This is a genomic window from Varibaculum sp. C0165D1 (assembly GCF_056590355.1).
In genome coordinates this window covers 1-115343 of the sequence record NZ_JBWPVY010000005.1, presented here as the reverse complement: position 1 = coordinate 115343, position 115343 = coordinate 1, and the positions used below count along the sequence as shown (strand labels likewise).

Genomic DNA, 115343 nt, shown 5'->3' with positions numbered 1-115343 from the left:
GTTGCCCGGGGCTGCGATTATGTGTTTATCCCGGAAGCTCCTCCTGAGGCAGATTGGCAGAAGACTTTAGCAGACAAACTGGCAGCCGGGCGTAAAGCTGGCAGGCGCGAATCAATTGTGCTGGTGGCCGAGGGAGCTATCGACCACCAGGGTAATCCCATTACTGCAAACGATGTGTGTGACGCCCTCGAGCAAGAAACCGGGCAGCGCCCTCACCTGACTATATTGGGACACGTGCAGCGGGGCGGCACCCCCTCTGCCTATGACCGTTGGATGCCCACGGCCCTGGGGTATGCCGCCGTCTATGAAGTTCTCAATCAAGACCAAAGCTCCGAGCCGGTGATTATCGGGGCGCGTAACAATCGAGTAGCTCGCCTGCCCCTGATGAAAGCGGTTGGTGACACGCGCGCAGTCGCCAAATTCACCCAGGCCAAAGAATATGAAAAAGCGGTGCAGGCGCGCGGGCGTTCCTTCCGCGAGATGCTGGCCATTAACCAAGTAATGTCGACCCCTCCCCAGGAAGACCAGCTGCCTGCCGATGCCAAGCGGGTAGCCATTATGCACGTGGGGGGACTGGCTCCCGGGATGAACACTGCTGCCCGAGCGGCAGTTCGTCAAGGTATTGACTGCGGATTTGAAATGCTGGGAATCTACGGTTCCTTCGATGGGTTGATGTCCGGGAAAGTTAAGCGTCTGGCCTGGGAAGACGTTGAAGGTTGGGGATTTGATGGCGGCGCCGAACTGGGAACCTTGCGTCCGATTCCCCGGGTGGAAGAATACTACGCGATAGGGCGCGCCCTGGAAGAACATCGCATTGACGCGCTAGTGGTAATTGGTGGTTATAATGCCTATCTGTCGATCAATCAGATGCGCCAGGAAACTTCCCGCTACCCCGCTTTTAATATTCCGATGATTTGTGTCCCGGCCTCTATTGATAACAATCTGCCGGGATCTGAGCTTTCTATCGGTGCCGATTCCGCCCTTAATAATGCTGTCTGGGCGCTAGATCGCATCCGGGAATCTGCGGCCGCCTCTAGGCGTTGCTTTGTAGCCGATGCCATGGGGCGACACTGCGGATACCTATCCCTAATGGCAGGTATCGCGGCCGGAGCCGAGTTGGTTTATTTGGACGAATTCCCCTACGATCTGCAGATTCTAGCGGATGATGTGAAAATGATGCGGGATTCTTTCCGCGAGGGCCGCCGCCTCTGCCTGGTTCTGCATAACGAAGAGGCTGGAGGTAGATACGATCGGGAATTTATCGCCTCCGTGTTTGCGCAAGAATCGAACGGCTTCTTCGATGTGCGCCACTCCGCCCTCGGACACTTGCAGCAAGGCGGAGAGCCCTCGCCCTTTGACCGGATCTTAGCTACTCGCCTAGTGCGGGTAGCAATCAAAGAACTCCGAGAGCAATTCGCGCAAAGCCGAACCGAACCCTTAGGGGTGGGCTTGGCGGAACACGGGATCGAAACCTTCCCGCTACTAAAAATGCAAGAAAAGGTAGATCCTCAGGTACGGCGGCCTCTCAACCAATGGTGGTTGCCACTTATTGACATTATTCCGGTGGTTTCCCGCGACGAATGGGACGTTGAAGTCCCTAAGCTGCCAATCACTGACCTTTAAAGAAAACCGTTAGAACAGGAGAAAAAATGAGTGCCCCGATTGATCCCACTACCACCCAGGCATGGCAAGAGCTAGAGAATCTAGCCCAGTCCTTTCAGCCAGATTTAGCGGGTTGGTTCCAAGACCAACCTAGCCGGGCGGAAGATCTAACCTTGAGAGCTGCAGATTTACAAGTGGACCTGTCAAAGAACTTGATCACTGACCCCATATTGAAGGCGCTAGCCCGCCTGGCAGCACAGACCAAAGTTGAGGCGCATCGAGACGCCATGTTCGCGGGCGCGCATATCAATACCAGCGAAGATCGCGCGGTGCTGCATACGGCGTTGCGGCGGCCACGCGAAGATAAACTCGAAGTTGATGGGCAGGATGTTTCTGCCGATGTAGCTGCCGTTTTAGAGCAGGTTTACGATTTTGCCGAAAAGGTGCGCACCGGACAATGGGTCGGGGTCACCGGGAAACCCATTAGTACGGTAGTTAATATCGGTATCGGAGGCTCGGATTTAGGTCCGGCAATGGCCTATGAAGCGCTGATTCCCTATGTGAAATCGGGACTGCAGTGCCGTTTTGTGTCTAATATCGATCCCACGGATCTGTGCGAAAAAGTGAAGGATCTGGATCCGGAAACCACCCTATTTATTGTGGCCTCCAAGACTTTCACGACCTTGGAAACCCTAACTAATGCCCGGGCAGCTCGCACCTGGCTGTTAGACCAGCTGGCCGCTCGGGGAATCTGGGAAGGTAAAGAAAGCTCGGCTCAGCTCAGCGAGGAGGAGTCCCGCCAGGCAGTGTCGAAGCATTTCGTGGCAGTGTCTACTAATCTCGAGGCAGTAGCGGAATTCGGTATCGACCCGGATAACGCCTTTGGTTTTTGGAATTGGGTAGGAGGACGCTACTCGGTAGATTCCGCAGTCGGTACCGCCCTGGCGGTTGCGATTGGCAAAGCAGGATTCTCTGATTTCCTGGCTGGGATGCACGCCATGGACGAGCATTTCCAGACGGCTCCGCTAAGCAAGAACGTCCCCCTGCTAATGGGACTGATCAACGTGTGGTACCGCAACTTCCTGCATACCCCCACCCACGCGGTACTGCCCTATTCTCAATACCTACATCGTTTCCCGGCCTACCTGCAGCAACTGACCATGGAATCCAATGGTAAGGCCGTGCGCTGGGATGGGGCAGCGGTAACCTATGATACTGGTGAAATTTTCTGGGGAGAGCCGGGCACTAACGGTCAGCATGCTTTCTACCAGTTGATTCACCAGGGAACTCAGATGATTCCCGCGGACTTCATCGCTTTCGCTAACCCCACCTGGCCCTTAAAAGATGGCGACAACGATCAGCATGAGCTGTTCCTAGGGAACTTCTTTGCCCAAACCCAGGCGCTAGCTTTCGGGAAAACCGCTGAGCAGGTACGTGCTGAGGGCACTCCCGAGAACATCGTCCCGGCCCGGGTCTTCCCCGGAAACAAGCCCTCAACCTCGATCATGGCGCCACGGCTAACCCCCTCGGTGCTAGGACAGTTGATCGCCCTCTATGAGCACATCACCTTTGTGCAAGGGGTTGTGTGGGGGATTAATAGCTTCGACCAGTGGGGTGTGGAGCTGGGTAAACAGCTAGCCAAGGCGCTCACTCCGGCAATCGCCGGTGACAAAGAGGTCCTGGAGCAGCAAGATCCCTCCACCAAAGCATTGATCGACTACTACCACGCCAATCGCGAAAAGTAGCCTCTTATAACATGAGGGCGCAGCTTTATGCGTGAGCGCGGGGGCTAGGAGGTTGGTGCGCTAAAAGCGCTCGGGGCTCCGGTGAGCCTTGCTTCGCTCGGCTCAAGTCGCCCTCTCGCATCTTTTAGCGCGCCAACCGCGTATTGGCGCAGCATAGCGGCTGTTGTAACCGTGCTGTATGCGGGGGCTAGATTTTATCCGAGTGGGTGCGGTGGGCATAAGAATTTGGGAAAGACCCTGGTCTTTCCCAAATTCTTGGGCGGGAGGAAAAATCTAGCCCGCGCATTTACCGCCACACCAATCTATTCTCGGGAACGGCGATATCTGTTTCCAAGTGGGAGGAAAAATCTAGCCCCCGCGTCGCTAATGGTGGCAACGACTTTTTGCTTAGAGGCTGGCGATATAGCTTTGGAGGCTCTGCTCGCCGCTGACCCGTACCCGGGGATACTGGCGGAAATCAGCGCCTTTTTTAACTTTCCCGTATTTGGTGGTGAAGGCGGCTTTGATATCTAGCTCTTTAACCGCTGCCAATCCTTCCTCGGTCACATCTCCGAAAGGATAGGCGAAGGCGTCTCGGCTTTTTAGCAGGTCGATTGCTTTTGTAAGGTCATCTTTGATCTGGTTCTTGTTCAGTGCACTAATTAGCCCACCGTGCCCAATATGTCCACCGGGTTTATGCAAATCCCAAGAGTGGGACTGATAGTCAACATAACGGCTGGGGTTATTTCGAATTGCTTCTTGACTGGCGGCGATGCTTCCAATCAAAAAGGAAGTGGCCGGGATCTGATACTTGTCCAAAAGTGCTCGCCCGTGCTCTAGGAAACCGAGTTCCCCATCATCGAAGGTTAAAATTACGCTTTTTGCGGGGAGGGCAATCTGGTTGTCAGCCCAAGCACGTAACTCCGAAAAACTGGGATGGTAAAAGTTGTTACTTTTTAGCCATTTGAGTTGTTCTTCGAGCTTCGAAATAGAAATAAAATTATTATTCAGCTGGCTGGGCGGATTGTTGGGGTCATACACATTGTGATACATCATCACCGGAACCCCATCTTTAGCCCAGTCCCTGGAGCTGGCGGTAACTACCGAAACCTTTCGTTGTGCTCGTGCCTGGGCGTTGCCGCTAATACAGCGATACTCGATGGTGTAATCCCCAGCTGTTTGGGTATTAACTTTTCCGGTTGCCTCTACGTTGCCGATCATCCCGGACCGGTCATCAATGCAGTAGGCCCCGGATTCAATATAGCTATCGCCGCGCCGGACAACCGTATTCGCATCGCCATGTAATCCCACCGTCAAGTGCGGAGAATCGGCCTGCGGAGATGCGGAGTCCTGGGGGTGTGAAGTCGCCTTGCTAGCGGCACTTTTCGCCGGGGTTTCCTCTTTGGTAGTGCCAGAAAAGAAGCTAAACACCAGGCCTGAAACCGTGACTACTACCAAGAGTGATAGCAATAAGATTCCTAGTCGCGTTCCCCGGGAACGTTTATGATTGCCGGCAGCGTGGCGAGGACGGGACATCGTCTCTGCGCTCTAGAGGCGATCCATGGTGTCGGGGTGGGAGCCGGAACGGCCGGCCTCGCCCTTATCCAGGGAATCTAAATCAACTTTGGCCTGTTCATCTAGCTGGAAATCGAAAATATCCAAGTTTTCTTTAATGCGCTCGGGGTGAACTGACTTGGGGAAGAGGACGTCTCCGCGCTCAATACCCCAACGTAGTACCACTTGGGCAGGAGTCTTGCCGAGGCGATTGGCGGCAGCAATTACTTTTTCTTCCCCTAAAACGTTTCCGCGCGCCAGCGGCGACCACGCCTCAGTGACGATATTGTGCTTGCGGTGGAAGGCGCGTAGCTCATTGTTAGCGAATTGCGGATGGATCTCTACCTGATTAACGGCCGGAGTTACTCCCGTTTCGGTAATTAAACGTTCTAGGTGGTTGATTTGGAAGTTCGAAACCCCCACGGTACGTGCTGTTTTGTCATACTGGAACTCCAGGAGGGTGCGCCAAGTCTGCACAAAATCGCCCCCGTAAAGGGTGGGGAGCGGCCAGTGAATCAAGAATAAATCCACGTAATCGGTGCGTAGATCCTCCAGGCTTTGCTGGAAAGACTTCCGGGCGTCCTCCGGCAAATGCTTATCGTTATTGAGTTTGGTGGTCAAGAAAATTTCATCGCGCGGGATCCCCGATTCTTCAATGGCGCGTCCCACCTCGGCCTCATTGTGATACATCTGGGCGGTGTCAATATGGCGAATCCCCAGATCCAAAGCATATTTAACTGCGTCTACACAATCTTCGGGGGCAATTTTGTAGGTTCCGAAACCGAATTGCGGAATCTGGTATCCGGTGGAAAGTCCCACACTGGGAATGGACAGGGCGCTCATATAATCATTCCTTCAATTCTCGACTGCTTTCGCCCCTATTCTTACCTGAGCGTCGCCCTCTTTGGGCAACATTGCTAGCTAACTCACCCTTTAGGTCGAGAGCTTCCCGCTAAGAAAATTAAAATTAAAGGTTATTACCAGGCGAAACGCTTCTAAAATCTGAGAGTGTGTTTTATCTTGCACCGCGGAATAAATCCGGTGTACGCCCTCAAAATTGGAAGGTTACGAGGATGCAGCGGGATTAGCTGGGCGGAGTTAGTTATCGGCGTAGCGATAAACGTTGGTTTCCCGCTGCTCAAATCCGCAGCGCCGATAAAGGCGATTGGCGGCTTCGCGCGAAGGGCGAGAAGTAAGATCCACGGTTTTTGCCCCGACCTTCTTGGCGTGAACTACCGCAGCCTCTACTAGTTTTTGGCCAGCTCCGTGACCGCGGGCAGCCGAATCTACGACCACGTCCTCAATCCAAGCCCGCTTCCCGGTGGGAATCTTGAAGGTCGCCAAAGATAGCATCCCTAGAATCTTGCCTTCTTCGGAGCGAAAAACTAGCAAGTAGACTCCATCTTGCTCGCAGAACTCCTTGATCTGCTCGGGGGTCAGCTGTTTGGCGGATTGCGAAAGCTGGGGGATTAGACGCGAAAATGCCTCTACTAGTTCGTCACTGAACTCTTCGACCAGTTCGACTGCCATGATTACTCCTTTATTTTTAGGGAAGTCTCTACCTAGAAAAGATATACGCTGAAAGCGCAATTTGGAAAGTGACCTCCCCATTGGAAGTGTTTCTGAAGGAAAACCCGCGCCTTTAGCAGTTCCCCACAAGATAAAAGCCCAGGTAAATGTCATTTTATAGATTTTTAGCAATAATTTTTTGGGAGGAAGGGAATAAAAGTCGGGCCCGCGGAGTTGAGTTAAGTAGACTCAGGTTTTAGGGGAACGGCTTGATAGTCGGCCAGGATTTGATAATCTTGAGTGTGTAAGGCTCAAGGTCTTTTGAATCTCGACGGATGTCGCTAACACCGAAAATATCGGGCGTCGGCCGTCAAAACCTAGAGCTAAAAGACTAACTACATAAATTCTTTAGGAAGGAAAAACTATGGCACGTGCAGTAGGTATTGACTTGGGTACCACCAACTCCGCAATTGCGGTTCTAGAAGGGGGCCAGCCCACTATTATTGCCAACGCAGAAGGTCAGCGCACCACCCCCTCGGTGGTGGCATTCTCTAAGGCCGGAGAAGTCCTGGTAGGAGAAGTGGCCAAACGGCAGGCGGTAACTAACGTGGATCGCACCATCGCCTCGGTGAAACGCCACATGGGAGATAGCTCCTGGAAAGTAAAAATTGACGATAAGGAATATAACCCCCAGCAGATCAGCGCCTTTATTTTGGGCAAACTAAAGAAAGACGCCGAAGAATACTTGGGAGACTCGGTACAGGACGCGGTAATCACCGTGCCGGCCTACTTCAACGATGCGCAGCGCCAGGCGACTAAAGATGCCGGTAAAATCGCCGGACTAAACGTATTGCGCCTGGTAAACGAGCCTACTGCGGCCGCCCTGGCCTACGGGCTCGAGAAGAGCGACAAGGACGAATCTATTCTGGTGTTTGACCTCGGTGGCGGCACCTTCGACGTTTCCTTGCTGGAAGTAATGAAAGATGAGGACGGCTTTTCCACTATCGAGGTGCGCGCCACTAACGGGGATAACCGCCTCGGTGGTGACGACTGGGATCAGCGGATTGTCGATTGGTTAATCGGCACGGTGAAAACTAATACCGGTGTGGATTTGTCGAACGACAAGATCGCGATCCAGCGTCTGCGCGATGCTGCCGAGCAGGCCAAGAAGGAACTGTCCTCGGCCACCTCTACTCAGATTTCCCTGCAGTATCTGTCGATGGCTGAATCCGGGCCGGTTCACCTTGATGAGCGCCTAACTCGCGCCCGCTTCGAGGAAATGACTCAGGATCTGCTAGAACGCACCCGCAAGCCCTTCGAACAGGTAATTGCAGACGCCAAGATTCACGTATCCGATATTGACCACGTAGTGCTGGTGGGTGGTTCTACCCGGATGCCGGCAGTAGCCGATATGGTCAAGTCCCTGACCGACGGAAAAGAAGCCAATAAGTCGGTTAACCCCGACGAAGTGGTGGCCAGCGGTGCCGCCCTGCAAACCGGGATTATCCAGGGTGACCGCAGTGACGTCCTCCTGATTGACGTGACTCCTTTGTCGCTAGGGATTGAAACCAAGGGCGGGGTAATGACCACCCTGATTAAGCGCAATAGCGCGATTCCTACCAAGCATTCGGAGATTTTCTCTACTGCGGAAGACAACCAGGATTCGGTGTTAATCCAGGTGTTCCAGGGTGAACGTACCTTTACCCGCGATAACAAGTCTCTGGGAACTTTCCAGCTCACCGGGATTTTGCCCGCGCCTATGGGGGTTCCCCGGATCGAGGTCACTTTCGATATTGACACCAACGGGATTGTGCACGTCTCGGCGAAAGACCAGAACACCAATAAGGAACAGTCGATGACTATTTCTGGAGGTTCCGCGCTTTCTAAGGACGAGATCGACCGCATGGTTAAAGAGGCCGAAGCGCACGCGGAAGAAGACAAGAAGCGGCGTGAAGAAGCTGATTTGCGGAACTCGGCCGAACAGACGGTCTACTCGATCGAGAAACTGCTGAAAGATAATGCCGAGAAACTGCCCGAGGAAATCGCCAAAGAGGTACGGGAAGCCTCCGATAAGGTCAAGAAGGCTTTGGAAGGTGAAGACGTCGAGGCCGTGAAGACCGCGATGGAAGAACTCAACACCAAGTCGCAAAAGATTGGGGAAACCCTCTATGCGCAGACCCAGGCTGAAGCTGCCCAAGGTCAGGCGGAGTCTGGGGCCACTGCAGAGGATGCTGGTAGCGGTGCAGAGGATGACGTAATCGACGCGGAAGTGGTCGACGAAGAAGACGAAGACAAGTAACTCTTTAGTCTCAGACTGTCTGGGGCGCTCGCGAAAGTGGGCGCCCCACCGGCAGGAGGAAGAATTTTGGAAGAGCAAAATGGGAAACGGAGGATAAAGATCAAGGTGAAAGACCCATTGCATCCGACTTCGGATCCAGAATCAGAAAATCAGGCGGATTCTTCCGCCCCGCAGGACTCGGATCCTCAAGACCCCGGCACGCCGGAGCAAGCAACTCCCGTAAGCGCGGACGCCTCTGCGCAGTCAGAGCCGGTTGCCAGCGCTAAACCGGAAGAAACCGATAAGCAAGACGAAAACGCCGCTTTTGCGGATTTAGCTGCGCGTCTGGGGGAAGAAATTGATAGCGACCCCGCAGCCGTACCAGAAGAAGATGGTGCTTCGGAAAAAGCAGAATCTGAGGACGCAAATGCTCAGGTAGAACAGCTTAAAGCCCAGGTAGCACAGCTAGAAGAAGAGTTAGCTCGGGCAAGAGCCGAAACCTATAATTTGCAGCAGGAATACTCCGGGTATGTAAAGCGGAGCAAGACGGAAATGTCTGCCCACCGGACCGATGGGCAAAAAGCGGTGTTGCAAGTGCTGCTGAGCGTCCTCGACGATGTGCAGGCGGCGCGGGAGGCGGGCGAATTGGAAGGTCCCTTCGAATCGATCGCTAACAAATTGGAAAGTACCCTAGAAACTAACTTTGGTTTGACTCGCTACGGCAGTAACGGGGAGGAATTTGACCCCACCGTACACGAAGCCATGATGGCGCAAAGCGGCGGAGAGGGAGAACCCAGTATTGCCCAGGTGCTCCAGCCCGGATACAAAGTGGGCGACCAGGTGCTGCGGGCAACGAAAGTAATAGTAAATAACCCGGATTAGGGAAGAAGGAGGTGAGCATTCATGGCCGGACAAGATTGGGTAGCTAAAGATTTCTACGCTGCCTTAGGAGTGTCAAAAAAGGCAGATCAGGCCGAAATTAAGAAGGCTTACCGAAAACTAGCGCGCAAATATCACCCGGATCAGAACCCTGGCGATAAAGCGGCCGAAGAGAAATTCAAGTCAATCGGGGAAGCTTATCAGGTATTGTCGGACCCCGAACAAAAACGTCAATACGACGCTATTCGCGCTATGGCGGGTGGTGGTGCCCGTTTCAGCGCCGGCCCCGCCGGAGGTCATGGTGGGGCCGGAGGCTTCGAAGACGTATTCGGCGCTATGTTTGGGGGCGGAACCGTTCCCGGGGGAGGCTCCGCTAGGATCAACTTGGGCGAAGGTGACCTCGGCTCTATGTTTGGTTCTCTGTTCTCTGGGGGCGGCCGCGGCAGTTTCGGCGCATCCGCTCCTTTTGGGGCGAGAGCTGGCGGTTTTTCCGGTGGCGGCAAAGGGCAAGATCTAGCTGCGGAAGTCACCTTAGATTTTCGCACCGCTATGGCGGGCAGCACTATGAAGCTAACGGTAGATGGCAAGAGCCTAACCGCGCGTATCCCCAGTAAAATCCGCGATGGCAAAAAATTACGTCTGCGTGGAAAAGGACGACCCGGTCCGGGTGGCAATGGTGACCTGGTAGTGACCGTGCATGTCACCCCCGATCCGGTGTATGCGTTCGACGGGAAAGCCCTGCAGATGCAGCTGCCAGTTACCGCTGCCGAAGCACTCGCGGGTGCCAAAGTGAAGGTGCCCCTGCTAGGCGATAAACAGGCAACTATTAAGATCCCTGCCGGAGCCGATAGCGGTACTAAGCTGCGTATGCGCGGTAAAGGAATAGATGGCTTAGATGTGGTAGCTATCGTGCGGATAGTCAATCCGCGCAAGCCTTCTAGGCGGGTAGTTGATATTGCCCAGCAGCTGGGCGAAGCGATTCGCGCAGATCACCCGGATTTTAATCCCCGCAGTCAGCTTGAGGAGCAATAATGACTGCCACGGTAGAAACGCTCTATGTGATCTCGGTGGCCGCAGAGCTGGCGGGGATGCATCCGCAAACTCTGCGGCAATACGATCGCATCGGACTGGTTATCCCTAAGCGCACTAAGGGCCGGGGGAGGCGTTATAGCGCCGAAGATATTGCGGAACTGCGAGAAGTGCAGCGTCTTTCCCAAGAAGAGGGTATTAACCTGGCAGGCATTAAGCGGGTGCTAGAGTTGCAACGCGCGGCTACTCGTTTGGCGGCTGAAAATGAGCGTTTGCGTCAGCGGCTCACTATTTACGAACGCGGACGTGGGAGAGTGTTTTCGGCAGCTCCCACCGGGGAGGTGTCTCCTTTGACTAAGTTCCCAAGGTCGAGGCAAGTGTCGGGACAGGAATTGGTACCCTATCTACCAGGACAAATAGTTATTTGGGATGGAAATCAGGGCTAGCCTTTAGAATAAAGGCAATACTGCTACGGGAGGAAGTATGAGCGAAACTCCAAATCGATACGGCGCACACTCAAGTGAACAGGAACAATGGGTCTTGGACGGCGAATTGCACTCTGGAACCCCCGCCTCGCACGGGCAGGATTCCTCGCAGACGTCCTCCGGGCCCGCGGCTTCCTCCTCGCAACAAATACCGAGTCCAGGCGAAACTTATCGGGAAAACGGCACTAATTACGGGATGCAAAGTGGCTATTCGCAGCCAGCGGAGGGCGAGTATTCTAAGCCCCAATCATTCCCGGAGCCGCAACGGAAGTTTCCGGTTCCTCCCGGTTATGGGGGAAACGGTGCTGACTCTTGGCGTGCGCCTGCGGGAATGCCGAATGAGGGAGGGCCGGGAAATATCGGTCCAGGCAGCTTTTCGGGCCTCGGGGACAATCCCGTGACTCCCCTCAAGAATCCAAAATCTCGCGCCGTGCCGATCACGGTTTTGGTGCTGGGAATCGTATTTATGATCGTGGTTGCCCCGGTCGCCTTCGTTGGAATGCTACTTGGGTATGGGCTTAATCTCAGCGCCGATATGGAAAGTCATAGTGGCGATAGCGTTATCACTCGTGAGGATGACTATCACGGTCGTACTATCGTGCTGGTAGAGGTGCCAGAAAATACAGATGTTACCTGTAAGACTACCATCAACGGCCAGGAACTTGTCTCCGAAACCGATGCGGGGGCAGATTTCAGCGCCAACTCTGCCGGGGGTGACAAGAACAACGAGGTATTCAGCTACAATCTCCATACTCGTGGGAAACTGGTGATTGACTGCAAGAGTGCCCAGCCCGATAAAGCGCCGATCACCGCCATCAACGTGATTCCCAATGTTACTTTTACCTTGTTGATTTGGGCATTTATCCTCCCCACGATTATCGGCTTCACCGGCCTAGGGCTACTGATTTGGGGGATTGTCTGGACAGTTAAACGTGGTAGGGATAATCGCAAAGCGTTACTGAATAATTCCTATTATCGCTAGTCTGGGTGCTCGTCGCTCGCCGCGGTAGCCACTAAACAGCTGGTTTTTAGCTGTTCTAATTTTTTAGGGCTAATGCCCCTTTTTATGCCGGTCGTTAGGGTCTTCTCTGTTTTTTAAGAAAAAGCCTCTTTTGTGAGGCAGACAACTTAAAAAATAAAGTTGAGTGGAATAAACTCAACTTTAGAGGTGTTGGACTAAATAGCAACACCCCATCCCACCCGGATGGGAATATGGGAGGAAAATATGGAAACGAAACTTACAGTAAAATCGCAGGCCGCCTTAGGGGACGCGGTGCAAACCGCGCAAGCCAATAACAACCCTCAGGTTGAGCCAGAACATCTATTAAATGCTTTGCTAGGACAAACCGATTCGATTGCGTTTGCACTTCTAGAAGCGGTGGTGCCCAGCCGCACCCAACAAATTAACGCGCCCTTGCATCACCTGCTAGGAAAACTACCCAGCGTCACCGGGAGCTCCGTGGGGGAAGTACAAACCTCAATGGCCATGCGCCGAGTGATTAATAAAGCTGGCGATCTGGCGCGCGAACTTAGCGACGAATACGTCTCTACCGAGCACTTATTAATCGCCCTCGCCGATGAATCCGAAGGGCAAACAGAGGTTAGCCGCCTATTAAATAAGGCGGGAGCCAGCGTGCAGGCCTTGCGCGAAAAGCTCAAGGAAATTCGCAAAGACCCGGTAACTTCTGAAGATCCCGAAGCCTCTTTCCAGGCTCTGAAAAAGTACGGACGCGACCTCACCGAAGTGGCGCGCAGCGGGAAACTAGACCCGGTGATCGGACGGGATAAAGAAATCCGCCGGGTTATCCAGGTGCTCTCGCGGCGCACCAAGAACAACCCGGTGCTAATCGGAGAGGCTGGGGTGGGTAAAACTGCAGTCGTAGAAGGCCTGGCGCAGCGGATTGTAACCGGCGACGTTCCCCAGTCTTTGCAAAACAAGAAACTGATTAGCCTAGATCTCGGGGCAATGCTTGCCGGAGCAAAATATCGCGGTGAGTTCGAAGAACGCCTTAAGGCCGTCCTCGAGGAAATCAAGAACGCTGGCGGGGAAGTCATTACCTTTATTGACGAACTGCACACGGTAGTAGGTGCCGGGGGTGGATCCGAAGGCGCAATGGACGCCGGAAACATGATTAAACCCATGCTGGCGCGGGGCGAGCTCCGGATGGTGGGGGCCACCACCTTGGATGAGTACCGACAAAACATCGAGAAGGACCCGGCCCTAGAACGCCGCTTCCAGCAGGTGTTTGTAGCAGAACCCTCGGTAGAGGACACGGTAGCGATTTTGCGCGGGATTGCCCCCAAATACGAAGCGCACCACAAAGTTACGATTACCGATGGGGCGCTGGTGGCCGCGGCGAAACTTTCGGATCGCTATATCACTGAACGCAACCTACCGGATAAGGCCATTGACCTGATTGATGAGGCCGCTTCCCGTCTGCGGATGGAGCTAGATTCTAGTCCGGTGGAGGTAGACGAAAAGCGCCGTCAGGTTGACCGGCTGAAAATGGAAGAAGCCTATCTGGCTGATTCTGAGAGTGAAGGCTCAGATGAACAGACCAAAGCCCGCCTGGCCGACTTACGCGCTGAAATCTCCAAGGAACAACAGGTCTTGGACGAACTAAACGTGCGTTGGGAATCCGAAAAAGCCTCGCGCAACAAGGTCGGGGATCTGCGCGCCCAGCTCGATAAGCTAAACACCCAGTTAGAGCGGGCAATGCGCAGCGGCGATTGGGAAAGCGCCGGGCGTTTACAGAACGGGGAAATTCCCCAGATTCAAGCCGCGATTGCCGCTGCCGAAAAGCAGGAGCAGCAAAGCGATGGCTCCGACGCGATGGTGGTCGAAAAAGTTGGCCCCACCGAGGTTGCGGAAGTCGTGGAGTCCTGGACGGGTATTCCTACCGGGAAAATGATGCAAACCGAAACCGAGAAGTTGCTGCACATGGAAAGCGAAATCGGTAAGCGACTAATCGGGCAAGAGCAGGCAGTCCAAGCCGTATCAGATGCGGTGCGGCGCTCGCGGGCCGGGGTATCTGACCCCAACCGTCCTACCGGTTCTTTCCTCTTCCTCGGACCTACCGGGGTGGGCAAGACCGAGCTTGCCAAGTCTTTAGCGGCGTTCCTCTTTGATGATCCCGCGGCGATGGTGCGCATCGATATGAGCGAATACGGAGAAAAGCACTCGGTATCTCGTCTGATCGGAGCGCCTCCCGGCTATGTGGGCTACGAAGAAGGCGGCCAACTGACTGAAGCGGTGCGTCGGCGTCCTTACTCGGTGATTTTGCTCGACGAAGTCGAAAAGGCGCATCCGGAAATCTTCCACGTGCTGTTGCAGGTGTTAGACGATGGGCGACTGACTGATGGTCAAGGCCGGGTAGTGGATTTTCGCAACACTATTTTGGTGCTTACCTCTAACCTAGGCTCGCAGTATCTGACCGAGAAAGATATGAGCGAGGACGAGAAGGAACGTCTGGTTATGGAGGCAGTGAAAGCTAATTTCAGACCGGAGTTCTTGAACCGGCTAGACGAGATTTTGATCTTCAAGCCGCTCACTCGCACCCAGCTGGCCAAGATCGTGGATCTGCAGCTAGCGCAAGTTATGCAGCGGCTAGCTTCTCGCCGCTTGAAGCTGGTAGTTAGCGAGGATGCGAAGCAGTGGTTAGCTAACCGCGGCTACGACCCGGCGTTCGGAGCACGTCCGCTGCGCCGCCTGATTCAAACCGAGATTGGGGATCAGCTGGCCCAAGGGCTGTTGGCCGGACAATGGGAGGACGGTGCCGAAATCAAGGTGGAGGTGCCGCAGGGGCACGCCGCTCCGGCGGGAAGGTTCCACCTGCAGCTGGTTTAGTGACACCTCGTCATTAAAGTGGTGCCGGAAGAGGGATACTCTTCCGGCACCACCTGATCACGCTTATTATTACTGAAAGCCCTGTTAGTGAGGGTGTCTAACCGAATTTTCGCCAAATTACAGGTCTGAGGGGGTCGAATAACACTCTCAGAGGGGACAACTGTTGTAAAACATCGCCGATTCGTTAGGTGCTTTGCGGTGAAAAACTGTATCCTGGTTAGAGCTTGGGTATTATTGTACCTAACGGTAGAAAAGATAATAGGTGGTAGGCAAAAGGGAGGGGGATGCCCAGGTGCCCAAACCAGCACATAAGAGCGGGGAACGCGGGCCTTACGCCGGTGGCGTGGCTCGACGTGAAGCCATACTTGACGCAACGGTAGACATGATTGCGGAAGTTGGCTACCACGGTCTATCTATGCGCGATGTGGCCCGCCGTGTTGGTATCTCGCACCCGGGGGTTATCTACCACTTCCCCTCCAAAGAAGCCCTGCTCATGGCGGTTATCGAGCGCTATGAGGATCGCTCTAACTTCGACGTACAGGCTATGCGGCACATGCAGCCTTTCGAAGTATTCAATGCCTTCACCGAACTTTCTACCGAGCTCAGTTCCAATCCCACGATCGTGGAAATGGAGTGCATGCTGTCGGTGGAAGCCTCCAACGAGGTGCACCCCGCACATGATCACTTTGCAGCCCGCTTTGAAGGACTGCAAACCGTGCTGACGAGTGCTTTTAGTCAGCTACAAGAAGATGACCTGATTAACAAGGACGCCGACCCGAAGACACTGGCACATTCCCTTCTGGCCGAATGGTACGGCCTGCATATCCAGTGGCTCTACAACAGGGACAGAGTAGATGTGGTCGGTTCCTTGACTAACTTGATTATTAATCAGGTGGATCTTTCCAACCCCAAGGCACTTCGTGCCATCATGTCCAGCGGTTTCGCTTCCCCCTCGGCGATGGCTGCAATCGAACAGGTGGCGGGATTTACCTTGGAAGATCTGTTGGAAAAGGGATACATCAGCCTTTCCTCCCAGGAAATGGAGAAATACGGCCTTTCGGACGTGCCCGAGGACATCTTGGACAAGATTGTTCGTTCCGGCATTCTGGTGGCCAGCGACCTCGAATACGCGCAAGAAAATCAGGCTCTCAGTATCGATTTGCTGGGCCGGTTGGTTATCAACAACGTCCTGGAAACCGACGAATACAACACCTTGGCGGATGTTGGCGTAGTGCCGCGTGAAGCGGTGGCGGCTCTTACCGCGGTTATGGCTGCCCGCCCCTTCTAGGAATCAGCCAGGATGGCGTTTGACCCGGTAGCTGCAGTCCTTACCCAGTTTCCTTTCCCGGTTTCCTGCGCCCTCTTTTCCTTTGAATCGGCGTCTTTACCGCAAAGTTGCCAGTTGCTAGGAAGTTGGGGTGACCAGGGAAAAGTATATCCGTGGATGTCGGTGACCAAGCTCGTTACCTCTCGCACGATTTTAGGGGCCGTTGAAAACGGCATCCTCGACCTGGATCAGCCCTTAACCCGGATACCGGGAGTAGACGATTCCCGCCCGGTAACAGTAGCTGACCTGCTTGCTCACCGCAGCGGATTGGACCATGAAAAACGGGAATTTAGCCGCGTCCCCCAAACCCGCAGGGTATATTCCAATTCCGGATATGAAATCCTGGGCGAGCTGCTCGCTCAGCGTAGCGGAGTTCCCTTCGCTACCTGGGCGGCGGAAATGGTGTTTTCACCCCTGGGAATAAAACGCAAAATGCGAGGTTCGCCTGCCTGGGGAATGCATGGCAACCTGCGAGAACTACTTACTTTTGCCTACGAGGCCGCCTGTCCGCGGTTCCTATCTCCAAAGCTGTTTTCTGCTTGGTCAAGCAGTGATGAAATGCAGCTACCTGGGGTAGTGCCTGGCTATGGCTTTCACCGCGATAATGCTTGGGGACTAGGCTGCGAAATCCACGCCGGAAAAGACCCGCACTGGACGCTACCCGGCTCTAGCGAACAGACCTATGGACACTTTGGACAATCCGGGTCTTTCCTCTGGATTGACCCTGCAGCCCACCTGGGGGCAGCTTTCTTAGGGCAAGAGTCCTTCGGCCCCCTCCATAAGCGGCTGTGGCCGCAGTTAAACCGCGCCCTCCGCGAGATTGGAACTTAAAGGGCTTTAGGGGGCTACCTCTAAAATCACCGGCACATGATCGGAGGCGCCTTTGCCTTTGCGTTCCTGGCGCAAAGACTGCGCTCCCGTGACCTTTTTTGCTAGGGCGGGGGAGCAGTAAGCGAAATCTATACGCATTCCCTCATTTCGGGGAAAACGCAACTGTTTGTAGTCCCAATAGGTGTACCCATCAAAAAGGTCGCGGGTAACTTCGGTGAAACCGGCATCTTCGAAAGCGAAAAAAGCTTCGCGTTCGGGTTTAGACACGTGAGTGGCGCCCGCAAAAACCTCCATATCCCACACATCCTGGTCAAAGGGGGCAATGTTCCAGTCGCCCATTAGCGCTAGTTGTGCTTTCGGATCCGCCTGAAGCAGCGAAGACGCGTACTCGCGGAGCCTAGCTAGCCAAGTAAGTTTATAGCGATAGTGCGGATGAGAGAGCTCGCGACCATTGGGAACATAGAGGGAAAAAATTCGCAGCCCGCCGCACAGGGCGCTGAGGGCGCGCGGTTCCACTACCGCTTCTTTCCCGGGGTTCCCATAGGCAGGCTGGCCCGGGAAATCTTGCTGCACGTCGTCCAGACCCACTCGAGAAATAATCGCCACCCCGTTCCACTGGTTTGCCCCATGCACCGCGACCTCGTATCCGGCAGCGGTGAAAGGCTCATAGGGGAACTGGTCCGGGCGACATTTGGTTTCTTGTATCGCCAATACATCTAAGTTCTCGCGCTCTAAAAGTGCGCTCACCCGTTCGTATCTGGCGCGGATCGAGTTAACGTTCCAAGTTGCAATCCTCATGTGCTAACCATATCGGTTCTAAAACCGATAAACTGAATGCCATGACCGCTAATGATTCTCAAAAAGATCGCCTGATTTCCTTAATCAAAGAGCTATCAGTTAAATATGGCGATTTCACGCTCGCCAGCGGAAAGAAATCCTCGTTTTATATTGACCTGCGTCGCTCCACCTTGCATCATGAGGCCTCGGTATTAATCGGGCATGTGCTCTTGGATCTGCTAGAAGAGGCTGGCTACTTGCCCGAAGATATTGATGCGGTCGGCGGGCTAACTATGGGGGCGGATCCAGTAGCTTTTGCGATCATGCAGGCTGCGTCCTCACGTGGCCTCGATATTGATGCTTTTGTAGTGCGCAAAGAAGCCAAAGATCACGGGATGGGTCGACAGGTAGAAGGCCCCGACATCGCTGGTAAACAGGTGGTGATCGTGGAAGATACCTCCACCACTGGCGGATCTCCCATCCAGGCAGCGCAGGCAGCGGAAAAAGCAGGAGCCAAAGTGCTCTGCGTGGCGGTGGTAGTTGATCGCGGCGATGTGGCTAAAGAAAAAGTTAACCAAGCCGGCTGGAAATATCTGGCGGCGCTAGATTTGACAGATTTAGGGATCGAGGGGGATTAAAAGATGTCATGGGTTTTAGTAACCGGAGCTTCCAGTGGACTCGGGCTCGAGTTTTGTAACCAGCTAGCAGGGCGCGGTCACAACGTGGTGATGGTGGCGCGGCGAGAAAATGTTTTGCTGGAACAGGCGCAACGCATTGAAGACTTTTACGGGGTAACCTGCGAAGTGTTGCCTGCCGATTTAGCTTCACAGGCAGGCCTAAAAGCGGTGGCGCGGCGTTTAGCCTCCCCCGAGCGTCCGATTTCACTGTTGGTTAATAACGCTGGTTTTGCCCTGGCAGAAGATTTTGTAGACGGCTCTGCCTCTCAGCAGGTGCGCGGACTAAACGTAATGGTGCGCGCGGTGATGTTGCTGTCACAAACCGCGGCTTCGCGGATGCGTAAGCGCGGGCGGGGTGCGATTTTGAATGTGTCTTCGGTAGCTTCCGGGACCGCTATGGGAACCTATGCGGCTCATAAGACCTGGGTAGAGATCTTTAGTTGCGCCCTGGCAGAAGAATTGCGAGGCAGTGGGGTGCAGGTAATGGCGCTAAAGCCCGGCACTACCGATACTGGTTTCTTTAGCAAGATCACCACCAAGATCGAGGACGTGCCCACTATTGCCCGGCTAACCCCAGAATACGTAGTTGAACAGGGATTAAATGATCTGGCGCGCGGAAAAGTTATTTCGGTACCTTCTGCGATATTTAAGGTCATGAGCTTCTTGACCTGGAAGGCTCCCCGCTCCCTAGTGTGCCGTTTCACGGGTTACCTGCAGCGTGACCGGTTTAAAGTCTAAGCCCATGGGAAACGGAGTTGGCCCTTGGCCTGGAGGGCCTGACCATTGGCCGGAAGGTGACCATTGGGATCCCCAGCTACTTGCGGAAGGCGACCGGCGCAATGTGGAAGATCGTTTTCGTTATTGGCGCCGGGGCGCGGTTCGGGACTACCTCGATAGCGAGCGTTTCCCTTTCCAGGTCGCCATCGAAAACCTCGACCATGATTTCAATATTGGCTCCATCGTGCGTTCGGCTAACGCTTTCGGGGCTAACTCGGTACATATCGTAGGTGCGCACCGCTGGAATAAACGGGGCGCGATGGTAACCGATCGCTATCAGCATGTAGACCATTTCCCGGACGCCGGATCTTTTGCGCATTGGGCGCGCTCTGCCGGGGTCACCCTGATTGGGATTGACAATGTGGAAGGCTCTCAGCCTTTAGAAGATGCGGTTTTACCGGCCGAGTGCTGTCTAGTTTTTGGTTCCGAGGCGAACGGTTTAAGCCCGGAAATGCTCTCTGAATGCGCCGCGGTTTACGAGATTACCCAGTATGGCTCCACCCGCTCCATAAATGTAGGGGCGGCCGCAGCAGTAGCTATGTGGGCGTGGGTGATTCAGCATCGCGATAGCCCGGATTCTGCTGTGACATCAGGTTGCGGTGGGGAGTGAAGCGGACGAAGAATAGAGTCAGAGCCGCGGGCGTGCGGGTGGTAGGGGTTAGTGATCTGCCGAATCTCGTCCTCTAATAGCCTTAAAGCCTTGGGACACAAGGCCCTGCGCACGCCTCGACCTTGTGAGACAATAAAACAGGTAAGGAATCTATCTTAAAGGAGGCCCTCGTGGCTATTGCAACCCCTGATGTTTATAACGAAATGCTAGATCGCGCGAAGGAAGGCAAGTTCGCTTATCCCGCGATTAACGTTACTTCCTCCCAAACGCTAACTGCCGCGATTCGCGGTTTTGCCGAGGCAGAATCAGACGGAATCATCCAGGTATCGGTAGGCGGTGCCGAATACTGGTCGGGCTCCACCATTAAAGATCGGGTAGCCGGCTCCCTGGCTTTGGCCGCCTATGCGCGGGAGATCGCCAAGAACTACCCGGTGACCGTAGCTTTGCACACTGACCACTGCGCCAAGCAGAACATTGATTCTTGGATTCGTCCCCTAATGGAGCTGGAAGCTGAAGAGGTCAAGGCTGGTCGCCTGCCTTTCTACCAGTCCCACATGTGGGATGGTTCTGCTGTTCCGTTGAAAGAGAACCTGGAAATTGCTCAGGAACTGCTGGATTTGTCGGTGAAAGCCAACACCATTCTTGAGGTCGAGATTGGTGTTGTTGGTGGCGAAGAGGACGGCATCGTTGGCGAAATCAACGAGAAGCTTTACACCACCCCCGAAGATGGCATGAAGACCGCCGAAGCTTTGGGATTTGGTGAAAAGGGTCGTTACCTGACCGCTTTGACCTTCGGTAACGTCCACGGCGCCTACAAGCCGGGCTTTGTTAAGCTGCGTCCGGAAATCTTGGGTGAGATTCAGGAAGCCGTAGGCAAGAAGTACGGCAAGGGTGATCGTCCGTTTGACCTGGTAATGCACGGTGGCTCCGGTTCGACCGCCGAAGAAATCGCCACTGCGGTAAAGAACGGCGTTATCAAGATGAATGTTGACACTGATACTCAGTACGCCTTCACCCGTCCCGTCGCCGACTGGATGTACAAGCACTACGACGGTGTCTTGAAGATTGATGGCGAAGTTGGCATTAAGAAGCAGTACGATCCTCGTTCGTGGGGTAAAGCTGCCGAAGCCGGTATGGCGGCGCGCGTAGTCGAGGCGTGTGAGCGTCTGGGCTCGGTCGGCACCAAGATTAAGTAACTTTGCTAGCTATCTAGTTAGCTAAAGATTTAAAGGGTAGCTCTGGCGGATTTTCCGCCAGGGCTCCCCTTTTTCTTGCACCTGTTATCGACGAAGCCTGACTACGGAATCTTAATCTTTGCTGGCAGAGCCTTGGCGGGTTCTCGGCATTAGCCCGGATCCTCCGCCAAGGCTTCCCTTTGGTTTGCGCTATTTAGAGACAAGAGCGCCCTCCGGGGACAGTTTTACCCTCCCGGAACCGAACCACCCTCCCGGAACGTAATCGCCCTCCGGGGGCAAGATCACCCTCCGGGGTGGTGTTTTGGGGTGCGTAAATCGTGTTTTTCTCGGCGTTGGAGGGTGCTTTTGTATAGGGAGGGTGTTTTGGTGCGGGGAGGGCGCTTTTGCTCGCTTGTTTGGCTTTTACCTGACCAAATCACCCTCCGGCGACAGGATCGCCCTCCCGGAACCGAATCGCCCTCCGGCGACAGTTTCGCCCTCCGGGGTGGTGTTTAGAGGGGCGAAAATTGTGCTTTTTCTCGGCGTTGGAGGGTGCTTTTGTATGGGGAGGGTGTTCTGGTGCGGGGAGGGCGCAGGTGATGAAAATAGGAGGCGATGACGGTTCGGGTATCTCGCGCCTTAGATATGATGGAAAGAACTAGGTAAGGAGATAGGGTAATGAGCGAAGAACGTCAGGTATTTGCGGTGGTAGTGGCTTATAACCGCGCTAAACTGCTTCGCGAATGTTTGGACGCAATCGCTGCGCAGACCAGACCAGTCCAGCGGGTAATTGTGGTTGATAACGCCTCAACCGATGACTCTGCAAGCCTTGCTCAGCAGCACCCGGTAGTAGACCGGGTAATCGAACTTTCAGAAAATACCGGTGGCGCGGGCGGATTTTGTGCCGGAATCGCGCACGCCCTGGCCTATAAAGAGCTGGAAAATCACGATTTTATTTGGATTATGGATGACGACACCATTCCTACACTCGATGCGTTAGCGCAGCTGCTCGAGGCCGGTCAGCGTTATCCTGGCTCTCCAGCGCTACTAGCCTCGCAGGCACAGTGGATCGACGGTAGCGAGCATCCCATGAATGCCCATAGGGAAAGACCGCTAATATCACCCGACCGCAAAAGGATTGCCCGGCGTCTAGGACTGCGCCAAGTGCGCGCCGCCTCCTTCGTATCAATACTGGTAGAGGTGGCACAGGTGCGCAAGATTGGACTGCCGATTGCCGATTACTTTATCTGGAATGATGATCTCGAATACACCGCCCGGCTGCTGAAAAATCGTATCGGATTGTACGTACCTGCCTCGGTGGTAGTGCACAAAACTCGCGCGGCCGCCTCCGCCACTGATGACCCGGGGGATCGCTTTTATTACGAGACGCGCAATAAAATTTGGTTCCTTTTGCGTTCACGCGGACTGCTCACCATGGATCGGGTCCTTTATGGAGGTTCCATGTTGGTGCGCTGGTTCCGGATGTGGCTGGTCAGTGAACACAAGAAAAAAATGTTGCGCCTGGGAGTAAAAGGGGTGGCCGACGGGGTGCTATCTGGGCCGCGTCCTAATGAAGAGATATTTTCCGCAGACTCACAAACCGCGAAACTAGTTGCGGCCTGTGAAAATGCTGCCCGGGTGAAAGCGGATAAACAACATGGTTAAAGTGCTTTTTGCGGGCTCATCCGGGGGACACTTAGCCCAGCTATATACTCTTAAACCCTGGTGGGAGCAGCAGCAAACTCTGTGGGTCACTTTTAAAACTCTCGATGCCACCTCGCTTTTAGCTGATCAAAAAGTTATTTGGGCAGAGCATTCGCCTGACCGCAACTTTTGGGACGTGTTCCGTTCCCTGCGTTTAGCCTGGAAGCTTTTACGTTCTGCTCGCCCCGAACTAGTGGTATCTGCAGGTGCCTCCCTGGGGACGGTTTTCATTGCCCTAGCGCGGCTAATGAAGATTCCCACTATCTATATTGAGGTTTTCGACCGCATCGAGATCCCCTCCCTATCAGGTAGAATCTGTTACCGCCTGGCAGATCGCTTCGCAGTGCAATGGCCTGAACAGCTGAAACTTTATCCGCGCGCCACGGTGATCGGACCGCTACTATGAGTAAAACCGTCAGTATGAGCGAAAACAATAACCGGGAACTGCAAGCCGACTACCTGTTTATGGTGGGCACCCACCATATGCCTTTTGATCGTTTAATCCAGATGGCGGATCGTTTCGCTCGCGAAAATCCGGACGCTGCGGTGCTGGTGCAATACGGTACTTCCCAACCTCCGAAAGAGGCGAACGGGCGCGAGAATCTCAGCCACCAAGAGATGGATGCCCTGGCCGGGAAACTCAAAGGTGTGGTTTTACCGGGCGGGCCTTCGCTAATGATGGAATGGCTGCGGCGCGGTTTTCTGCCGGTGATCGTACCTCGCGACCCAGAACTGGGCGAACACATCGACGTTCATCAAATCCGGTTCTCTAACTTTATGCACGAGCGCTCCCTAATCGTCCTCGCCAACGATTATGAGCAGGTCAAAGCAGCTCTAGCAGATCCCCAACCGGTATCTGCAGCCCAGTTAGACAAGATTGACAGTGCCAGTGCAGTTAGAGCCTTCGGAAAACTGGCTTCGTCGCTGCTGGCAGATTAATTTTTAGGGTTAACACGGTAGGATTAAAAAAGCTAGAAACGAGCATAAAACAAGGAGAGGCCACGTGAATACGGATTTAGTGATTGTTGGATCCGGATTATTCGGTCTGACAATGGCAGAACGAGTCGCCAACGACTTAGGGCGGCGGGTCACCATCGTTGAAAAACGCGATCACATCGGCGGTAACGCCTACTCTTACCGCGACCCGGAAACCGGTATTGAGATCCATAAATACGGGGCGCACCTGTTTCACACTTCCAATGAACGCGTGTGGGAATATGTCAACCGCTTCACCGCTTTCACCGACTATGTACACCACGTGTATACCAATGTCGGGGGCGAAGTTTTCCCCATGCCAGTTAACCTGGGAACTATCAACCAATTTTTTCGCTCGGCCTATTCTCCGGATGAGGCTCGCCAGCTAATCGCCTCCCAAGCCAGTGCTATCCGGGGCGAGGACGCAGAACAGAATTTTCGAACCAAAGGGATTTCTCTGGTGGGAGAGCCACTGTTTAAAGCGTTTTTTGAAGGTTATACCGCGAAGCAATGGCAAACCGATCCGCGGGATCTTTCGGCGGCCATCGTTTCCCGGCTTCCGGTGCGTTACAACTATGACAACCGCTATTTTTCCGATAAATACGAGGGGCTTCCCCAAGATGGCTACGCCGCGTGGCTGGAGAAAATGGCAGATAATGACCGCATCGATGTGAAACTATCCACCGACTTTTTTGATTCCTCCCAACCCTTCAACCGCGATGCCTGCATCGGGCAGGTACCGGTGGTCTATACCGGTCCGGTAGATCGCTTCTTCGATTACCGCTACGGCGAACTGGGATGGCGCACCCTGGACTTCGATTGGGAAACCGTGTCTACCGGCGACTTCCAAGGTACTTCGGTGATGAACTACGGGGATCGCGATGTTCCCTACACCCGGATTATTGAGTTCCGTCATTTTCATCCCGAACGGGACTATCAAAATGAAAAAACCGTGATTGCCCGGGAATATTCGCGCACCGCTGGCAGGGACGATGAACCTTACTATCCGATAAACACTGCCCGGGACCGAGAGCAGCTACTAGAGTATCGCGCCTTACGGGATAAGCTGCCCCACACCCTCTTTGGGGGGCGGCTCGGCTCCTACAAGTATTTCGATATGCATATGGCAATCGCTTCCGCACTTTCTCGCTATGACAACGTGGTTAAACCCTTTTTCACCGGGCAGAAAACGGATGGGGAATAATTGGTGAGTAGCAGTACAGATTTTATTCGGCCGGGTACTTCCCGCGGTTTATTCGAAGTTTTCCGGAAACAATACCTGCTGCAACTGCTGGTACATAAAGAACTGCGGGTACGTTACCGAGGATCGATTCTGGGGATGCTTTGGTCCTATGCCAAGCCCGCCACCCAGTTCCTGGTGTTTTATTTCGCCATCGGAGTGTTCATGGGGATGAACCGGAACATTACCAACTACGTGGTTTATATGTTCGCCGGAGTGGTGGCAGTCAACTATTTTTCGGAAATCTTCGGTAACTGTACGCGTTCGCTGGTACAAAACCAGGATTTGGTGAAAAAGATCTATTTGCCCCGGCAGCTTTTCCCGGTTTCCTCTGTGTGGGTAGCGTTCGTGCACTTTGTCCCGCAAGTGGTGATTTTGATTATTGGGAGCCTGATTTTCGGGTGGCGACCGGGATTGAGAAATTTGGCAGCGGTGCTGCTAGCGGTGGTTATCCTTACGATCTTCAGTTTGGGGATCGGGCTGCTGGGTGGGGCTTTTAACGTACTCTATCGGGATGCCGAGAATTTTGTAGATTTGATTTTGATGGTTGCTACCTGGGCTTCGCCGGTGCTTTACAAATGGTCCATGGTTTACCATGTGCTGGGAGACCTGCAGGGAGGCTGGCTGTGGTATGCCTATCAACTGAACCCCCTAACTACAGTGGTAGAACTTTTCCATTACGGCTTTTGGATACCGACCGCGGGCGTAGCCGAGGGTTTCCCGGACAACTTTTCGGTAATCGTAGTGGCTTCCACGGTGATTTCAATCCTCTTGTTGCTGATAGGCGATAAAGTTTTCCGCCACTATGATGGGCGTTTCGCCCAGGAGCTGTAAAAGTATGGCCAATAAAAGCGCAAGGATCGATCCCGAATTAGCTAGCGCGGATACCGTGATTACCGCACAAGACGTGGTTAAAGACTTCACTATCCGCAACACCCACACTTTGAAAGATATGTTGGTCTGGTCGTTGACTGGCAGACGCGGACAAATGCGCGACCAATTCCGCGCCCTCGATCATGTTTCTTTCAATATTTCTGCTGGGGAAACCGTGGGCTTGTTGGGTTTCAACGGATCCGGAAAATCAACCATGTTGAAGCTAATCTCCGGGGTAATGCAGCCCTCGGGAGGTGCCGTAGGGGTACGGGGGAAAGTTGCTGGCCTAATCGAGGTCGGAGCCGGATTCCACCCCGATTTAACCGGCAGAGAAAACATTTTCTTAAACGGTGCCATCCTGGGGATGACCCGCGAAGAAATCGAAACCCATTTTGATGAAATCGTGAATTTTTCCGAGATTCACGAATTCCTAGATACGGAAGTCAAATTTTATTCTTCCGGCATGTTCCTGCGGCTAGCCTTTTCGGTGGCGGTCCACACTGACCCAGATATATTTTTGATTGATGAAATTTTGGCGGTAGGGGATGAGCCTTTCCAAAAGAAGTGTCTGCACCGAATTTCGGAGCTATCCGAGGCGGGGAAATCGCTGGTAATCGTTAGCCACGACCTGGATCTAATGGGACGTTTTTGTGAGCGCGGAATCGTGCTGAAGAAGGGGAAAAAGGTGCTAGACGGGCCCATCGCCGATGCCGTCAAGTTGATGCGTTCCTAGATTTTCCCCATATTCTTGCTGTTTTCGCGAGGATGCTTCCTCCTTCCTGACAACTCCGCCCTCCGGTTTCGTGTTTAGGGGTGCTAAATCTGTGCTTTTTATCGGCGCTGGAGGGTGTTTTTGCTCGCTTGTTTGCCTTTTACCTGACCGAATCACCCTCCGGCGACAGAAGTACCCTCCGGCGACAACTTCGCCCTCCAGGGACGGGATTACCTTCCAGAAACGACTTCACGTTAGCTAACAGCAGGCACTCCCTCACAGTAGGTACCTCTCCTATAGGTACTAGGCAGCAAACAAGAATCACGCTGGGGCGGGCGCTTACGCTATGATTAGGGGCAGTGAAACTCTTACCTATTTGCTCGCGCCCCCTCGGTGCGGGCAATTTTTTCTATATGCCCTTACCCCTGGGTGAGGCATAGATAAGGAGAAGTTCTTATGCAGCAGGCCTCCTCGGATCTGGCCTTAATCGTGCTGGAGGACGGGTTTATCGCGAAAGGCAAAGCCTGGGGCAAGCGGGGACGCGCCCTGGGAGAAGTGGTATTCGCGACCGGAATGACCGGATATCAGGAAACTTTGACCGATCCGTCATATCACCGCCAGATAGTTATCCAAACCGCTCCCCATATTGGCAACACGGGAGTTAACGAGACAGATCCAGAATCAGGACGAGTCTGGGTGGCTGGATATGTGGTCCGTGATGCCGCTCGGCGGGCTTCCAATTGGCGCTCCACTGGCGACCTGGGAGACCTCTTAAAATCCCAGGACGTAGTAGGTATTTGCGAAGTAGATACCCGCGCCCTCACCTTGCATTTGCGGGAAGCAGGCGCCATGCGCGGCGGGATTTTTTCCGGTGATGCCCTCCCGGCGGGGGCTGCCTATCTTGATGACGCTACCCGCGACCTTTTGGTGTCAGTGGTGCGCGACCAGCCGGTGATGGCGGGCGCGGCGCTGGCCGCTGACGTGAGTACCCCGGAAAAATACGTGGTAGAGCCCGCGGGCGAATATGAGGGTAAAGCCCCCCTAGCGGTGGTGGCTGCCCTAGATTTGGGGATTAAAGCCCGCACTCCCGAACAGATGGCGCTGCGCGGAATCCAGGTGCATGTGTTCCCGCAGCACTCTAGCTTTGCAGACATCATGCAGGTGAACCCCGATGGGGTGTTTTTCTCTAATGGACCGGGTGACCCGGCCTCAGCAGACCACGAAGTAGCTTTGGCGAGGGCGGTGCTCGACGCGGGTATTCCTTTCTTTGGAATCTGTTTCGGTAACCAAATCTTGGGGCGGGCTCTCGGGTACGGCACCTATAAACTCGCCTACGGTCACCGCGGGGTAAATCAACCGGTGGTAGACCGCGAAAGCGGAAAAGTGCAGATCACTGCCCATAACCACGGTTTCGCGGTAGACGCTCCCGCGGAACACCCTTCGGTGGCACCCTTCGATGGGGGACGCTACGGGCGAGTAGAAGTATCTCACCTGGCGCTAAACGATGGGGTAGTGGAAGGCTTGCGCGCCCTGGACCTGCCAGCTTTCAGCGTCCAGTACCATCCCGAGGCGGCGGCCGGTCCCCACGATGCCCAATATCTATTCGATAAGTTCCTTAAAACCATGCAGGAAACGAAGGAAAAACATGCCACGCAGAACTGATCTGAAATCTGTCCTAGTTATTGGTTCCGGGCCGATCCAAATCGGCCAGGCCTGCGAGTTCGACTATTCCGGGAGTCAGGCCTGCCGCGTCCTCAAAGCGGAAGGGCTGCGAGTTATTTTGGTTAACTCCAACCCGGCAACCATTATGACCGATGCGCAAATGGCGGACGCCACCTATATTGAGCCAATAACCCCGCAGGTAGTGGCCTCGATTATTGAAAAGGAACGCCCCGACGCTCTGCTGCCGACTTTGGGTGGGCAGACCGCGCTCAACACCGCGATTGCTCTCAGCCAAGATGGCACTTTGGAAAAATACCAGGTGGAGCTAATCGGTGCCAGCGCCCAGGCGATTAACGCGGGCGAGGATCGTGAAGAGTTCAAAAAGGTAGTACACCGTTGCGGCGCGGAAGTGGCGCGTTCTTTTATCGCCCATAACCTGGCAGATTGCCGGAAAGCCGCCGAACAGCTGGGATATCCGCTGGTAGTGCGCCCGTCCTTCACCATGGGAGGTATGGGTTCCGGGATTGCCTATAACGAACAGGATCTGATTCGCATCGCCGGAGGCGGCATGGCCGATTCCATCACCTCCGAAGTGCTGCTGGAAGAATCGATTCTGGGCTGGAAAGAATACGAACTAGAGCTGATGCGCGACAAGGCGGATAACGTGGTCGTGGTTTGCTCTATCGAAAATGTTGATCCGGTGGGGGTGCATACCGGTGATTCCATTACGGTGGCGCCAGCGCTCACTCTAACCGACCGGGAGCTGCAGAATCTACGCGATATTGGGATTAATGTGATCCGGGAAGTAGGCGTGGATACCGGCGGCTGTAATATCCAGTTCGCGGTTCATCCCGATAACGGCCGGGTAGTAGTCATCGAGATGAACCCCCGGGTGTCTCGCTCCTCGGCGCTGGCGTCGAAAGCTACCGGTTTCCCGATTGCGAAACTGGCCGCAAAACTGGCGCTCGGTTACACCCTCGACGAGATTCCCAACGATATTACCGGTTCGACTCCGGCCTCCTTCGAGCCCACTTTGGACTATGTGGTCGTCAAAGTGCCTCGGTTTGCCTTCGAGAAGTTCCCGGCGGCCGATCCCACGTTGACCACCGCTATGAAGTCGGTGGGCGAAGCGATGGCGCTGGGGCGAAACTTTACCGAAGCCCTGCAAAAAGCCCTGATTTCCCTGGATAAAGCGGGCACTTACTTCCGCTGGGACACTCCGCTTGCTTCTTCGAAAGAGGAGCTATTAGAGCAGGTCAAGACCCCTACCGAGAAACGTCTAATCCAAGTGATGGATGCGATTAGGGTGGGCGCGAGCCTGGAAGAACTGTATGAGGCTACCAAGATTGACCGCTGGTTCCTAGACCAGCTGTTCTTGCTGAACGAAGTGGCGGTAAAGATTCGGGAAGCGGAAGCGCTGACCCCGGATCTACTGGTAGAAGCCAAACGTCATGGTTTCTCAGATCTGCAGATTGGGCAGATTCGCAGTGTATCCGATCAGGTAGTGAGGGAGGTGCGCAAGGCCTTCGGGATTCGTCCGGTCTATAAAACAGTCGACACCTGTGCCGGGGAATTCCCCGCCCAAACCCCCTACTACTACTCCACTTATGACCTGACCAGCGAAGTTAAACCGCGTCAGCGTCCGGCGGTGATTATTTTGGGGTCGGGGCCGAACCGGATCGGGCAGGGGATAGAGTTCGATTATTCCTGTGTACACGCCACCCAGGAACTGCAATCCGACTTTGACACCGTAATGGTTAACTGCAACCCGGAAACCGTTTCCACTGACTACGACATTTCTTCGCGTCTATATTTCGAGCCCCTCACTTTTGAGCACGTGATGGAAGTTTACGAGGCAGAATGCGCGGCTGGCCCGGTGGCGGGGATGATTGTGCAGCTCGGCGGGCAAACCCCGCTTTCTTTGGCCGCGCGGTTGAAAGCCGCCGGGGTGCCGATTGTGGGTACTCCTCCGAGCGCAATTGACGCCGCCGAGGACCGGGAACTCTTTGGCCGAGTACTCGATGAGGCGGGGCTGCCCGCTCCCGCGCACGGAACTGCCACCACCCCCGAGCAAGCCTTTGAGCAGGCAGAAAAAGTCGGGTATCCGGTTTTAGTGCGTCCTTCTTTCGTTTTGGGAGGACGAGGAATGGAGATCCTCTATTCGCGTGAGGAACTCGACTCCTACCTGCATCGCTATAACCTATCTGATCCCACGGTGATGACCGGGCCGCTACTGATTGATCGTTTCCTAGATGATGCCATCGAGATTGACGTGGATGCCCTCTACGACGGTCAAGAACTGTTCCTCGGTGGGGTAATGGAGCATATTGAAGAGGCCGGAATCCATTCCGGCGATTCTTCTTGCGTGCTGCCCCCCATCACTCTCTCGGATGCGGTTATTGCCCATATCCGCACTTCGACTGAAAAAATCGCGGCCGGAGTAGGGGTGCGCGGCCTCATTAATATTCAATATGCCCTGGTCAGCGGGGTGCTGTATGTGATTGAAGCTAATCCGCGGGCTTCGCGGACGGTACCCTTCGTAGCGAAAGCTACCGGAGTGCCCCTAGCGAGGGCGGCTGCCCTAGTAATGATGGGGTCTTCGATTGCGGAGCTAAAAGAGCGCGGTTATCTGCCGGCAGATGATTCCGATTTCGCTACCCCGGGACGACCGATTGCAGTTAAAGAAGCAGTGCTACCGTTTAAGCGTTTCCGGGACAAGAATGGCCGGATCGTGGATACAGTCCTAGGTCCGGAGATGCGCTCTACCGGGGAAGTCATGGGGTATGACCGCGATTTCCCCACCGCCTTTGCCAAGAGCCAAACCGCGGCCTATGGGAATTTGCCTACTGCCGGCACCGTGTTTGTTTCTGTATCTGACCAGGATAAACGATCCTTAGCTTTACCGGTGTCCCGGTTATTTGACTTGGGATTCTCCATCATGGCTACCTCGGGAACCGCCGCTTTGCTGCGCCGCTACGGGATTCCGATCACCGAAGTGCGCAAAGCCAGTCAAGGACGCGGCCCGGACGGAGAACAAACCGTAGTCGATATGATTCGCGCCGGACTAATCGACATGGTAATCAACACTCCCGGCACTTCCGGGGCGCGGGTAGACGGCTACGAAATCCGCACTGCCACTACGGCTGCCGACAAACCGATTATCACCACCATGTCCCAATTCCAAGCTGCGGTGCAGGCAATTGAAGCTACCCGCGACCGCTCCTATGGGGTTTGTTCACTGCAAGAATACGACAAAGCTAAATAGTCATGTTCTTAATGCTTGCTGCCACCATCGGGCTGGCGATCGGTCTGGTAGTGGGGGCGCTGGGCGCGGGCGGGGGAATGCTTTTTATCCCGGTGCTGGTATATTTACTCCACTTTTCCCCCCACGAGGCGGCGGCTGCCTCCCTATTTATTGTGGGGCTCACCGCCCTGGTCTCCCTAGTTCCGCACGCACGTTCGGGCAATGTGCAGTGGAGGAGGGGATTAATCTTCGCGGCCTTTAGCGCTGCCGGATCCGTCGGTGGTTCTCGCCTCAACGCGCTCACCCCCGGTCACTACCTGATGCTACTTTTTGCGCTGCTAGCGGCGGCGGTGGCAATTGCTATGGCTCGGCAAGGGCTCGTGGCCAGGCGTCAATATCACGATAAAATCCGTAAACTTTTGCAGGAGGACGCCGGGGAGATTTCCTCGCATACTCTAAGCACTCGCGGGCAGGATGTTTCCCCGGTGGCCGAGCCGGGGAAAGTAAACAAGACAAAGCCCCTAGGCCCGGTCACCAAGGCATTATTCAAATGGGTACTGGCGGCGCTTTGCACCGGTTTCTTAACCGGATTCTTTGGGGTAGGTGGCGGCTTTGCGGTGGTGCCGGCACTGGTGATTTTCCTGCATCTTAATATGCGGCAAGCAGCGGCTACCTCGCTATTGATTATGGTGATTTCTTGTGCGTCTTCGCTACTAGCGCGGATAGGGATGCCTCTCAACATCGACCTGGTAGTGGTGACGGTGTTTGCGATTGCCTCGATGGTGGGAGGAGCGCTGGGCCCCATCCTTACTCGCCGGGTAAAAGAATACCGTTTAACCTTAGGGTTTGCGTGCTTGTTGGCAGGGGTGGCGACAGTCACCGGCACGGCGCAGATTCTGTCCTGGTAGTTGCCCTGAAATTGTTAGATCCCCATAGCGTAAAAACTGGTGCTGGCGCCAGAAAAATTTCTGGCGCCAGCACCAGTTAGCAGAATTGTCTGTTTCAGTGAGGGCTACTTGTTTTTCAGAGCTGCTAGCCGGGCTTCAATCTCTGCGGAGGAACCGGATTTTTCCAGTTCCGCGAACTGATTCTCTAGTGATTCAGAAGCCAACTCGGCGCGGCCTGCCGCCAGGGCTTCCTGCTTGCGGATTTTCTCCTCGAAACGGTTAAGTTCGCTGGTGGGGTCCGCTAAGTTAAACTTTTGGGCGGTTTCTTGTACCTGGTTTTGGGCTTCGGCAGTCTTTTGCCGTGCCACCAGCTGGTCGCGCTTAACTTTAAGATCCTCTAGTTTGGTCTTCATCCCGGCCAGGCCAAGCTTTAGCTGCTCCGCCATATCCTTTTGGGAAACCACCAGCGGTTCTTGCGCCTTCACCTGCTCCTCAAAATCAATCTGCTTACCTAAAGCCAGACGGGCCAGATTATCAAGACGATCTGCCTCCGCAGTATCCCCGCTAGTGCGTGCCTCTTCCGCCTTCTTTGACGCTAGAGCGGCTTTTTCACCCCACTGGGAGGCGGCAGCACGATCATCTTCTAAATCTTTTTCTGCCAGCCGCACGTTCCCCACGGTCTGGGCAACTGCGCTTTCAGCTTCATGAATCGAGTTGGTATAGTCCCGAATCATCTGGTCAAGCATCTTTCCCGGATCTTCTGCCCGGTCTAGGAGTGCATTGATATTAGCTTTCGCCATATTGGTAATTCGTCCCAGAATCGTTTGCTTCTCTGCCATGGTTCCTCCTAGTGAATCAGTATCTTTAACTGGTAATTTTACCGGAAAATTGCGCGTTTCGCCGGTTAAAACTTTCCGCCGAAGCCGCCGCTTCCGCCGCCGAAGCCTCCCCCAAAACCGCCACTACTGCCGCCCCAGCTTGAGCCGCGAGACATGCCACCGCCGTTTAGAATCCCCCCGAGAATCATTCCGGTTAAAAAGTCGTTACCGCCACCTCCCGGCCGGCTGCCCCAATCATCGCGGCGCTCATTGTAGTCCGCCCGCGCGCTTTCACGGGCTTGATCTGCAGCTTCTCCCGCCAACTCTGCCAGCTTTATTCCGGTATCGCCTTTGGCGTCCCGTGCCTGCTGGTAGAGGGAGTTGGCACGCGCAAGATACTGGCGCGCATCCAAACCTACCGCTCCCCGGTGGCTAGAAACGTAGCTATTTGCACTATCAATCCTTCTTTGGGCACTGTCTAAAGCCGTCTGTAATCTCGCCGCGGCCTTCTGTTTTTGCTCACTGTCTTGACGGTAGGGTGCCAGCGCCTGATCCAAATCTGCTTCCGCCTGAGCAATCGCAGACAGCGCCGCCAGGGGATCACCTTGCCCATCTCGGGCTTTCAGACAGTTATTAATCTCGGCCTGCGCTTTACTACTGAGCGTTTGAAAAACCGACTTATCCTGCAATTTCAGTCGTTTTACATCGTCGAGGTCAGAAGAAATAGAGGTTACTGCCGCCAGCAGCGACTGCTGCAAGTTCGCCAATTGTCCCTCGGCCTCAGAAACTTCTTTTATCAACGCCCGTGCTTGGGCAATTGCTCGCTCCGCGGTTTGCACCTGTACTTTTTGGGCAGGTGAGCTGGACTCACTTTGCAGCGGTTGCAAAGTTTCCCGCGCGGCTCCCAAAAGGTTTCTGATCTGCTCGGGAGCATCGTCTAGAGAAGTTAGTACTGCCTGCGGGTGGGTTTTATGTAGCGCCGCGATAATGGCAGGAAGCTGATCTGCCTGGGTTTCTAACTCTGAAATCAGCGCTAGCTGGTTCTTAATCCGCGCCGGCAAAGAATCTAAAGATTCGCGTAAACTTGCCAATTTCTCTGCCTGCTGCTTCAACAATTCGACGCAGCGTTTAGCCTCAGCAGATACCGCTTGCGCCTGCTGAGATTTTTCGATACCCGCCAGGGAATCTAAACTCGCCAACTTTTCCATAGCGCTGTCTCGTGCCTGGCTAGCCTGCGCTAGCACCTGGGCGTATTCCTCGGTTTGTGCCGTTCCTAGCTGCATCTTCGCGAACTCTAGTTCTTCTTTCGCACCCCGAATGGCATCGTCAGCGGCCAACACATCTGATCCAGCTTGCTCCACAATTTGCTTATCCGCCTCTGCCTGCCTGGTTTTTATTTGAGTGCGGGTCTTCTTCTGTTTACGGACGAAAGCAATAATCCCGATTCCTATCCCGACCACCGCTAAGACTTGGACTATGAGCCAAAACCAGCCACCCGTCCTCGTAGAATCCCTCTCGCTTACCGCATCGTCCCGATCGGAGGAGGAAGCGGCGCTGGCAGCAAAAACTTTAACTGCCTGGTCCCATTGCTCCTGGGAAAGTAGGGGCTCTATTCCTTGAACAATCTCGCTTTGCCTGCCGGCGCTAAAGCTGACACCGGCACTGGGGCAAATATAGTAGGCACGTTCCTTTACCGCGATCGCTAGCAGCACGCTCTGGCTGTTCCCCGCGCCCTGATTCCGGCTCTTAACGCACCATTGCTGCGCGCTTAGGGGCGCGAAATTATCGGTGAGGGCGACATAGAGCTGGTAGTCCCCACTAGAGGCTTCAGTGAGCGCCTGCTGTGCCGACCCCGAATTCTCCAGATAACCACTGGGGTCAGATAGTTGCTTATCAAAACTTGCCGCAGGCGGAGCGGCAAGGGCTGGGCTCGCTGGTACTACCACGAAAATCATTCCCAGCAGCAGTGCGAAAAATAATGCCAATAACCGTTTGCGGAATCGAGCTAAGCACATGCCTTTAATCTTATCGGCTTCAGGACCAGCGGGCTTCTCGAAGCGCAAAAATTTGGCTGTTAGACGAGGCTTCGAGCCTCCGTCCTGGTAACTTCGCTCCGCTGACTCCGCCCTGCTAATTCTTTCCTGCTAGCTTCGTTTCGCCACATCATTTTCGGCCAGACGCAAAGCCTGCTCAGTTTGCTGCTGCGCGCGTTGCAACAGTCGCAAAGCCTCTTGAGTATCGAGGCTACCGGGGCGGTCGAGGCGAGTTAGGGTGCGATTCGCCAAGTCAAGCATGGTGCGAGCGGCTATCCCCACTTTCGCGGTATGAACCCCGATATAGTCGTCAACGGCTGCCATCAAAATCGCTACCTGCTCACTAAGCGGCTCAACTTTTTCTGCAAAGGTCAAAGCGGCCTCAACTTTTGCGGCTGCTTGTAAAGCGGCTTCTTCTGCACGGGCTTGCCGCACGATCTTACGGGCCTGCAACAACAAGTTCTCAGTGCGTACGGTAGCTTTCAGGACTTCATTTTCCTGTCCGCCGCGATCCATAGTCTTAGCATCTTCGATTAGGTTCTGAGCTCGAGAAAGTAGCTTATGGGCCCCCATTACATCGCCGCCAATACGCGCGGCCTTTTGGGGCTCAACTTTTTGGATACGCTCCACTATCAGACGGCACCTGACCAGTTCTTCCCGGCAGGAAACAATTTCTCGCTCGAAGCGAGCAATAATCTCGTTCAACGGGGTTTGCTGATGATACAGATTTGTAAAGTGGGTGATCTGATCGCGCAGTTCCCGCAACGGCTCGGGCAGATTCCCGGCTACGATCTGCTGATCGATAGGACGGGACTGCAACTGGGCGGTAGCGAACTCCGCAAATGCGGCGCGAACACTGTCTTGAGCGCGAACGAGTGCCAAAGCAAAAGGTTGAGTTACGGTCTTGCCTACCCGCTGTTGGGCTAATGCCAGTTTGCTGGCTCCTTTGCGCGCCCAAGAATCTGCCTGGCGAAGTATTTTTGTAAAATCGGGTTGTGGTTGTGGTTCTTCCCGCTGGGCGGTTTCCGGCGGGGCAGTCGGGGTTTTGTCCACCACCCTAGCTTCCGGAACGGTTTGCGCCGCAAGCTGCGAGGGGACCGGTTCTCGAGAGGGTAGCTGCGAGGGGGCAGGGGAGACTGGCGCTGGGGAGTAGGCCGGTTGCGGCTGTTCCTGCGCAGGAGCTTGCCGTACGGAGGGCGCTACGCTTGGTGGTTCTTGCCTGGTTAGTGGCGAAGATACCGGTCGGGCTGTCCCTGGCGAAACCTGTCCCGGTACCTGCGGGATTGCCTGCGGAGATATCGGAGGCAGGGAGTATTTATTCAGATTGTCAACGGCGGGCGCCATTTGCGGGAGCGTAGGCGAAGCTGTCCGCTGCTGCTCGGCTGGTGCGCCGGTAGCTCTAGCGCCTGCATCGGTCGTTGCCGCGTTGGGAATAGCTGGGGCGGGAGTACTTACGCTAGGAGTAGCCGTGGCCTGCCTCTTTGCCTGTTCTTCCCGGAAACGGTCGGCTGCGTGGGCGCGAGCCCTAGCTCGAGCAATCTCGTCACGACGCTCTTGGCCATATTCCTTGATCCGCGCGGCAGAAGTAACCTGGGTGTCATCATCGTTGGCTTGCGGAGGCAAATAGGTGGTTTGGCCGGGACGCAGCACAGAACTATGCCCCCGAGGTTCCGAGGTGCTAACCGTTGCAGGCTGCGCGGGCGAGCTCGCAGTAGTCGCGGTATCAGCCGTTTTCGCCAAGGGAGAGACTGCCGGTGCCTGCGCGGGAATCCCCACGGGAGAACTTTGCGGCTGAGGACTAAAGGCTGCCGGTTTCGGCGTCCGCAGAGGCGCTGGCTGTTGCGGCTGCGGTACCGACACCGGTTGCTCGGGCTGTGCCGGCTGTATCGGCTGGGCAGGTTGTGCCCCAGACACGGGCTGTGCCAGCTGGGCCTCAGACACGGGCTGGGCCGGAGTCTGCGGTAGTGTCTGCGGTTGGGGTTGCGGCTGGGGACTAAAGGCTGCCGGTTGTGATGGCGGTACCGGCGCGCCCGGCTGCGGCTGGGAACTTGGAGCCGGAACCTGGTGGGCAGGGCTCGCAACAGTACTCGCGGTCGCATGCGAGCTGGAGCGGGCCAAAGCAATCTGATCCAGTTCCGCTAGCGAAGGAACTTTTCCGCCGGCTGCCGGAGCGGGGGAGCCGTCAGGAATACCAGTAGGAGTAGCGGGAACTATGTCCGGTAGGTCTGCCTTCGGAGTCTGAACGCCAGCGAGGCCGGGGGTCGCCGCCGGGGTGGCGGGCCGGGCAGTAGCGGTAGGCGCCTCGGGGGCCGGAGCCGAGGTTGCTGCGGTTTCTAAGCTTTCAAGGCCAGTGGGGGCAAAGTCTGGTTTATCGACCTGTTTCTGCCGTGATTTCGATTTAGCTTTTGGTTTTTCTTTCCGTTTAAATCGCAAGCGGAACTTGCCTTTAGTGGGCTTCTCTTCCTCGTCTGACCGTTTATCTTCTTTAGCGGGAGCCAAAATCGGCTCTTCTTCACTTACTAAAGTCTCGGAGTCTGGGGTAGCGGATGACCCTGTAGCTAACGCGGCGGACACCGGACTTGCCGATTCCTCTAGGGCGGCCTCATCTTTGGTCTTTTCTTCGATCCGATCTTGGGCTTGCCTGCGTGCCCGAAGTACCCGAGAAATCACGATAATCACCACGATTAGCGCAATCAGGAAAGCAATCATTGCCCAAGGGGCGACCGCCATTCCCGATCCCATTTCCGGAGCTTTCGCTGAGAGCGCATCCAGATAAGCTAGCACTGCCTCGGGATATTTTTGCTGATTGAGCAGGGGTACCATTTTTTCGGAGGCAATCGCAGATAATTCTTCCTGGGAGAGTTTTGCGGCATTATCTGCAGAAGCCAAATACATAGTCTGATTAGGGTTATCAGCCACTATCGAGAGCATATAGGAGCCTTGGGGAGCACCTGATTTTTGTAGCGCCATCAAGTTCCAATTGCTGACGGTGTCATTGGAATACTCCGAGGGGAACGCCACATAAACGTGCAATCCCGAACGATCCAAAGAGGCTAACCGTTCTTTTACCTTGTCGGCCTGGCTCCCGAGCTTGTCGCCGGGGTCATATACATGATCGGAAATCTTCGGCGGTTCCTCAGCATTTGCAATATTGCCAGTAATTGCGAAACTAGTAAAAAGTGCAGCTAGAAGCACTATTACTAGTAATCCGGTTCTCTTTAAGACTCTCACGTAAGTTTCTCCCTAACTAATGGGGATCGCCCGGAGCGGATTAAATCCCCACTTTGCATTATCATATGCAAAGAAGTGGGTTATATGTTGGCTCATGTAACCTAGATTTAGAAAAAGTAGGGGAGAAATCAGTGCCAACCGGAAAAGTTAAGTGGTTTGATGCCGAAAAAGGGTTCGGGTTTATCACCGCAGAGGACGGCTCGCAGGTGTTCTTACACGCCAGCGTATTACCTGCTGACACTAAACCTCCCTCGGCGGGAACGCGAGTAGAGTTTTCAGTTGCTGACTCGCGACGCGGTCCCCAAGCCCTATCGGTAAAGATCTTGCAGCGAACGCCCTCGGTAGCAAAAAATTTGCGGCGTAAACCCAAGGCGATGGTGCCGGTAGTTGAAGACCTGATTAAGTTATTGGACGCTTCCTCCGGGCATTTGCGTCATGGACGCTACCCGGATAACGGCGCGAAAATCGCGCAGCTGCTACGGGCAGTTGCCGATGATTTCGATGCTTAACGGTGGCGGTGAAAACAAGAAAGACACAGATGAGTGAAACTACCCGACGTAAAGCGGGGAAAGTAGATTCGGTACTAGCTAGCGCAGTTGATATTGCTCGCGAAGGGCTTGCCCCCATAGCGAAACCGTCAGAAATTGGTGAACATTTGGGTGCCACTAGTGAGGGCGAACGTCTGGTTAGCCACAGTTTCGAATGTTTAAAGCCCGGTTATCGCGGCTGGCATTGGGTGGCGGTTCTGGCGCGGGTGCCGCGCGGACGCAAAGCCACGGTTTGTGAAATCGACCTGTTACCTGGCGAGGACGCCCTGCTGGCGCGCCCTTGGGTGCCTTGGGCAGAACGGTTGCGTCCTCAAGATGTAAAACGTGAGGACGTGTTGCCTTACGTTCCCGATGACGACCGCCTAGATCAGTCCTATGCGGACACCAATCCCGAAGATTTAGATCGGCGCACTCTAGAAGAGCTGGGACTAGGACGTCCCCGAGTACTGTCGGCTTGCGGTCGCGCCCAGGCTGCCAAGCGCTGGTATAACTCCGAACAAGGTCCGGCGCGGCGAGGAATGACCCGCAAGAAACTCCCGGAAAACACCTGTTCTACCTGTGGTTTCTTTCTGAAGGTAGCGGGTAGTATGCGCACCATGTTCGGGGTGTGTACCAATGAATGGTCGGTCGATGATGGCCGGGTGGTTTCTATGGATCACACCTGTGGCTCCCATTCGGAAACCGACGTCAAAGTGGATACTTCCCCCTGGCAACCCACGCCCGCACGCCTGAATGAGTTCGACGTAGAACAGGTGGAAATTTAGGGGAGTTGAGACTCTGGCTAGGGGCTGGGGATCGTGTGCGCTGCCTAGACGATCTGGCTAGGGGCTGGGGGCTTTATGAGGGCTAGGGAATCTAGCTAGAGCGACTTTGGTTGCGGCGTAGGCAATCTGTCTGAAATTTGCAACTAAGTCGCAGATAGCGGTCAAGATTGGAAAAACCCTGGGAATATTCCGATAATGAGCCTGTAAGTAACTTCTATGCCCCTGGTGGCGGATTGGACAGTTATCTTGTCTTCTCAAGATACGGCGACAAAGTCGGATAGTTTCCTAGATCGTTTCTTTAAAATCTCGGAAAGGGGCTCCACCGTCGGGCGGGAAGTCCGCGGTGGCCTGGTCACTTTCTTTGCGATGGCCTATATTTTGGTGGTTAACGCCGCGATTTTAGGGGTGGCTGCTCCCAAAGATATTAGCCAATCTGCCATCGCTGCCGGCACTGCCTTGGTGGCCTGCGTGATGACTCTGCTTATGGGGATAGTCGCGAATTTCCCGCTGGCTTTGGCCTCCGGTATGGGGCTAAATGCCGTGGTAGCTTTTACTTTGGCGAACCCTGAGGCTTTAGGGCTCAGCTACCAGGAAGCGATGGGGCTGATCTTTTGGGAGGGCGTGGCCATCACCATCCTGGTGCTGACCGGATTTAGGGAGGCCGTGTTCAAAGCGGTCCCTGCCCAATTAAAAACCGCGATCAGCGTAGGTATTGGTCTGTTTATCGCGTTTGTAGGTCTGATCAATGCCGGGATTATTCGTCCCGGTGGCACTCCGGTACAGCTGGGTGAGAATGGCTCCCTGGTGGGCTGGCCAGCGCTAGTGTTCTGTGTCGGTCTGCTGGTGATCGTGGTGCTCTATATCCGCAAGGTGCAAGGCGCGATTCTTATCGGGATCGTGGGTGCCACGGTTTTGTCTTTTATTGTGCAAGCTTTTGCCCATTTAGGTTCGCGCGCTGCCGATGAAAAGGCGGTATCCGCCTGGGCTTCTAACGTGCCGCAGCTGAAAGGCTCCCCGGTTTCCCTGCCCGATTTTTCCAGTATCGGCGCGGTTGATTTCTTTGGCGCCTTCACCAATCCCCACACCACTGCGGTGGGGGTAGTGCTGCTGATTTTCTCGCTGATGCTGGCGGACTTCTTCGACACTATGGGAACTATGGTGGCGGTAGGTGCGGGGGCGCACCTGCTCGACGAGAACGGCAATCCGCCGAAGACTCGCGAAATCCTGCTGATTGACTCGCTTTCGGCAATGGCCGGCGGCCTGGGCGGCGTTTCCTCTAACACTTCCTTCGTGGAGTCGACCTCCGGGGTTGGTGAGGGCGCGCGCACCGGTTTGGCTTCGGTAGTTACCGGTCTACTGTTTGGGGTTTCTATGTTTATCGCCCCGGTAGTGGATCTGGTGCCCGCCGAGGCGGCCTCCACCGCCCTGGTGTTCGTAGGCTTCCTAATGATGGTGAATGTGCGCGATATCGAATGGACGCGCGCCGACGTGGCGATTCCCGCCTTCATGACCATTATGATGATGCCGTTCGCCTATTCGATTACCGTCGGGATCGGCTTCGGTTTCATCACCTACGTGATCGTAAAGATCGCTTCTGGGCGGATTTCGCGGATCCACCCCCTCATGTGGGTAGTTTCGATCCTGTTTGTAATCTACTTCTGCCTCGGGCCCATCCAATCCCTACTGTCGTAAAGGGTCTGGAATTTAAATAGTCCGTGGGAGCGGTCAGCTGCTGCTCCCACGGACTATTTGTTTTATAAGAGTACTTTCGGGGCTAATGCCCGAATTGTGTGTCTTTTTCCGGGCGTGTTGGGGTGATTTAGTGCTGCCTAGCGGGCGCAGTTAGCTGCCGCAGCTGCTAGAGGCGGTCGATTACATAGTCTAGGCAAGCGGTCAGCGCCTGGGTATCGGCGACTTCCACATTGGGGAAGCAGGCCACCCGGATCTGGTTTCGCCCCAAAGCGCGGTAAGGATCAATATCCACGATCCCATTAGCGCGCAGCTGGGCGATCACCTGACTGGCATCAATATCGTGGAAATCAATCGTCACCACTACCGGGGACTGTTCTTCCGGGTTGGCTACATAGGGGGAGGCGTCCGGGTGGGAACGCGCCCAGTCATATAGCACTGCCGAGGACGCGCGGGTGCGTTTTTCCATCGCCTCCAGGCCGCCTTTTTCCAGCATCCACCGCACCTGGTCTTCCCATAAAATCAAGGTGGCAATCGCCGGAGTGTTTAAGGTCTGGTTTTTAACCGAGTTCTTCAGCGCCACCGAAAAATCTAGTATTGGTGGAATCCAGCGGCCTGCACCCGGGTCGGCTTTGATTTCTTGCGCCCGTTCCTGCGCGGCGGGGGAGGCCAGCGCCACCCACAGCCCGCCCTCGGCGGCGAAACATTTTTGCCCCGAGAAGTAATAGACGTCGGTTTGCGAAATATCGACCTGCACGCCGCCCGCGACAGAAGTCGCGTCTACCAGGTTTAATCCTCCCTCAATGCGCTTTACTGGGCTGATGGCGCCGGTGGAGGTTTCATGTGCGGGATAGCAATAGGTGTCGATTCCCTCTTGCCCGCCGCGCAAAAGCGCGATTTCGCTGGCGGTTTCTCGGCCCTGCGCCCTCGCCGATACCCCTCCGAGCTCTATTGCCGGGTCTTTAAGGTGCGGAGCCCCGCTGACGGTTTCCGCAAACTTAGCGCCGAAGGAACCGAAAACGGCGTGCGCGGAACGCTCCCTAATTAAAGAGGATGCCGCTACCGCCCAAAAAGTGGTGGCGCCGCCGTTACCCAGCACCACCTCGTATCCGTCCGGGAGGGCAAATAATTCTTTTAGCCCCCCGCGCAGCGAACCCACCAGGTCCTTAACCGGAGCCTGCCGGTGCGAGGTGCCGGGCAAGTCGCTGGCGGCAACTTTCGCAAGGGCAGTTTTTCTTATTGAGCTGGGTCCAGACCCAAATTTTTTATTTTTGGGCAATAATTCTGGGGGAATGTTAACGAAGTTCTCCATAGGGAAAACCTTACTCTAGGTGCATAAATCGGTGCGAATCTGTTTCGGGCCTCCTCTGGAAATGCTGGCAAGGCCAATAAATCGCGGGCGACCGAGTTAGCCTAAGAAGTGATAAGCGCGGTGACAGCTCCCGCGCACGGCACGGCGTTAGGGGCATTGATGGGTGACTTGGTTGATACCACCGAAATGTATCTGAAAACTGTCTACGAAATGCTAGAGGACGGAGTTCCGCCTCTGCGTGCCCGGATCGTGGAACGCTTAGACCATTCGGGCCCGACCGTTTCCCAAACTGTTGCCCGCATGGAACGCGACGGTTTGCTTTATGTGGCCGATAATCGCCGCATCGAGTTCACTGACCAAGGCGTGGAGCTGGCACGGGAAGTGGTGCGTAAACACCGCCTAGCTGAGCGTTTGTTATTGGATCTGATCGGTCTGGATTGGGTGATGGTCCATGATGAGGCTTGTCGCTGGGAGCACGTGATGTCCGGAGCCGTAGAGATGCGCCTCCTTGATCTGCTTCACCACCCTTCTACCGACCCTTATGGCAATCCGATTCCCGATGGGCACGCTGGGATTGAGGGGTCGGGGACGTCGGTTTCTCAAATCGTGGAGCAATTTGGGGGCATTGTGGCTACCAAAGTTGTGCGAATCGGTGAACCGATCCAAGCTGAGCCCCGGATGCTAGCCTTTTTCGATGAAGCGGGTATTTTGCCTGGTAGAGAGGTAAATCTTCAGCCGGAAAATGGCCAGATTGCCGTTATGGGGGTCGACACGGAAAAAACTGTGTTACTTAACACGTCGCTGGGTCAGCACCTGTTTGTTGAAGCGGTTTCACAGGGGGATTAGACTCGTTTAAGTTTGGTTCTGAGCTGGGATAATGGCGGATTTTTAGGGCTGATTTTCTGGTTTTTTTTAGGCGGGCATTTTTGTGGGCCTGACCACTTGGGAGCCGCGGAGGCGAGAAAGATTAAAAAACTTTCGTAACCAAAACGTGACATTTCGTTATCGAAGCATTATATTTAGTTACGACCAAACGGCCAGAGGAACTTTTTGGGTAGCTACCAAAAAGATTTTCCGGCCAGAAACGAAATAAGCACTTTTAGGAGAGCCCTCATCGTGACACAGAAACTTCAAGCGCGTCACCGCGCTCCGAGCCGTCCCTCCACTCCGGTTTCTCAAGCTGCTAAGTCCCTGTTTTCTTCCGAAAACGGCAAGCGCTTGTCGGCACTGGCAGGCTCGGGAGTTGCGCTGACAGTAGTGGCAGCGGCAGCCGTCCCCGCTAGTGCGGACACCACCGTTGCGAAGCAAATCGCTGCTTCCGTGGATTCTGCGCAGCTGGCAAAAGGAACGGTCGAAAAACTGACCGTTAACCAGGAAGTTACTTCTCAGGCTGCGGCCCCCGCTCAGTCGGTGGCAGCTGCGAAGACAACTACTGCTCCGGCTCCCGCAGCGACCACGCAGAACACCCAGAGGGCGCAGAGCTCCTCGTCCGATTCGGCCGAAACCTTCGTAGGTCGCGACCTCGGCAAAGCCGATGGCACCGCGGTAGGAATCGCGATGCAGTATCGGGGTATTCGTTACAACTGGGGTCACGCCAGCCCGGCTGAAGGCTTTGATTGCTCCGGTTTCGTGAGTTATGTGTATCGCCAGCTTGGCCATTCGCTCCCTCGTACCACCGGTGGGATTGCGGCTTCTGGCACCAAGCTGCCGCTCAGCCAAGCTCAGCCCGGAGATATCTTGTGGAAGCAAGGTCACGTGGCGATTTATGTTGGTGGCGGAAAGCTGATCCACGCCCCGAAGCCAGGTGACGTTGTAAAGGTAGCACCGATCTATTCGAACAGCTTCAAGGTTATTCGCCTGTAGCAACCTAGCGGCTAAGAGTAACTGCTGTTACTAGTTTTGGCCGCTGACGTGGGCAGAAGTGCTGTCCTATCCGGGTAGCGCCCATACATTCTTAATAGTTTTTGATGATTGTGGCTCGAGGAGTTTCCTCGGGCCACAATCTTTTCCCCACCTACTCTCGCGTACTCCCCCCGTAGTACTGCCTTGTAATGCTTCCTCCCGCTTATTCCCGGCGCTGGCGGGTGGTTCTGTCTTTGGAGAGTCTTTCTGTCTTTGGCGGGTGGTTCTGTCTTCGGAGGGTGGTTTTGTGCCTGGAGGGCGCTAATGCAGCCCATATTTCCTAGTCGCCTCCGCTGACTTAACATTTTCACCCTCCAGAGACGAAATTGCCCTCCGACGTTTACTAGTCCTCCATAAAATTCTCCTTTATTCCTCGCGCTGGAGGGTGTTTCTGTCTTTGGAGAGTCTTTCTGTCTTTGGAGGGTGGTTTTGTGCCTGGAGGGCGCTAATGTTGCCCATATTTCCTAGTCGCGTGCGCTGGCTTAACATTTTCACCCTCCAAGCGCTTAGAACGGCACGATACTTAGCTATTAGTTAAAAAGGTATTGCGTTTGACTTCCATAGAGGGCGTAGTTTTCATTCCCGCGGACCAAAATATTTATCTCAGATGTGGGCGAAGGGCAGCAACAAGGGGTACAAGGAACAAGGACGGATTCTAGATCTATTGCTTGCAAATCAGCTAGTCCGCGAAGCTAAAAACTACAAAAAAGCTGTTCAACAGGATGCGGCAATGGAGTGATCGAATCCGCTACATATTAAACGCGGGTTTTTTTAACCGGTATAAGGGCGGAAGTGCCACACCGTTCCAGCTGGTACTTAGTCGTTTGCGCAGAAAATTTGCGAACCCCAGGGTATCCGCCACGTCCTCGTAGGTAAATCGGTAAATACGCCATCCAAGTTTTTGGAGCTGACTTTGACGTTGCTTTTCGCCCTGGATGGCTTCATAAGCTTTGTGTGGGTCGCTGCTTTGATACTTCTTCATCCCATCGATTTCGAACGCTTCGCGAATCTTGGGGAGTGCAGCATCCAGGAAGTAACTCTGAGCGTTTGAAATTTTGACTTGGAACTGAGGAATTAGTCGCTTTACCTGCGCTAACTGTGATGCGGCATGAAATAAAGATTCTGCATAGCTTTCGAATCGCGGATCCATATTTGCGAGTATCCGCCGAGCCTGGGGCGCCCCGAGTCGCTTCCGGTACTTTCTGGCTAGGCTATACATCTGCTCGCGGAGCTTCGGGATGCGATCTGCGACAACCTCTCGACTACGGCGGTCAAGCTGGTTCCACTGTGGTATGAGCTTTCGAGCTGCAGAATCGGCAACTGCTTGGGCGCTTCCTGCCGGTAACCAGGCCGCGCATTGCAAGGTTGTCACAGGAAGATCGGTAGCGCGCACTCCGTGACCGATAAATTTTGCGGATTTTTTGGGGAGGAAGATCTTATGAAAAATCAGAGGAGTCGGTGGTATCTTCGTGCGGATAGGACGACCCTTCGAGGTGTCCACGTCAACCCAAGCTGGCAGCAGTTTCTTTTCAAAATGCCTAGTCGAGGTATGTAAAGCAGTGTCACCTCGCAGCGATTTTAGGGACAGGCCATGCAGCAGAGCGGCGGTTACTCCAATAAATACCGGGGGAGTGTTGCATCGCGCGGCGTGGGAAGCGATTTGTCCTAACTTTACATGCCGGATTCTTTGCCATTTATCTGCTGATTTGAGCGGTCTAATCACGTGTCCGCGCCCGACTTTAATTAGGGAGCCGCTGGCCAGCGAGTCTGCAAGCACTTTCCGGGAAAACGCCTGAGTGCTGATTAGTTCCGGGAACATAGCTCTAGCTTCGCAGCGATGGTTTATAAAGTCCTTATCCCAATAATTCGGCCAGGATATCTTGTGCTTATTGCTAGCTGGGGATGGACGATATTGCGATGTGGCTTAGGTGCCGCGGGAGGGTGTTTTGGTCGCGGGAGGACGGAAATGTCTCATCAGGGGAGAAAATGCTGGTGGTATTTTGTGCTAGCGCCCTCCAGCGACGGAATCGCCCTCCGGAGTCGTAATTACCCTCCACGGACGTGAACACCCTCCGGATATAAAATCGCCCTCCAGGGACGTGAACACCCTCCGGCGGCGAAATTTACGGGGGTTCTCCTTATATATAGGGATGCTTCTAGGGATGCTTCTAGGGGTGCTTCATCTAGATAGGGATGCTTCGTATATAGAGATGCATCATTTTATGCGTGAACGCCTAAGCAGTTTAAAGGGCGCCCATCTTCGGAACCATTGCGGAAAGAATATTAATTTACTATCATTGAAATGTATTTTGTTTAGCTGAGGGGAAGCCGCTAAAGATGACGGCTGACCCGTAGTTGGGGTGTTAGCGTGACGAGTAACGTGTTGAGCAGAAGGCTTGTTGCTTCGCTTTCGGTGTTAGGGCTGTTGTTATCCACGTTGCTGGTGATTGTGCCGATGACGGCGCCCGCAGTAGAACAGCCGAATGCAGGTAACTCCAGCTCAACCAGTACTAATACCCCCAGTAACAGCAACTCCACAAAACCGTCTGCAAACTCCAACAAACCCAGCCCGTCCACATCTAACCCGTCAGCATCAGAGAACCCCGCAACCGGCAACCAGGCCATACCCTTTAACTTCGAAGATCCCAGCGCGGGCGTTCCTCCGGCACTGCGTAGCCCTACTCCGATGCGGGGAGGGGTGCCGTCTGATCCTCGTTTCACTTACAACGGAACGGAAATCACCGGCCTGACCGATGCCGGCAAAAATGATCTGCAAACTAATCACGAACTGACCATTCCCGATGGCGTCACCAAGATCGCGGCGGGCGTATTTTCGGGGCTGAAACTCACCAAGGTCACGCTTCCGGCTTCGGTGACGGAGGTCGCCGATCGAGCTTTTTACGATAACGAGATTAAGGATCTGGTGGCGCCGGGGCTAGAAACTATAGGTGAGGGCGCATTCCAGAAGAACCAGCTAACTACTTTCACTTCGGATACGGTAATCAGCATTGGCGCGGGCGCGTTCAGCGATAACCAGTTAACCAAGGTGAATATCACCGACGCGCGCCCGGATGATCCGCAAAACCCGCCTAAGCGGCTAACCACTATTTCGGCGAACGCTTTCCGTGACAATAAACTAACTGAGGTCACCCTGCCGAAGTATGTGACCGAGATCGGCGCTAGTGCTTTTGCCAATAACCAGCTTTCTACGGTTACGCTCCCGCCCAACCTGCAGACAGTAGGGCAGGAGGCCTTTAGCGGCAACCAGATTGAAAAGGTGAAGATTCCCGCTACCATCACCACCTTTGGCAAGGAAGTTTTTTCGAATAACAAGCGCTGGGTGGTGCTAGAAAAGGCTGACGGGCAGTCTTCGCTTCCGGCCGCAGTAACTTCCCAAAAGTATGCTTCCGGCTTTGGTCAGGTGGCCGCAGAGGACGCAGTCTCAATCACCATTAACTACCTTGACGCCGATACTAATAAGCCCCTGCGCAGCCCGCAGGTGCTACAAAGTGAGTTCACCGAACCGGATGGCGTCTATTTCGCGGGCGAAAAAAACACTATTAAGGCGCCGCAACTGGCTGGCTACGCGGTGACCCCGGCTTCCCAAGAGATTACCCCGCAGTCCGGGGCGGAGAATGCGGTTACTTTTACCTATAAGAAAACCGATTTCTCACCTAAGATCAGCGGGGAAATTGTCAAGAACATTCCCCAAGGTAGCGACGGTTCCAAAGCAGCTTTGCTGGCGGGGGTAACTGCGGAGGACACTGACGGCAACGATATTACTGCCTCACTGACTGTCTCTCCGGAAAAAATTGACACCAGCGTGCCAGAGGCCACCTACGATGTTTACTACACCGCTACTGATTCTCAAGGGCGCACTAAGACCGTTAAAGGCAAGGTGGCAGTAGGTCCGGATTGGCCAGAGAAAACCATTTGTGCCGGTTGGCAGGTAAAGGATTTCACTTACAACGGGGGAACTATTACCGGGTTCAGCCGTGACGGTAACCAGAAGCATATGGCAGGGAAGACCAAGGATCCCTGGTGCTGGCCAACCGTCGGAGATCAAGGCCAGGATATTACCGCGATAGGCGATAATGCTTTTTCAGATAAGTACCCTTCGCTGACCCGGATTCCGGATTCATGGGGTTCCATCACCAGCATCGGCAACCGGGCGTTTGCATCTAGCAGCTTCACCGAGATGCCTAAATCATGGGACAAAGTTACTACCATTGGCAATTCTGCCTTTGCAAGTTCCCGACTTACGGCTCTTCCTAACTCTTGGGGCAAAGTTACCTCGATTGGTGAATCAGCCTTCAACGCAAACAGTAATCTGAGTGAAATTCCAGATTCCTGGGGATCTGTCAAAGCTATTGGGAAAAATGCTTTCAGAGGTGACGCCTTGACCCGGCTTCCGGATTCTTGGGGCTTGCTCACTGAGATCAATGAGGGGGTTTTCGGTGCGAATAAATTGCAATCAATACCAAAATCCTGGGAAAATATCACCTCAATCGGCAAAGAGGCATTTTTCACAAACAAAAATCTGACGGCGCTTCCAGATTCTTGGGGAAATGTTTCCAAGATTGGGGAGACAGCCTTTTATAATTGCGGGCTAACCTCCTTGCCTAATTCCTGGGGTAAAATTACTACTTTACCCACGTATGCATTTAAGGAAAATAAGCTAGTCTCACTGCCCGATTGGGGACCGATTACCAGCATAGGTCAAGAGGTATTTCGGGGTAACCAGTTAACGGAATTGCCGGAGTCTTGGGAGAATGTATCGCAACTGGGGGTAGGGGCTTTTCAAGATAATAAGCTTAAGGCCGTACCCGACACTTGGGGCAAGCTCACTAGACTGCCAGAGAGCGTATTTCAGAACAACGAAATAACCTCGCTGTATTCCTGGGGGTCGATTACCAGCATTGGAGATTCTGCATTTGAGAAAAACAAACTGGTTAAACTCCCAGATTCCTGGGAAAACGTGTCTCGGATAGGCACGAGTAGTTTTGCTTCTAACCTGCTAACTACTTTGCCCGACTCTTGGGGCAAGATCACCGCTATCCCGAAACAGGCTTTTTTCAATAACCAACTTGCGTCGTTGCCTGCTTGGGGCCCAATCACTAGCATCGGACAAGCCGCTTTCCACCGAAATAGGCTGACTGTGCTCCCGGACTCCTGGGAGAATGTCACCAACATTGAGCCGTGTGCTTTCGCCGGAAAAAAGGTCTACGACGACGGCACTAGACCCGATTTTCAGCGAGATAACAGTTGCTATTCCGACCCCGGGTCAGGCGATACTAACTTCAACCAGATTCAGGCTTTACCCTCTTCTTGGGGCAAGGTAAAAACTATCGGATTCCAGGCTTTTATGGGCAATACTTTCACTGCCTTGCCGAACTCCTGGGGAGAGGTTTCTACCCTGGGTGAAGAATGCTTCAAAGATAATAAAATCACTGCCCTGACTGCTCCCTGGGATACCTTTACTGATATTCCCCGCGGCGTGTTCTTGAATAACGAAATAACTACTTTACCGTCCTCCTGGGGAAAACTGAAAGACATCGGTAGCTATGTCTTTACTAATAACCGTATCCAGGCCTTACCGTCCTCCTGGGGAGAGGTTGAATACATCAGATATGGAGCATTTGCCAATAATGCATTAACTGCGATTCCAGATTCTTGGGGGAATGTAAAGAGCCTGGGGACGCGGGTACCCTACAAAGATCGTGCCGACGAAACCTATGAGCCTGCCGCGGGGGTGTTTGGGCGAAATCACAAACCCTACGAATGGGAAAATCCGATAAACAAGGACAAAAATAAAAACAGGATTACTTCCCTTCCGGAGTCCTTAGAAAACATCGTGGAACTGGGAAAGAACACTTTCTATGGGATGCCGATTGAGGAAGCCGTATTCACGGTTCCGGACGCTCCCTTGGATCAACCAGATGATGATTCCAGGCATCCTTATAACCGTTTGGAGCATACGAAAAACTTATTTACCTTACCCTGGTGGGGCGGACACATAAGCAGTTTCGCCGGCCTCAGAGGTCCAGTCTACTTACGTCCGGAGTCGGGGAAGAACCCCGACAATATTACCGGTACCGGCCCCCAAGGCATCGTTATCCTCACCGATTCCCAGGTGCGGGTACGCTACCTTGATCGGCAAACGGGTCAGCCGGTAGCTCCGGAAATGAACCGAGCAATTAGCAGTAAAGAGGGCGATAGTAACCAAAATTACGTGTTAGTTCCCCCCATGGTGAAGGGCTACTCGCTTCCGCCTACCCAGACCATTAAGTTGGACGGTAATGACAAGGACATAGTGTTCTATTACGATAAGGCTCCAGCCGATTTGTCGGGCTCTTATGCGCGTTTGGAATTGACCGGAAAAATAAACCAGCCAGGCTGGCCCGAGTCCAACGAGCTAGAGGAACAGTTCGGCGATAATATGCGTACTGACATCGCCTACGGTGGGGACGCTGGCACCTCGGTAGTTAAGAATGGGACCATCCGGATAACATATGATCCCACCCGGGTAGAGGTTGCGGATTGGGATACTACTGCCAGTCCATTCTTTACCTCCGTTAGGGTGGCTGCTCCGGGTGTCCTGGAAATCAAGCTGAGGCCGACCTACGATAGCACCATACGAACAAGTATGCCTATCTATTGGCGTATCAAAAAGCGGATTACCGCCTCGGACGCAGTGTTCCCGGTTAAGGCCGAATTGCTTGATACCGCCTCAGATGGGAAGCAGTATGTGCTCACCCCGCACCCGGCGTCTAAACCGGGACCGGTGAACCTTAAAGGTTACTATCCGCTGCCTACCTTCAAGAAGGATACAGTCGGATGCGAACTTGCGGTATGCAGGGACTACGATGACGATCCGGAAGGAGACGTCAGCACATCTGGCAATAACGCGGTCACCTTTACTTTTGAAGTAGAGAAATTGCTGCGGAACGTGCGGGGTTACACCATCACTGACCAGTTGCCGCTATATACGAAGACCGATGGTACCCAGGCGCGTGCCCAGTTCGTAGCCTCTGAAAACCCGGGGTGGACTTTAGGTAGCGACAAGATTACCCTCACTTACACTAATACCCAAAAACGTCTGACCACGGAATACTCAGGTTTAGGTAGCTTGAAGTTACATTTCCCGGGGGCGAAGAAACAAAAACGGATTGATAACCACGCGGATTTTGCCCTCACCCCCGAAGAACAAGGCCCGAAGGAACCGCTAATTACTGGGGCGGCGAACACTTACTTTAGCTTCTATAAACCTATGGAAACTGCGCCCCCCGGAGTGCCCTTAACGAAGGTTGCTGCCGGGCCCCACTTCCGTGATGGCGTCGCGGTAATCTATGACAGCAAGCAGGATCGTAGTACCGAATTCGATTGGAATGTACTTACCAATAACATTACGGATACCGCGACCACCCTAAATCTTAGAGACTTCGATCTTGACGACCGTTTGCAATACACCGCGATTACTCCTGACCCGGTATTTGTGGGGGGCAAACTGGAGATTATTAGTCCCACTGGCGAACCGGGGAAATATCAAGTTCTGTATTCCATGGGCATTACGGGGACTGACCGGATTGAACTGCCAGCGGACCTGACCTCATACCCGAACATCCAGTTGCGGTGGAGCAGCGTTAAGGCTACACAACCGCGGGAAAAAACTATCACCAAGATTCACACCAAGCTCCGCGACCCGGATCAGAACCTCTGTGAAGGACTGAGGTGCCAAGCTGACCTCAGAAATAAGGTACAGGGCGGATTACGTATTAAAGAGGCTCATGTAAAGGTTAAGCCCGAGGGTAAAGTGCTTAATGCTCGTAAAGTGAACACTTTTGCCAAGGCAACTATCGCCGGTAAAACCGGTACCTATACCGTGGGTGCCGAGCTAGAAACCGATTATGGTGATCCTTTGACTGCTTTCGAGCTGGTAGATGTGCTACCCAGGGGGTTGGAAGTTAACCGGGTAACGTTGACTCAAACGTTTGCGGAGCTGCCCGGAGCCCGTTATGAGATCCTATCTAACTTCAATGGCACCGGACGTGCAGCCGTTCGCTTCCAAGCTGACCAGGTCACGGATCCAAACCAGGTATACAGTGTGGGACAGCTAGAGACCACTATTACCAATGGGGTTATCGACGGTGACATCATTAACGAAGCGTTCGTACGGGCGCAGGGAAATGTCCGTTATCTAAACGAGGTAACCAACCCGATTGCGGGTCAGGGACCGTGGTCGAAAGCGGAAAATACCACCCGAGTCGCGGTTGGGGATGCAACTTACATAACTAAGCGGATTCGGGAACGCAAGCCAAACGCGCCCTGGATTACCGAGATTAGAACTGTCGGGGGAGCGAAATTCGATTATCAGCTGCGCCTAGGCTACGGGACGCGCCCGGAGCAAAATCCGGTGGTCTATGACTTGCTGCCGGTGGCAGGTACTCCTGCCCGCGAAGGTTCTACCCTGATTAACCAGTACGATTCAACTGGGAATATCAGCTTCCAAATGGCTGATGGAACGGCTGCTAGTGGTTGGAATACCTTCTATACCTGTGATATCGGTATGGCGACGAAATATGACTTGGATCGCGCCAACTGGCAGAGCGCTCCCTGCCCGGCGGTAACGGGGTTGAAATTCACCAATACCAACCCGCAGCAGCCGCGCAGCGAAGTGCGGATCACGGTACCGATGATTGCCGGCCCCAAGGGCGCGACTCCGCTTTCCCAAGAACATTTGGGCAAGCAGGCGATAAATGATTTCTGGAGCGTATCTAGTTCGCATCAAGGCAAACTGGAATCTAACCCGGTGATTAACACCTTGGTACCGCCAGCGACAAATATCGAGCTGACAAAGTACGGATACAAAGCTGAGCCATTCCAGTCAGCGCAGAAGAAACCGCTCGCAGGAGCCAAATTCGGCCTCTATGATAAAGAGGGCGCGCTCAAAGCCACCGCCATCTCTGACGTGAATGGCAAAGTCAGGTTTACGAATGTGAATGCCGCCCCGGGCTGGACAGTGCGAGAAATCGAGGCTCCTACCGGGTACGTAGTAAGCGATAAAGCATATATGCTGTCCGCTACCGACTTTAGCGCGACTAATTATACTGCCACCACCGGCACCTACCAGATTAAAGCGCCTGATGTTACCAACATGGGTAAATGGTATCCAGTCGAGCCGATTCGTGGTACCGCTGAGTTTAAGAAGGTGGACGCCTCCGGTAAACCCTTGGCGGGCATAGCATTCACGATTACTCCCCAGCCGGTGCAACAGAACGATGGCACCATGTTTGTGCCGAACTCAGCTCCGAGGACGGTGCGCTCTAACGATGACGGTGACGTTAAATTCTACAATATCCCTGCTGGTAAATGGCGTTTAACCGAGAATCCGGGTGACCGTCACCTGCAGCCGATTGCTCCGATCGACTTTACGATTACGACTTGTTCCACGGGATGTACTCAATTCCGTGGGTTGAATCTGACGTTCGGCCGCGGGGATCTTGGCCTGATTTTTAACAATAAAGGCTCGGTGTCGCTATCGAAGCTGGGCGTTCGCGGCATGGCCGATAAGAAAAAATCCTTTGGCCAGTGGAAACGCAGTGACGGGGTGATTAAACCCGGCGCGACCTTCGCCCTCTATAAAGGCACTACTGCTTCCGCTACCAGCCTGGAAAAGACCGTCACCACCCAGGGTCCAGAGGCTAATGCGACTCTAGATAATCTGGTGATTAACCAGATTTACACCCTGAAAGAAATCACCGCTCCTGCCGGATATGTCAAGAACGATGCTTTAATGCAGTTCCAGATTGATGAGGCCGGCAAGCTCAGGGACGCTGCCGGGAATCTGTTGTTCGAGCAGAGCGAGCTACTGGTGCCCAACGAGGAGCAAAAGCAACAGTCTTCACTGGTAGTTACCAAGGTTGACCCGCAGGCTGACGCTGCTTCCCGCAACCTAGCTGGCGCTGTGTTCGGTCTGTTCAAGCAGGATGACAACGGTAATTGGCCCACCGAGCCGGACAAGAAGGTAACTACTGGCCAGACCGGGCAAGCAGAGTTTACCGAACTGGAGGGCGGTATTTACCGGGTGAAAGAGCTGAAAGCTCCCATCGGGTATTATGTTGATCCCCAGGCGCAATACGAGTTCGTAGTTGATGATTATAAGGCGCAGCAGTTTACTTGGACGGCCAATAATAATCCTTCTCGCCTGCGGGTTTTCAAGTTCGAACCCCTGGTGAAGTCGATTGATGAGGCTGCGGCGGACAAGGTAGTGGCGGGCACTCCCGGGGCGGTTAAAGTCCCCGGCCAGGTGGCAGGCACCTTCAATGTGGTGATTCCGCTTTCCGGAGCCAAGTTCGCCTTGTATGAAAACGATGAAACCACGAAAGTGGCTGACAACCTGGTTACTGGTAATGACGGTCTCGTTAACCTGCCGGCAACGGTCAAGCTGGATCCCGACAAGATCTATAAGCTGAAGGAAATTGAAGCTCCCAGCGGTTATATCCTGAAATCTAACCCGATTTCGGTGAAAGTATCCGACTATGCCCTGCTAGAAGGGTTTACCGGACTAATCACTATGGAGGTGCCCAACACTAAGGACACCGGCAGGGTTACGGTTTCGAAACTCTCGAAAGAAACCGGTAAACCGCTAAAGGGTGCGGAATTCACCCTCACGGCTCCTGATGGAACCAAGAAGACGCTGGTTACTAACGAGGTCGGCCTCGCCACCTTTACCGGCCTTACTTTCGGTTTGAAGTATCAGCTTCAGGAAACTAAGGCTCCGAAGGGGTATCTAATTTCCGACAAGATTGAAACGGTTTCCCCGAGCGCGGATAATCCGGTGATAACTTTCAAGCGCTATAACCGGCTATCCGAGACCGAGGTGGAGCTTAATAAAGTTTCCGATACCGGTACCCCTATAGAGGGCGTGGTCTTCGAACTCTCTCAGGAGGGCGCGAGCGGAGCTGCTCAGACTTTGACTACTGATAAGAACGGGAAAGTTAAGTTCAAGGTGGTGCCTGATCAAAAGTACGTTTTGAAAGAAATCAGCACCAGCAGGGGCTACGCCCTCCTGCCGCAGCCGGTGAACTTCAAGGTAGATGGTAACGGAGCCGTGACCATTATCAGTGGAAAAGGAAATGTAAATACGGTTAGTGGCGGGAATGGATCCCTGACTGTCACTAACTACCCGGAAGGGAAACTTCCCTTGTCGGGATACGCCGGTTCTTTAGAAGTGTTGCTTCTAGGGTGCCTGGTATTAGGGATTGCTATTGTATTCACTCTATTTGAAAGGAAAAGAAAGTGAGTAAGAAAAAGTTATTGGCCATGCTAACCGGCATGGTGATGGCCTTCATGGGCCTGGCGGGCATAGGCGCCGCCAGTGCTAATAATGGGAATATTCCGGGTCAGCCCGAGACCGCAAATTTGACGATACATAAGTATCTGGGCGCCACCACGGGTTTGAAACACGATGGTACTGCGATTGATGCTGCCGAGCTTACCGGTAAAACACCTTTGGAGGGGGTTAATTTCAAGCTCTATAAGGTTGAGGGCGTCGACGTTTCTACCAATGATGGTCTGAAACTGGCTCAAGAAATTGGGGCAGTTGCTTTGAAGGATAATGTCGTCACCACCGGGATTAAAGTTGGAACCACCACTTACACTCTGGCCGCTAACCCGGCGACTATGACAACTGGCACTAATGGGGAAGCTAAGTTTTCTTCTGTACCTAGGGGTCTCTATGTCGTGGTAGAGGATCTAGCCGGATCGGGCACGATTAAGGCTGCAGGTAAAGAGGTTAAGAAGGAAAAAATCACTCCGATTGCTCCCTTCGCAGTTACTTTGCCGATGACCAATCCCGATGGTAAGGCCTGGAATAGCGACGTACACGTCTACCCCAAGAACCAGGAAAACGAACTGGATAAGAAGGTCGTAGACAAGGGCGTTACTACTTTGAATCAGGGCGCTGCAAACACTATGGATGAGTTTAAGTACGTCTTGACCACCACTTCCACTGGTGCTGACGTCAATGGCGATGGAAAGATGGATGGCGCTGACCTGGGTAATCTATACCAGATTGTCGACCAGTTGCCCGCCAATGTGGAGTATGTAAAGACTACCGCCAAGATTGCCGACCAGGTTACGACCGATTTTGATGCCACGACCGTTAAGGATGGTAATCCCGAACGTACTACCGTCACCGTCGCCTTCAAAGGTACCGGTCTGAATACTATCGCTGCTGGCGCCAAGATCGAGGTTACTTTGCACGTTAAGCTAAAGAGCGTTCCGGCTGATGGCTTGACCAAGAACACTGGTCAGTTGTACCCGAATAAGTGGTCAAAAGATAACAATAAGCCGATTAACTCCCCGGAGGTTGAGACCCGGCACGGCGATATCGTGATTAAGAAGGTCAACAGCGCGGGCGAGACTCTGGCTGGCGCTATTTTCAGTGTTCACCTGGATACCTCGGACAATAAAGATTGCTCCAGCTATGGCTCGACTATCAAGACCTCGAAAGCGACCGGCACTGACGGTTTAGTGAAAATCTCTGATTTGCAGTTGACTAACTGGATTGATGGGGCAGCAGTAGCGGAAGCGGACCAGGTACCCTACTGCCTGGTTGAGGAACAAGCTCCGGCTGGTTACCAGATTCTGCCGGAGCCGATTAAATTCTCGCTTACTAAGCCGGGAACGGTTACTACTCTGTCTACCGCCAAAGCGGGTGACGGTAACTTCGTGCAGATTACCAACCACAAGAACCTGGGGCTGCCGCTGACTGGTGCGCAGGGGATTCTACTCGTTTCGGCTCTGGGCTTGATCCTAGTTTCCATCGGCGTGACCCTAGCGGTTAAACGCCGTAAGGAATAGGCGCAGGTCTAGGAAAACTAATAATAGAGTGAACAATAGCCCCTAATGCCAAAGAGGGGGCGACGCAACCGAATGCGTCGCCCCCTCTTTGCGCCCTTAAACTGGAAAATGTTTGCCGGAAAAGGCGGCGGAAAGCAGGCCAGCCGGCCAGGGGAGAAGCAGCTAACTAAAAAGTAATAAGAGTCTGATCTAGATTGCAGGAAGCTTAAGCACCCGAGGTGGGTTAAAAATACCGAGCCAGCTAAAAGAATAGCTAGGCAAAAACTGCTAAGAATTTTGAAAGGGGGAACCGCATTGCGAAGAGTCTTAATCATTGTCTTAACAGTAGTGGGAGCGTTGCTCCTGCTATATCCGGTAGTCGCTATTTTCGCTGGTAATGTGCGTATCGGTGAAATCTCGCGCCTAGAAGCACAAGAGATGAAGCGGATGGCTAATCATCCCGACCAGTCACAGGCGCTGCTGAAAGCGGCGCATGAATACAACGCCAACATCCGCGGAATCCCCATTCTTGACCCCTACCTCTACCAGATGACCAAAACCGGGTCGGAAGAATACCAAGAATACTTAGCGACCCTCCCCGGAGACGTAATGGCGCGTCTAGTGGTGCCATCTGGGCAAATAGACTTACCGGTGCGGCACGGCACCGAAGATGACGCAATCGCGCGGGGAGCCGGACACCTTTTTGGCACCGGGTTGCCAGTCGGCGGTAAAGGGGTGAACGCGGTGCTCACCGCCCATTCCGGGATGAGGACCGCCAGTTTGTTTGACGGCTTGCACGATGTCAAAGTCGGCGATATTGCCTATGTGCAGGTGGCGGGACAAAAACTTGCCTATAAAGTCCGCGCTATCCACGTAATCAAACCCACCCAGTTGGACTTATTCGAGCCGAAACCAGGTAAAGATATTCTGACCCTATTTACCTGCACCCCCTACGGCACCAACACTCACCGGCTGGTGGTTACCGCCGAACGCATAGCCCTCAAGACCGCGCCCCCTATGAATGAAGAAGGCCCCACCTGGTGGGATGCACTGCGGTGGTGGATGATTGCGCCGATAATTATTTCCGCAGTGGGAGGCACCATCGTGGCGCGCTACCTGCGTAAAGACCGTAAAAAAGGCGATGAAGCAGATAGCGGGAACGAAGAAGAAAACTTGGCGCAAGTAGGCAGACTAACCCGTACGGAAAGAGCGAAGAAGTTCCGGGAATCGCGTAAACGTAAAGGATCTCGTCATTCCAGGCGATCACACAAGTCCTCACCCGCGCCCCAGGCTGGCACACACAACGCAAAAAACGACTCGGCGGCACCTCAGGATAAAGATAAAATCTTCAGCTGAGCGCAAGGCTCGTTTCCCCCGTAGGTTTCCGCGCCCGTTTCCCGTGCGCACCGCTCATTTCAGCGCAAATGCGTCCTGCGGCCTATAAAATGGAAGCAAGCAGGCATCGGTGCAGCAGGAGGGTGGCATCATCATGGCGGAAAAAGAAAAGATCTTAGTGGGAGTTGACGGCTCCCCCGAATCCCTGGAGGCCGCAGAATGGGCGGGCGCGCGCGCCAAACAAAGTGGTGCTGAGCTGCAAGTATTATGCGCCTACGCGCTGCCCTCCTATACGGCCGCGTCAATGGATTCCGGATTCGCGGTGGTGGACAATGATGCGATTCGGGACAGCGCCCAAACCGTAGTTGACGAAGCCATCGCCCACCTAGAAAAGCTGGGTTACCAAGCTAAGGGGCGAGTTGATGCTGGCGATCCCACCGCGATTTTGGTGCAGCTGTCGCAGCAAGTCGATTTGATAGTGGTTGGTACCCGGGGTGGGGGTGGGTTTACCGACCGGTTGTTGGGAGCGACTTCCTCGGCGCTACCTGGCTATTCGCGCTGCCCGGTAGTGGTGATACCGCGGCGGGGTGCTGAAAATGAGTTCGTCCCGGTAAAGAAAATTGTCATCGGCGTAGACGGTTCCAAGCGTTCCCGGAAATCGTTGCGGCGCGCTATCAGTGAAGCAAAAGTTTGGGGTGCGGAGCTGACCGCCGTGGATGCGATTCCGCTGGCGTCATCAGCGGGGGTTCTTTCCTGGTTGCCGGCATCGGTCGATCGCGACAGCATCTTGCGGGATGTGCGCAGCGAATTAAAGGAAATTTGCAAGGAAGAAGTCGCTGATAGTGGAGTGAAAGTGCATTCGCACGCTCTAGACGGGAATCCAGCGGCGTTGCTGACAGAGTTTTCAACTGCCGTTGACCTGGTAGTGGTCGGTACTCGCGGCCGCGGAGGTTTTGCCGGGGTACTGATGGGATCCACCTCGCAATCGGTGCTGGCGCACTCGGCCTGCCCAGTGTTGGTGGTTCCTACCGGAGGCAGCGAAGCGGGCGCCGAAGAATAGAGGCAGGTTAGTAGCGGTTTATTTCGCGCGGTAGTGCCCATGCTTCCGTAGTTCAGCGTGTCTTGCCACTTCTGATAGTGCTTTGCCCGGTGCTGATAGCGTCTTGCTGCCGTGGGCGTTAATAGTGCGCACTACCGGTGATAGGAGTTCGTGCTGCTTCCTCACTCTCGTCCCGTGACTCTGCATCCTCTTTGCCCTAACCCTCCCGCGTCCTAGTTAGCCATAGCTGAGTGCGGTTTACTCTTCATCCTCATCCTTTCTCTCGTACTAACCCGCGATTCATTTGGCTGCCCGCCGGCGTTTTTATCTTGGCTTATGTATATGCTTTCACCTGCCATTACGTCCGGATTGCTTCAAAATCAAGTGACTGGGGGAACTCGCAAGAAGAATAAGCGTGCTTTTTGTGTGAAATGCGCCATACTTTAGCAATGTTTAAAGATAGCAGTTTGGGTGCGAAATTTTTCGCTTCCTACGTCCTGTTCGCCTCCAAGCGGACGGTTTTTACGCAAAATTCATTTTAATTTCGCGAATTAAAGATAAATGGTACAAAAGAAAACTGAGTTTACCTTTAAAAGAAAAGAAATTATGCATTTAATTTAATGAATTTTCATGTCGCATTCTTAATTTCAATTTCGATGAATTACGCAACAAGTTATCCACAGGTTATTTCGAAATTGAAAAAACCCTCGGCCGTGCCAGGACCGTCAAAATTTGAAAACCGCGTGGATTTTCTTCTCCCCATCTCGATTTCTCGGCTCAACTCGTAGCGTTTTCCTCCCGCCACCGCTTCGCGCAAGGGTCCCTAAACTTCCCGTTTCACCCCCTCTGGAGGGCGCTACTGTCACGGGAGGGTAGAACCGTCCCTGGAGGGTGTAAATGTCGCGGGAGGGTGTAAATGTCGCGCGAGGGTGGAAATGTCGGCGTTGTGCCTGAAGGTGTTTGTGAGGGCGTACAGAATCGCCCTCCAAGGACGAAAGCGCCCTCCGGGAACGCTTGGAGGGCCTCTTAGAGCGTCCTTTTAACCGCTTTGGAGGGCGTTACTGTCGCGGGAGGGCGGAACTGTTCGCGTTGTGCCTCAAGGTGCTTGTGGGGGGCGTGCCGAATCACCCTCCGGCGACAGAATCACCCTCCAGGGGCGAAACCGCCCTCCAGCGGGATTAAAGGGGGCGACGAAAGCACCCTCCGGCGCCTGTAGGGGAGGGAGCATGACAAAAGAACCCTCCGGCGACAAGATCACCCCCCAGGGACAAGATCACCCTCCAGGGACAAAAGCGCCCTCCACGAACAGAACCGCCCTCCAGAGCGCTGGGATGCGAATCGGCTCCTGAAGGACGCATTATGGTGACTTCTAACGCTTAAATCCACTTAATTCCCCCCGAGGCAGGCGCTGCCCTAAACTGGAGAATATGAGCTCAAAGCAGTCGATATTTACTTCTGAATCCGTCACCAGCGGACATCCCGACAAAGTTTGCGACCGGATAGCAGACACTGTTGTGGATGCCCTGCTAGAACAAGATCCGGAGGCCCGGTCAGCCGTAGAGGTTATGGCCACCACCGGGCAAGTGCATCTGGCCGGTGAAATCACCACTTCCGGATATGTAGACCTGCCCACGTTGGTGCGCGAAACCATTAACGAAATTGGCTATACCTCCTCTGATATCGGGTTTGACGGGGATTCCTGCGGAGTGCTGGTATCGATTGACCGCCAGAGCCCCGATATTGCCCACGGGGTGCAAGATTCCTGGGAAACCCGCCAAGGGCAGGCAATAGATGCCTTTGACCAGCAAGGTGCGGGCGACCAGGGGATGATGTTCGGCTATGCCTGCAACGAAACCCCCGATTTAATGCCCGCCCCAATCTGGCTGGCACACCGCCTCGCCAAGCAACTCGAAAAAGTGCGCCGGGAAAAAGTACTCGATTACCTCTGCCCAGATGGGAAAACCCAGGTAACCGTGCGTTATGAGGATGGGCGTCCGGTGGGCCTGGACACGATCGTGCTCTCTACCCAGCATCTAGCTTCTGTCAACCTCGAAGACCTGCGCGAAGAAGTGAAATCCGCGGTGATTGATCCGGTTATCTCCCAGGTGCCCTGGATAGAGGATCGTGACTTTCGTACCTTAGTGAACCCGGCGGGGCGGTTCATCCTGGGAGGTCCAGCCGCTGATACCGGCATGACCGGCAGGAAACTGATTGTAGACACTTACGGGGGAATGGCGCGTCACGGTGGAGGCGCATTCTCCGGTAAGGACGCTTCTAAGGTTGACCGCTCGGCCGCCTATGCGGCGCGATGGGTAGCGAAGAACGTGGTGGCTGCGGGACTTGCGGATCGGGCAGAACTGCAAGTGGCCTACGCTATCGGCTCGGCGCATCCAGTTTCAGTGGAACTGGAAACTTTCGGCACCGAAAAGACCGATAAACAGCAGATTCTGCAGGCCGTACGGGGAACTTTTGACCTGCGACCGGCAGCTATTATCGATCGCCTCTCGCTGCGCCGACCTATTTATTCGCGCACTGCTGCCTACGGACACTTTGGACGCTCCGGCTTTACCTGGGAGGATACCGGTAAGGCACGGGAATTGCGGGCAAAGCTGGGGGCATAAAAACTAGTGCTACCAGGTGCTAAGCCTAAGGGGAAAACTGAAATAACTAATCGTGCTTTTAACTGCCGCCATATAGAATCGATAAACGGAGCGAACACACGGGAGAACTAATGTCGTTTTTTGAAAGAATCCTGCGGATGGGCGAGGGGCGCACCCTCAAACGTTTAGACCGGACAGCCGGCGAAGTAGTGGCGAAAGAGGAAGAGTACGCCGCCCTCAGCGATGAAGAACTCAAGGCAAAGACCGCCGAGTTCAAAGAGGCGCTGGAAAAAGGGGCAACCGAAGACGAAATCTTGGTGGATGCCTTTGCTACCGTGCGGGAGGCCGCGTGGCGCGTCCTCAAACAAAAGCCTTATCGCGTACAGGTTATGGGGGGCATAGCCCTCCACCAAGGCAATATTGCCGAGATGAAAACCGGTGAAGGTAAAACCCTGGTCGCCACCATGCCCAGCTACCTGAATGCGCTTAGCGGTAAGGGCGTGCACGTAGTCACGGTCAACGACTATCTCGCCAGTTACCAAAGTGAACTGATGGGGCGCGTCTACCGTTTCTTGGGGCTAACTGTGGGCTGTATTGTCAACGGTCAGACCCCAACTGAACGGGTAAAACAATACCAAGCAGATATTACTTACGGCACCAATAACGAGTTCGGATTCGACTATCTGCGCGACAATATGGTGCAGCGAGTAGAGGACATTGTTCAGCGCGGACATAACTTCGCGATCGTCGACGAGGTGGACTCGATCCTGATTGACGAAGCCCGCACCCCGCTGATTATTTCCGGTCCCGCCCAAGGTGAAGCTGACCAGTGGTACAACAAGTTTGCCTCCCTGGTGACTCGCCTGGAAAAAGATATGGATTATGAGGTCGATGAAAAGAAACGCACCGTGGGGGTAACCGATGTGGGGATCGCTGCGGTCGAGGATTTCTTAGGGATAGACAACCTCTACGAAGCTTCCCATACCCCCTTAATCGGCTTCCTCAATAACGCGATCAAGGCAAAAGAGCTGTTCAAGCGGGATCGCGACTATATTGTGCGCAATCGGGAAGTAATGATCGTCGATGAACATACCGGTCGCGTGATGGAAGGGCGGCGCTACAGCGAGGGCATGCACCAGGCGATCGAAGCTAAAGAGCATGTTCCGGTGCAAGCCGAGAACCAGACCCTGGCTACCATCACCTTGCAGAACTATTTCCGCCTGTACGACAAGCTCTCGGGTATGACCGGTACCGCTGAAACTGAGGCGGCCGAGTTCATGAACACCTATAAGATCGGGGTCATCCCGATTCCGCCTAATAAGCCCATGATCCGCATTGATCAGCCAGATTTGGTTTATCCTTCCCGGCGGGGCAAGCTCAAGGCGATTGTCAGTGACATCAAAGAACGTAACGAAAAAGGCCAGCCGATTCTGGTGGGCACCACGGATGTTGCCAAATCGGAAGAACTTTCCATCATGTTGGATGAGGCCGGGGTGCCTCACAACGTGTTGAACGCTAAACAGCACGCCCACGAGGCCCAGGTGGTATTCGATGCCGGGCGCAAAGGCATGGTTACGGTGGCCACTAACATGGCCGGGCGTGGTACCGACATTATGCTCGGGGGTAACCCGGAACATATCGCCGATCAGAAGCTCCGCGCGCGCGGCCTGGATCCGGAAGAAAATCTCTCCGAATGGCAAGAAGCCTGGGAGGATGCCCTTACCGAGGCAGAGGCCGAGGTAGCCGACGAACACGAAGAGGTTGTGGGACTGGGCGGACTTTACGTTCTGGGCACCGAACGTCACGATGCTCGCCGTATCGATAACCAGTTGCGCGGGCGTTCTGGACGTCAAGGTGACCCGGGGGAATCCCGCTTCTACCTGGCGATGGATGACCCGTTAATGATGAAGAACATGGCGGCCTTCGTTACCCGCTTTATGAATTCTTCGCTCTATCCGGAGGATCTGCCCCTAGAATCCAAGATGGTTTCCGGGCGGATCCAGTCCGCGCAGCACCAGACGGAGGCGCAGAACTTCGAGATTCGTAAAAACGTGCTGAAATATGACGATGTGATGACCGATCAGCGCGATCTGATTTACACCGAACGTCAAGAAGTCCTGCACAAACAGATCGATCTCGATGAGCTGATTCCTGCCTATCTGCGCACTTTGATTAAAGAAGCAGTCACCCACGCCACCAGCGAAGGTAACGATTCCAGTGAATGGGATTTGGGTAAACTGTGGAACAATCTGCGTTCCGTTTATCCGGTGCGTGCCTCGCTTTCGGAACTAAAGGACGAGGACGGCACTTTCCTGCACATTTCGGCTTCCGAGCTGGAAACTATGTTACAGAACGATATTGCCGATGCCTATGAAGAAATCCTTGATCAGGTAAACGAGAACCCGATTGCGATTGAACAGCTGGGTGACCAGCCGATGGCGGAACTAGAACGGCGCGTCCTGCTGGCTACGGTAGACCGGCTTTGGCAACAGCACCTCTACGAGATGGATTACCTTAAAGAAGGTATCGGTCTGCGGGCGATGGGGCAGCGTGACCCCTTGGTGGAATATAAGTCCGAGGGTGCGCAAATGTTCGAAAACATGATGGGGCAGGTACGAGAAGATACTATTACCGGTATTTTCAATTTCTCCCACCAGTTCCAGCAGGTCTATGAGCAACAGCTGGAGGTGGAAAAGCAGCAAGCCGAACAGGCGAAAAAGAAGGCGCTGGCGGAAGGCTCAGTGATGGGGGATACCGGGCATAAGGAATCCTCGGAAACTGTGCCGGCAATGGCGGGCGCTGGCGCGCAAGGATCGGCATTTGGTGCCGAGGCCGCCCGGCAGACTGCTGCTCAAGGTGGGAACCGGGCTCAGCGCCGCGCTCAAAAGAAGCGCAAAAAGGCTCAGAAGCGTCGCTAGCGTTTTCGGATCCCCTGAACGCTGGATCCCCTGTTCGCCGGGAGAGGGGATTCTGGCGGGATCTTGGGACTGGCGCCGCACTCCCCGAGCGAGCTGGCGGTGCGGATTGTTTTCCAATAGCTAATGGCAGATCTGTCTACCCGATCTCTAGGGCAGCGATTTTCCATTTCTTTCCGCAAGGTTTGATGCGCATCGCTATGGCCCTGACCCGACAGCCGTCACTGATAGTAACCGCGACCTCGACACCAGCGAAGTCCTGGTTAGTAATCCCAGCTTTGCGGCAAAAAATCCGGCGTACCTGAATTTCTGCAGGTAGGGGACGGTGACGCTCGCTGCGAGCTAAAGCCAGGAAGGAACCCCAAAGCTCAGGGGCGAACCAGTTGGTAACTGCTTGCACGGAGCGGCGACCGGAAAATACTTCGAATATGGTTCTTACGGCGGTTGCCACCCAGGATTTTATCTGCGGTAACGCTGATAATGAGGCTGCTTTCGGTGGCGTGGATTTTGGTTTCTGGGCGTTTTGAGGACGGGGAAGCAGGGCTTGAACTTCCAGGGGACCGTAGGTAGGGCTGAGCGGGATTTGAGGAAGTTCTGGACAAATCACTGCGCAGGGGCCAGAGGATTGGTCATCTTGAGGGTAAATGGTTACTAGCGGTTTCCCGGGAGGGAAAAGCTCTTGAAAACGGTTTTTCTGGGGTGGGGCGTATTCTTCTTTTTCCTTCCAGAGGAGAGGTTTTGTAGCTGCTAAACTCATCGGCTCAGATCTTTCAATTATTAGACGGAGACTCTAGTTCATTAGAGAGGGTGGAATGGGAGGGCATTGCCGCTAATGCGTACTTTTGTCCTATCTAAACAGGTATAGGAGATTTTGCCTGAATTTTAAAGGGCTTGAAATTCCTTGTTTATAACATGTAATTAAACAATAATTAAAGAAAAATGAGTTTTAGATGAGGTGATTGAGGTTGCGGCAAGGGGGCAACGCGTATTTGAGGCGCTGCGGGCTGTAAGTGCTCTGGAATCCCCAGCTAGCCGCTACAATTAGCGAGTGCGAATTTATCTTCCCTTAGCGTTAAGCGACCTGTTTGAACCGCAGCTATATTCTCCCTGTGCCTGGGAAGGCACCTCCGATTTCTGTCGGCTTTGGGGGATAGATCCTCTCGATAGTGAACAGGCAGAAGATATCGCCATGACTATGGCTGCTATGTCCTGCCTAGAGGGCACCGGGGACGGTTACCCGGGGCGTATCGTGGCGGCACTCGATGCCGATCCGCAGGAGTTGAGTGAAGAAATCACTCCCGGGGTCTTCGAAGTGAAAACCCGATTCGACTGGCAGCGTCTAGTTAGCCTGCACCTTGATAGCCAGGAAAATCTAGAACTTTGCACCCAATTAAGGTCGCAGATGCCGCGACAGCGCGCAGCTGCCTGGTGTCGCGGCAACTTTGGCGATGCGGGTGCCAGCGACCCCACAGCGGCGTCGCCAGTACTAGAACTGTGGGAAGAACTGGCAGGGGAGCCACTTTCTTGGTTTGATGCCAGCGAACTCGACTATTTGCGCCACTCGCTAGGGAAGTCTTAGCTCTACCGCGCGAGGTAATGCCTGATTATCTGCGAAAATAGGGGCGCAATAGGGTAGGGGCGGCCAGGGACTTTTCCTATCTACCAAACTCAGCGAGGGCTTGGGGCCGGGGAGTCCTCCCTTGCAGTTGCCCCGAAGGGGTAGTTATTAGCGGCAAAACCCCTCGTTTTAGTCGCTAACTCCCGCCTCGCTGGCATGTCCCTGGTCGGCTAGGGCCTCCCGTAGTGCCTGCATAGAAGCGGCAATCTCTTCCGGAGTAGCCGGCTGAGCGTGCGCGAACTTAATGTCTTCCATCGAGTTTGCGGGAATCAGGTGCAGGTGCAGATGGGGCACGTCGAAGCCGGCGATGCTCAGGCAGGAACGCTGGGAACCGAAAGCTTGTCGTTGGGCGCGACCGATAATCTGCGCCACTTTCATTAGGTGTTGCAGCTCATCGGTGGGGGCGTCCCAGAAGTTTTCAACTTCGCGGCGCGGGACTAAAAGCACGTGGCCGGGGGTTATGGGGTTGATGTCGGCGAAGGCGACGCAGATATCGTCTTTCCAGCAGAACTCGCCGGGGATGTCGCCAGTGATGATACGAGTAAAAATAGTGGGCATGGTTCCTCCTGGGATTGCAGTTGTTGCTTCTAATGATAGGACGGGACGGGTAATAAAAAAGTTTTCGGGCAAAATTGGCAACACGCGCCCGCAGTGCTTGCTCAAAACGCCTCTTTACATAGGATTTTCGTTTGACCAAGAGGGCTAGTAAAGCTAACTCTAAACTAAAACTTTAGGGTTAGATCGGAGGGCGACCGTGACAGTACCAGATACCAACCTGGCAGATATTAAAGTCGTAGGCATCGGCGGAGGCGGAGCAAACGCCGTTAACCGCATGATTGATTTCGGCCTTAAAGGTGTGGAATTCATTGCGATTAACACCGATGCGCAGGCACTGATGATGTCTGATGCGGACGTGAAATTGGATATCGGGCGGGAAGAAACCCGCGGTCTAGGTGCTGGAGCCGACCCCAAAGTCGGAGAACGCGCTGCCACCGATAACGAGGAAGAAATCAAAGACACCCTGGAAGGGGCGGACATGGTCTTCGTTACCGCCGGCGAGGGTGGCGGTACCGGTACTGGTGGCGCTCCCATAGTGGCGCGGGTGGCGCGCGAGATGGGTGCCCTCACTATCGGGGTAGTTACCCGGCCTTTCTCTTTTGAGGGAAAGCGCCGCCAGGTGCAGGCAGATGCAGGGGTAGAGGCCCTAAGTAAAGAAGTCGACACTATTATTGTGATCCCCAACGATCGCCTCTTGGATATCTCGGACCAAAACATTACGATGGTCGATGCTTTCTCCGCTGCGGACGAAGTTTTGCATTCCGGTGTCCAAGGCATCACCGACCTGATCACCACCTCCGCCCTAGTAAACGTAGACTTTGCGGATGTAAAAAGCGTTATGAAAGGGGCGGGAACCGCCCTCATGGGGATCGGCTCTGCCACTGGTGAAGATCGCGCGATTCGCGCCGCGGAAGCCGCCTTTATGTCCCCCTTACTAGAGGCGGATATTGATGGGGCTCTGGGGGTGCTGATGTTCTTCCAAGGCGGCTCAGATATGGGGCTTATGGAGGTACACCGCGCCGCGGATATGGTACGCGAAATGGTGCATCCCGAAGCCAATATTATTTTCGGTGCCAATGTTGATGAAGCCTTAGGCGACGAGATCCGGGTAACCATCATTGCCGCCGGGTTTGATGGTCCCAAGACAAGTGGTGCGAAGAAAGCCAAGCAGGCAGAAAAGAAAGCCGCTGAGCCTGCCGCTAAGATGCCCTCGGCCCCGGGGAAGGAAAAAATCTCCGAGGATGCCACGGCCACTTCGGCCATCCCGGCATTCCCGCGCCGCGCAGTCACAAAAGAGGACGAACGCAGTGTCGGAGATCTTCCCCGCGCTGGCGCCTCGGGAGGAGCGCATCGTCTTCCGGTAACTCCACCCTCACGCGATGCTTTCAATCGGAAAGAGAACGAAAGTTCCCGCAGCTACCGCGACAATTTCGGGGTAGATAGCAAGCGAGAGGACGACACTACCTTAACCGTGCCCCGAGTATTTGAGGACGACGATCAAGAATCTGGTCTGGATGTCCCCGACTTTATGCGGTAGGTAGCCATGTTTCGGATTGGCGGCGCACAGGCGGTTTTTACCAATCGGATCGGTGGGAAATCGAGCGGACCATATGCCACTCTCAACTTGGGAAATCACGTCGGAGATAACCCCAATATCGTAGCGGAGAATCGGCAGATCGTCGACGATGCGATTGGGCGCAAAGTGGTGTGGATGCATCAGACCCACTCCAACCGGGTGGTGCAAGTTCATCCTGGTCATACCGATGCTCCTGCCGAAGCGGACGGCATCATTATCGACACTCGCGAGTTTGCAGAACTGGGGCTTACTACCCCGGCAGCTGGAGTTATGGTCGCCGACTGCGTGCCCTTGCTTTTGGCTTCTGATGACGGTCTACTGGTGGCCGCAGTCCATGCGGGCAGAGCCGGTATGGTCACCGGGATTGTGCGGGAGGCCGTGCTGGCTCTACGTAAACTGGGGGCGCAGAGCGGCAAAATTCACGCTGCCATTGGGCCCGCTATTTGCGGAGCCTGCTATGAAGTCCCCGAGGCGATGCGCACTCACGTGACCGGCCATGTTCCCGCTGCCTGGTCACGTACCCGGGTCGGAAGTCCGGGGTTGGATTTACAGGCTGGGGTAATTTCCCAGCTGCGGACGGCGGGAGCGCGGATTACTTTTGTTTCTAAACGCTGTACGTTTGAAGACCGAAATCTGTATTCCTATCGCCGTGATGGGGTAACGGGGCGATTCGCGGGAATCGTAGTGGGCAAGCGGGAAGTTCCAACCGCGTGAACTGCGGATTTAGGTGGGTAGTTTTGGGAACACGCCGCGGTGATGCTTCGAAAAAAACCCGCTCCCGATTAACGTTTTGGTAGACCAGTATTTAACAAAGGAGGACCTAATGGGTGCTTTGAGGAAGACCATGGGATATTTAGGCCTGTTCGAACCACAAGAGAACGAGGAATACCTCGACGAGCTGCAAAGCGAAGTCCCGGATGCTGAAGTTCCGGCACCTCGTCCTCGAATCGTAGAGCCGGCACTGCGTTTCCCGCATGCGGTTAGTTCCGAGCCTGAACCGGCCTCAGAGCTTAAACGGATTGTGACTATCCGTCCCACCACCTATAACGAGGCACAAAATATTGGAGATGCTTTCAAGGACGGTACCCCGGTGATAATGAACCTCGGGGCAATGAATGACCTGGAAGCGCGGCGGATGATTGATTTCGCGGCCGGTCTAAGCTTTGCGCTTGATGGGGGAATCGAAAAAGTTACTAACCGGGTGTTTTTGCTTTCGCCAAAGTCCGTGCAGGTGGACGAAGGTGCGTCCTCCCCGGGGTCTAAAAGAGATTTCTTCAACCAAAGCTAACTAGATGCTTCCCCTAATCTATTGGGTCGGTCAGATTGGCAGATGGCTACTCCAGCTCTACATTCTGGCGTTGATAATCCGGGCAGTGCTGTCTTGGGTGATGGCACTGAACCCGAATTGGCGGCCGAAAAACTCGGCTACGCTGTTTCTTTGTAATCTGGTTTTCGGAATCACGGATCCGCCTTTACGATTCCTAGGGAAATTCATTAAACCGCTCCGACTTGGGACTATTGCCCTAGATCTGAGTTTTGTAGTACTGTTTTTGCTGGTCACAGTGCTGATAAATATTTGGATTCACTTGATTAATGCGTTGCTTATTCTGATACAAAGATAAAATCGCAGAAAATTACCTAAGGTGTTGCTGAAAATCACAGATGTTACTATTGTTGAAGATGTGGAAGTTGAGCAGAACTCCGGTATGCTTGTTTCCAACTGCAACCTATAGCGCAGAAGTTCTCGCAGGCAGGTAAAGCGCCTACCTCGGGAAAAATACGATAGATAACTGAGGTGACAGGTATGGCTCTGCTGACTGCTGAAGACGTTCACTGGAAGCAATTCCAGGCGACTAAGTTCCGTGAAGGATACGACCAAGAAGAAGTTGACGAGTTTTTAGATCAGGTCGTAGAAACCATTGCGACCCTGCAGGACCAAAATGCGTCCTTAAAATCTGAGCTAGATGAGGCGCGCCAGCAGGCAGCAAGCGGCGGGGTGGTGGCACCCAGCGACAGCGGCGAGGAGACTGCGGCTCTCAAGGCTCAACTAGAGACCGCCAATGCGCAGATTGCGGAGATGCAGGCGCAGGTGCAGCAGTACCAGGCAGCGGCCGCTGAGGGCGATCCCCACGCCGGAGAGCAAATCCAGACCCTGCAGGCTAACCTGGCGCAAACTCAGCGAGAAGCCCAGGCAGCGCTGGCACAGTCTCAGGCAGAGACCCAGCAGGCCGTGGCGGAAATCGAACAGCTGCGTGAACAGCTAGCGCAGGCGCAGCAAAGCGCGCAAGCTGCACCGCAGGCTAGTGCGGAACAGCCAGAGGATGCCACTTCGATGCTGGCACTGGCGCAACGGGTACACGATGAATACGTGCGCAACGGTCAGCAAGAAGCCGACCAGATTCTGGAAGACTCCCGTCTCAAGGGTGACCAGATCGTACGCGAAGCCAATGACGAGCGTCGCCGCGTGTTGGAGCAGCTAGAATCCGAGCGGGCAGACCTGGAGTCGCGCGTTGACGACCTCAAGGCCTTCGAAAACGACTACCGTCACAAGGTCCGTGAGCATCTGCAGGCTTTGATCGGCCAGCTAGACGCGCAAGAGGCATAAATATTAAATAAAGCATAGTCCCTCCTAAGAGCCGGGTAGGGAAAGGTGGCGCCATCGCGTAAGTGGTGGCGCCGCTGCTTTTTTATTAAATTGAGTCCTAGACTTAACCGACCTGGGAAGAAAATGAAGCAGCGAAAAAAACAAAAAGTAGCACCTCTGCTGGTGATATTCGTGTTCGTAGCGATACCGGTGCTGATCATTGACCAACTCACCAAGGCATGGGCACTTAGCGTCCTGGAAGTGGGGGCTCCTACTAGACCATTGATTGGTGGTTACATCGGCCTCCAACTGGTACGTAACCCCGGGGCAGCCTTTTCATTAGCGGAGAGCTTTACCTGGGTATTTTCCGTGATAGCAGTGACGGTACTGGCGATTATTATCTGGAGTGGACGTGCCATGACTAATCTTGCCTGGCAACTCTCCCTAGGGTTACTGGCAGGCGGGGCGCTGGGAAACCTGGTTGACCGGCTTACTCGTCCTCCGGGAATTTTTCGCGGGCACGTGATTGATTTTTTGAATTACCGTTCGATCTTCGTAGGGAATATCGCGGATATAGCCATCGTGGTGGGGGTAATTACCGTGGTGGTGCTGGTGGTCCTGGGTGTGCCTTCAGTCAGCGGTAATCATGCCTACAAACCAGCGCGGGTGCGAGGTAAGGATGCGTGAACGGGTTTCGATGCATCTGCCCGATTCTGTGCGGGGGATGCGTCTTGACCAGGTATTAGCCAGTGAATTGCAGCTTTCGCGTTCCCTAGTTGCCAAACTGATTAAACAAAAAGACGTACAGGTAAACGGGAAAAATCCCCGCAAATCTGCCGAGGCTTTCCCTGGTGACCAGGTGGAAGTGCTGCTGCCCGACGCCTCCCCAATAAGTATAGAAACCCCCGCGCAGCTCCCCATCCTTTATGAGGACGCCGATATTGTGGTGGTTAATAAACCGGTGGGGATGGCTGCCCATGCGGCCGCCGCCTGGAGCGGACCGACGGTTATCGGAGCACTACTGGCGGGCGGGCATCAAGTGTCTACCTCGGGGCCGCAAGAGCGCGCCGGAATTGTTCATCGCTTAGATGTGGGAACTTCCGGTGCCATGGTGGTGGCGAAGTCGGAGTTAGCGTACCGGCAACTCCAGGAGGATTTTCGCGCCCGCCGGGTGAAAAAGATTTATCACACCTTGGTGCAGGGATACCCAGATCCGACGCAGGGAACGATTAATGCCCCGATTGGGCGGCATCCCTCCCGTGATTTCAAGATGGCAGTAGTCGAGGGGGGAAGGGCGGCGATTACCCATTATCGCACTTTAGAGGTTTTGCCCGGCGCTTCGCTGCTGGAGATCCAGCTGGAAACTGGGCGGACTCATCAGATTCGGGTGCATATGCAGGCGATTGGGCATGGCGTTGTCGGTGATCCCATTTATGGACCCAATCCGCAGTTAGCGAAGAAATTGGGGCTGACACGTCAATGGTTACATGCGGCCTCTTTGAGCTTTGCCCATCCTAGAACTGGCAAGCAAGTGAGTTTTGAGGCTCCTTTGACCCCTGATTTGGAGACCGCCTTGAAGCGGTTACGCACCGGGGATAGTAAATGATTATGGCGGAGTCAGCGCGCCAGTAAGTTGCGGATATCCGCGCCCGCAAGAGAGTTTATTTGGCGGGTACTGGAGCCTTACCTAGAGGAAAATCTAGCTAGCTTAGTTGAAATCTTTCCGCTGCGGCTTCCTATGGGGGTTTGTCCCCCGCGGTAGTCACGGTTACTTTTTCCTGTTGCGAATTATTAAATAATTGCGGAGGGAGTGGTAGCAGCTTACTTTCACTCTATGGCTTCAGAAAAACCTAGCTATACCCGCTCTCAGTTTCGGCAGGCGTCTTCCCAGACTCCTCGGGCGCAACAGTTATTACAGCAGGCGGAAACCCGTCTGCGCTCTGGGCCAAATGGTCCCCGCCTTCGGCTGGCCCCTTCCCCGCGAGTCGTGGCAGCTGCGCTGGTAGCAATAGTAATCGTGGCGGTAATGGCGGGGTGGGCACAAAGTAAAACTCCTACTACCAAAGCCTCTCTTACACCCCCTAGTTCCAGTAGTTCTGCTGCCCCGGCAGCTCCGGGCTCTTCTCCTGCGGCTAGCGGTACTGTGATGGTCGATGTGGTGGGAAAAGTTAATAAACCGGGAGTAGTGAGCCTGGATGCTTCCGCCCGGGTCCAGGACGCGATTAAAGCCGCCGGAGGGGCACTGGCGGGCACCGATCTATCGGGATTAAACCTAGCCCGGAGGGTGAGCGACGGGGAACAGCTCCGGGTCGGAATTGAAGATGCCGCGGGGTCAGGAGCGGGAAATAGCGAGGAAGCCGGGGCCAGTCCAGCAGGAGAAAGCGGAGCAGGCGGAAAAATATCTATTAATGAGGCCTCCGAGCAGCAGCTAGAGCAGCTCCCGGGGGTGGGGGAAGCTTTAGCACAACGGATAGTTGCCTATCGTAAAGCACAGGGAAGATTCCAAAGCGTTGAAGATTTAAAGAATGTTTCCGGAATCGGAGAGAAAAAATATGCTGCCCTGGCAGATATGATCAGCCTTTAGGCAAGGTATGAACCGGCGAATCCTGGATCTACGGTTATTGCCAGCGGCGGTGTCTGCCTGGCTAGGGGCGCTGATTCTACCGGCCTTGCCCTTGGACCTAGAGCCGATTGTCAGTGCCTTAGCGCTGGCGATTGCGGCGGCGCTGCTGATTGCCGTTTATTTCCAGCGTTTAGTGCAGGTAGGGTTAACGTTAGCCCTGGCGTTAGCCGCATTTGGCGGGGTCGGTTTGTCTGTTTCGCAGGCCGCTCGGCAGCTGGCGGCAGACCCCTTAGCGCGCGCTTGGCAAGGAGATATTGACCAGGTAAAAGTGCTGGCCATGGTAGAAGCGCCGCCGCGAAAATATGCGCCCGGCAGTGACCAACAAATAACTTCCTTGCAGCTATTGGAAGCGAGACTGCCGCCCGCTCCGGCGGTAAAAACCTGCCTGAAAGTGGTGGCCTTCGGTCAGCGCCTGCCTAAATATCCGCGCGGAACCGTCCTAGAAACCAGCCTGAAACTGGAAAAACCGCAGCGAACCACGGAATCTGGTCTGGAAAGTGTTGGCGTTACCAGTGCGAATACTCTTTTTGAGATCCCCGCACAAATAGTAGCTACCCCTAAAATCCGGGCCGGGCCGCGCGGGGCGGCGGCCCTCAAACAAAAGTTCGTCGTCCGGCTGGAAGAAAAACTGGTTGCCGTAAAATCCTCGGCAGCAGCCACGCTGCTGCCGGCCATGATTCTGGGTATCCGCGCTGACGCCTCCGCAGATACTGAAGCGCTGAAAACTGCGGGAATTGTGCATATTACCTGTGTATCCGGAATGCATATCTCGGTTCTGATTGCTCTGGTGGCACTGGTAACTGCCGGTTTGAAACGTCGCTGGCGCCTGGGAGCGTGTGGAAGTTTGCTAGTGGGATACTGTCTGTTACTAGGCCCTGCCCCCTCGCTGCTACGCGCTGCAGTAATGGGGATGGTGGCCGTGCTGGCTCTAGGTAGAGGCAGAGAGCCAGCTTCTTTTTCAGCCCTGGAAATCGCGATCATCGGTCTTTTAATCTTTGAACCTGGTTTTGGGGCTGACGCCGGATTTTTATTATCAGTCAGTTCCACCGCAGCGATTGTACTGGTCGCGAAACCGTTAGAGGAAAAACTGCGAAATGGATTGGGGGCAATGAAAAGATCGGGGAGCGCGCGAGTGCCCCGAATGCTATCTGATAAGTATCCAAAAAATCCCGAGTTTTTCCGGAAGTTTATAGCGGCTTTCCTCTCCGTTAGCGCTGTCAGCCTGGTAGCGCAGCTAGCCTGCTTACCGGGACAGTTGCTAATCCGTCCAGGGATCAACACCCTAACCGTGTTGGCTAATGTGGCAATCGCTCCGGTAGTTACCCTGCTGATTTGGGGAGGAGCCTGCCTGACGTTCTTGCCACTGCCGGGAACTTTATTAGCGAGAATACTGGGTGCCGGGTGTAGCTGGGTAATGACGGTTGCCCGAGTGGTTGCCGCCAACCGTTTCGCGATCCTGCCCTGGCCGTCAGGTGCTACCGGGATTTTGGCGTTGGGGGTGATCATTGCCGGTTTGAGCTATATTTTCCGCTGCTACTTTGCAAAAACGCGGATCGGTGGCAATGTTGAAGCATGGCCTCAAAGCAGATGAGTTGGCGCGATTGCACCCTGGCATCCGCAGTATTGATTCGCGGACCAGAAAAACTGCTGGCAGATCGCGCCCTTACCCGCTTAAAGCAACTGGGACGAAACCAGGATCCGGCCCTAGCAGTGACTGAGGTGACCGCCGCCGGGTATCAGGCAGGCTCTCTTGATTCTTTGACCTCGCCCTCTTTATTTAGGGAAGCCCGCCTGTTAGTAATTCCCGATTTTGAATCTGCCGACGAAGAGTTGGGCGACGATTTGGCCGCCTATCTATCAGCCCCACAACCAGATTGCTGGGTGGCAGCGCTTCACGATGGTTCCAATAAAGGAAAACGTCAGGTAGACAAGATAAAGAAGGCAGGAGCTAGGGAAGTTAAAGTCGCGAAAATAAAGAATGCCCGCGACAAACTGGCTTTAGTAGTCGAAGAAGTACGCACCATCGGCGGACGCATAGAGCCAGCTGGGGCGCAGCTGCTGGTAGATGCCCTCGGTGGGGATTTAGCGGAACTAATCGGCGCTGCCCGCCAGTTAGTTTCTGACTATCCACAGGCGGTAACTTTGCAGGCAGTACAGCAGTTCTATGGTTCGCGGGTAGGGGCTACCGGATTTAACGTTGCCGATGCGGCGGCGGTGGGGAATCTTTCGCGCTCCCTAGTGCTGCTGCGACAAGCATTTTCTTCCGGGGTGGAACCGGTGGCAATTGGGGGTGCGCTCGCCCTCAAGTTTCGCAACCTGGCAAAAGTGAGCGTGCGGGGAATAAACCCTTCCCAGCTGGGAATGGCACCTTGGCAGGTGGAAAAAGCTCGGCGGGAAGTGCGCGGATGGAAGGATTCGCAGTTAGCGGCAGCGATTAAAATTATTGCCCAGGCTGACGAGGACGCTAAAGGCGCCAGCCGGGATGCGCAATACGCCCTGGAGGCGGCGGTTAGGAAAATCTGCCAGCTGCGGCAGCGGTAAAGCGGTACAGGAAAGAAGGTAGGACAAGCGATGGCGATGCAGCGTAAAACCCGGCAGCGGGACGCGATCATGGCGATTATGGCTGATGAAACCGATTTTCGTTCTGCCCAGCAAGTGCATGCTGCCCTAATGGCAGCCGGGCAAACCGTGGGACTCGCTACGGTCTACCGCAACCTGCAGAACCTAACTGAGGTAGGAGAGCTGGATAGTTTGCGTTCGGAAGAGGGCGAAACCCTCTATCGGCGTTGTGCGGCGCGCCGACACCATCACCACCTGGTGTGTCGCAGCTGCGGCTACACCGTCGATATCCAAGATGACCAGTTAGAACAGTGGATTGCCGAGATTTCTCAGCGTTACCAGTTCAGCGATATCGAGCATATGGCAGATATTTTTGGCCTCTGTGTCAACTGCGCGAACCAGCCCGCAAAATAATCTTCTAGGTTCCAGGTGTTACTTTCGAGCGCCCTCAACAAAGCCAAAATACCTGACTATAGGGATCGCGTCACCTCAGGAGCTATTTTCACCCTCACCCTGCCCCTCAGATAGTACGAATGAACTAGCTATTGCATATCTAATGCCTAGATAATAGACTTATTTTAGATGTATTTTATTGCAGGAGAGAGGATTTGCTATGTCCGGTACTACCAGTTTTAGTGTGCGCATGGATAAAGATGTTAAGCAGCAAAGCGAAGATATTTTTCGGGATCTAGGGGTCAATATGACTACCGCAATCAATATCTTTTTGCGTCAAGCTATCCAAGCGGGGGGATTTCCGTTTGAAATCCGTCAAAAATCTCCCAACTATCAAACCCAGTTGGCGTTGGCGGAATCGGAAAGAATGCTTTCCAATCCTGATGCCCAGCGTTATGTAGATGTTGAAGATGCCTTAAAAGAACTTAAATCATGAGCTACCAGATCCAATGGACTAGCCGGTTTAAGAAAGACTACAAGCAGGCTATTCGGCGCGGGCTGCCCATAGAGGAGCTAGATGACGTTATCCGGTTGTTAGCAGCTGGAGAAGCACTTCCAAAAACACTAAAGGATCACGCACTAACGGGAAACTGGTTGGGGCATCGCGAATGTCATATTCGCCCTGATTGGCTACTGATCTATAAGATCAGTAGCCAGCAGTTAGTTCTATCGCTGACTAGGACTGGTAGTCATTCTGACCTTTTGGAATAGTTAGGGCTTGTGGGGAATCCTAACCCGTTTAGCGAATACGCGCACTGGCGATGGCGTGCAGGGCAATCGCCGCGGCAGTCGCCACGTTTAGAGACTCGGCATGCCCCCACATAGGGATGGCAATGGTTTCATTACAGAGGGCGATTTCCTCGCTACTTAAACCTTGGGCTTCGTTACCCAGGCAGATAAATAGCGGCGCCGCAGTTACCATCCCAGAGGTAGTAAAAGTAGGGAGATCTGTTTCGGCTGTTCCCGATAGACCCACCAGGTAGCCATCGTTTTCCGCGCTCAATCCGGCTAAAGAATAGAAGGAGGCGCCGGAGTATACCGGCAGGTGAAACAGGCTCCCGGCACTGGAGCGGATCACTTTCGGACCAGAGGGATCTGCGCAGCCTTCCAAGACCAGCACCCCCGCCAAACCGCAGGCATCGGCGATCCGAATAATCGTCCCCAGGTTTCCGGGATCTTGCACTCGCGCGCACACTGCCCAGACGCCCTCACCCAAAGCCTTAGGGAGCGGAAGGGTTTCGCTAGGGAGTAACGTAAGATCGGCGGTGGCGGCGACTCCTTGCGCCGAGGGCGCAAATAGCTTCATTACCTGTGGTGCTACCGGATGCACCCAGGAAGTAACCCCTAGCGCCTCTTGCGCCACCTGGATTGCGGGGGAGGGCGCATCGGTACCAAGATAAACATCACGAACCGCGTCCGGGTAGAAACGCAGCAACTCCCGGCAGGCCTGCGGCCCTTCTACCAGGAGTAATCCTTGCTTGAAACGAAAACTACGCCTAGACAGATTGACTAGGGTCCGCACCCGCTGGGAGCGAGGATTATCAATCGTGTCTAGGCGTAGATTAAGCAAAAAGCTAACTTTTCTTGACGGTTTAAGCAGCCGGAGCGTTTACGTCCTTCGGTAGGGCAGCTTTCGCCTTGTCTACCAGCTGATTAAAGGTGTCAATATCGTAAACCGCTAGTTCGGAGAGCATCCGGCGGTCAACTTCGATTTCCGCTAGGCGCAGACCCTGGATGAACCGGTTATAGGTCATATCCTGGGCGCGGCAAGCCGCGTTAATCCGCTGAATCCACAGTTTCCGGAAATCATTCTTGCGCTTGTGGCGATCATTGTAGGAATAAACGCCCGAGTGCAGCAGCTGCTCTTTGGCCTTGCGGTACAGGCGGGAACGCTGACCCCGGTAACCGGAGGCGCGATCCAATACGGTGCGACGTTTCTTCTTGGCATTAACTGCTCTTTTTACGCGTGCCATCTCTCTTAATCCTCTCCTTGCCTACTTGTTGCCAGCCAGCAGCTTATTTACGCGCTTGGTATCGGCGGGTGCCACTACCTGATCACGGCTGAGGCGACGGGTCTGTTTGGAAGACTTGTGTTCTAGCAGGTGGCGCTTGCCGGCCTTTTCCCGCATCAGTTTGCCACTTCCGGTCCGACGGAAGCGCTTCTTCGCACCGGAGTGCGTCTTCATCTTCGGCATTGTTTTTCCTCTCTACCGGCACGCCGGTGGTTTTGCCTGTTTCTTAGGCGGTTAGGACGGCCCTACTTTTTCGCTTTCGCTGCGGCTTCAGCTTCCTGAGCCTCTTTAACTCTGCGAGCCTTACGGGCATCCTTAAGTTGTTGACGGTTCATAGTTTCGCCGCGCTGTTGGTCACGGCGACGACGCTGATCCGATTTGGTGTGATGTTTACGTTTCGTGGGAGCCAGCACCATAGTCATATTGCGTCCGTCCTGACGGGGCATAGATTCTACGGTAGCCATCTCGGTTACTTCCTCGGCCAGGCGCTCTAAAAGTTTGACGCCGAGCTCGGGGCGGGACTGTTCCCGTCCGCGAAACATAATCATGACTTTTACTTTGTCTCCGCCTTCGAGGAACCGTATTACGTGGCCTTTCTTGGTTTCGTAGTCGTGATCATCGATTTTGAGGCGGAAACGAATCTCTTTTAGCTGGGAGTTCACTTGGTTACGGCGAGCGTTACGAGCCTTTTGCGCGGCCTCGTACTTGAACTTGCCGTAATCCATCAACTTACAAACTGGAGGTTTCGCCGTAGGCGCGACCTCTACTAGATCCAAGCCAGCTTCTGTGGCTAGGCGCAATGCATCCTCGATCCGGACTACCCCTACCTGTTCACCGCTGGGGCCAACTAGGCGTACTTCTTTCACCCGGATGCGTTCATTAATGCGTGTCTCGTTGCTGATAGCTGCTCCTTGCTCGAGATTTTTGGGAGCCAGACTTAAAAAGAAAAGCCCCCGCTTCTTGTGCGGAGGCTGCGAAAAACGCGCAGATGCTTAAAGCATCTGTTCTTACCCGATACCCAAGAGCATCCAGGTGGGAAAACCTCCACTTTCGTACCAGTTTCCTGGTCGGTTACTACCTAATTTAGCAGACCAGGGCGCCTTAAATAAAGCTGAAAGCGCCCCGGTGGCCTTTGAACTTCCTCACATCACGGCTTCGGGGGGTGAGGGCGGCGGGGTAAAAATAAAACGCCGCCTGCCAAGGCAGACGGCGTCAGTTATGTCCTGTTACTAGCGAGCAACCCGACCAGATTTCAGGCATTTAGTGCAAACATTCATCCGCTTGCGGCCACTGCCAACAACGGCGCGCACGCTTTGAATGTTCGGGTTAAAACGGCGGTTCGTGCGCCGGTGGGAGTGCGAAACGCTCTTCCCGAAACCGGGGCCTTTTCCGCAGATGTCACAGGTGGCAGCCACGATAGTCTCCTTCAAGTATTCTTCTAACTCTGAGCCCAGACGCCCAGATATCGGCAACCCGACCAGATTAACTGATTCGGAGGGCAACAGCCAACTACCAGGTGGTTATTGTGCCAGGCTTCACTGAAAACTCGCTAGACTATGAGAGCAAGCAGGCGAGCAGCAGAGAAGTATAACGGCGCGAAGGAGGCAACGGTGGGTGAAGAAGAACCCCTAGCGGATCTGTTTTCTTTCGCGGATTTTGCTCGCGCTGCCCGGGAGAAAAATCCGGTTGAATCCGTTGGAGCTGCGCATCCCCCGCGAAACCATGATTCCCAGTTAGGGAAGAGAAACGGCGGTGACGCCGAAAGGGAAAAAAGTAAGAAAACTTCTGTACGCCCTCGTCCTTCGGAAAAAAAGAAAAGCGCTGCGCCAGCTGGCGATAAGACCCAGCCAAGTGGGACCACCGGCTTACTGGACTTCGAAGTGCCACCAGTGGCCCCTAAAGTGGTGAAACCGAAAACAAAGCGTCAACGCGAAAATGTGGCGGAAGCGTTAGAGTCTGTAGAAAGTCTCGATCTGGCAATTACCGGAGCCAATATTCGCACTTGGGTAAAAGTTTGCAGCGAAGCTTTGCAGGCGGGCCAGCCCGCACTAGATGCTATGGATCTACAGAGCGATCTTGACTCTGACACTGGCTCAAATGCCCTACTCACCTGGGATAAAGTAGCGCTGACCGTTGCCGGATTACCAGCCAGTGCCGATAAAGATGCTCGCTGGGTGTTAGAGGCCATCGCCGATGCGGCCTTAGCCGGAGCTAGAGGAATGATCGGGATTGTGCTTTCCGAGTTGGCCAATATGGCTGCCGGGGCGACAAGTTCCCCCACCCTTAATCCGGTGCAGCTTTTAAAGGTCTTGCGTTCTAGTAGAGACTGCCCGGGGCGCTGCCTGCTACCTGCAGTTGAGCGCCTTGATCCTCCCACCTTATCGGGGCTGATAGAGGAGATAAACGCGGAGCTAGCAACCCAGCCAGAACAAATGTCGATCGAAGATATTATTTCGCGCGCCTGGCTGGCTAGCCAAGTGGCCTTGGTAGAGGGCGCGGAAGAAAACCGCGGGCGTCCCGATGCCCGGGCGGCGGTGTTGATGCTGCTGGTGGCGGCAATGGTGGAAACTTATTCCCGTGAAAACCAGCAGGAAGCGGGGGCGCTTACCACCAGTTTGCAGATGGTGAGGGATATGGTTCCCGTTTCCCCTCCAGGAGTGCACGCCTCCTCGCGCTGGTATTCTTTGGCGCTAACTTGGCGCGGGGAAGTCGATAACTCCCGCTATGAGCAGTTGCGTAGGCAGCTAGAAGAAAACGGGGTATACGGTGCGATGACCGGTAGGGCAGACATGCTGGGCATCGGGCCGCGAATGTTGTTGGTGCGCAGTCGGCATCCGCGGCGAGTAATCGAACTTTTACCGGAAAAATCGGGGATGGTTCTAACTCGTCCGCCCTTGCCGGCCGAAACTGAAGATTCCGCATCCAACCTGGTGAGTTTGGGATCCGCGCGAGCTATTCATCCGGTTAGACCAGCGGTGTTGGCCTATACTTCGGCTCCTGGGCTAGTGGGGGATTTAGCTAACTTGGGCGCCACAGTGGTGTATTCCCGTCCCGGTATTCCTCTCCAGGTACTACCGGTCATCGCCCAGATGGAACAGGAAGTGGTGCAGGTCTTGCCCTGCGACCAGGTGAGCGGGGCAGAACTGGCAAACCTAGTGCGCCCCGCCAAAGACCAAGGTATTGAAGTGATGGTGGCCCCCACTCAAGATGACCTGCAAGTACTGGAAGCCGCCCGCGCCCTCACGCAAGTGGTTTCCTCGGCAATTACGGTTCCCGATTTGATCCAGTTGCAGCGTTCGCGGACGCTAGACGCCCTGGCTAGGCAACGAACTTTCAATGTTGACCGCGATATACCTTTTGATTTGCTTTCTTCCTCCGTGAACCGCAACGATGTCCAGGCACGTATCTTAACCGCCGGCAAAGAAGACCCGGACCTGATTTCCCGAGTACAAAACGCGCTGTTCCAAAAAGCCCCGGAAATCCGGATAGAACTTATCAGTGGTGGGCAAAGCGGATCCACCGTGGTGGGGGTGCTCTCTTCGTGAGCGAAAAATCAACCTCTTTTGCCGAGGAACCGTTAAAGAAAATCCTGGGACGGGCGGCCGGAAAACTGGATAAAAAATTTGGGATTAAAACCCCCATGGAACTGCTATATTTCTTTCCGCGACGCTACCACGAGTTAGGAGAATTGACTGCGTTTTCGGGGCTGATTCTAGGGGAAGAACAATCGGTCATCGCTCAAATCGCGGACTCTACCCGGCGCCGCACTCGCGGAGGAAAATGGATGCTTTCTCTGCAGCTAAGCGACGGGGAAAACCTGATGGATGCAGTTTTTTGGGCGAAAAGCCAGCATCTAATTAACTGGATGTCCTCCCAGTTGCAGGTGGGTCAGACAAAACTATTTTCTGGGCGTCCCAGTCTCTATCGCGGACACCTACAACTATCGCATCCGTCCTATCAGGAAGTAAGCGACGAAAACCTGGACGCCGCCAGTAACCAGGTAGCTAAAATCCAAGCGCAGCGGCCAGAACCGATATATCCCGCGAAGGCCGGGCTGCCCACTTGGACCACCCAAAAAGCGATTGCGGTGGTTTTAGAGTTATTGCAGACGCAGCCTTTAGATGATCCGCTCCCGGCTACTATTCGCACTAAAGAGGGCCTGCTAGAGATCAATACGGCTTTAGAGCAGATTCATCGTCCCCAAACCCGGGCACAGTTCGAGGCTGCCCGGGACCGTTTTCGCTATGAAGAGGCCTTCGTGCTGCAGGCCGCATTGGCCCAGCGGCGCCAGGAACTATCCGCAGATGCGCCAGTTCTCACCGAGCTGCCCGGTGGTTTTACTGAGCGAGTGGCCTGCGCACTTCCTTTTGTTTTAACCGACTCCCAGCAGCAGGCGCTAGCCGATATTGGGAAGCGCCTAGAGTCACCTCGCCCCATGAACTTGCTGCTACAAGGCGATGTCGGTTCCGGTAAAACCGTGGTGTCACTGCTGGCAATGCTGCGGGCAGTAGATAGCGGGCGACAAGGTATCTTCATGGCGCCCACCGAAGTCCTGGTACATCAGCATTTTTCAACCCTAACTAACCTTTTAGGCGAATATGCCCAGCCGGGAGGATTTACTTTACGGGGGAGCGAGGGAGTCCCGATCTACCGCCTGACCTCCTCGATGCCTGCCGCAGAAAAACGCCGCACTTTGGATGCGCTGAAAACGGGACAGCCGGCGCTGATTGTGGGCACTCACGCCTTGCTTTCTGAGCGGGTAATGCTCACTTCCCCCGGGGTGGTAGTGATTGATGAACAGCACAAGTTCGGGGTACGTCAGCGCGATCGCCTCCGACAGGCGCAGTCAGGTACACCCCATCTGTTGGTAATGACCGCAACCCCGATACCACGCTCGGTGGCGATGACCTCTTTTGGGGATCTGGATTTTATGACCTTGCAAGGGATGCCGCCGGGTAGGGGGAAAGTAGAAACTTTCCGGGTAGATACGGCTAATCGCACCTGGACTGCCCGTACTTGGCAGCGCGCCGCCGAAGAAATCAAAGCCTCCCATCGGGTATTTGTGGTGTGTCCGGCGATTAAGCCTGGCACGAAAAGCGACGAGGAAGCAACTATTTTAGAGGGCGAGGACGGGGCAGTAACTACCAAAGATGCTAGAAAGGAGCCGCTGGCGAATGTTTCCGAGACTGTAAACCAGTTACGGTCCCTGCCGGCGCTAAAAGGAATTGAAATCGGAGTCTTGCATGGCCAGATGGATACGGGAGAAAAAGACCGCGCCATGGCGGATTTTACCAGCGGTAAAACGCCGTTACTGGTGGCCACCACGGTGATTGAAGTGGGGGTGGATGTTCCTCAAGCAACGATGATGGTGATTCTTGACGCCGACCGTTTCGGCCTTGCTCAGTTACATCAGCTGCGCGGGCGAATCGGGCGCGGGAAGTTGGGGGGAGTTTGTCTGGTTTGGTCTGGGGCTCAGCCGGATACCCTTGCCCGTCGCCGCCTGGATGCTTTCACCAAAACCACCGACGGCTTCGAACTGGCGGCTATGGATTTACAGTTACGGGAAAGTGGAAACATTCTAGGAGACAGTCAATCCGGACGCGCCTCCTCTTTAAAAATTTTGGATTTACTAGCCGATGAAGAAGTGATTTCACGCGCCCGTAAGGACGCGAAACAACTGGTGGCTGCGGATCCGCGGCTAGAAAACCAGCAAGTATTGCAGCGGGCGATCACTAGGCGGATCAGCGAAGAGGAACAAGAATTCTTAGAGCGAGGCTAGCTGGCAATATCTGAAATCTTGGAAGCTGCTGTTTTGCGAACTTGGGTAGGGTTAGACTGTCATGGTGATGAGAATAATAGCTGGAGATGCCCGCGGCATTCAGCTAACCGCGCCCTCCTCCGGCACGCGCCCCACTCGAGACCGAGTACGAGAGGCGATTTTCTCTGCCCTGCAATCTCGCGGAGCCACCGAAGATGCCTGTGTGTTAGATCTTTTTGCCGGCTCTGGAGCCTACGGTTTCGAATCTTTATCGCGAGGAGCGCTCAGCCTAGACCTGGTGGACCAAGCTCCAAGTGCCGCTAAAGCAATCCGCAAGAACCGCGACTCCTCTCCGATTTTTGCTCCGGCTAAACTCTATGTGCAGTCGGCACTGGCTTTCTTAGCTTCCAGACTTTTAGGAGCCAACCCCAATCCGCAGTGGGAACTGGTTTTTATCGATCCGCCCTACGCTATGAAAAATAGCGAAATCCTGGAGGTGCTAACCCAGCTGCACCCCCTCTGCGATCCCGATGCCTGGATTGTGGTCGAGCGTTCAGCTCGCAATGAGGCTCCTGACTGGGAAGGAGAGCAGTGGGAGGAAGAGTCCCGCAAACTTTACGGCGAAAGCGCGATTTATTTTTTGCGCCCCGCCCTCGACATCCCCAACGATGGGGAGGAAGAAGCCTAGTTTTCCCTCCCTTTCCGCGTGGGACGCGGCGTATAGGGAGTGCTTGCCGGTAGCTTGGTAGTTATGAGTACTGTTGTCTGCGTCGGTTCCTATGATCCCCTGACTTTTGGGCATCTGGACGTTATCAGCCGCGCAGCCCATATTTTTGATCGGGTGATCGTGGCGGTGGCGAAGAACCCGAAGAAGAGGTATTTATTCGACGCCGCCAAGCGTGAAGAGTTCATTACTGGGGCCACCGCCGACTTGGCGAATGTGCAGGTAGTTACCTGGGAGGGGCTGGCATGTGACCTCGCTACTCGCTACCAGGCGGTGGCGCTAGTAAAGGGCATTCGCAACTCTAAAGACACTGACAGTGAAATGACCCAGGCTTTCGCCAACCGGCAGCTGTCTGGAATCGACACCATTTTGATTCCCACTTCCCCCGAAAATGCTTTAATTTCATCTTCGGTAGTGAAAGAAATTGCTTCCTATGGGGGAGATGTTTCCGGTTTTGTTCCCCCCGAAGTGGCCCAGGCGCTGCAACGAGAGTTGGATGCGTCCTCCGAAAACTTTAATAGTCCTCGCGAATCTGTGAACCCACCAGCCTAATAACAGGAAGGAAGATTATGGCACCCCAGGAAGAACCGCAGTATGCACCCTCAGATGTGATCGCAGTCCTTGACCGTCTCAGCGAGATGATCGAGGCCGGACGCAACGTCCCGTTTTCTGCTTCGGTATTGATTAACCAGGCCGAGGGGGTAGAGCTGCTTGATAATGCGCGGGCGGCGCTCCCGGCTGATCTGGTTAACGCGGACCGGATTGTGGCGGATGCTAACAAAGTGCTGGATACCGCGGATGAAGAGGCCGAGCAGACTATTTCCGATGCCCGCGCCGAAGCTGAGCGGGTAACTACCGAAGCCAGCCAGAGTGCCGAAGACACCATCGCTAAAGCCAATGCGCAGGCTCAGGAAACTATCGATGATGCCAACCGCCAGGCGGAGTCCGCGATTGCACATGCTAGCGCTCAGGCTGAAGAAACGGTAGCGCAAGCCAATGAGGAGGCGGCGCAGATTTTGCAGGAAGCGCGCCAACGCGCCGATCAGCTGGTTTCTCAAGAGAACGTCTACCGCGAAGCAAAGCAGTCAGCAGAGCAGATGCTAGATACGGCTCGCGCAGAAGCCAGAGATTTTATGGACCAGTCCGATCAGTATGTCAACCAGTCCCTGACCCAGTTAGAAGAACTGCTGGGAGCTATCGCGGAGCAAACCCATAACGGACGCGCGCAGTTTTCTCACCAGGAACGCCCCCAGTTCTAGTAGCTGAGGGTCAGCTTGCTAGCGCCGCGGCAAAATAACCCTTAGGCTGAGGGGCATGAAGCAAGTAAAAAAAGCCGTGATCCCGCTGGAGTTAACCGGTTTAGGTTCCGGTGAGGGGGACAGCAAAAGCTGGCAGCTTAAGGTAACTTTACCCGCGGCCATTGGCACCGAGGATATGGCGGTGCCTGCCGGGCAATCGCTGGATTTACAGGTGTTAGCGGTGGCAATTTCCGAGGGGGTGTCTCTTAGCGTTAGCGGAGCTACCTGTGCCGAGGGTAGCTGCGTGCGCTGTCTGCAACCGGTAGAAAAATCCCTGGATTTTTCTTTGACTCGCATCTACTACTATCCCGATGTACTAGCGCACCTGCTAAATGAGGTGAGTGACGACTCAAGCGTGTATGCTGATTTGGACGAGGCCTATCAAGTACAGCCCGATTCCCGCTTGGATTTGGAGCCACTTTTGATAGACGCCATCGTGCCACAGATTCCTTATTCGGTGCTGTGTAGTCCCGATTGCCCGGGCCTGTGCCCCGAATGTGGAATCATGCTGGCAGAGGCCGAAGCGGATCACCATCACGACACGATAGATCCGCGCTGGTCAGCGCTTGCTGACCTACTGGACGAATAGGGGAAGAACGAATGAGTCGCGGTTCGCAAGATTTAGCGGAGCTGCTAGCCAGATGGGGGATTGAGCTAGACCCCGAGATGGTGATATTGGCGCTTACTCATCGCTCTTTCGCGCACGAACAAGACAATCTGCCTACTAATGAGCGTTTAGAGTTCCTGGGGGATGCGGTCTTGCAGCTGATCGTCACGGAGCGTCTTTACCTTTCCTACCCCTCCCATCCAGAGGGCCATCTAGCAAAAATGCGTTCGGCCACAGTTTCCCAGCCAGCTCTGGCTAAGGTTGCCCGCGATATTAATCTTGGGGAATTTATTTTACTGGGGCGCGGGGAAGAAAAAACCCGAGGACGAGAAAAAGATTCGATTCTTTCGGACACGGTAGAAGCGATGATTGGAGCGACCTATCTGTGTCACGGTTTGGAAGCCACTCGCAAAGTAGTTGAAAACCTGTTGCAAGACTTGCTAGATCACGCCCTAGAGCGGGGGGCAGTTATGGACTGGAAAACCACTTTGCAAGAACTTACTGGTGAGCTGGGGGTTCATGCGGTAGAGTTTGCGGTAGAGGGTACCGGTCCTGACCATGACCGGCGTTTTACCGCCAAAGCTCTAATCGGGGACCGGATACTGGGATCTGGAAAAGGACGCTCTAAAAAAGTGGCGGAACACGAGGCTGCCCGGCAAGCAGTGATGACTTTACGGGAAGAACACGGGATAACCACTCCCTTAGGGTTCTAATGTATTTGTAATTAAAAGTTGATGACTACATAAAGTTTTGAGGGGAACTAATACATGCCAGAATTGCCAGAAGTTGAGGTAGTACGGCGCGGTCTAGACCAGCAGCTACTGGGTGCGCGAATAAAGGAAGCAGAAGTGTTCTTTCCCGGCTCCTTGCGCGGTCAAGATGCGAAACGTTTTTGCGCCGCCTTAGAGGGGTGGACCATTACTGCTGCGGTGCGGCGCGGTAAATTCTTATGGTTACTAGGGGAAGACCAAGAAGGTAAGCAAACACTGTACTCCCTGGTCATTCACTTGGGGATGTCTGGACAGCTCCTGATCAATCAACCCGAGATTGAGCTGTCCCACAAAAATCAGGGGCACCTGCGGGTGCGTTTAACTTTGGAGGACGGAAGAACCGTCAATTTCGTCGATCAGCGCACCTTTGGACGCATGATAGTTGAACCCCTGGTAGAGACCAGGGATAAAAAACCGGCAGGACTGGGAGCAGATTCCCATTTGATTCCCCGCAACGTGGAAATGAATGTAGCGCGGGACGTGTTAGATCCGCATATCGATTTAGAAAAGATCTCGTCCACAGTTTGTAAGCGGAAGAGTTCTATTAAACACTCTCTCTTGGATCAAAAGCTAGTTTCCGGCATCGGCAATATATATGCAGATGAAACCTTATTTGCCTCCAAGATGAATCCCGGCCAAACAGCGCAGTCCCTTTCGGAAGCACAAATTGCGGATCTATTTAAACGAGCCGGGAAAATTATGAAAGCAGCCATTAAACACGGCGGAACCTCGTTTGATGAGCTCTATGTGGATACCAGCGGAAACCCCGGGTATTTCGAACAGGAATTAAAGGTTTACGGACGTGGCGGGCAACCCTGCAAGACCTGCGGAACGACTCTGGAGAAACTGCAACAGTCTGGACGCAACGCTACCTACTGTCCGAAATGTCAACCGCTCCACAAGTAATGCTGCCACCGGGCCTGGTGAGTGGGCTGTGACCGGTATTTTTATCACCCTTATGTGCGCTGGGTAGGGCGAATATTTACCGCGAGCACTTCTCGAAATGCAACTTTGTGGAACCGGTCCTTTCCCGTAGGGAGGATTAGGTAGAATCAAGGAGTGAATATTCAGCAGACGCAGACAGAAGAACCGCCTACGCGGGTAATGATTATTGACGACCACGAAATTGTGCGTCGAGGGATTGCCGAAATCGTAGATCGGACTGCTGGTATGGAGGTGGTCGCCGAGGCGGGCACCGTGGAAGATGCGGTGCGGCGCGCGGAACTGGTGTGTCCCGATGTGGTACTGGTGGATTTACAAATGCCCGACGGTACCGGCATTGACGTGATGAAACAGTTGCGTGAAGTGTCACCGGATTCGCTGGCTATCGTGCTTACGAGTTTCGATGATGACGATGCGCTAGCAGAATCCCTGCAGGCAGGGGCGAAAGCCTACGTATTGAAAACTGTGCGGGGTGCTGAAATCACCGACGTGATTCGGGCTGTAGTAGGCGGGCGGGTACTGCTAGATGAACGCACGGTCACCCGTCGCCGCGCCGGCAACGAGGATCCCACCGCGAATCTGACCCCGGCAGAACGCAAAGTCTTAAACCTGATCGGGGACGGACTCTCTAACCGGGAGATCGGCGAGAAACTCGGAGTTGCCGAAAAGACAGTGAAGAACCATATCACCTCGCTACTAGCCAAAATGGGGCTGCAGCGGCGCACGCAGGTCGCTGCGTGGGTTGCCAGTCAGCGCTCCGCCTCGTGGCGGCATCAATCGTAGCCCGTTCCTTGGATAAGGGGCGTGCGGTAAAAGCGCTCGGGGGACCCCGGTGAGCCTTGCTTCGCTCGGCTCAAGCCCCCTCTCGCATCTTTTACCACCCACCCCTTAAAAAGAATCAGCTACGATCAGTATTTTTAAAAAATAGTTTTCGAGCAATCGCTTGTTTGGTGGGTGTTCGATGCTGCCAGTAATGAGTTCTTGTTCGTATGCGCTATAAATCCGCACTTGCACGCTAGAAACGTACTTTTAGGGAGTCCGTGCCGGCATGACCCGAGCACGGGGGCTAGGTTTTTCCTCCCGTCGTGGGTCAGCCGGAAAAAGTGCTCGGGGGACCCCGGTGAGCCTTGCTGCGCTCGGCTCAAGCCCCCTCTCGCATCTTTTTCCGCCCGACCCCTGAGGGGGTACGGAAAAAATTACGGGTTGATGCGGGCTGCGGTGGCTAGTTTGATTTCTTTGCCAGCTCGCGGCAGCGCCTCTACCCGACCCGATTGGGAGTTACGGCGGAAGATTACATCCGAAGCACCCGACAGCTCGGAGGCGGTAACCACTACTGGCTCCGCGAAGTAGCCTTCGGCGGAAGGCGCTACCCCGGCGTGGGGGAGCACCGAAACTTTGGTGCTGGCAGTCAGGTTCAAACCTGGTTCCACCATGCAGTCATCACCGAGGGCAATGCCTAGTCCGGAGTTGGCGCCCAGCAAGCAGCGTTTCCCGAGTGAAATCTGTTCTCCAGTTTCACCTGAGAGGGTGGTTTCGGTGGAGGCGCCCCCTCCGATATCGGAACCGTCATCGATAACGACTCCTTGGGCGACTCGGCCCTCAATCAGGCAGGTCCCCAAAGTACCGGCGTTGAAGTTAACGAACGCCGCGTGCATGACGGTGGTTCCCGGTGACAGATAGGCGCCGAGACGAACTTTCGCGCCATCGGCGATGCGTACCCCGGAAGGAATAATGTAGTTCACCATCGGGGGGAATTTATCCACGCTGAGCAGGTGAATCGGGTGTCCGTAACTCAGACGCATCCGCATACGGGTATTTTCGAAGTCCTCGACCGCACACGGGCCTTCGGTTGTCCAGGCGACGGTAGGGAGGCGAGCAAAAATACCATCGAGGTTAATAGTGTTCGGCTTTACTAAACGGTGCGAGAGTAGATGCAGACGTAAGTAGGCATCTGCGGTGGATCGCGCCGACTCGTCCAGATCGATGGTTACCACGGTGACGGTGCGGTTAACCCCGCGCCCGTCGTCACGGCCTTCAATCTGGCTTAGTTTTTCGATTAGCTGGGCATCTGATTCATCTGGCTGGTCACCTAGGTAGGGGCGAGGATACCAAACGTCAAGGGTTTGACCGGTTTCACTGACGGTTGCGAGGCCTACCCCGCGTGCTTTTCGTTCACTCATAACTCAACCTTATCTGTTGGGGGATTCATTTAGTAAGATGTTCCATAAATTTGGCCAAAAAAAGCCAAGTTCATTTAATAGTTTACGCACTAAAGGTAAAGAAATGCCAATAATTCCGTGAGGATCGCCCTTAATTGACTCAATAAATGCTCCCCCTAAGCCATCGATAGTAAAGCCTCCGGCAACTTCTAGGGGTTCTTTGCTGGCTGCGTAGGCCCGTGCTTCCTTTGCGCTAATCTCACTGAAATGCAAGGTGGCTTGCGAATAGTCTGCCACTTCGTTTTCGTAGATAAAACCGGCAGGGGAGCGCTTTAGGGCTAGGGCGCAGTGTCCGGTGTATAGCGTGGGGCTCGCTCCCGATAGCTCATGAATCTGGGCTAGAGCGCGCGCGAAACTGTGGGGTTTTCCCCTTAACTTACCGTTAAGCAGCAGCATGGAATCGCAGCCCACTACCGCTAGGCGTTCGCCTATGGGGATTTGTTCGAGGGTCTGCCAAGCTTTGTTCACCCGGGGGGTACCTTCGCCCCGAGACTCATTTGGGTCAGTTAAAAATTTGCCAATATGGCGAGCTTTGGCTTGCGCTAAAGCGGTAACTACCTGCGGGGGACCGGCAGTTTCTAGCTGGGTGCGCACCGCGTCCTCGTCAATATTGGCAGGCCAAGCAAGGGGGGTGATGCCCGCCTGGGTTAAAACTTTGAGTCGCGCTGGGGAAGCGGAAGCCAAAAGTAGCCGATCAGTCATGGGGCTTATTTTAGGGGAGAAACCGGGAAGTAGCAGGCAAAGCAAGAAGTAAATTACGGCTAAAGAAATTGTAAATAGCGGCGCCAAGAGGGGGTTCATACCGGGCTAGTACGCAAGGAGCGGGGGCGCTAATGAAGTAAGTCGCGTAGGGAACGAGAACTTTAACTCTCTTTGAAAGCGTTAAGAAAGGCCGGGTCCGCTGGAAAAAGTGAGGTCGTTCACCTTATGGTTAAGGGGTGAGTGAATCCTTGTCTGCCGCCCAGATAGCGCGCAACACCGTGATGCGCCCCGTATGGAAACTTATCGGGGGTGCTCCCACTATGACTATGCGGGAGATGGCAGAAGATCTAGGGGTCAGTATCGCGGAAATAGATAGCTTTTGGACTTCTTGCGGATTCCCCAAGGCTGATCCCGACACCTATATGTTTACCGAACAGGACGCCCAAGCCATTGCGGAATGGAAACAAGAATTCGGTGAGGGAGCTTTGGGGCGCAATACTGTGACCTCCCTGCTACGCGCACAGTCGTATATGGCTGATCGGCTGGTGCTGTGGCAACTGGAGGCGATCGTGGCGGATTTTCAAGAGCGCATGAATCTGGATGATACCTCTGCGCGTCTGGTCGCCTTAGATAAAATCGACCAATATATCGATCTCTTGCAATCGCAATTGGGATATGCGTGGCGCCGGCAGATGGCATATCTGCTGCTAAACACCAACCGGGAAGTGGAAATGCGAGAGGGGCAAACCGCTGACGCCGATTCTTATCCCTTGGATCGATGTATGGGATTTGTGGATATGGTGGCCTATACCCGCCGTTCCTCCACTATGAGTGGTACCGCTCTGGCGGATCTGGTGCAAAGTTTTGAAATGGCCTGTCGAGATGTGGTTACCACTCGCGGAGGAAGAGTGGTAAAGACCCTGGGAGACGCGGTCCTGTTCGTTGCGGATGAGCTGCTGGTGGCCGCGGATATTGTCTGTGCGATGGTAGAGTTTTTGAACTCCCAACCGGAAATTTTACCGGTGCGCGCCTCGCTAGTGCATGGACGGGTCGTTTCCCGCTCCGGCGATATTTTCGGTCCCCCCGTCAACCTAGCCTCACGGTTGGTGGATATCGCCCCTCGGGGACAGATATTGATGGATGCCACTTCTGCGCAAGAGCTTCAACGCCTGGACAAAAAAGGGTTTTTTGTAGTTAGGCCGGCTAAAACTCAAGACCTGCAAGGCTTGGGGGCGGTGGAAGGGTGGCTCCTTGCTCGTGGAGATTCTAGTCAAAGCACGGAGCCTATGATTCGCCGCAGCACCTTAGAGATAGCTTCTGGGGTAGTAAAAAGTTAGTAAAGCTATTGCCACTCGACGCCACTGGCAACAAAGTTTTTTTTAGATTAATATGGAAATATGACTACAGTTTTACTTGTTGAAGATGATCCGGCAATTTCGGAGCCCCTAGCGCGGGCGCTAGGACGGGAAGGATATGAGGTACGTGCCCACGGTACAGGAAGGGGCGCTCTCAGTGATTTCGCCGGGGCCGACTTGGTGGTTCTAGATCTCGGTCTGCCCGATATTGATGGTCTAGACGTGGCACGGGAGATTCGCTCCCAAGGGTCATCGCTACCGATCCTGGTACTTACCGCTCGTACTGATGAGGTCGATATGGTGGTAGGTCTGGACGCTGGCGCTGACGACTACGTAACTAAGCCCTTCCGCTTGGCGGAGTTGCTGGCCCGGGTGCGTGCGCTTTTGCGCCGGGCGGGCAGCGAATTCCAAGAGGACACCCTGGAGGTGCAGGACATAAAGATTGATGTTTCTGCTCACCGGGCCTTCCAGGATGGGCGGGAGCTGCAATTGACTGCTAAAGAGTTCGATCTGCTGCGTATCTTGGTAAAAGAGGCCGGTAACGTGGTTCCGCGCCAGGTAATTATGCAGGAAGTATGGGGCTCAGATCCGGCAGGTTCTACCAAGACTCTGGATATGCACATTTCCTGGTTGCGCCGCAAGCTAGGTGACGACGCCGCCTACCCCTACTACATTTCTACAGTGCGGGGAATGGGTTTCCGTTTCGAGACTGAACGAAAGTAGCCAGCGATGCGCCGGCGTGCGCTGTTAATGGTTTTTCAGTCAGTGCTGGTTTCACTGACTCTGTTGGGCCTGCCGCTGGCGATTCTGGCGCCCTCCTATGTGTGGCAGTCTGCGCAAAGCGCCCAAGATAACCAGGTCGCAACCTTGTCGCGTTATCTCGACCAGATCGGGGTGCATGACTTAGACCGGATGCGCCAATCGGTATCGCAGTGGCGGCGCGTGAATACCCCGGAAGCTGAAATTAGTATTGACCAGCGGGAAAAGCGTATTTTTGATGCTGGTTCCGTGAACACTGAATGGCAGCTGTATTCTCATGCCCGCAGCGCCGGGGGCCTGTATGTTTCTATCCGTTCCTCCGCGGTGCCGGTAATTTGGTCAGCGGTGGGCGCAGTGGGCGCAGTGCTAATTTGCGGGGCAGTGGCCTTGGGGGCGGGTACGGCCTTTGCATTCCATGGTTCCCGCCGCCTGGCGGCGCCCCTAATCTATCTGTCTGCTCAAGCTGAGCAGGTGGGGTCCGGGGCAGTCCAAGCCCGCATTGAACCCACCGGAATTGAAGAAATTGATCTGGTCAGCGAGGAACTTTCTCGCTCAGGGGAACGGATAGTTGGCCGGATCGCCAAGGAACGTCAGTTTGCCTCGGATGTCACTCACCAGTTGCGCACCCCCTTGACGGCCCTTTCGATGCGGATTGAAGAAATCGAGTATTTAAGCGATGACCAGGAAGTACGCAGCGAGGCGGAAGCCTGTCTGGAACAGGTAGAACGAATCACGCAAGTGGTAGAAGATTTGAAGAAACGCGCTGCGCAGACCAGCCACGGCAATACCCAAGCGGTGAAAATGGAAGAGATTTTCCGGCAGCAAAAGGCTGAATGGACGGCCCAGTTTGCAGCGGTAGGTCGGAAAATTGTATTTAACAACCAGGTGACCGACCGTTTGCCGCTGGCCACCCCCTCTTCGCTTTCGCAGGCTATCGCGACTTTGGTTGAAAATTCCTTAAAGTATGGTGCCGGTACGGTCACGGTTTCTACTCGCAAAGGGACTTCTTCCCGCTCGATTTTCGTAGAAGTTACTGACGAGGGCGAGGGCGTGAGTAAAGAGATAGCTCCCGATATTTTCCGGCGGGGGGTCTCCGGTCATGGTTCCAGTGGGATCGGTCTGGCACTAGCGAAAGACCTAATAGAAGCGGATGGAGGGCGTATTGAGCTCACCAGTCGCCATCCGGTAGTGTTCACGATTTCGCTTTCAGCGGTCTCTGAATCTATGTCTCCGGACCGTCTCTTGCCGCAAGGTGGTTTAGTGGTAGTAGGTCGCCGCCACGGGCGCCAGTAGGACTACTAGCAAAGTAGCTAGTAGACGGGGTGCAATTAATATTAGGGACGGTTTCCGGGGAAAAAGGCCGGAAAACTTGAGAACTGAAAACTGGCGTCTAGTGTTCGCTTAGGTTCAAGTAATCGGGACTGTCCGCAGTGGCGGTCAGGGGCATAGGCAGTACCACCTGCTCATCGGGACGGGCTGCCAGCTGCGTGCGGATATAGTCTTTAACTGCTTTGCGAGTATGAACATGACGCCGAGCTTTTTCGGACATGAACCAGCGGTGTTCGAGAACTTCGTGGAATATCTGTGCCGGCTCTAGTTTTGAGCGCAGCTCAGCGGGAATCGCGCTGATGGTGGGCAGATAGACCCGATCCATCCAGGTATTCGCCACCTGCCGCAGGGGAGTTTTATCCAGTTTCTTGCGCCGTTGGTAGGTCAAAATATCGGTGTAGATACGTTTTGCCTGTTCTTCTTGGACTTCCAGACCAGTTAGATCTTTTACCAGGCGCTGAAAATGCCCGGCCTCTACTACTCGCGGGGCGAAATGTAAGAAATCCCCGTCCTCGTCGGACTCGATCTCTACTTGGCCGATATCGAAACCGAGCTGTCCCAATCTGTCCGCGCGCGCCCCTACTCGCCAAATCTCGTCGGCGGGGATCCGCTCGGATCCGGTTAAATCTTTCCAGAGGGCGTGGTAGCGTTCTTCCAGGTAGTCGCCGACTATCGTCGGATCGAAGTCTTCGTCGACCAGGCCACCGGCCTGCAAATCCATAAGTTCCCCAATGATATTCATGGCGCCTAGGGACACATCGTATTCGCGGGAACGATCCGAAATGTTGTCGTAGAAACGCCCGGTTTCCGCGTCTACTAGGTAGGCGGCGTAGGTGCCGGCGTCGCGACGGAAAAGAGTGTTAGAGAGGGAAACATCTCCCCAGTAAAAGCCGGATAAATGCAGGCGCACCAGCAGGGCAACTAGGGAGTCAAGGACGCGGTCGAGGTTGCCTTTAGATAGGTGCTTTGACAAAAGCACCCGGTAGGGCAGGGAATACTGCAGGTGGTGGGTGACTAGAGCGGCGGGTAGTTCTTCGCCGTTTTTATCTAAACGTCCCGCGACTACTGCAGCCACCGACACAGTCGGAAGCTCTTTGCTTTCCAGCTGGCGCAGCATATGGTACTCATGTAGCGCATCGCGTTCAGAAATCTCCTTAACCGCGAAAATCGCGCCCCCAGCCTTAATGAAGCGCACTACGTGGCGGGAAATACCTCGCGGCAGAGCGGCCAATAGCTCATTTGGCCATTCTTCCAGAGGTAGTGACCAGGGTAGGGAGGGCACCAGGGAATAGAATGAGGAGGTTCCCGAGATGGTTACCCGAATTTTTTGTTTACCTGGCACTATTCCTCCTTTTGGTTATTGCTAGAACAATTTTGTCATAGGTGGTTGGGTATGGGCGAATGCATTTAGTTAAAATCGGTGAAAGAGAGTCGCTCAACAGTTAGGGAGACAGTGGTCGGGCAAGAAATCGGCGGATACAAGGTACTTAAGGCCTTGGGCGCGGGAGGAATGGCTTCGGTCTACCAAGCCGAAGCCCCCGACGGCCGCCAAGTGGCGCTCAAATTTTTACACCCTCAGATCGCTGGCGACCCTAATGCCCGCAAACGTCTGCAGCGAGAAGCCGACGCGATTAACCGAGTTAGCTCCTCGGGAGTAGCGAAAGTTTTCGAGGTAAATACTCAGGGGCAAACCCCGTATGTGGCCATGGAGCTGATTAAAGGGGTAACTATCGCCCAGGACGTGAGCGAGCATGGAACCTGGGACCTTCCCGATTTGATTGACCTGGCGCAATGGTTGGCACGGATTTTACGGGAACTCCATAGCGCCGGAGTAGTACATCGGGACGTGAAACCCGCCAATATCATGATCTCCAAGCAAGGTCCGGTCTTGATTGATTTCGGAATCTCCCAAACCCCCGGGGCGGAGCGTTTAACTGCAACTGGGCTGGTTACGGGAACTCCGGGATATATTTCTCCGCAACTCATCCAGGGTGAGGACGCGCGGGCGCGCGACGACTGGTGGGCTTGGCTGTGTGTGTTGCTCTATTGCATCAGTGGCCGTCCGCCTTTTGGTTCTGGTCCCATCGAAGTAGTTTTAGGACGCATAAACACCGGTAAAGCTGAATTATCCGAATTGCCGGAACCGTTGCAAGAAGTTTTTTCCGCCGGTTTCCAGGTAGATCCGGAGCGGCGAGCAACTCCCGATCAGCTAATCGCGGCTTTTGAGGCGGTTAATGAGGGGAAGGATCCCGCTGATTACTTGCCGGAAGATTCTTACCCGACGGATGATCCTGGTTTTGCGAGGGCAGGGGCCTCAGGTTTGGGCACAGCGAATGTTGGTGCAGCCTCTCTGGGGCCGCCTCCTCCTAGTTTTCCGCCTGCTTCTCAACACCGAGGGGAAGCAGATCCCAGTTCCGGGCCCTCAGCTTCAGGTCAAGCTACTCGGCTTTATCCTCCGCCTCCTCCCGCAAATGCCAGTGCGGCCGGTTATCAGGTGGCGCCCGCAGGCAACTATGCACGTAACTATGCTGGTGGCGGCGTAGATCAGAGGGTGCAGTCGCGCCCACCTGGCTATGGTGCAGTTGCCGGGAGCGTTCCTGCGGGCGGGGTGCCTGCGCAGTGGGAGCCGCGCTATATCCCCAATAAGTTACCTAACGCCTGGTTGTCTTGTTTGGCGTTGATGTTGTCCTTATCCCTGTTTGCGGAAGTTTTTGCACTAAAAAGCAATTTTTACGCGCCGCGAGCAGTATCCCTGGGTACGGTAGTTTTGACTGCGTTAGTGGCACTTTGCGGTCTGTTTGGGGCGTTTAGGGCGCGCATGCGAGATGCGCAACTGGCGTCGGGAATGGTGACTCCCCCCAGTGCGGCGCTAAAAGCCCAACCGTTTTGGGCGCCGATAAATGGAGCAATTGCGGTGACCATACTGGTGGGGGTGGGTGTTTTTCTGATAGGACGCTTTGGCTACACTCCGCTAATGCAGCTGGCATATCAGGTTTTACCGGAGGGGTTGCGCGAACAGCAGGCGGTTTATCGGGTGCTGCTCTACCTGGCGTATTCGCTGTTTGGGACGATAGTGGCTTTCTTTTCTCGTTCCTTCAGAGTGGGGTTTGGTTCTATGGCGCGCCTGATTGGGGGAGCGGGAGCTCGTCTATTTTGGGGGGTGGCGGCTCTGATAATCAGTATTGGCGTCGAATATATGGTGGTAAATGGTCTCTGGTAGGCGGCGTCACTCAGAATCGCGGTGCTAAAAGCCCGGATAGGGTGGGAGTGAGGTGCGTCCTCGTTTATGCTTGAAACAGAAAAACTGGAAAGTCGCAGGAAAGTAGTAGCGAAAAAGTAATGGCACAGAAAAAAGGCAAGTTTCAGACCGGAAAAATTAAGACCTCCTCTCAAGCCGCGCAAAAGCGGCAAGAAAAGGTTTGGAAGCAGGTAGAAGCACAGCGCGAAGCGGCGCGGCGCAAGCAAACCGGAAAACGGGTAGTGATTGCGATAGTTGCGGTGCTAGTGGTGGCCGCGGTGGCTCTTGCCGGATACCTGGTTGCGCAGAGCGGAAATGATAAAGCGCAGGGAAATACGGGCGCGGTGCTTTCCGGTCAGCGCCCGGAAAAAGTTGCTGCTCTTTCTGGTCAGCAGGCCGTCGATGCGGCGCAGGGCATCTTAATTGGACAAAAAGGCGTATATAAGGCTACCTCGGGGGTGCCCACTATTGAGATGTGGTTTTCCTATGGTTGCCCGGCCTGCTTGAACCTAGAGCATCAGTTGGGGGATAAGATCCTGGCTTTTGCTAAAGATGGTAAAGCCAATCTGGTGCTGCATCCAGTGGTTACTCACGCACTGCCGTGGACGATCATTGCCGGGAATGCTTCTATGGCAGTGGCTGCGGGGCAGCCAGAGAAAACGCTGGCCTTCCATCAAGCGTTGATTGATGCCGGATATGGGGTGATGTTTGCCAAGGGTGAGGACGCTGGTTGGAAGGACCAGGGTAACTCTACGATTCTGGCTGATCCGGCTAAGTCGCTAGAAAAAATTAAGGAAGTTGCCAAGAAGGTTGGGGTTAAAGACGAAATTATTAGCTCCTTCAAGGCAGAGCCGAAATCGGCACTGCTGGAGAAGTGGCAAAAGCAGTGGGCAGATGCTGCTGGTAAGCAAACCCAACAGGTAGGCACCCCGATGTTTGCCTCCAATGGGAAGTTAGTTGAGAATCCGATTAACCAGGACGGAACTTTTAACGAGGACCTGCTACTCGGTAAGAAATAGCTCTGGGGGACTGGTCGCTAGGCGGGGACCTGTTCTCGGCAAGGTTGGGGTCGGGGTCAGCCAACAGTAGTTGGTGAGAACTGCTTTTCAGCTGCTCAAGAAAAGCATGAGAACCGGGGTGTAACTAGCTGCGGTTTTGTTCATTTACTAAAGCCGTGACAAACTAAAGGGCGTCTTCATTTTCGAGGACGCGAGGCGAGGGCTACGGGTACTTGATACCTACCCGATGCGCAGGTTTCGTAAGGGTTGCGGACGCTTCGCGCGCGGCGCGCCCTCTGTACGCATTGCGTACCCGCCGACTTAGCTCAGTTGGTAGAGCAGCTGTCTTGTAAACAGCAGGTCATCGGTTCGAGTCCGATAGTCGGCTCCACGGATATGCTATTTGGGTTGTCGCGCAGCAAGTATCCGGCAGGTCATTCGCACTGATTCCCGCAGCGATGACTGAGCCTTTTCGAGAGCCTCGGTTAGGCTCCCTACTTCGCGCACTGTCGGGACGATGGCGGCAAAGCCGTTTTCGTGTAGTGACTCTGCATTGTGTCCTAAATTGCCGGTGAACGCGATAGTAGGGATGTTATGTTTGCGGGCAGTGAGCATAACTCCCCAGGGGGTTTTACCAAATTTCGTTTGGAAATCCATGGCGCCTTCTCCAGTAAAAACGAAGTCTGCCCCGGTAAGGTGTTTTTCTAGGTTGACAGCATTTATTACCACGTTGACCCCGCTTTGTGGTTTTGCGCCTAACAATGCCATCAAAGCTGCCCCTAAACCGCCTGCAGCTCCTGCGCCGGGAGTTTGACTGACGGGACGTCCACTGGTTTCATCCAAAAGATTTCCCCATTGCGCTAAAGCTGCATCGAATAGGGCGATTTCTTCGGGCTGTACCCCCTTTTGGGGGCCGAAAACTGCGGTGGCACCTCGCTTGCCGGTGAGCGGGTTATCTACATCGCATGCAAGGGTGACCGCTATTTCCTGCCAACGTGTACTGACGTTGCTGATATCTAGGCTGGCAGCATCAGCTAAGGCTAGTGGGTATCTGTCGATGAGGTTACCGGAGGTATTTTTAGCAACTGCTCCCAGCTCATGCGCCATTCCCCAGCCGCCATCGTTAGTAGCAGAGCCGCCTAAACCAACAATCAGGTTAGTGGGGGAAAGCTCAAGTATCTGATTGAGTAGCTGCCCTACGCCCGCACTAGTGGCTTGATGAGGATCTAGCTCTTCTAAAGCTAAATGTTCGATGCCGGCGGCTTCAGCGATTTCGAGGACTGCTAGCTTTTTCGCGGCAATCCATCCAAAGTGTGCGGTCCTAGGGCGCCCTAATGCGTCGGCTACTTGAGCTGTACGCATTTCACCGCCGAGCGCATCAACTAAAGATCGGGTGGTGCCCTCCCCGCCGTCAGCCATGGGGATCTCGATACATTCAGCATCGGGGAAAACGTCGCGGATGCCGTCACTCATGGTAGCGGCGACCGTGGCGGCGCTCATGGTTCCCTTGAACGAGTCTGGAGCAAGGACAAATTTCATTACTTCTCCGATCTTTATCGCTGGCGGGGTAGTCGATTGCTGCGGCTAGCCGACCTGCGAATATTAGTAGCTTAGCTGTTTGCCGGTGATGGTTAGGTATTACGATCGCCAGCTTTGGGGAATTGCTTTGTGGTTACTGGCGTTACCGGGTGAAGCATCCCGGTTTCCGCCCTCGGGAAGGGGGCAAAACTGTTGCACCCCAAGCCAGCTGGTACTACACTTGTAATACACTGCGGGGAGGAGAGATGATGGGGACGATTAGTTTACGGGTTCCAGATAAAGAGCTGGATTTATATAAGGATTACGCGCGGATTCATAACCGGAGTTTATCGGCGGTTATTCGCGCAACCATGATGGAACGCATTGAGGACGAATACGATCTGGAGACGATCGCGCGTTATGAAAAGCAGAAGGTCGCCGGTGAGGCGGAGCTGTACTCCCACGATGATGTATGGGCGGAATTGGGGGTATGAAGCGCTATTCGCTCTACTACACGAAAGAATCCAAGAAAGCCCTGAAAAAACTGGATAAGCCGGTTTTGGTGATGATAAAAGCGTGGGTAGAAAAGAACCTAGTCAATACCGCTGAGCCGAGAAAGTATGGGAAACCATTAAAGGGCAAATTCTCTGGTTACTGGCGTTACCGGGTGGGAAACTATCGGCTCATTGCGGAAATTCGGGACCGCGAACTGATTATTGTTCTGGTTGACCTGGGGCATCGTAAAGACGTTTACCGTTAAGAAGTTATGCTCGGGGCTGCAGCTATCCGGGGAGTAGGTAGCTAGGGGAGGGCGAGAGGAACGTGAGTATGAAAAATCCGGTGTATCCCGGGGCGGTAATCCGGGAGGATTTCTTGAAGGAACTGGGTGTTTCGGTGAGTGACGCCAGTCGTAAGTTGGGGGTGTCTCGAGTTACCCTTTCGCGGGTTCTGAATGGGAAAGCGGCGTTAACCCCAAACCTGGCTTTGCGCCTGGAGCTTGCGGGAATCGGTAATGCTGGTTTATGGCTGGCTATGCAGACCGCCTATGAGCTGGCTCAGGCTCGTAGTAAGGAGACTCCCAGGGTGGAGCCGCTCGTCACCCTTTAGCTTTTAAGGGACTCACTTACTGATGGGTGTTATCTGATGAAGTTCGGCGGAAAGCCTTAACAGAGACTAGAAACGGTGGTCGTGTTTGCCTTTGGGGAATATAGGGTTGATCTTTTTCGTTCCGGGGTTTAGGGCTATTGCGTGGCGAGGGTCATTTTGAGTCCCAGGGCTTTCATGATTTTCGTGATTGTCGCGAAGGAGGGGTTGCCCTCTTTGGATAATGATTTGTAGAGGGATTCGCGGTTGAGCTGAGTTTCTTTAGCGAGCTGAGTCATGCCGTGTGCGCGGGCGATGTCGCGTAGAACCACTTGCACCGTTTTGGTGTCACCATCTTCGAGGGCGATAGCTAGATAGTCATTTATCGCTTCATCAGTGTCAAGGTATTTGCTCGCGTCAAACGCAGAAAAAGTCACTTTGTTCATGATCGTTCCTTCCTTATCTGTTTTGCGAGTTCTTGAGCAGTTTTAATATCTCTGGTTTGGCTAGATTTATCCCCTCCAGCAAAGCGCCATAACAAGCTGCTGGAAGTATTTTCCACACCCTTATTGTAGCTTAAAAGCTACATTGGTCAATAGGTGCTTTTCATTTTGCCTCGATAGCGCAGGATACGACGCGATCTAACCTCAGAACGTGTTTTATGGGATGTTGTGCAAGTTGGACTTTTTCGGACACTGCTGCAGGGGAGATCCCTCGTGCAGGTTCTTACCCGAGGTGTCGTAGAGAAACCTATCGTTAATCGAATTACTCCCCAATAGGGAACCAGGTCTCTAGCGGTAAATGCGGCTTCTGTGTCCGATTTCGATTGCGATCACGACCAGTTCCTGATCTTTAATGTCGCAAAGTATGCGATAGTTACCTACGTGGTAACGCCATTATCTAGATAGGTTAGCGCTCAAGTCTCTACTTCCCCAGCCAAGCCAGCACGGCAGCTACCGCAGCTTCTGTGCCGGTGGCTAGCGTGGGTTGCATGATGGGCGCGAACTTGGGGTTGTGGTTGGGGTATTTGGGATCCTCCTCGCGAAATCCTCCTAAGCCCCAATAGCAATAGGGGATCCCGAACGCATCCGGGATAGTACTGAAATCTTCCGAGGCTGGAACTTCCCCGCAGTCACCTACGCGCTCAGATCCGAAATGCGCAATAAATGCCTCAGTCACCGTTTTGGTGGTTTCCGCATCGTTATTGGTCAGGGGATAGGAATCGTAGAGCTCAAACTCGGCAGGCTCGGGGCTTCCGGCTGCATCGCATTCGGCCTTCACCATCCGTTTAATTGCCGCTAAGAGGTGCTCGCGCACCTGCATATCGTAGGCGCGGATGTTGACCTGCAAGGTGGCGCGTTCGGGAATGATGTTCGACTTGGAACCGGCTTGCAGTGAACCTACGGTTACTACCGCCATCTTGAAAGGGTCAATTTCTCGGGACACAATAGTTTGCAACCGTAGCACGATCGCCGAGGCAAGTACTACCGGGTCAACCCCCATATGGGGCATAGATCCATGCGAGCCTTTACCATGCACCGTGATTTTTAAGGAGGCACCGGTAGAGAGGATGGCGCCCACATGGGTGCCAACTGAACCGGTAGGCATAGGGCCGGTAAGAACGTGCTGTCCAAAAGCCACATCGGGGCGCGGGATTTTCTCCACTAGCCCATCGGCAACCATTGATTTTGCGCCCTCAGCGGTTTCTTCACCAGGTTGGAAAAGCGCAATATGAGTCCCGCTCCAGCTCTGCCGGTTCTCTGCCAGTACCCGGGCTGCCCCCAGACCAGCAATAATATGTACATCGTGTCCGCAGGCGTGCATCGCGGGGACTTCGTTCCCGTCCTGATCGCGCCGGGTGATAGTGGAGGCGTATTCCAGCCCGGTTTCTTCCTTTACCGGCAGTCCGTCGATATCGGCGCGGAAAAGTGTGGTTTTACCACTGCCGTTTTGCAGTACCCCGACTACGCCGCCACCGATTCTTTGAGTTTCATAACCAAAATCTTGCAGCTGTTGATAAATAAAATCGCAAGTCTCGGTTTCAGCCATAGAAAGCTCGGGGTGCTGATGCAGCCACTTGTAGGTTTCCTCTTGCCAGGAACCTAGCTTTTGTACGGCCTGCCCAATATCGAAATCACTCATCTTAAACTCCTCCCAATTTTTCTTAACTCTATTTTGCTCCCGCTGCAAGAGCGCCCTCCCGGTTGGGGGAAAGGGGTGGCAATTTAACTGATTTCGCTATCTATGGACGGTGATTTTGTTCCTGGAGGGTGTTTTTGTCGTTGGAGTGTAGAAATGTCCTGGGAGAGTGCATTCATCGTTGGAGGGTGGTCTTGTCTGAGGAGGGTGATTTGGTTTGGGGAATTGGGAATAGGCGAGGTGAGGGGTGACGTTTTTACCCTCCCGGTACAAAATCGCCCTCCCGCGCGAATTTATAAGGGTTTTTCGGGTGCTTTATCCATTTGTGGAGGACGAAGGAATGGTTTCGCCTGCTGTAGAACCGCAACGCAAGTACTGTAAAACCGCAACGCAAGTACTGTAAAACCGCAACGCAAGTACTGTAAAACCGCAATGAAACTCTTGCAGAACCGCAATAAAACACCCTCTAAACCTCAATGACGTGCTAAAATCATTTTATGATTACCGATATGATTCCGAGACACGCAAGAGTGCTGGCTGAAGAAATTTTAAGTGACACTCCAGTGCTGACGGTGTCGGGTGCGCGCCAAGTGGGCAAGAGCACCCTAGTAACGCAACTGCTGCAAAATCGGGGTCATCGCCTACTCAACTTAGATAACGCTGCAACCTTTCAGGCGGCACAGACAGATCCTGACGGTTTTGTGCGCCAGTTCCCGGAAGGAATCGTGGCAATCGATGAAATCCAACGAGTACCGGCACTTTTTCGTGCAATCAAGGCAGCAGTCGATGAAAATCGTCGCCCCGGACGGTTCGTCATCACTGGTTCTTCGAACTTGATGAACTTGAAAGACGCGGAGGAATCGTTAGCGGGACGTGCGGAAACTCTGCGTTTACGTGGTTTTAGCAGGGGGGAACGCGCGGGATTTAAAGAAGATTTTGCGGCAAATGCCTGGAATCCTCACCCCCAACTAGCAGAGTCCAACTTCGAACGCGGTGACTATCTGCGCCTGATTACCGCATCCTCCTTCCCCGAAATTGCCGAGGCTACCCCTCGCCGGCGTGACCGTTGGGTTCAGGCGTACGTGGAACGGGTGTTGACCAAGGACGCTACCGAACTGTACGGGATTCAGCATCCAGACCGACTGCGCCTCTTGCTGGGAAGAATCGCCTCTCTAGGATCCTCAGAATTTGTAGCCGCGCACGCCGGCAGAGAACTGAACATTCCAGAGCGCAGCGTTCCCGGGTATCTCAATGCCTTAAAGGACGTGTTTTTGGTAGATGTTTTACCCGCTTGGGGCACTAATCTAACCAGGCGAGTGATTTCGAAGCCAAAAGTTTTCCTGCAGGATCCTGCCATGGCTGCCAGCCTGGTAGGTGTGGATTCCGAGTCCTTAGAGATGCGGATCTCCAGTTCTTTTACCGGCGGGCTACTTGAATCTTTCGTCGCAACCGAACTTTTGAAACAACAAGAGTGGTCAGCAGTGTCCTTCAAGTTGTTTCACTTCCGTGACTCCACCGGTAAAGAGGTCGATCTGGTTATGGAGTCAAGGAATCGCGAGGTAGTAGGGGTAGAGGTCAAGGCGGCAGTCAGTCTGCAGGGCAAAGATTTCTCCGGATTGCGTCACCTACAAAAGTTAGCTGGCGACAAGTTCCGATGTGGAATCCTACTTTATGCCGGAAAAGAATCCCTACCGATGGGATCGGGTCTTTGGGCAATGCCTATCTCTACGCTTTGGAGTGTCTAGCCGCTTGTGGAGGGTGATTTTGTCTTTGGAGGGTGATTCGGTCGCTGGAGGGTGGTTTGGTTTGGGAAATTAGGAACGCTTGGGGACACAGGTGACATTTTCACCCTCCCGGTACAAAATCGCCCTCCCGCGCGAGTTAAGAGGGGAGCGCTTTCGGGAGGGTACGTTTCGGGGGAGGTCGCTCCAGGAAACTTGAGGTTAGGGCGGTGAAGTAAAAAACCGATAATTCGCTATTTTTTAGCAACAAAAAGCAATGGGAAAATAAAAATTATTTCTGTATTTCTAAAGGTAGAGGGTATATAGTAGGGTAGTATATGAGAGATTTATTAGTGTAGCTTAACTGTTTTGACCAGGGGAAATAGCTGCATTAGCCAGGGAGAAATAATTATGGAATCGGGATCCACTCGCGCAATGGGGCAAAAAAGGAAATATCGTGCCTTAAAACTATTGCTTCCCTTGTTAGCGTTTGCGCTGTTGCTAGGGTTCGGGCCGCAAGCCGGGGTGAGCTATGCCCAGCCAGGCGAGGAATCTACACTCGCTCCTGCGCAGACCACTAGCACCCCTGCCGACCCGGCTTCATCGGGCTCTGCCGGCGCCCCCGCGCCCTCGACAGGGGAAAGCGCCACTCCCGCAAACCCGAAACCGCAACCAAGTCCCGCGAAAGAACCGGGCGTGCCTGCTCCGGATCCAGCAGACGGCACTTTCGACCTCACCAAGTTCCTAACTGATGATGCGACGCTGTCCTACGGTGGCGCCGAACTTAAGAAAGATAAGGAAGGGAAATATAAAGTCCACCCGGATACTCCCTACCAGCTAAAACTGGGTTTCGAAGAGGAACCGGGTGATGCAGGGCAAATACCTTGCGCTAAAGAACTCGTCTTCGCTTTACCTGCCGCGCTGCAGGCTTTCCCCACCCAAAAGCCGCTAGAGTTTACTATCGACGCTCAAGGTGAAACCGTTGCGGGAAATACCTTTTGGGTAACTAAAGACAATAAAATCCATATAAAGTTAGCTGATAATAAGAAACTAAAAGAGTCCCAACAGGCAAAGTTCTTTGTCACCTTGGATGTAAAGTTCGCGAAAGACGCCTCCAAGATTGATCTGAACAATGACGTCCACATGGACGTGCTGATTTCTAACGATCCCGATCTGTCGATTACCAAGAGTGCGCGCCATGATTTTGCTGCCGGGAAAGTGTTCTACACCCTGACGGTTAACTCTATAAACACTAACGAAAATGTGGTGATTTCTGACCAGATCCAAGGTGACGACACCGCGCTTCACCTGGATAAAGATCCCAAAGCATTCAAGATCAAGTCCTCGAATAAGCAAGCCCCCAAACCTGGCGTGCCGCAGTTTGGCAAAAATGGGTTTACGGTGACCATTCCGAAGATGACGCACGGGGAGCGGGTCACGGTCGAATACTCCGCCAGCGTTGATTACTCCAAGATTAACCCGGACGAGGCTGGCACCAAGGCTCAAACCGAGAATAAAGCCAATGTGGTATCTGACCAGATTCCCGCACCTAAAGAGACCACCAATGACCTGGAGCATAAGTTAAAGATTGGCACTATCACCAAGGGTGCCGGTAGCCCGAAAGAAACGGCTCCTAAGTCGGGAATCTACGAGCAGCCGTGGACGCTGAACGTTAATAAATACTCGAAGCTGAAGGTGGCAGGTAATAAAGTTAAAGACTCCATCCCCGAAGAGTTCCAAAAGATGATGAAGTACTCGGGAGACGGCATTACGCTCGTGGTCAACAAGGGTAAAAAGGACGCGAAGGGCAACTCTATCGAGAAAACCCGCGAGATTAAATGGGCAGACGTTGGCATCACCGATTTGGATACACAGTTCGAGTGGTCGTACGTGTTGCCCGGTACTGATACTGACCCAGAAAATTCCAGCTACGAAATCACCTATACCACCCAGGTAGATGTAACCAAGCAGATTGTGCCGACTTCGGTGAAGAATGGTGCTTCCAGCCGGACTCCTAGCAATCCCAATGGCCCGGAGGAAGTAGTGGCTCCCACCGTCGGCCTCAATCCTCCCCATATCTTTAACGTTGAAAAGAAAGCTTTTTCCGCCAATCCAGAAAAGGTCACTTGGGAGGTGGCCGTCAATGTAGTGCCGCAAGGCTATGATTCCCTAGTATTGACGGATACTCTGCCGGCGGCCAAGAGTGGCGATACACCTTTCCAGGACAAGTTTATTCCTGAAAACCCTGAACATCCTGAAAAAGATATCACGGTTGAAGGCTTGCTCGAGGGCGAAAGCTGGACGTTCGCGAAAGATCTAAAGAACCCCGACAGCGGATTCACCATTGAGTTTTTCAAGAATAAAGAACATACAGAAAAAGGACTTCTGGAAAACACCAAAACAGATAAAGATGGCAAGCCTATCGAGCGCACGGTAAAACTTACCTTTACCACTACCAATGACCAGGCATGGGTGGATGCTTACCGCGCCGGTGACGAGAGCCTCTACCGGCACGTAAACAAGGTGACGGCTACCGCCAATAAAATTGACCGTACCGCCTCGGCAGCGGCTACCCCGGATCCGGAGGGGATCCACAAAACCTTCAACGGCATTAAATTCAAGGAAATCGGTGGGGTTGACTACCCGGTGTTCAACTACCGGCTACGCCTCGAAGGACTTGATCAGTACAAAGAGAAATCTTTCCAGATCACTGACAAGTTCGATGCCAAGTTGTTAAAGCTGGCTGACGACCCGGCGCCCAATGTTTCAGGCGCAGAGGACCTAACGATCGCTCAGCAAGATGGTGTGATTACTTTCGAGATGCAGACTGATAAGTTGCCGAAGGATTCGGAAGGCAAAAAGCAATCCGTCTATTACCTGGATTACTCGCTAATTCCGGTTAGTCGGGCAGCGCTAGATGCCATCAATAAGAACCCGGAAAGCTTAAAGGTCAGCAACACCGCTACTTGGGGACCGGTGACTACCAAAGCTGTGGATGCCGAATACAAGTATGCCCCGCTCACCAAAGAGCTAACTGACAAGCCTACTTTGAGTAACAACTATGTGGCATCCTTTACGGTCACCATTAACCCCGGTGGCCTAGATATTGCTAATGGGGCGCCGACTGCGAACTTCAAAGACCAGATGACAAATCTACGTCTGCAGCCGGAAACCTTGAAGATGACCCCCGCCGATTTTGAGTATCGTCCGGTGTATAAGGACGGGGTGCTCACTATGCAGGTGCCCAACAAGCAGAAAGTATTGGTCACCTATAAAGCCAAAGTAATCGGCAAAGACCTGGTTAACTACGGTAACGAAGTCGAGGTCGGGAAGGAACAGTCCAAGGTCGAAGCTTCCGTGGCAGTGCGTATGGGCGGGGGCGGTAGCGCCCCCAACCCCGGAATCACCATTCACAAACATGATTCCCGTGACTTGACCACTCAGCTGGAAGGCGCCGAGTTTGAGCTCTACCAGATCGTTGAGGGGGAGCCGCAGCCGGTAGTCGGTAAGCTCAACGAAAATCAGGAAAAAGCAGAGCCCCTGCGGTTTACTACCGATAAGAACGGGGAAGTCACCATTAGGGGGGATCAGGAAAATCTCAAATGGTCACTGCTGGTTAGCGACGAGAAAAACCAGTACGAGTATCAGCTGAAAGAAGTGAAGTCTCCCAAGGGCTACAAGCTGCTAGAAGAGCCGCTGACCTTCACAATTTGGAAGAATCCTGCGGATGAAACCCAGCAGTACGACGGTGCCTATCTGTATGTGGCCAACGAGCCGGAACCGGGTACTGATATTCCAGGTAAACCGGGTAAACCCGGCAATCCGGATGGTGCGCAGAAGCAGCTAGGAAAGACTGGCGCGCAAGTTAGCGTGGCGCTAGGTGCCATGCTGGCGTGCCTCGCCGGAGGATACCTAATCCTACGTCGCCGCGAACAGCGGTAATACTTCCCATAGACACGGGGCGCTAAAAGCGCTCCGCAGTCTCTGCTTTGCGCGGGGAATATATTTTTCCTCCCGCCCAAGAATTCGGAAAACGTTTCGGCGTTTTCCGAATTCTTATGCCCACCGCGCCCACTCGGATAAAATATATCCCCCGCGCAGGTCTGTCTCGCATCTTTTACCGATCCGTGTCCTGTTTAGCCTGCTAACACCTCTATCTGCGCACTTTGCAATATGTTTATGCAGTGTCGTAAATGCGAAAAACACGTGGTAACCAGGTTCTCCCATTCCTTTGTCCTTGAAGCCCTATTAGTTTTAGATTGTGCTCTACAAATATCCGAAGTTCTGGATTGTTGATGCGAAGTCTGTCTACTCGGATAAAACCTATCCCTCTCGCACACTTGTGTGCTGAGCGTAAAAGATGCGAGAGACACGCAGGTAGTCACTACTTTCCGAATCGGAAACCTACCTATTTAACCCGCAACTGTAACTCCCTTTCCCCGCTCTCGCGCGGAAACGGGGTCCCCCGAGCGCTTTTACGCTCAGCACAGGATCGAGCATGGAAACGGGTATAAAAGTACTCAGTACCCGGATTTTTGTAGGGGTGGGATTTTTCGCAGGAGCAGGGCGAATACCACTACCAGGGCAATCAGGGCGGCGGTGAGGGCGACTAAACCTGACCAACCCCAGTGATACCAGGCGATCCCTCCTACAGTGCCGAAACAGGAGCCTCCCAGGTAATAAGAAATGGAATAGGCGGAGGCGGCTTGCCCGGCAGCACCCACTCCCGCCACGGCGCGGGCAGTTACCCAGCCGGAGGCGGTGGCATGGACGGCGAAGAACCCGATAGCAAAGATTATCAGCGCGGGAATCACGATCCACAGGGTTTCAAAAATGGTGAGTACCAGGCCGATTAAAGTCAGCAGCGCCGCCAAGGGCATTACTCGCCGCCTGCCGTAGCGGGCAACTAGGTTGCCGCTCACCGAGGCGGCCAGAGAACCGAAGGCGTTGACTAGGAAGAATCCGGAAACTATCCAAGCGGGGAACAGGTAGGGGGCGGCGCTGAAACGATAGGGAACCATATTGAAAACCGCCTGGTAGGCTCCCAGAGTCAAGGCACCAGTCAGGAATAGCAGCGCCAATCCTGGCTCACTCAACACCGCTTTGGTGTGGGCGATCAAAGTTTTTAACCCCGGGGGAGACTTCTGGAAGTTCTCTTGGGGAGGCAACATCCGCCAGACTAACAGCGAGAATAAGACTCCGGCCACGCCAATCACGGTTAACACCCAATGCCAGGGCAGGAAATGGGAGATAACCCCGCTGAGGATACGCCCGAAGAGACCGCCCAGGCCGGTGCCAGCGATATAAACCCCAGCTGCCCGGGGTAAATCCTTGGCGCACACTTCCTCGGCCAGGTAGGCGGTCGCAACTGCGGGCAGACCGGCAGCCGCTAGACCTTGTAGGAAACGTCCGGCGAGTAACAGATGCCAGGTAGGGACAAAGCCGAGGATCATGCCCACCAGGGAGGTTACCAAAATTGAGGTGAGCATGATTGGCCTGCGCCCCAGCCGTTCGGAGGAGGGGCCGACCAAGAATAAAGCAAGCGCTAAGCCTCCGGTGGTTAGGGAAACCGTTAGGGACGCAGCCGAAGGATCTAGGTGAAAATGCTCCGAGATTTCGGGCAGTAACACTTGGGTTTCGTACATTTGCGCGAAACTGACGAACGCGGCAATAAATAGCGCGAGTTCGATGCGCCGATATTCGGGGTCTCCCCGGGAGTAGCCACCGCTATCGCTTCTTTCCGCAGCCATAGCGGCAGTCTACGCCTGTAGGGCTTTTGATCCGTAAATCACTGCCAGAATCTGAACAGTTTTAGCCGTTTTGCATCCGGCGGCGCACCAGCACCACTCCGGCAGCGAGCGCCAAGATCCCCAGGGCTAGAGCCGCGCTAATTCCAGAGCCGGTAGGAGGCAGCGGGGGAGTCTTCTTTGGCGGAGGAGGAGTATCTCCCGGTGGCGGAGGCGACGTGGTGGTGGGCGGAGGAACCGTACAGGTATTGGTAACCGTGAATCCCTTGCTGGCGTCACCACTTACTTCGCTGCGGTACCCTTTGATTTCTACCTCGGAGACGGTGTATTTCGCGAGTTTACCGTCAATATACTTCGGCAGACCGGTGAACTTTCCTTTCCAAGAGTTCGCGGCGTTCAGGGTAAGTTTCTTATCGGTTGCTTTCCCGTTTGCTAGCAGCTGCACCTCGATCTGGGCGGCTGCCGGGCAAGTACCATCCGGGTTTGCCCATTTCTTGGATACCTCGACCGCGGAGATCATCTTGTTGACAACCGAGATGTTGTAGGTCTTGGTTCCCTCGTCTTTGGACTCTCCGGTTACGGCTATCTGGTAGCCATCTAGCTGTTTGCCGTTCCCGTCATGTTCTCTGAAAGTGATCGGCAGTTTCTTGTCGGTCTTCGCGTCTTTCAGGGTGTCGGGATCGGGGAAGTCTTCGAGCACGGCAGTCCAGTTGTTTTCTTTGCTCAGTTCCACCTGGTCTACCTGGAACCCGCCGACTAGCACGTCCAAGGTTATCTTGGTAGGACGCTGCTCCGGGTCATCGCCTTCCCATGCCTTCTTAACCTGAAGCTTCCATCTGTCGGACTCGCCGAAAAACAAATCGCCGTTATTGGCTATTCCCCCGCCACTGATGCCTGTACCAGTAGCAGTATTGTTTTCGATAATTACTCGGGCGAGTTTTTCAGCGAGTTTCTTTGAGTCTTCACTGGGCAGCGACTTGTATGCCTTATTTTCGTTAATTTCCTGGTCGTACGGGATACGAGTGTTTTCGCCGCCCTCTTTATATCGAGGAAGCTGCTTGTCTGGCGCCCAGTTGGAGTGGTAGCTGTAGATAGATCCATCCTGATACCAGAGGCGCTGCCCTCCTCCTAGCATCCGGGGGCTAATAGAAACCGGTCGTCCACCATCGAAATCTTTCTCGTATATATGCTTGGTGATACTGACAAAATCGTCACCGGCTCCCTTTAAAGTGTTATTCACTCTATTTGGTGCGGTATTGCCAAACAGAGCTACTCCCTTAGTAATATGGAGGGTAGTGTGACCAGTATCGCAGTTCCAGACCCCACCACCCTGCTGGCTGATGGGATGGTTCCCGGCGCCGATTAAAAATGCATCTTTAATCGTGTTATTCCTGATTAAGGCATTATTGATGGTGAGGTGGGAGCCCTTGTCATTATAAATGGCACCGCCACCCCAAAAACCTTTGGATTTGTTTTCCGAGAAATGGGCGGCCTTAATTATCGCTTCCGCTTTACCGCCAAAAGCGATAGCGCCTCCGGATGTACCCGCAGTATTCCCGGTAAAGGATCCGCCATTGATGGTTATGTTGCCTCCAGTGGCGTAGATAGCTCCCCCTCTCTCAGCTGTCTTATTGTTGCTGAAGGTTCCGCCATCAATGGTCAAGGTGCTAGCCGCGGTACTGATGGCACCGCCGTAATCATTCCAGTTGTCATGGATGTTGCCTTTAGCTATTTCTACGTTGGTCTGATCAGCATGAACCGCACCACCAAATCCGTAATATTTAGGATTCTCAACTCGGTTTTGGGAGATTTCACCGCCCTGGATATTTAAAGCGGCGGGTTTGTCCCCACTGCCCATAATTAGCAATGCTCCCCCTAACTGGGAACCGGTGTTCTCTTTAATAGTGCCGCCAGATAGAGTCACCGTTCCGTTATAAACGGTAATAGGTGCGAACCTTTTAGGGTTGACACCTGTGGGAGTGACTGTGGTAGCCAAATGCCAGAAGGGAGCCGTGTTCTTAGAGAAGTCAGCGGTGCCGCTCATGGTGAAGTTGCCGCCATTAACGAAAATCACCGGACCGGCAGGGTCGGAATCGTGGATGGAGCCGGCGCTAAAATTTAAGTCTCCGTTTACCGTGAACTGCGTTTTGGTGAAGTTGGGACCCTCCAGGTTCAGTTTCCCGCCCGATTTCACTTCCACTGCCGTCTTGTTAATCCCGGTAACTGTGCCTGCTCCTTTAAGAGTGAGCTCTGCGCCCTGGGGAACTACCAGCGGTTGTGACTGCTCACCCACGGTGAGGTTGCCAGTGACCGTCAGGTCGTGTTGTCCGGAAGCGGCTTTGGCCACCAAATCGTCCCAGGTGGTCACGCCCTCGGCTGCTGCCGGATTGGTTGACCCCAGCGCCACAATTACCGCGAGGGTCGCTAGAGTGGCTAGGAACTGAAAAACGGAGGAAACTTTTTTCTTTATTAGCACATTTTCATTTTATGTTAACGGGGGGGGGGTAGTGCAATGGTAATGGATGTGCGGCGGATTCTAGGGGTGGTTGCAACGGTTGATGGTTTTAGGCAAGCAGTTTGAGGATCCGCTCGCTGGGTTTATCGTATTCTAGCGTCTTGCGTGGTCGATCGTTTAGCTCTTCTGCGACTGCGTCAAGATATTCTTCTGGGTACTGGGATAGGTCGGTAGCTTTTGGGAAGTACTGTCGTAGTAAACCATTGGTGTTCTCGTTTGTGCCTCGTTGCCAAGGAGAATGCGGATCGCAGAAGAAAACATCCATATCCAGCGAGGTAGAGATTTTCTTGTGCAGCGCCATTTCAGATCCCTGATCCCAGGTAAGGGAGTTACGTAGTAGTTTTGGAAGTCCTTGCATCTTTTCCACGATCGCTTCTTGAACGCTGCCGGCATCATGGTGACTTGGAAGATACAGCAAAATCGTGAACCGGGTTGTACGCTCTACCAACGTGCCAATCGCGGACTTATTGCCGGCACCGCATATCAAATCCCCTTCCCAGTGTCCTGGGACGATCCGCTCATCCACCTGTG

94 protein-coding genes, 1 tRNA gene and 1 pseudogene (1 of these 96 running past the window's edge) are annotated in these 115343 nt (G+C 54.1%); 69 read left to right on the top strand and 27 right to left on the bottom strand.

What is annotated here, in order from left to right; genetic code table 11:
* Both AC1EKS_RS08080 and pgi read left to right on the top strand, forming a co-directional pair.
* Window positions 1–1623: the 3' portion of a 6-phosphofructokinase gene (locus tag AC1EKS_RS08080; protein WP_481009303.1), read on the top strand. It extends 642 nt beyond the left edge of the window; the window shows 1623 of its 2265 coding nt (coding positions 643–2265); its start codon lies off the left edge, out of view; its stop codon occupies window positions 1621–1623.
* A gap of 26 nt (window positions 1624–1649) precedes the next feature.
* Window positions 1650–3347 (top strand): glucose-6-phosphate isomerase, encoded by a 1698-nt coding sequence (gene pgi, locus AC1EKS_RS08075; RefSeq protein ID WP_481009302.1) that lies wholly within the window; start codon window positions 1650–1652, stop codon window positions 3345–3347.
* 387 nt (window positions 3348–3734) lie between these two features.
* Here the strand turns inward: pgi and AC1EKS_RS08070 are convergent, their stop codons facing one another.
* The 3 genes from AC1EKS_RS08070 to AC1EKS_RS08060 all read right to left on the bottom strand — a co-directional run bounded on the left by AC1EKS_RS08070 (window position 3735) and on the right by AC1EKS_RS08060 (window position 6410).
* Complete coding sequence (locus AC1EKS_RS08070) at window positions 3735–4796, bottom strand: polysaccharide deacetylase family protein (protein WP_481009301.1); 1062 nt, start codon at window positions 4794–4796, stop codon at window positions 3735–3737.
* Window positions 4797–4874: 78 nt separating this feature from the next.
* Entirely contained in the window at window positions 4875–5723 is an 849-nt protein-coding gene (locus AC1EKS_RS08065; RefSeq protein WP_481009300.1) for an aldo/keto reductase, read from the bottom strand.
* Window positions 5724–5978: 255 nt separating this feature from the next.
* Window positions 5979–6410, bottom strand: a complete 432-nt coding sequence (locus AC1EKS_RS08060) for a GNAT family N-acetyltransferase (RefSeq protein WP_481009299.1) — start codon at window positions 6408–6410, stop codon at window positions 5979–5981.
* 403 nt (window positions 6411–6813) lie between these two features.
* On the opposite strand from AC1EKS_RS08060, the gene dnaK reads away from it, so the two are divergent.
* From dnaK to AC1EKS_RS08020, 8 genes are all read left to right on the top strand, one after another.
* The gene (gene dnaK, locus AC1EKS_RS08055; protein WP_481009298.1) at window positions 6814–8688 is read left to right on the top strand and encodes a molecular chaperone DnaK; all 1875 of its coding nucleotides are present in this window, start codon (window positions 6814–6816) and stop codon (window positions 8686–8688) included.
* A gap of 105 nt (window positions 8689–8793) precedes the next feature.
* Window positions 8794–9549: a nucleotide exchange factor GrpE gene (locus AC1EKS_RS08050; protein ID WP_481009297.1), complete on the top strand. Its 756-nt coding sequence runs from the start codon at window positions 8794–8796 to the stop codon at window positions 9547–9549.
* Between the two features lie 21 nt (window positions 9550–9570).
* Window positions 9571–10578: a DnaJ domain-containing protein gene (locus AC1EKS_RS08045; RefSeq protein ID WP_481009296.1), complete on the top strand. Its 1008-nt coding sequence runs from the start codon at window positions 9571–9573 to the stop codon at window positions 10576–10578.
* Window positions 10578–11021, top strand: coding sequence for a heat shock protein transcriptional repressor HspR (locus AC1EKS_RS08040; protein WP_481009295.1), 444 nt, complete (start codon window positions 10578–10580; stop codon window positions 11019–11021). The genes AC1EKS_RS08045 and AC1EKS_RS08040 overlap by 1 nt, the downstream gene beginning before the upstream one ends.
* Window positions 11022–11058: 37 nt before the next feature.
* Window positions 11059–12042 (top strand): hypothetical protein, encoded by a 984-nt coding sequence (locus AC1EKS_RS08035; RefSeq protein ID WP_481009294.1) that lies wholly within the window; start codon window positions 11059–11061, stop codon window positions 12040–12042.
* Window positions 12043–12285: 243 nt separating this feature from the next.
* Window positions 12286–14907 carry an ATP-dependent chaperone ClpB gene (gene clpB, locus AC1EKS_RS08030; RefSeq protein WP_481009293.1) on the top strand — a complete coding sequence of 874 codons (2622 nt, stop codon included), beginning with the start codon at window positions 12286–12288 and terminating at the stop codon, window positions 14905–14907.
* 292 nt (window positions 14908–15199) lie between these two features.
* Complete coding sequence (locus AC1EKS_RS08025) at window positions 15200–16195, top strand: TetR/AcrR family transcriptional regulator (RefSeq protein ID WP_481010356.1); 996 nt, start codon at window positions 15200–15202, stop codon at window positions 16193–16195.
* Window positions 16196–16207: 12 nt separating this feature from the next.
* Window positions 16208–17065 carry a serine hydrolase domain-containing protein gene (locus AC1EKS_RS08020; protein ID WP_481009291.1) on the top strand — a complete coding sequence of 286 codons (858 nt, stop codon included), beginning with the start codon at window positions 16208–16210 and terminating at the stop codon, window positions 17063–17065.
* A 6-nt stretch (window positions 17066–17071) separates the two neighbouring features.
* Here the strand turns inward: AC1EKS_RS08020 and AC1EKS_RS08015 are convergent, their stop codons facing one another.
* A complete protein-coding gene (locus AC1EKS_RS08015) occupies window positions 17072–17863 on the bottom strand; it encodes an exodeoxyribonuclease III (protein ID WP_481009290.1) in 792 nt (263 codons plus the stop codon).
* Between the two features lie 41 nt (window positions 17864–17904).
* Between AC1EKS_RS08015 and pyrE the strand changes: the two genes are divergently transcribed.
* From pyrE to AC1EKS_RS07950, 13 genes are all read left to right on the top strand, one after another.
* A complete protein-coding gene (pyrE, locus tag AC1EKS_RS08010; RefSeq protein ID WP_481009344.1) occupies window positions 17905–18480 on the top strand; it encodes an orotate phosphoribosyltransferase in 576 nt (191 codons plus the stop codon).
* Window positions 18481–18483: 3 nt separating this feature from the next.
* Entirely contained in the window at window positions 18484–19257 is a 774-nt protein-coding gene (locus AC1EKS_RS08005) for an SDR family NAD(P)-dependent oxidoreductase (RefSeq protein WP_481009289.1), read from the top strand.
* A gap of 4 nt (window positions 19258–19261) precedes the next feature.
* Window positions 19262–19906 carry a TrmH family RNA methyltransferase gene (locus tag AC1EKS_RS08000; protein WP_481009288.1) on the top strand — a complete coding sequence of 215 codons (645 nt, stop codon included), beginning with the start codon at window positions 19262–19264 and terminating at the stop codon, window positions 19904–19906.
* Window positions 19907–20058: 152 nt separating this feature from the next.
* Window positions 20059–21102, top strand: coding sequence for a class II fructose-bisphosphate aldolase (fbaA, locus tag AC1EKS_RS07995; protein ID WP_481009343.1), 1044 nt, complete (start codon window positions 20059–20061; stop codon window positions 21100–21102).
* Between the two features lie 657 nt (window positions 21103–21759).
* Window positions 21760–22746, top strand: a complete 987-nt coding sequence (locus AC1EKS_RS07990; protein ID WP_481009287.1) for a glycosyltransferase family 2 protein — start codon at window positions 21760–21762, stop codon at window positions 22744–22746.
* A complete protein-coding gene (gene pssD, locus AC1EKS_RS07985; RefSeq protein ID WP_481009286.1) occupies window positions 22739–23191 on the top strand; it encodes a PssD/Cps14F family polysaccharide biosynthesis glycosyltransferase in 453 nt (150 codons plus the stop codon). Before AC1EKS_RS07990 ends, pssD begins: the two co-directional genes overlap by 8 nt.
* A gap of 14 nt (window positions 23192–23205) precedes the next feature.
* Window positions 23206–23724, top strand: a complete 519-nt coding sequence (locus AC1EKS_RS07980) for a hypothetical protein (RefSeq protein WP_481009285.1) — start codon at window positions 23206–23208, stop codon at window positions 23722–23724.
* A gap of 64 nt (window positions 23725–23788) precedes the next feature.
* Complete coding sequence (gene glf, locus AC1EKS_RS07975) at window positions 23789–24964, top strand: UDP-galactopyranose mutase (protein ID WP_481009284.1); 1176 nt, start codon at window positions 23789–23791, stop codon at window positions 24962–24964.
* 3 nt (window positions 24965–24967) lie between these two features.
* Entirely contained in the window at window positions 24968–25834 is an 867-nt protein-coding gene (locus AC1EKS_RS07970) for an ABC transporter permease (protein ID WP_481009283.1), read from the top strand.
* A 4-nt stretch (window positions 25835–25838) separates the two neighbouring features.
* Window positions 25839–26606, top strand: a complete 768-nt coding sequence (locus AC1EKS_RS07965) for an ABC transporter ATP-binding protein (protein WP_481009282.1) — start codon at window positions 25839–25841, stop codon at window positions 26604–26606.
* A 435-nt stretch (window positions 26607–27041) separates the two neighbouring features.
* Window positions 27042–28247, top strand: a complete 1206-nt coding sequence (gene carA / locus AC1EKS_RS07960; RefSeq protein WP_481009281.1) for a glutamine-hydrolyzing carbamoyl-phosphate synthase small subunit — start codon at window positions 27042–27044, stop codon at window positions 28245–28247.
* Window positions 28231–31512, top strand: a complete 3282-nt coding sequence (gene carB, locus AC1EKS_RS07955) for a carbamoyl-phosphate synthase large subunit (RefSeq protein WP_481009280.1) — start codon at window positions 28231–28233, stop codon at window positions 31510–31512. Before carA ends, carB begins: the two co-directional genes overlap by 17 nt.
* Before the next feature lie 2 nt (window positions 31513–31514).
* The gene (locus AC1EKS_RS07950; RefSeq protein WP_481009279.1) at window positions 31515–32399 is read left to right on the top strand and encodes a sulfite exporter TauE/SafE family protein; all 885 of its coding nucleotides are present in this window, start codon (window positions 31515–31517) and stop codon (window positions 32397–32399) included.
* Between the two features lie 104 nt (window positions 32400–32503).
* On the opposite strand, the gene AC1EKS_RS07945 is transcribed toward AC1EKS_RS07950, so the two are convergent.
* The 3 genes from AC1EKS_RS07945 to AC1EKS_RS07935 all read right to left on the bottom strand — a co-directional run bounded on the left by AC1EKS_RS07945 (window position 32504) and on the right by AC1EKS_RS07935 (window position 38460).
* A complete protein-coding gene (locus AC1EKS_RS07945; RefSeq protein ID WP_481009278.1) occupies window positions 32504–33217 on the bottom strand; it encodes a PspA/IM30 family protein in 714 nt (237 codons plus the stop codon).
* Window positions 33218–33282: 65 nt separating this feature from the next.
* On the bottom strand, window positions 33283–35211 hold the full coding sequence (locus AC1EKS_RS07940; RefSeq protein WP_481009277.1) for a TPM domain-containing protein: 1929 nt from the start codon (window positions 35209–35211) through the stop codon (window positions 33283–33285).
* Window positions 35212–35340: 129 nt separating this feature from the next.
* Complete coding sequence (locus tag AC1EKS_RS07935) at window positions 35341–38460, bottom strand: hypothetical protein (RefSeq protein WP_481009276.1); 3120 nt, start codon at window positions 38458–38460, stop codon at window positions 35341–35343.
* A 131-nt stretch (window positions 38461–38591) separates the two neighbouring features.
* Here AC1EKS_RS07935 and AC1EKS_RS07930 point away from each other — a divergent pair, with 131 nt between their 5' ends.
* The 3 genes from AC1EKS_RS07930 (at window position 38592) to AC1EKS_RS07920 (ending at window position 41464) form a co-directional block, all read left to right on the top strand.
* Window positions 38592–38969, top strand: coding sequence for a cold-shock protein (locus AC1EKS_RS07930; RefSeq protein ID WP_481009275.1), 378 nt, complete (start codon window positions 38592–38594; stop codon window positions 38967–38969).
* Window positions 38970–38998: 29 nt separating this feature from the next.
* Window positions 38999–39772, top strand: coding sequence for a DUF3027 domain-containing protein (locus AC1EKS_RS07925; protein ID WP_481009274.1), 774 nt, complete (start codon window positions 38999–39001; stop codon window positions 39770–39772).
* 246 nt (window positions 39773–40018) lie between these two features.
* Window positions 40019–41464 (top strand): NCS2 family permease, encoded by a 1446-nt coding sequence (locus tag AC1EKS_RS07920; RefSeq protein WP_481010358.1) that lies wholly within the window; start codon window positions 40019–40021, stop codon window positions 41462–41464.
* Between the two features lie 166 nt (window positions 41465–41630).
* Here AC1EKS_RS07920 and serC read toward each other — a convergent pair whose 3' ends face one another.
* Window positions 41631–42773 carry a phosphoserine transaminase gene (serC, locus tag AC1EKS_RS07915; RefSeq protein WP_481009518.1) on the bottom strand — a complete coding sequence of 381 codons (1143 nt, stop codon included), beginning with the start codon at window positions 42771–42773 and terminating at the stop codon, window positions 41631–41633.
* Window positions 42774–42932: 159 nt separating this feature from the next.
* On the opposite strand from serC, the gene AC1EKS_RS07910 reads away from it, so the two are divergent.
* Together AC1EKS_RS07910 and AC1EKS_RS07905 are read left to right on the top strand one after the other, a co-directional pair.
* The gene (locus AC1EKS_RS07910) at window positions 42933–43619 is read left to right on the top strand and encodes a metal-dependent transcriptional regulator (protein WP_481009517.1); all 687 of its coding nucleotides are present in this window, start codon (window positions 42933–42935) and stop codon (window positions 43617–43619) included.
* 270 nt (window positions 43620–43889) lie between these two features.
* Window positions 43890–44636, top strand: a complete 747-nt coding sequence (locus AC1EKS_RS07905; RefSeq protein ID WP_481009516.1) for a C40 family peptidase — start codon at window positions 43890–43892, stop codon at window positions 44634–44636.
* 787 nt (window positions 44637–45423) lie between these two features.
* Here AC1EKS_RS07905 and AC1EKS_RS07900 read toward each other — a convergent pair.
* Window positions 45424–46494 carry a hypothetical protein gene (locus AC1EKS_RS07900; RefSeq protein WP_481009515.1) on the bottom strand — a complete coding sequence of 357 codons (1071 nt, stop codon included), beginning with the start codon at window positions 46492–46494 and terminating at the stop codon, window positions 45424–45426.
* A 512-nt stretch (window positions 46495–47006) separates the two neighbouring features.
* Window positions 47007–47396, bottom strand: a complete 390-nt coding sequence (locus AC1EKS_RS07895; protein WP_481009514.1) for a hypothetical protein — start codon at window positions 47394–47396, stop codon at window positions 47007–47009.
* Here AC1EKS_RS07895 and AC1EKS_RS07890 point away from each other — a divergent pair.
* The 7 genes from AC1EKS_RS07890 to secA all read left to right on the top strand — a co-directional run bounded on the left by AC1EKS_RS07890 (window position 47374) and on the right by secA (window position 65410).
* Window positions 47374–55977, top strand: coding sequence for a SpaA isopeptide-forming pilin-related protein (locus tag AC1EKS_RS07890; RefSeq protein WP_481009513.1), 8604 nt, complete (start codon window positions 47374–47376; stop codon window positions 55975–55977). The genes AC1EKS_RS07895 and AC1EKS_RS07890 overlap by 23 nt on opposite strands.
* Window positions 55974–57539: a SpaH/EbpB family LPXTG-anchored major pilin gene (locus AC1EKS_RS07885; RefSeq protein WP_481009512.1), complete on the top strand. Its 1566-nt coding sequence runs from the start codon at window positions 55974–55976 to the stop codon at window positions 57537–57539. Before AC1EKS_RS07890 ends, AC1EKS_RS07885 begins: the two co-directional genes overlap by 4 nt.
* A 294-nt stretch (window positions 57540–57833) precedes the next feature.
* Entirely contained in the window at window positions 57834–58874 is a 1041-nt protein-coding gene (locus tag AC1EKS_RS07880) for a class C sortase (protein WP_481009511.1), read from the top strand.
* Window positions 58875–59007: 133 nt separating this feature from the next.
* Window positions 59008–59913: a universal stress protein gene (locus tag AC1EKS_RS07875; RefSeq protein ID WP_481009510.1), complete on the top strand. Its 906-nt coding sequence runs from the start codon at window positions 59008–59010 to the stop codon at window positions 59911–59913.
* A gap of 1205 nt (window positions 59914–61118) precedes the next feature.
* Window positions 61119–61241 (top strand): hypothetical protein, encoded by a 123-nt coding sequence (locus AC1EKS_RS07870; RefSeq protein ID WP_481009509.1) that lies wholly within the window; start codon window positions 61119–61121, stop codon window positions 61239–61241.
* A 78-nt stretch (window positions 61242–61319) separates the two neighbouring features.
* Entirely contained in the window at window positions 61320–62513 is a 1194-nt protein-coding gene (gene metK, locus AC1EKS_RS07865) for a methionine adenosyltransferase (RefSeq protein ID WP_481009508.1), read from the top strand.
* Window positions 62514–62623: 110 nt separating this feature from the next.
* The gene (gene secA, locus AC1EKS_RS07860; RefSeq protein ID WP_481009507.1) at window positions 62624–65410 is read left to right on the top strand and encodes a preprotein translocase subunit SecA; all 2787 of its coding nucleotides are present in this window, start codon (window positions 62624–62626) and stop codon (window positions 65408–65410) included.
* 136 nt (window positions 65411–65546) lie between these two features.
* Here the strand turns inward: secA and AC1EKS_RS07855 are convergent, their stop codons facing one another.
* Entirely contained in the window at window positions 65547–66164 is a 618-nt protein-coding gene (locus AC1EKS_RS07855) for an Rv3235 family protein (RefSeq protein WP_481009506.1), read from the bottom strand.
* Between the two features lie 291 nt (window positions 66165–66455).
* Here AC1EKS_RS07855 and AC1EKS_RS07850 point away from each other — a divergent pair, with 291 nt between their 5' ends.
* Window positions 66456–66986, top strand: a complete 531-nt coding sequence (locus AC1EKS_RS07850) for a DUF6912 family protein (RefSeq protein ID WP_481009505.1) — start codon at window positions 66456–66458, stop codon at window positions 66984–66986.
* A 168-nt stretch (window positions 66987–67154) separates the two neighbouring features.
* Here the strand turns inward: AC1EKS_RS07850 and AC1EKS_RS07845 are convergent, their stop codons facing one another.
* Complete coding sequence (locus AC1EKS_RS07845) at window positions 67155–67583, bottom strand: HIT family protein (RefSeq protein WP_481009504.1); 429 nt, start codon at window positions 67581–67583, stop codon at window positions 67155–67157.
* Between the two features lie 196 nt (window positions 67584–67779).
* Here AC1EKS_RS07845 and ftsZ point away from each other — a divergent pair, with 196 nt between their 5' ends.
* The 13 genes from ftsZ (at window position 67780) to AC1EKS_RS07780 (ending at window position 78089) form a co-directional block, all read left to right on the top strand.
* Window positions 67780–69120 carry a cell division protein FtsZ gene (gene ftsZ, locus AC1EKS_RS07840; RefSeq protein WP_481009503.1) on the top strand — a complete coding sequence of 447 codons (1341 nt, stop codon included), beginning with the start codon at window positions 67780–67782 and terminating at the stop codon, window positions 69118–69120.
* A gap of 6 nt (window positions 69121–69126) precedes the next feature.
* Window positions 69127–69873, top strand: a complete 747-nt coding sequence (gene pgeF / locus AC1EKS_RS07835) for a peptidoglycan editing factor PgeF (RefSeq protein WP_481009502.1) — start codon at window positions 69127–69129, stop codon at window positions 69871–69873.
* A 109-nt stretch (window positions 69874–69982) separates the two neighbouring features.
* On the top strand, window positions 69983–70447 hold the full coding sequence (locus tag AC1EKS_RS07830; RefSeq protein WP_481009501.1) for a cell division protein SepF: 465 nt from the start codon (window positions 69983–69985) through the stop codon (window positions 70445–70447).
* Between the two features lie 4 nt (window positions 70448–70451).
* A complete protein-coding gene (locus AC1EKS_RS07825; protein WP_481009500.1) occupies window positions 70452–70781 on the top strand; it encodes a YggT family protein in 330 nt (109 codons plus the stop codon).
* A gap of 182 nt (window positions 70782–70963) precedes the next feature.
* Entirely contained in the window at window positions 70964–71764 is an 801-nt protein-coding gene (locus AC1EKS_RS07820) for a DivIVA domain-containing protein (RefSeq protein ID WP_481009499.1), read from the top strand.
* A gap of 123 nt (window positions 71765–71887) precedes the next feature.
* On the top strand, window positions 71888–72430 hold the full coding sequence (lspA, locus tag AC1EKS_RS07815; RefSeq protein ID WP_481009498.1) for a signal peptidase II: 543 nt from the start codon (window positions 71888–71890) through the stop codon (window positions 72428–72430).
* On the top strand, window positions 72423–73349 hold the full coding sequence (locus tag AC1EKS_RS07810) for an RluA family pseudouridine synthase (protein ID WP_481009497.1): 927 nt from the start codon (window positions 72423–72425) through the stop codon (window positions 73347–73349). Before lspA ends, AC1EKS_RS07810 begins: the two co-directional genes overlap by 8 nt.
* 228 nt (window positions 73350–73577) lie before the next feature.
* On the top strand, window positions 73578–74327 hold the full coding sequence (locus AC1EKS_RS07805; RefSeq protein ID WP_481009496.1) for a ComEA family DNA-binding protein: 750 nt from the start codon (window positions 73578–73580) through the stop codon (window positions 74325–74327).
* 712 nt (window positions 74328–75039) lie between these two features.
* Complete coding sequence (locus AC1EKS_RS07800) at window positions 75040–75957, top strand: ComEC/Rec2 family competence protein (protein ID WP_481009495.1); 918 nt, start codon at window positions 75040–75042, stop codon at window positions 75955–75957.
* Entirely contained in the window at window positions 75939–76907 is a 969-nt protein-coding gene (gene holA / locus AC1EKS_RS07795; protein ID WP_481009494.1) for a DNA polymerase III subunit delta, read from the top strand. Before AC1EKS_RS07800 ends, holA begins: the two co-directional genes overlap by 19 nt.
* A gap of 30 nt (window positions 76908–76937) precedes the next feature.
* Window positions 76938–77339, top strand: a complete 402-nt coding sequence (locus AC1EKS_RS07790; protein ID WP_481009493.1) for a Fur family transcriptional regulator — start codon at window positions 76938–76940, stop codon at window positions 77337–77339.
* Between the two features lie 199 nt (window positions 77340–77538).
* Window positions 77539–77814, top strand: a complete 276-nt coding sequence (locus tag AC1EKS_RS07785) for a type II toxin-antitoxin system RelB/DinJ family antitoxin (protein WP_481009492.1) — start codon at window positions 77539–77541, stop codon at window positions 77812–77814.
* Window positions 77811–78089, top strand: a complete 279-nt coding sequence (locus tag AC1EKS_RS07780; RefSeq protein WP_481009491.1) for a type II toxin-antitoxin system YafQ family toxin — start codon at window positions 77811–77813, stop codon at window positions 78087–78089. Before AC1EKS_RS07785 ends, AC1EKS_RS07780 begins: the two co-directional genes overlap by 4 nt.
* A 28-nt stretch (window positions 78090–78117) precedes the next feature.
* Here the strand turns inward: AC1EKS_RS07780 and AC1EKS_RS07775 are convergent, their stop codons facing one another.
* The 5 genes from AC1EKS_RS07775 to rpmB all read right to left on the bottom strand — a co-directional run bounded on the left by AC1EKS_RS07775 (window position 78118) and on the right by rpmB (window position 80805).
* Window positions 78118–78948, bottom strand: coding sequence for a TrmH family RNA methyltransferase (locus tag AC1EKS_RS07775; protein ID WP_481009490.1), 831 nt, complete (start codon window positions 78946–78948; stop codon window positions 78118–78120).
* Window positions 78949–78970: 22 nt separating this feature from the next.
* Window positions 78971–79351, bottom strand: a complete 381-nt coding sequence (gene rplT / locus AC1EKS_RS07770) for a 50S ribosomal protein L20 (protein ID WP_481009489.1) — start codon at window positions 79349–79351, stop codon at window positions 78971–78973.
* Between the two features lie 21 nt (window positions 79352–79372).
* Entirely contained in the window at window positions 79373–79573 is a 201-nt protein-coding gene (gene rpmI, locus AC1EKS_RS07765) for a 50S ribosomal protein L35 (RefSeq protein WP_022864124.1), read from the bottom strand.
* 62 nt (window positions 79574–79635) lie between these two features.
* Window positions 79636–80274 carry a translation initiation factor IF-3 gene (infC, locus tag AC1EKS_RS07760; protein ID WP_481009522.1) on the bottom strand — a complete coding sequence of 213 codons (639 nt, stop codon included), beginning with the start codon at window positions 80272–80274 and terminating at the stop codon, window positions 79636–79638.
* A 345-nt stretch (window positions 80275–80619) separates the two neighbouring features.
* On the bottom strand, window positions 80620–80805 hold the full coding sequence (gene rpmB, locus AC1EKS_RS07755) for a 50S ribosomal protein L28 (RefSeq protein WP_081639087.1): 186 nt from the start codon (window positions 80803–80805) through the stop codon (window positions 80620–80622).
* Between the two features lie 195 nt (window positions 80806–81000).
* Between rpmB and AC1EKS_RS07750 the strand changes: the two genes are divergently transcribed.
* The 9 genes from AC1EKS_RS07750 (at window position 81001) to AC1EKS_RS07710 (ending at window position 90272) form a co-directional block, all read left to right on the top strand.
* Window positions 81001–82935 carry a hypothetical protein gene (locus AC1EKS_RS07750; RefSeq protein ID WP_481009488.1) on the top strand — a complete coding sequence of 645 codons (1935 nt, stop codon included), beginning with the start codon at window positions 81001–81003 and terminating at the stop codon, window positions 82933–82935.
* Window positions 82932–85169, top strand: coding sequence for an ATP-dependent DNA helicase RecG (locus AC1EKS_RS07745; RefSeq protein ID WP_481009487.1), 2238 nt, complete (start codon window positions 82932–82934; stop codon window positions 85167–85169). The genes AC1EKS_RS07750 and AC1EKS_RS07745 overlap by 4 nt, the downstream gene beginning before the upstream one ends.
* Window positions 85170–85236: 67 nt before the next feature.
* Window positions 85237–85836, top strand: a complete 600-nt coding sequence (locus AC1EKS_RS07740; protein ID WP_481009521.1) for an RsmD family RNA methyltransferase — start codon at window positions 85237–85239, stop codon at window positions 85834–85836.
* Window positions 85837–85899: 63 nt separating this feature from the next.
* Complete coding sequence (coaD, locus tag AC1EKS_RS07735; protein ID WP_481009486.1) at window positions 85900–86424, top strand: pantetheine-phosphate adenylyltransferase; 525 nt, start codon at window positions 85900–85902, stop codon at window positions 86422–86424.
* A gap of 17 nt (window positions 86425–86441) precedes the next feature.
* Entirely contained in the window at window positions 86442–87131 is a 690-nt protein-coding gene (locus AC1EKS_RS07730) for a hypothetical protein (protein WP_481009485.1), read from the top strand.
* A gap of 55 nt (window positions 87132–87186) precedes the next feature.
* Entirely contained in the window at window positions 87187–87759 is a 573-nt protein-coding gene (locus AC1EKS_RS07725) for a YceD family protein (RefSeq protein WP_481009484.1), read from the top strand.
* An 11-nt stretch (window positions 87760–87770) separates the two neighbouring features.
* The gene (gene rnc / locus AC1EKS_RS07720; RefSeq protein ID WP_481009483.1) at window positions 87771–88490 is read left to right on the top strand and encodes a ribonuclease III; all 720 of its coding nucleotides are present in this window, start codon (window positions 87771–87773) and stop codon (window positions 88488–88490) included.
* 54 nt (window positions 88491–88544) lie between these two features.
* Complete coding sequence (gene mutM, locus AC1EKS_RS07715) at window positions 88545–89453, top strand: bifunctional DNA-formamidopyrimidine glycosylase/DNA-(apurinic or apyrimidinic site) lyase (protein ID WP_481009482.1); 909 nt, start codon at window positions 88545–88547, stop codon at window positions 89451–89453.
* A 198-nt stretch (window positions 89454–89651) separates the two neighbouring features.
* Window positions 89652–90272, top strand: a complete 621-nt coding sequence (locus AC1EKS_RS07710) for a response regulator (protein ID WP_481009520.1) — start codon at window positions 89652–89654, stop codon at window positions 90270–90272.
* Window positions 90273–90685: 413 nt separating this feature from the next.
* Here the strand turns inward: AC1EKS_RS07710 and AC1EKS_RS07705 are convergent, their stop codons facing one another.
* Together AC1EKS_RS07705 and AC1EKS_RS07700 are read right to left on the bottom strand one after the other, a co-directional pair.
* Complete coding sequence (locus AC1EKS_RS07705; protein WP_481009481.1) at window positions 90686–91669, bottom strand: tetrahydrodipicolinate N-succinyltransferase N-terminal domain-containing protein; 984 nt, start codon at window positions 91667–91669, stop codon at window positions 90686–90688.
* A gap of 9 nt (window positions 91670–91678) precedes the next feature.
* Entirely contained in the window at window positions 91679–92410 is a 732-nt protein-coding gene (locus tag AC1EKS_RS07700; RefSeq protein ID WP_481009480.1) for a Maf family protein, read from the bottom strand.
* Between the two features lie 236 nt (window positions 92411–92646).
* Between AC1EKS_RS07700 and AC1EKS_RS07695 the strand changes: the two genes are divergently transcribed.
* Genes AC1EKS_RS07695 through AC1EKS_RS07685 form a run of 3 tightly spaced genes read left to right on the top strand, consistent with a single transcriptional unit; the run spans window position 92647 to window position 95817 of the window.
* Complete coding sequence (locus AC1EKS_RS07695) at window positions 92647–93747, top strand: adenylate/guanylate cyclase domain-containing protein (RefSeq protein ID WP_481009479.1); 1101 nt, start codon at window positions 92647–92649, stop codon at window positions 93745–93747.
* A gap of 60 nt (window positions 93748–93807) precedes the next feature.
* On the top strand, window positions 93808–94488 hold the full coding sequence (locus AC1EKS_RS07690) for a response regulator transcription factor (protein ID WP_481009478.1): 681 nt from the start codon (window positions 93808–93810) through the stop codon (window positions 94486–94488).
* Between the two features lie 27 nt (window positions 94489–94515).
* On the top strand, window positions 94516–95817 hold the full coding sequence (locus AC1EKS_RS07685; protein WP_481009477.1) for a sensor histidine kinase: 1302 nt from the start codon (window positions 94516–94518) through the stop codon (window positions 95815–95817).
* A gap of 97 nt (window positions 95818–95914) precedes the next feature.
* On the opposite strand, the gene AC1EKS_RS07680 is transcribed toward AC1EKS_RS07685, so the two are convergent.
* Window positions 95915–97195: a DUF4032 domain-containing protein gene (locus AC1EKS_RS07680; protein ID WP_481009476.1), complete on the bottom strand. Its 1281-nt coding sequence runs from the start codon at window positions 97193–97195 to the stop codon at window positions 95915–95917.
* Window positions 97196–97273: 78 nt separating this feature from the next.
* Here AC1EKS_RS07680 and AC1EKS_RS07675 point away from each other — a divergent pair, with 78 nt between their 5' ends.
* The 3 genes from AC1EKS_RS07675 to AC1EKS_RS07665 all read left to right on the top strand — a co-directional run bounded on the left by AC1EKS_RS07675 (window position 97274) and on the right by AC1EKS_RS07665 (window position 100480).
* On the top strand, window positions 97274–99073 hold the full coding sequence (locus AC1EKS_RS07675) for a serine/threonine-protein kinase (RefSeq protein ID WP_481010354.1): 1800 nt from the start codon (window positions 97274–97276) through the stop codon (window positions 99071–99073).
* Window positions 99074–99192: 119 nt separating this feature from the next.
* Window positions 99193–100110: a DsbA family protein gene (locus tag AC1EKS_RS07670; RefSeq protein WP_481009892.1), complete on the top strand. Its 918-nt coding sequence runs from the start codon at window positions 99193–99195 to the stop codon at window positions 100108–100110.
* 294 nt (window positions 100111–100404) lie between these two features.
* A tRNA-Thr gene (locus AC1EKS_RS07665) sits at window positions 100405–100480 on the top strand.
* Window positions 100481–100488: 8 nt separating this feature from the next.
* On the opposite strand, the gene AC1EKS_RS07660 is transcribed toward AC1EKS_RS07665, so the two are convergent.
* Window positions 100489–101628, bottom strand: a complete 1140-nt coding sequence (locus tag AC1EKS_RS07660) for a glycerate kinase (RefSeq protein ID WP_481009859.1) — start codon at window positions 101626–101628, stop codon at window positions 100489–100491.
* A gap of 248 nt (window positions 101629–101876) precedes the next feature.
* Here AC1EKS_RS07660 and relB point away from each other — a divergent pair, with 248 nt between their 5' ends.
* From relB to AC1EKS_RS07645, 3 genes are all read left to right on the top strand, one after another.
* Window positions 101877–102101 carry a type II toxin-antitoxin system RelB family antitoxin gene (gene relB / locus AC1EKS_RS07655; RefSeq protein ID WP_481009858.1) on the top strand — a complete coding sequence of 75 codons (225 nt, stop codon included), beginning with the start codon at window positions 101877–101879 and terminating at the stop codon, window positions 102099–102101.
* Complete coding sequence (locus tag AC1EKS_RS07650; protein WP_481009857.1) at window positions 102098–102367, top strand: type II toxin-antitoxin system RelE family toxin; 270 nt, start codon at window positions 102098–102100, stop codon at window positions 102365–102367. Before relB ends, AC1EKS_RS07650 begins: the two co-directional genes overlap by 4 nt.
* 68 nt (window positions 102368–102435) lie before the next feature.
* Window positions 102436–102714, top strand: coding sequence for a HigA family addiction module antitoxin (locus AC1EKS_RS07645; RefSeq protein ID WP_481009856.1), 279 nt, complete (start codon window positions 102436–102438; stop codon window positions 102712–102714).
* Between the two features lie 134 nt (window positions 102715–102848).
* On the opposite strand, the gene AC1EKS_RS07640 is transcribed toward AC1EKS_RS07645, so the two are convergent.
* The 3 genes and pseudogenes from AC1EKS_RS07640 to AC1EKS_RS07630 form a co-directional block, all read right to left on the bottom strand.
* Window positions 102849–103136 (bottom strand): addiction module antidote protein, encoded by a 288-nt coding sequence (locus tag AC1EKS_RS07640; protein WP_481009855.1) that lies wholly within the window; start codon window positions 103134–103136, stop codon window positions 102849–102851.
* A gap of 345 nt (window positions 103137–103481) precedes the next feature.
* Window positions 103482–103574, bottom strand: a pseudogene (locus tag AC1EKS_RS07635) (type II toxin-antitoxin system RelE family toxin); the annotation flags it as partial.
* Window positions 103575–103614: 40 nt separating this feature from the next.
* Window positions 103615–104832, bottom strand: coding sequence for an amidohydrolase (locus AC1EKS_RS07630; protein ID WP_481010352.1), 1218 nt, complete (start codon window positions 104830–104832; stop codon window positions 103615–103617).
* Between the two features lie 494 nt (window positions 104833–105326).
* Between AC1EKS_RS07630 and AC1EKS_RS07625 the strand changes: the two genes are divergently transcribed.
* The gene (locus tag AC1EKS_RS07625; RefSeq protein ID WP_481009849.1) at window positions 105327–106574 is read left to right on the top strand and encodes an ATP-binding protein; all 1248 of its coding nucleotides are present in this window, start codon (window positions 105327–105329) and stop codon (window positions 106572–106574) included.
* A 387-nt stretch (window positions 106575–106961) separates the two neighbouring features.
* On the top strand, window positions 106962–110492 hold the full coding sequence (locus AC1EKS_RS07620; protein WP_481009848.1) for a SpaA isopeptide-forming pilin-related protein: 3531 nt from the start codon (window positions 106962–106964) through the stop codon (window positions 110490–110492).
* A 578-nt stretch (window positions 110493–111070) separates the two neighbouring features.
* Here AC1EKS_RS07620 and AC1EKS_RS07615 read toward each other — a convergent pair.
* The 3 genes from AC1EKS_RS07615 to AC1EKS_RS07605 all read right to left on the bottom strand — a co-directional run.
* Window positions 111071–112300: an MFS transporter gene (locus tag AC1EKS_RS07615; RefSeq protein WP_481010350.1), complete on the bottom strand. Its 1230-nt coding sequence runs from the start codon at window positions 112298–112300 to the stop codon at window positions 111071–111073.
* A 61-nt stretch (window positions 112301–112361) separates the two neighbouring features.
* Complete coding sequence (locus AC1EKS_RS07610; RefSeq protein WP_481009871.1) at window positions 112362–114773, bottom strand: Cna B-type domain-containing protein; 2412 nt, start codon at window positions 114771–114773, stop codon at window positions 112362–112364.
* Window positions 114774–114861: 88 nt separating this feature from the next.
* The coding region (locus tag AC1EKS_RS07605) for an IS30 family transposase (RefSeq protein WP_481010348.1) at window positions 114862–115343 on the bottom strand (482 nt) is incomplete at its 5' end.

What these genes read in the sequence shown, in the direction of transcription:
- pgi (WP_481009302.1), top strand. Translation starts at nt 1,650, where the DNA reads ATGAGTGCCCCGATTGATCCCACTACCACCCAGGCATGGCAAGAGCTA.
- AC1EKS_RS08065 (WP_481009300.1), bottom strand. Translation starts at nt 5,723, where the DNA reads ATGAGCGCCCTGTCCATTCCCAGTGTGGGACTTTCCACCGGATACCAG.
- AC1EKS_RS08060 (WP_481009299.1), bottom strand. Translation starts at nt 6,410, where the DNA reads ATGGCAGTCGAACTGGTCGAAGAGTTCAGTGACGAACTAGTAGAGGCA.
- dnaK (WP_481009298.1), top strand. Translation starts at nt 6,814, where the DNA reads ATGGCACGTGCAGTAGGTATTGACTTGGGTACCACCAACTCCGCAATT.
- AC1EKS_RS08045 (WP_481009296.1), top strand. Translation starts at nt 9,571, where the DNA reads ATGGCCGGACAAGATTGGGTAGCTAAAGATTTCTACGCTGCCTTAGGA.
- AC1EKS_RS08040 (WP_481009295.1), top strand. Translation starts at nt 10,578, where the DNA reads ATGACTGCCACGGTAGAAACGCTCTATGTGATCTCGGTGGCCGCAGAG.
- AC1EKS_RS08035 (WP_481009294.1), top strand. Translation starts at nt 11,059, where the DNA reads ATGAGCGAAACTCCAAATCGATACGGCGCACACTCAAGTGAACAGGAA.
- clpB (WP_481009293.1), top strand. Translation starts at nt 12,286, where the DNA reads ATGGAAACGAAACTTACAGTAAAATCGCAGGCCGCCTTAGGGGACGCG.
- AC1EKS_RS08020 (WP_481009291.1), top strand. Translation starts at nt 16,208, where the DNA reads ATGGCGTTTGACCCGGTAGCTGCAGTCCTTACCCAGTTTCCTTTCCCG.
- AC1EKS_RS08015 (WP_481009290.1), bottom strand. Translation starts at nt 17,863, where the DNA reads ATGAGGATTGCAACTTGGAACGTTAACTCGATCCGCGCCAGATACGAA.
- pyrE (WP_481009344.1), top strand. Translation starts at nt 17,905, where the DNA reads ATGACCGCTAATGATTCTCAAAAAGATCGCCTGATTTCCTTAATCAAA.
- AC1EKS_RS08005 (WP_481009289.1), top strand. Translation starts at nt 18,484, where the DNA reads ATGTCATGGGTTTTAGTAACCGGAGCTTCCAGTGGACTCGGGCTCGAG.
- AC1EKS_RS08000 (WP_481009288.1), top strand. Translation starts at nt 19,262, where the DNA reads ATGGGAAACGGAGTTGGCCCTTGGCCTGGAGGGCCTGACCATTGGCCG.
- AC1EKS_RS07990 (WP_481009287.1), top strand. Translation starts at nt 21,760, where the DNA reads ATGAGCGAAGAACGTCAGGTATTTGCGGTGGTAGTGGCTTATAACCGC.
- pssD (WP_481009286.1), top strand. Translation starts at nt 22,739, where the DNA reads ATGGTTAAAGTGCTTTTTGCGGGCTCATCCGGGGGACACTTAGCCCAG.
- AC1EKS_RS07980 (WP_481009285.1), top strand. Translation starts at nt 23,206, where the DNA reads ATGAGCGAAAACAATAACCGGGAACTGCAAGCCGACTACCTGTTTATG.
- AC1EKS_RS07965 (WP_481009282.1), top strand. Translation starts at nt 25,839, where the DNA reads ATGGCCAATAAAAGCGCAAGGATCGATCCCGAATTAGCTAGCGCGGAT.
- carA (WP_481009281.1), top strand. Translation starts at nt 27,042, where the DNA reads ATGCAGCAGGCCTCCTCGGATCTGGCCTTAATCGTGCTGGAGGACGGG.
- carB (WP_481009280.1), top strand. Translation starts at nt 28,231, where the DNA reads ATGCCACGCAGAACTGATCTGAAATCTGTCCTAGTTATTGGTTCCGGG.
- AC1EKS_RS07950 (WP_481009279.1), top strand. Translation starts at nt 31,515, where the DNA reads ATGTTCTTAATGCTTGCTGCCACCATCGGGCTGGCGATCGGTCTGGTA.
- AC1EKS_RS07945 (WP_481009278.1), bottom strand. Translation starts at nt 33,217, where the DNA reads ATGGCAGAGAAGCAAACGATTCTGGGACGAATTACCAATATGGCGAAA.
- AC1EKS_RS07940 (WP_481009277.1), bottom strand. Translation starts at nt 35,211, where the DNA reads ATGTGCTTAGCTCGATTCCGCAAACGGTTATTGGCATTATTTTTCGCA.
- AC1EKS_RS07925 (WP_481009274.1), top strand. Translation starts at nt 38,999, where the DNA reads ATGAGTGAAACTACCCGACGTAAAGCGGGGAAAGTAGATTCGGTACTA.
- serC (WP_481009518.1), bottom strand. Translation starts at nt 42,773, where the DNA reads ATGGAGAACTTCGTTAACATTCCCCCAGAATTATTGCCCAAAAATAAA.
- AC1EKS_RS07910 (WP_481009517.1), top strand. Translation starts at nt 42,933, where the DNA reads ATGGGTGACTTGGTTGATACCACCGAAATGTATCTGAAAACTGTCTAC.
- AC1EKS_RS07900 (WP_481009515.1), bottom strand. Translation starts at nt 46,494, where the DNA reads ATGTTCCCGGAACTAATCAGCACTCAGGCGTTTTCCCGGAAAGTGCTT.
- AC1EKS_RS07875 (WP_481009510.1), top strand. Translation starts at nt 59,008, where the DNA reads ATGGCGGAAAAAGAAAAGATCTTAGTGGGAGTTGACGGCTCCCCCGAA.
- AC1EKS_RS07870 (WP_481009509.1), top strand. Translation starts at nt 61,119, where the DNA reads ATGACAAAAGAACCCTCCGGCGACAAGATCACCCCCCAGGGACAAGAT.
- metK (WP_481009508.1), top strand. Translation starts at nt 61,320, where the DNA reads ATGAGCTCAAAGCAGTCGATATTTACTTCTGAATCCGTCACCAGCGGA.
- secA (WP_481009507.1), top strand. Translation starts at nt 62,624, where the DNA reads ATGTCGTTTTTTGAAAGAATCCTGCGGATGGGCGAGGGGCGCACCCTC.
- AC1EKS_RS07855 (WP_481009506.1), bottom strand. Translation starts at nt 66,164, where the DNA reads ATGAGTTTAGCAGCTACAAAACCTCTCCTCTGGAAGGAAAAAGAAGAA.
- AC1EKS_RS07845 (WP_481009504.1), bottom strand. Translation starts at nt 67,583, where the DNA reads ATGCCCACTATTTTTACTCGTATCATCACTGGCGACATCCCCGGCGAG.
- pgeF (WP_481009502.1), top strand. Translation starts at nt 69,127, where the DNA reads ATGTTTCGGATTGGCGGCGCACAGGCGGTTTTTACCAATCGGATCGGT.
- AC1EKS_RS07830 (WP_481009501.1), top strand. Translation starts at nt 69,983, where the DNA reads ATGGGTGCTTTGAGGAAGACCATGGGATATTTAGGCCTGTTCGAACCA.
- AC1EKS_RS07825 (WP_481009500.1), top strand. Translation starts at nt 70,452, where the DNA reads ATGCTTCCCCTAATCTATTGGGTCGGTCAGATTGGCAGATGGCTACTC.
- AC1EKS_RS07820 (WP_481009499.1), top strand. Translation starts at nt 70,964, where the DNA reads ATGGCTCTGCTGACTGCTGAAGACGTTCACTGGAAGCAATTCCAGGCG.
- lspA (WP_481009498.1), top strand. Translation starts at nt 71,888, where the DNA reads ATGAAGCAGCGAAAAAAACAAAAAGTAGCACCTCTGCTGGTGATATTC.
- AC1EKS_RS07810 (WP_481009497.1), top strand. Translation starts at nt 72,423, where the DNA reads ATGCGTGAACGGGTTTCGATGCATCTGCCCGATTCTGTGCGGGGGATG.
- AC1EKS_RS07805 (WP_481009496.1), top strand. Translation starts at nt 73,578, where the DNA reads ATGGCTTCAGAAAAACCTAGCTATACCCGCTCTCAGTTTCGGCAGGCG.
- AC1EKS_RS07800 (WP_481009495.1), top strand. Translation starts at nt 75,040, where the DNA reads ATGATTCTGGGTATCCGCGCTGACGCCTCCGCAGATACTGAAGCGCTG.
- holA (WP_481009494.1), top strand. Translation starts at nt 75,939, where the DNA reads ATGGCCTCAAAGCAGATGAGTTGGCGCGATTGCACCCTGGCATCCGCA.
- AC1EKS_RS07790 (WP_481009493.1), top strand. Translation starts at nt 76,938, where the DNA reads ATGGCGATGCAGCGTAAAACCCGGCAGCGGGACGCGATCATGGCGATT.
- AC1EKS_RS07785 (WP_481009492.1), top strand. Translation starts at nt 77,539, where the DNA reads ATGTCCGGTACTACCAGTTTTAGTGTGCGCATGGATAAAGATGTTAAG.
- AC1EKS_RS07780 (WP_481009491.1), top strand. Translation starts at nt 77,811, where the DNA reads ATGAGCTACCAGATCCAATGGACTAGCCGGTTTAAGAAAGACTACAAG.
- rplT (WP_481009489.1), bottom strand. Translation starts at nt 79,351, where the DNA reads ATGGCACGCGTAAAAAGAGCAGTTAATGCCAAGAAGAAACGTCGCACC.
- rpmI (WP_022864124.1), bottom strand. Translation starts at nt 79,573, where the DNA reads ATGCCGAAGATGAAGACGCACTCCGGTGCGAAGAAGCGCTTCCGTCGG.
- AC1EKS_RS07740 (WP_481009521.1), top strand. Translation starts at nt 85,237, where the DNA reads ATGAGAATAATAGCTGGAGATGCCCGCGGCATTCAGCTAACCGCGCCC.
- coaD (WP_481009486.1), top strand. Translation starts at nt 85,900, where the DNA reads ATGAGTACTGTTGTCTGCGTCGGTTCCTATGATCCCCTGACTTTTGGG.
- AC1EKS_RS07730 (WP_481009485.1), top strand. Translation starts at nt 86,442, where the DNA reads ATGGCACCCCAGGAAGAACCGCAGTATGCACCCTCAGATGTGATCGCA.
- AC1EKS_RS07725 (WP_481009484.1), top strand. Translation starts at nt 87,187, where the DNA reads ATGAAGCAAGTAAAAAAAGCCGTGATCCCGCTGGAGTTAACCGGTTTA.
- rnc (WP_481009483.1), top strand. Translation starts at nt 87,771, where the DNA reads ATGAGTCGCGGTTCGCAAGATTTAGCGGAGCTGCTAGCCAGATGGGGG.
- mutM (WP_481009482.1), top strand. Translation starts at nt 88,545, where the DNA reads ATGCCAGAATTGCCAGAAGTTGAGGTAGTACGGCGCGGTCTAGACCAG.
- AC1EKS_RS07710 (WP_481009520.1), top strand. Translation starts at nt 89,652, where the DNA reads ATGATTATTGACGACCACGAAATTGTGCGTCGAGGGATTGCCGAAATC.
- AC1EKS_RS07705 (WP_481009481.1), bottom strand. Translation starts at nt 91,669, where the DNA reads ATGAGTGAACGAAAAGCACGCGGGGTAGGCCTCGCAACCGTCAGTGAA.
- AC1EKS_RS07700 (WP_481009480.1), bottom strand. Translation starts at nt 92,410, where the DNA reads ATGACTGATCGGCTACTTTTGGCTTCCGCTTCCCCAGCGCGACTCAAA.
- AC1EKS_RS07690 (WP_481009478.1), top strand. Translation starts at nt 93,808, where the DNA reads ATGACTACAGTTTTACTTGTTGAAGATGATCCGGCAATTTCGGAGCCC.
- AC1EKS_RS07685 (WP_481009477.1), top strand. Translation starts at nt 94,516, where the DNA reads ATGGTTTTTCAGTCAGTGCTGGTTTCACTGACTCTGTTGGGCCTGCCG.
- AC1EKS_RS07670 (WP_481009892.1), top strand. Translation starts at nt 99,193, where the DNA reads ATGGCACAGAAAAAAGGCAAGTTTCAGACCGGAAAAATTAAGACCTCC.
- AC1EKS_RS07660 (WP_481009859.1), bottom strand. Translation starts at nt 101,628, where the DNA reads ATGAAATTTGTCCTTGCTCCAGACTCGTTCAAGGGAACCATGAGCGCC.
- relB (WP_481009858.1), top strand. Translation starts at nt 101,877, where the DNA reads ATGGGGACGATTAGTTTACGGGTTCCAGATAAAGAGCTGGATTTATAT.
- AC1EKS_RS07650 (WP_481009857.1), top strand. Translation starts at nt 102,098, where the DNA reads ATGAAGCGCTATTCGCTCTACTACACGAAAGAATCCAAGAAAGCCCTG.
- AC1EKS_RS07645 (WP_481009856.1), top strand. Translation starts at nt 102,436, where the DNA reads ATGAAAAATCCGGTGTATCCCGGGGCGGTAATCCGGGAGGATTTCTTG.
- AC1EKS_RS07640 (WP_481009855.1), bottom strand. Translation starts at nt 103,136, where the DNA reads ATGAACAAAGTGACTTTTTCTGCGTTTGACGCGAGCAAATACCTTGAC.
- AC1EKS_RS07630 (WP_481010352.1), bottom strand. Translation starts at nt 104,832, where the DNA reads ATGAGTGATTTCGATATTGGGCAGGCCGTACAAAAGCTAGGTTCCTGG.
- AC1EKS_RS07625 (WP_481009849.1), top strand. Translation starts at nt 105,327, where the DNA reads ATGATTACCGATATGATTCCGAGACACGCAAGAGTGCTGGCTGAAGAA.
- AC1EKS_RS07620 (WP_481009848.1), top strand. Translation starts at nt 106,962, where the DNA reads ATGGAATCGGGATCCACTCGCGCAATGGGGCAAAAAAGGAAATATCGT.
- AC1EKS_RS07615 (WP_481010350.1), bottom strand. Translation starts at nt 112,300, where the DNA reads ATGGCTGCGGAAAGAAGCGATAGCGGTGGCTACTCCCGGGGAGACCCC.